Source organism: Alishewanella longhuensis, assembly GCF_014653435.1.
GTDB lineage: Bacteria > Pseudomonadota > Gammaproteobacteria > Enterobacterales > Alteromonadaceae > Alishewanella > Alishewanella longhuensis.
Genome location: NZ_BNAO01000002.1, coordinates 218,343 through 315,632 on the forward strand (window position 1 = coordinate 218,343; position 97,290 = coordinate 315,632).

The window sequence follows — 97,290 nt, forward strand, 5'->3', positions numbered from 1 at the left end:
AAAAGAAAATATTATGGCAGCAAACCGCAGCCAGCCAAAACTGACCGAACTGGCGGCCGATTTTGGGATCCAAACCAGTTTAAGTAATGCTACCGCAGCTAACTGGGCAGATGTGATTGTGTTCGCGGTAAAACCGCAAATGATGCAAGACGTCTGTGCACAGTTATTGGCAGAAGCGCCTGAATGTGTGGAAAAGCTTTTAGTAACCTTGGCTGCAGGCTTACCGGTAAGCCGTTATGAAGAATGGCTCGGACAAATTCGCCTGGTGCGGGCTATGCCTAATACCCCCTCGTTAGTTGGCCTGGGAGTTACCGGACTCTACCCTAGCCGTTGCTCCAATTACGAGAAAGCTTTTGTTGATCATCTGTTCAGCGGTACAGGCATGAATGTCTGGTTAGAGGCAGAACAACAGATAAACCATGTTATTGCCGTTACCGGCAGCGCACCGGCGTACTTTTTCTATTTTATGCAGGCCATGCAACAAAAAGCCGAGCAACTGGGGTTCTCTGCTGCAGACGCTAAAGCTATGGTGGCCCAAACCGCTCTTGGCGCGGCAACAATGGCATTGCAAAGCCCGCAAAGCTTTGCAGAGCTACGTGCTCAGGTAACCTCAAAAGGCGGTACGACGCATGAAGCAGTTAGTAGCTTCCATGCTGCTGGCCTAGAAGAAATGGTAGCTACAGCAATGCAAGCAGCTATAGATCGTGCCGAAGAAATGGCAAAGCATATTTAATTGAAAACGGAGACCCGTTAATGGAAGCTATACATTTTTTAATTAATACCGCCTTTACTCTATATCTAATGGTGGTGCTATTACGCTTTTGGTTACAACTGGTAAGAGCGGATTTTTATAATCCGTTTAGTCAGTTTATCGTGAAAGTGACTAACCCTATCGTGTTGCCACTGCGCCGCATTATTCCCAGCTTGGGTAAACTTGACACCGCGACACTGGTGATCGCTTATCTGTTAGCCACGGCAAAATTTATCGTATTACAGCTGGTATTTGCCTCCTCAGTACAAATTGGTCCGAGCTTTATTCTCGGCGGGCTATTATTGATAAAAGAAGCGCTCAACCTGGTTTTTTGGGTATTACTGATCCGCGCTATTATGAGTTGGTTCAGTCAAGGCCGTAATCCAATGGAATATGTATTTCAGCAATTGACCGAGCCCTTCCTGGCACCAATTCGACGCGTACTCCCCCCGATGGGTGGTTTAGATTTATCTGTGTTGATTGCTCTTATTGCCCTGAAATTTTTAGAGATTTTATTAGGTGGCTGGTTTCGTGGTCTGTAAAGACTTACAACTTAACTAAGTGGAGTAATAATGTATGCAAAAACTTTTCGAGAAAACTGTTTTTCAACTGCCCTCTTGGGGACTGTTCATGCTATGCAGCCTGTTATTTTCTGCAGCCGCTAATGCCGAGCAAAAACAGCAGCTTGGTGACTGGGATGTCCACTATATCGCCTTTAATTCAACTTTTCTAACGCCACAGGTCGCACAAGCCGCTAACCTGAGCCGCAATAAAAACAATGCCATCATTAACATTTCGGTACTCGATAGCCAAACACAACAAGCGCAACAAGTACAAATTGGCGGCATCGCCCGCAATTTACTGGGACAACAGCGCGATTTGGTCTTTCGTGAAGTGAAAGATGGTGATGCCATTTATTATATTGCGGTAATGCCATTTCGTAATGAGGAACAGCTGAGATTTAGCCTGGATATTCGTCAGGGCACCAAGCGCCAACAACTCAACTTTGAACAGAAACTCTACACTGAATAAGGCTGTACCTATGCAAAAAGTTGTGCTTGCCACCGGTAATAAGGGCAAGGTTACTGAGCTGTCTGCCATGCTGACACCCTTTTCCCTTGAGGTTATTCCACAAACTGCACTTTGCGTAACGGACGCAGCAGAAACTGGTTTAACCTTTGTCGAGAATGCCATTTTAAAAGCACGCCATGCGGCTAAAAGCACTGGCCTACCCGCTATCGCTGACGACTCGGGCTTAGCCGTAGCAGCCTTGGCGGGCGCACCTGGCATTTATTCTGCCCGCTATGCCGGGGCTAATAGCACAGATGCAGCCAATATCGCGAAATTACTAAAAGCCCTGGCCACAGTGCCACTCAGTGCGCGTCAGGCAGCTTTTCATTGTGTTCTGGTGTATATGCGCCATGCCGAAGATCCCACGCCACTCATTTGCCATGGCAGCTGGGAAGGCGAAATTGCATTGGCAGCAAGTGGCCAAGGCGGTTTTGGCTATGATCCGGTATTTTATCTACCAGCACTGGGTAAAACAGCAGCCGAAATATCCGCGACAGAAAAACAGCAGCTCAGCCATCGTGGTCAAGCATTACGGCAATTACTGGTGCAGCTGCGCCTGCAACAAAATGGGGATCCCCTGATTTGAGCCTGCAATTACCACCGCTATCACTTTATATTCATATTCCCTGGTGCATTCAAAAATGTCCCTACTGCGACTTTAACTCTCACGCAGTTAAGCAAGGCATTCCTGAGCAGGAGTATATTGCGCATTTGCTGGCGGATTTACGGCAGGATCTACCGCTGGTCATCGGTCGACCTCTGCATAGCATTTTTATTGGCGGTGGCACGCCCAGTGTCTTTAGTGCCTCAGGTATTAAACAAATACTTGATGGAGTGAAAAATGAACTGGCTGTTAGCCCTGGCTTAGAAGTGACCATGGAAGCCAATCCTGGTACTTTTGAGGCCGAGCGCTTTGCCGGCTATGTTGCCGCTGGGGTTACCCGCTTTTCAATTGGTGTGCAAACCTTTCAGGCAGCGCAACTCTCCGCACTAGGTCGTATTCACAATGCAGCCGAAGCCATCAGCGCCGCTCAGTTAGCCGCGACCTTACCGCTTAATAGCTTTAATTTGGATCTAATGCATGGTTTACCGGGGCAAAGTGTCGCCAATGCGCTTGAAGATTTAACCAGTGCTATTGCGCTTAATCCGCCGCATTTATCCTGGTATCAACTCACTATTGAACCTAATACCGCTTTTGCATCCCGGCCGCCGGTTTTACCTGATGACGATATTCTGTGGGAAATACAGCAACAAGGGATAGCGGTGCTTAGTGCCGCGGGTTACCAGCAGTATGAAACCTCCGCCTATAGCAAGGCTGGGCACCAATGCCAACATAACCTAAACTATTGGCGCTACGGCGATTATTTAGGTATTGGCTGTGGTGCACATGGCAAAATCACCCTGCCGTCACGCAATGCCATTTTGCGCACGGTAAAAATAAAGCATCCAAAAGGCTATATGGATCTTAGCCGTGGCTATCTGGACGAAAAACAACAGGTTGAACCAGAAGATCGCCCCTTTGAATTTTTCATGAACCGGTTTCGCTTATTGGAGCCCTGCCCTGTTAGCGATTTTACTGCTTTTACCGGCTTACCGCTAAGCACTATAACTGAACCTATTACCCAAGCATTAGACAAAGAGCTACTGGTTCAACAGCCTGATAGCTGGCAAATCACGCCCAATGGCGCTCGTTATTTAAATGATTTGCTAACTCTTTTTATCTAACTGCTCGCCTGACTCTTAGAGGACATCTATATGAACAAAAAAATTCCCTCTCTGGCCTTGTTGCCACTCGCGCTCAGCGCCGCATTGATTTTAGGTTGCGGCCCGAAAACGGCGCAACCTTCGCTGATTGATCAACCACAACAGCAACAACTGGTTGATTTAAATGAACGTGCTAACCAGTTATTTGAACAGATTTTTAATGAGCGAGTGCAACGCAGTCCAATACTGCAGACGAGTCTTGGCATTAAAGACGATTATGACAAATGGCAAGATCTGAGTGATCAGGCCTTTAAGGCAGAGTTAGCCATGACACACCAGCATCTGGCGTTACTGGAAGCCATTGATAGCAAAGCGTTAGATGCCCAAACGCAATTAAGTTATCAGCTAATGCATAAGCAGCTAAGCGAAACGTTGGAAGATGCTCGCTGGCGGCTTTATAGCTACCCGGTCAATCAAATGTTTGGGGTGCATTCGCAAGTAGCCTCGGTGCTAATCAATCAGCATCGGATTAGCGATGTAAACGATGCAAAAGCCTATATTGCCCGTTTAAATGCGGTACCACTGTTATTTCGGCAACTGCAACAGCAATTAACTGCCAGGGCTGAAATTGGCGTAATAGTGCCGCAATTTGTTTTCCCGCATCTGCGTTCAGCTAGCGAGAATATTATTCAAGGCGCGCCTTTTGACGAGCAAGCAGACAGTACTTTGCTGGCCGACTTTAAAGGTAAAGTTGCCCAACTTGGATTAAGCGATGTTGAACAAAAATTACTGATTGATGAAGCGACAGTAGCGTTGCTTACCAGTGTGGGCCCAGCGTACCGGCAGTTCTTAGGTTACTTAGAACAACTGGAGCAACAAGCAGATACCGTTGATGGCGTTTGGCGTTTTCAGGATGGCGATGCGTTTTATCAACACCGTTTAACCCGGATGACCACAACCGACATGACGGCCAGCCAGATCCATCAGTTGGGACTGGATGAAGTAGCGCGTATTCACACTGAGATGCAAGCCATCATGCAGCAAGTCAGTTTTGAGGGCACGCTACAAGAATTCTTTGTATTTATGCGCGAAACACCACAATTCTACTATCCCGACACTGCTGAGGGACGAGCTGAGTATTTAACAGCAGCCACTGCTATTATTGATCATATGCGTACCCGGTTGGATGAGCTATTTTTAGTGAAACCTAAAGCCGACATGATAGTGCAGGCCGTCGAACCATTTCGCGAGCAAAGTGCCGGTAAAGCTTTTTACCAGCGGCCCTCCATGGACGGCAGTCGTCCAGGCGTGTATTACGCTAATCTATACCGAATGAGTGATATGCCAAAGTATCAGATGGAAGCTCTGGCTTACCATGAAGGGATCCCAGGCCATCATATGCAATTGGCTATTGCACAGGAGTTAGAAGGTATTCCTAAGTTTCGCCGTTTTGGCGGTGCAACAGCCTATATTGAAGGTTGGGGTTTATACTCAGAACTATTGCCCAAAGAAATTGGCTTATATGAGGATCCCTACTCCAATTTTGGCCGGCTGGCTATGGAACTATGGCGTGCCGCCCGCTTAGTCGTTGATAGTGGTTTACATGCCAAAAAATGGTCTCGTGAACAAGCCATCCAGTATTTGCTCGACAACACCCCTAATCCGGCTGGAGATGCGAGCAAAGCGATAGAGCGCTATATTGTGATGCCTGGTCAGGCAACCGCTTACACTGTGGGTATGATTAAAATATTGGAGTTACGCCAGCGAGCAAAGACAGCTTTAGGTGATAACTTTGATATTCGCGAGTTTCATCAGGTGGTATTGCAAAATGGCGCTGTACCGCTGGATATATTAGAGCAACTGGTCACCGCCTATATCAACGAGCGACAGCCGCAAGACGCGTCCTAACCGCTGACACGGCCAATCAATCACAATAACGCGATTGGCCTTTTTTAGCAGATCCCAAAAGTTGCAATTCGCATCACTGTAACTTCTTGGCACGCTGGAAAAGGCCAGGGTAATCTTTACCAATAGGTGCCGCATGATTTACATCCATTACTTTGATCCTGAGTTAACCACATGGCAACAACGTCAAGTCACGCAGTTAACTAACGAGTTACGTCTTAGTGCCCCTCTCTGGTTGGATCTATCAGAAGCGAGCAGTGACGAAGAACAGCAGGTAATGCAAATGTTAGCCATAGCGCCGACTATCGCAGAAGACTTCACCCGGCAACGTCATCCGCCAAAATTTGAAGCTCAGGCAGATTTCTCATTACTTATTTTACGAGGCTATGCTGATGCCGATTTTACTGAATTTACCCGCAGCGCTCAGGTAAACCTGTTATTTTCACGCGATATTCTTATCAGCAAAGTACTATGTCATGAGCCACAGCTTGCTGTGTTATTAAAGCCTCAACTCAGTACTGGTATCAATAACACAGTGTTAGAATGGGTAAAGCAGCTTACCTTAACGGTTTCAGGCAGTTACCTTGGGAAATTACTCAGTTTTGAAGACGAACTCAGTGAGCTGGAGGACCATATGCTGCGCAATGGCGATGACGAGTTAATGGCTTCGATGATGCGTTATCGCTCGGTATTACGAAAGGTAAATAGAAACCTGGCTTACCAAAAAGATATTTTTGCTGATGCGATGTATGAAGTACAGCACCCTCTATCGGGTCATTTCACTAACACTGACTTACGTGACTTTTATGAAAAATTTGAGCGCCTGCACTCAATGACTGATATGTACTATGATCAACTTAGTGATCTGGTGCATGGTTATATGTCTACCACGTCACATCAAATTAATGAGCGGATGAAAGTACTGACCATGGTCAGTACTATTTTTATTCCACTCACCTTCTTAGCTGGTGTTTATGGTATGAATTTTCATAATATGCCAGAGCTGAGTTTTGCTAATGGGTATTTTATTACCTTGGTGATTATGCTGTTTATCGGTTTAGGCAGTTTGGCTTGGTTTAAATTTAAGAATTGGTGGTAACAAGGACGCATTATGGTTGAAAACCAACATCTTGATCTGGAAGAAATTGTTCGTGATAGCTTTGATGAAGACGAACTTAACCAGCTATTAACCCGTTTAACGGAGCTGGAGCCTGCCGAATTAGCACTGGCTTTAGAGTCTATGCCGCTGGAACAGCGTCTAAATTGCTGGTTGGGGTTAGCACCTGAGGATCAGATTGAGGCGCTCACCCATATGCGGGTGGATGCACGAGAAAATATTTTTAAACAGCTCGACGATATCCAGTTAAAAACATTGGTTGAAGAAATGGAGGTCGACGCTTTACTGGAGCTGTTAGATGAACTGCCGCAGCGTTTATATGATTATGCCTGCTCGCGACTGGACGCCAGCCAGCGCCGCTGGCTGGAAACCGCATTAACCTATGATGAAGATCAATGTGGGCGCTATGCTGATCATGATCTCCTTATTCTAAACAAGAATGCCAGAGTAAGGGATGCGATTCGCCTGTTTCAAACGATCCCTGATGACGCCGAATATCAGGATACCTTATTTGTTATTGATCGTACCGGCCGCTATGCCGGCCAAATTCAGGCCAGTAGTTTACTCGGACGAGCCAGTCATTTACCCATTGAGGGATTTATCGACGAAGACTCTCCAGTTGTTGATGGTCAGCTCGATCTAGACCAGGGGTCAGAAATCGTTGCTCGTTCTGGCTACACCGCGCTGGCGGTAGTGGATGCGGACGGTAAACTACTGGGCCGGCTTTCTATTGGTGAAGCGCTGGAAAATGTGCGCCGGAGCCTGGAAAGCCAGTTTATGCATACCGCAGGTTTAGATGAAGAAGAAGATTTGTTCGCACCTGTGCTAATTAGTGCCAAGCGACGTGCAGTCTGGCTGGGTATTAACTTATTAACAGCTTTTCTAGCCGCCTGGACAATTGGTTTATTTGAAGCCACCTTACAGCAAGTTGTCGCTTTAGCGGTGCTGATGCCGATTGTCGCGAGTATGGGTGGGATTGCTGGGAGCCAAACACTTACGCTAATGATCAGGGGCTTAGCGTTAGAACAGATCACCGAGCAAACCTATATGACGCTGTTACGCAAAGAAATGGGGGTTGCAGCTATTAATGGTGTGCTTTGGTCAGTCGTTATTGCCGTCATCACTTACCTCTGGTTCGGAGACTGGTTGATTGGTGGCATTATTGGTTTAGCGATTGTTATTAATATTATTATTGCCGCAGTCTCTGGTGTTTATATTCCACGTTGGTTGGATAAGTTAAATATAGACCCAGCCTTGTCTGGCTCGGTGATCTTAACTACAGTAACTGATGTTGTTGGTTTTTTTGCATTCCTGGGGCTCGGTTCACTCTTTTTACTGGCATAATAGAATAATATCAGGTGGCTATTAATCCTTAGCTACCCACCTCTCAATCTGTTTTGTCTGACGTTTAATTTTACAGCAGACCGGAGCCCTTATGAAAGTAGCGATACTGTCGCGTAACGCCGAGCTTTATTCCACAAAACGTCTGGTTGATGCAGCAACCACTGCAGGTCATGAAGTCAGAGTCATCGATCCTTTGATGTGTTATATGAATATCAACCGCATTAGCTCCTCGATTCATTACAAAGGCGAAGTGCTAGAAGGTTTTGATGCAGTTATTCCCCGTATCGGCGCTTCTATCACCTTTTATGGCACAGCCGTATTACGGCAATTTGAAATGATGGGGGTATATTCTTTAAATGAATCCGTTGCCATCGGCCGTGCCCGTGACAAATTACGCTCGCTGCAGTTGTTGGCCCGTCAGGGCATTGGTTTGCCAGTTACCGGTTTTGCTGATAAACCCGGTGATATCCCAGATTTAATAGAAATGGTTGGCGGCGCCCCGCTAGTGATTAAGTTACTGGAAGGCACTCAGGGTATCGGAGTAGTGTTAGCGGAAACCCGCACCGCTGCTGAGAGCGTGATAGACGCCTTTATGGGCTTAAATGCACATATTCTGGTGCAAGAGTATATCCGTGAAGCCAATGGTGCGGATATTCGTTGCTTTGTAGTGGGTGACAAAGTCATTGCCGCCATGAAACGCCAGGCCAAGGCCGGAGAATTTCGCTCTAATTTACATCGCGGCGGTACCGCCAGCAAGGTTACCTTAACACCAGAAGAAAGGCGCACCGCTATCGCTGCTGCCAAAACCATGGGGTTAGATGTTGCAGGTGTAGACTTACTGCGCTCTAACCATGGCCCTGTTGTTATGGAAGTAAACAGCTCTCCCGGTCTGGAAGGAATTGAAAACGCTACCGGTAAAGACGTAGCTGGCCAGATTATCGCTCATCTGGAAAAACAAGTGACCAGCTATAAAAATAAACGCCAGATTAAAACTAAGGGGACAGGCTAATGATTCGCCTAAACAGCCAACAGCGGTTACCCTTCCGGCTGGGTGACAGTGAGATCCCGGCAGGCAGTCGTACCGTAGTGGATATTCCCTTCGGTAAGCTCTATACACACACCGAGCTGAATATCGGTGCTCACGTGGTACATGGCCGTCAGGACGGGCCAGTATTATTGATCACAGCCGCTTTGCACGGTGATGAAATAAATGGCGTAGAAATTTGTCGACGCTTGCTAAAAGTGCCGCGTCTAAACCGCTTACGCGGCACCCTAATAGTAGTGCCGATAGTTAATACTTATGGTTTTGTACAACAATCACGCTATTTACCTGATCGCCGTGACTTAAACCGCAGTTTCCCTGGCAGCGAGAAAGGCTCGCTAGGCAGCCGCATGGCATATCAGTTTACTAATAGCATTTTAACTAAATGCACTCATGCCATTGATTTACACACTGGTGCTATCCACCGCGCTAATCTGCCGCAAGTTCGGGCCAGCGCCAAAGATAAAGTCGCACTGCGTATGGCAGAGATCTTTAATGCCCCTATTATTATTAAAGCTGCCAGTCGTGACGGTACCATGCGAGGTACTGCCAATAATTTGGGGATCCCTATTTTGCTTTACGAAGCAGGCGAAGCACTGCGCTTTGATGAGCAATCGATTAAAATCGGTGTACGGGGTATCGTCAATGTTATGCAGGATTTAGGTATGCTAAGCCATACCAAACGTGGTGTGAAAACCCGCTCGTTATTTTCGAAGAAAAGCAGCTGGGTGCGGGCTGAGCACGATGGTATAGCACGATATTATGTCAGTTTAGGGCAGACTGTGCAGCAGGGCGATTTGTTAGCCCATATTTATTCACCTTACTCCGATTTTGAAGTAGCGATTACTGCAACTCTGGCTGGGGTAGTAATTGGTCGTAACAATCTGCCCTTAGTGAACGAAGGCGAGGCACTATTTCATATTGCCGAAGTCAGTTCACTTGAAGAGGCAGAAAAAACCTTAGATGCCATCAGCGATGAGGTAGACAATGCGATGCCAACATCGCTAACCGACGAGTATGGCGTAGTCTAAGGTGTATTTGGCGTGGTGCTACCTGCTACCGCTTAATTGCTTGCAGGTTTATCGACTACCACATCAAACTCAGCTAACAAAGGGATCCGCTGTTGTAACTTGCTCTCAATGTGATCAAGTTCACGCATACGTTGGCAAAATAACGCCGATTTAGCCTCCAACTCGACAATTTTTTCGTCCATACCTAAGGTGATCTTTTCCATCAATTGATTGACCGATTGCCAATCCTGCGCTTCGGCCCGCTCAAAATTGCTGTCTGACTGACGTAAGGCATCGCGCAAGGCGCCCCATACAGCACCGACGGTATGACGCGCTAAGGTATTTAATTGCGGTTTTAATTCACGATTTAAAAAATTATCTAATTCGTTCAGGCTTTGTGGTGCCAGATAAAAATGATCGCCAGTACGGACAAAACGCGATAGAAACTGAAAAGTGGTTTCGCGGATCAAGGCACGCCATTCGGCTTGCTGTGATTTATTACCAACACCGGCTAACATAGCTTCAATACTAGAAAGCCCCACTTCCACGCCATCTACAGCCAAACTAACAATTTCCGGTACAAACTTACGTAGTCCTTCTGAGTATAGCTGCAACAAACGCTGTTCTTCCTCGTCCAGCTCCAGCCATTCTCCTTTTACAAAAAGCTGCTGATTATGATTAATCTGCACGTAGGTACGATTATTTTGCATCACTCGAATATGCTCAGGCGAAATCAACACGCCATACCGAAATGCCATATTGCAATCAGCCTTCGCGGCTAGACTAAAAAGCAAAAAAATAATAACAAAAAGTACCGGCACTGCAGAAATCCGCTCAATAATTCTGGTTAATAGCATAGGAAAAAAAACAGAAAAACACACTGCCCGTTACCGCAAGTCCGCTTCTGCTGGTCGCATCAATCATGGTATCTGCCTAAAGCGGCAAAATAACCGGACGACCATCGGCAATTTTTACTACTGATGGTCCATACTCCCGTCGGCTACGCACAGATTCCTGAGCAAATTGTATTTCTACTGCCGAGAACAACTGCTGTGTCACTTTAACATCCAAAGTTTGCAATATCTGTTGGCGCTGAGATTCCAGCTCACGTAGCTCTGCTAAAAGCGCCATGCCAAGCTGACGCTGCTGTAAAAACTCCTGTTCGAACATCTGTAATTGGGGATCGGCAGGCTGTCCGGCAAGTAATTTTTTCTGACTGTCAATTTGCTCTTTCAGCTCGTCCATTAAGGCTTTCGCTTCAGCAACCTGAGTACGCAACAACGTTTGTTGCTCTAAAATAGGTAAAAGTAGTCGATTCAATTTGACAATGACGACACCACTAGAAGGCGATCCTAATTGCCCACAACTTAAGTTTTGTGCCAGCAGATAATGGCCACCTACCACTTTGCCATTTATTTTATCCGGTGTTCCTACCAATACCGAATGGGCATCTACGGCACAATGCATCAAGTACTTAGTTGCATGAACATGACCTTTACACTCAATAGCAGAATATTGGGCCATGTTACAGTAAACATCGCCTTGCGCTTTGATTCTTGTGCTGTACTCCTGCTCATTTCCTGCGACGATTTGATGTCCAATAATAGCGCCGCCGATATTGATGTCCCCCCCCGCTTCAATTAATAGTCCTTCTACGACGCCTTTGATAAATACATTACCGCCAGCAATAACTTTCATTCCGGCAGTCACATTCCCGGTTACCACTACCGAACCTTTAAAGATAATATGTCCAGACGTAAGATCGACCTGAGCAACGGTAAATACCTCATCAACAGTAGCGCCATTTTCAATAGCACGTGGTAAACCGTCTTGACTAGCAAGTAACAAATCATCATCGTCTACAGCAAGACCCACTCCAGTGCCCAGTTGCCATTCAATCCGAACGCCGGGTAGTGGCTCGGTTTTAACACCTGTTACGGTAAAACCAGGCTCCCCCGAAGTGGGAGGCAGACGGCGCATCAGCTTATCACCTTCAGATACCGCCGGAATAGCGCCAAAATCTCGTAGATCAGCTTTTGCATCAGAATCAACTAATGGCTGCTTGCGTCTGGAAACCATCTCAGGCAACAAGGGTTCAAAGCGGGAAGGTAAGCCATGCTTGACCTCCCGGCCAAAAGCAATATCAGCTTTTAATCGGGTTCCTGGCTCGACACGACTTGCTTCTTGCACCAAGCGAATAATATTGTCTTTATTAAAACCAAATATAATGCCAATATCTTGTGCCGCTTTGACAAGAGCATTAGCGGAGATGGGGGTTCCCCCCCAGGCGGCAGTAATAAATGCCACCGCTTTCATTTTATCTTCAGATATTTCAAAGGTAAGTTGAGCGGCACGTTTTTCAGCGATAGGATAGCGCAGTTCTTTGCTATTAGCGGCTAAAATTGCTCCTTTAACCTTTAGCTGCAGTTGCTGATACTCAGCCAAAAGATTATCAAGTTGCGCCTGAAAGAAAAAACAACGGCTGTAGCCTGCATCTTGTAAGCCTTGCTGCACCTGTTCTGCGGTCATTGCTTCAGCCGACACCGACACTGTTATAATTATAGTTTGGTCGTGTTCAGTAAATTGCATATAAAATCTCACCCACTACATCAAGTAAAAAAGGGTATATAGACCGATACTGAACCAAAAAAATAGCAGAAAGGCAAGCCCTGAATCACTTCAGGGCAAAAAAAGTAACGCTTTAGTAAGTAAATCGCAGATTAGATGTAATTATCTTGATGGACGCGAATAAACATATCTGAGTCTTGTTTGGTGTAATCGACTTTATATTCTTTATTATTCAACGCTTGAATAAACAGCAATGTCTTCGTTTCACCAAATACGTCGATGCTAGATACATCAACCAGCTCCATATAACGCTCTTTTGCTTCAGACCGACTAGCTGGTATTGCTTCATCAAACTTTTTAACGCCATGTCGCGTCACGATCAAAGGCGGATCATCATCATCGTTAATAACGATCAGATCCAGTTTTTTGTTTTTATGAATTAATGTATTCCGGCCACTTACCAGAAAGGCTTTTTCATAATTATTCATTACTGCCCTGCCACATGGTTAATTTGAGCACATTATGATACACAGCATTAAAACTGTCTAGGTATCTAAGTGCAGTTGTGTTAAGCGCAACCTATTGATCTGTTGGCACCAGTCGTGTGCATCTGCAGTTTTAGTATTGATTGGCACTAATAACTCAAAACCGCATAGTTCTCCCAACCTTTGCATACGCTGCGCAAAAATAGCTTTTACGCCATCATACTGAAACTGCGCCGTTGCAAAACGGTCTTTCTCTTTCAGTAGCTCCGTTGCGCACTGACCTCCAGCACAACCTTGCTTAATTGCTTCAAAATAAAGTGGTCGCTGCTCCGTCATAATCCGAACAGCTAATCGCAGCGGTATATTTTGCAAGATAACGTCGAACTGAGTGATTTTAAAGCCAATAAAGGCCAGGTCTTGTCCTGCGAAATTTGGCACAGCGCTATAAGTAAAAGCATGCCATGGCAAAAGCCAACTGCCGGTTCGATGATGATAATGCACGCCATCATCATCGCAAACCAAGCTAAAGCGCGGTTCAGCTAACTTGGCCCAACCAATAAAAGCAGCCATAAAACAGCTTATATAGGCAATAGCCAGCAACCAGCCGAAAGTTTCTGCGAAAATAATGGTATAAAGAAGTAATATAACCAACACCGCCAAGCTTGTTAGCAACAGACGCGCGCCACCACTACTGGCTGAGCCGGAGAAAGTTAATTTATTCATGCTACACTCTAACTATTTGATTATCAGCCTGGCTTTTGCCAAAGACTATACACCCAAGCACTGATATAGTTAAGGTTAGCATAGTTGTATTTGCTTACCTTTTTGTTTTTTGCTTCTTATACGACCAATCACCCGCTGATTGCGACAACAGGAAATCCGATCGCAGCATAATTCCATACAATACCTCAATTGCTTTTTTCTCTACCATTTGGAGTTCCCTTGGCTCAATTACATTCTCGATTAATCTGGTTTATTTTAATAGCGCTGCTTTGTTTTGTTGGTTTTTTATACTGGCAATCCCAACAAACTAATGGCACTACGCGTGGACCTGGCGGCACCGTGGCGGTAAAAACAGCCGTAGTAGAAAGCCAGGCAATGAGCCGCGAAGTTAGCGCTATTGGTACAGGCATTGCCAATAATTCTATCCAGTTAATTGCACCAAATAGCGAGTTCTTAATTGAGCTTAACGTCAGCGAAGGTAAAAAAGTTGAGCAAGGTGAAATTATTGCCCGTTTAAACAACGTGCAGCAGAAAGCCAGGGTAGCCGAATTGGAAGCGGTGCAGGTAGAGCAAAGTCGGCAGCTAGAACGTTTAAAAAACCTCGCTACCACGCAAGCAACTGCGCAATCCTTGCTTGATGAACAACAAAGCAAGGTCAACAGCAGTAAAGCGCAACTGGATATCGCCCGGCAACAGCTCAATGATATGACCATCAGAGCACCTTTTGCTGGCTACTTAGGATTACGCCGGGTAAGCCAGGGGGCTTACGTTAGTAGCGGTACGGTACTAACAACCTTAGATGATATGCAACAGCTAAGGGTAGAGTTTAGCATCGCGGAGCGCTACTTAGCTGAAGTTGCCGTGGGCATGCCGATCACGGTAACTAACGTAGCATATGGCAATATCCCCTTTCATGGTCAGGTATCGGCTATCGACACCCGTCTGGACCCGATAACCCGGTCAGTTACCATACATGGTTTAATCCCGAACGAAAACTTGCAATTGCGTCCGGGCATGCTGCTAAATGTTAGGTTGCAATTAGAGAATCGTAACGTGCTGCGCATCTCAGAAAAAGCCCTATTACCGCAGCAAAATCGCCAGTACGTTTTTCTGGTCGATGCAGAAAACCGGGTGCAGCAAAAAGAAGTGGAAATAGGTCAGCGCATCCCAGGCTGGGTGGAAGTGCTCTCAGGTATTCGTGAAGGCGATGAGGTTATCGTTGAAGGCGTACAAAAAGTGCGCACGGGTATGACTGTTAACAAAGTCGGGAGCTAAGTATGTGGTTATCAGATACCTCCGTTAAACGCCCGGTCTTTGCTACCGTTGTTAACCTGCTATTGGTGATCTTCGGTATTGTCTGCTTTAGCATGCTGCCGCTACGCGAGTATCCGGATATCGATTCGCCTATTGTTAGTATCAACACCAACTACCCTGGCGCCTCGGCGGAGATTGTAGAGAGTAAAATTACTCAGCTACTGGAAGATCGAATCAGCGGCGTGGAAGGGATAAAAAGCATCAACTCCAGCAGTCGTAATGGCCGCTCCAGTATCACTATCGAGTTTAACGTAGAGCGTGATATTGACGCTGCAGCGAATGATGTACGCGAACGTGTTTCCAGAGCATTAAACAACTTACCTGATCAGGCCGATCCCCCAGAAGTATTTAAAGCCAACGCTGACGAAGATACCATTGCCTGGTTTTTGCTAAACAGCGACAACATGAGCACCCTGGAGCTTACTGATTACGCCAATCGCTATATCGCAGAGCGCTTCTCTGTAGTAGACGGTGTAGCTCGTTTACAATTTGGTGGTGCCCGCGATTACGCAATGCGAATTTGGTTAGACCGTGATGCCATGGCGGCTCGGGGTGTAACAGTACAAGATGTCGAAGCAGTGTTACGCGCCGAAAACGTTGAGCTGCCAGCCGGTAATATTAAATCTTTCGACCGCGATTTTACGGTGCGAGTAGTCCGCTCTTTCCGTACTCAGCAAGATTTTGAACGGTTGGTAATTAAACGCGGTGATAATAATTACCTGGTGCGCTTATCTGAAATTGCGGATGTTATGCTCACTGCCGAAGACGAGGAAGGTGAGTTTCGTAGCGACGGTAAAAATATCCTTGGTATCGGCATTATTAAGCAATCAAAAGCTAACACACTCGATGTGGTGCGTAATGCCAGAGCCGAAATGGAGCGCATTAAAGCCAATTTACCTCCAGGCATGACCATTGAACCGGGTTACGACTCATCGGTTTTTATCTCTGAATCGATTAAAGAAGTCTATAACACCCTTGGCATTGCCATGTGTATGGTAATCTTGGTGATCTTCCTGTTTTTGGGCAATATCCGCGCTACCTTTATCCCGGCAATTACCGTTCCGGTAGCACTGGTTGCTGCGGTAACGGTGTTGTTCGCACTGGATTTCTCCATAAACTTACTCACTCTGCTAGCCATGGTACTGGCGATAGGTTTAGTGGTAGATGACTCCATTGTTGTATTAGAGAATATTTATCGGCGCATTGAGCAGGGCGAAGCGCCTTTATTGGCCGCTTATCGTGGTGCCAGAGAAGTAGGTTTCGCCGTTGTTGCAACCACCATGGTATTGATCTCGGTGTTTGTACCGTTGGTCTTTATGCAAGGGCAACTTGGTAAACTCTTCACTGAATTTGCTCTGGCCGTTGCCGCCGCCGTCGCTTTTTCTAGTGTGGTGGCACTGACCTTGTCTCCGATGCTTTGCAGCAAATTACTGACCCACCGTAAACGCGAAAGTAAGTTAGGCACTTGGTTGCATGCAGCCTTTCACAAACTGGAAAACGCTTATAAGAATCAACTTAATGTGGTCTGTACGAAGAGATGGCCCGTGTTATTGGTGGTTATTTTATGCTTTTTAGCAAGCTTCCAGTTGGTCAGAATGTTGCCTGGTGAATTAGCACCACAAGAAGATCGTGGTACCTTTTTCATCATGATGAGCCCGGCTGAAGGTGCCAGCTATCAGAGCAATAGCCGTAATATGCGTTTAATTGAAGATATTTTGACGCCTTATTATCAGGATGGCCAACTCACTCGCATGCTGATCAGGGTGCCGGGCTGGGGTAACAATGGCGGCGTCGCTATAGTAGGTACTGAAAACTGGTATAACGGTAAACGCCGCACCCAGGATTTAGTTACCGAGATTGGTAGAAAAGTTAACGAGTTGCCTGACGTACGTGCCTTTACTTTTATGCGCGGCGGCCTCGGTGGCGGCGGTGGTGGTAACAGACCTATCCAGTTTGTTATTCAAGGCAATACCTATGAAGAACTGGCGCTGTGGCGTGACATCATCTTAAACCGTGCGGCAGAAAACCCTAATTTGCTAATGCTTGATCACGATTATAAAGAAACGGTGCCTCAGGTACTGGTAGAGATTAATACTGATCGCGCAGGTGATCTCGGTGTCTCTGTCGGTGCAGTGGGTCGTGCTTTAGAAGCCATGTTAGGCGGACGCAGAGTAACGACCTTCCTGGACCGTGGCCGCGAATACGATGTTATTATCGAAGGCCTAGACGACGATTTCCGGGCGCCCGGTACTATTAGTAACGTCTATATTCGTTCGGACAGCAGCAGAGAGCTTATCCCTCTTGATAACCTGGTCACTTTACGGGAAGAGGCAACGGCATCAAGCCTAAACCGTTACAACCGGATGCGTGCTATTACCATTACTGGCAGCATGACACCCGGCTATAGTCTGGGTGAAGCGCTGGAATATTTACAAAATATTGTCCGTACCGAAATAGAAGCGCCAGTAGGTATAGATTACAAAGGCGAGTCACTGCTGTTCCAGGAAAGCGGAAAATCTACTGCCCTAGTGTTCGTGCTGGCACTTCTAATTACTTACCTGGTGCTAGCGGCTCAGTTTGAGAGCTTTATCCATCCGCTGGTCATTATGATAACCGTGCCGTTAGGCTTGGTCGGTGCGCTCTCTGGCCTCTATTTCTCCGGAATGACCCTGAATATTTATAGTCAGATTGGTCTGGTGATGTTAATAGGCCTGGTAGCCAAAAATGGTATCTTGATTGTCGAGTTTGCTAATCAACTCAGAGATGCGGGGGTGGCTTTTGAGGAAGCCGTTAAACGCGCTGCTGCGCAGCGTTTGCGGCCTATTGTTATGACGGCTTTTACTACTGTCATGAGTAGTTTGCCGCTGGTGTTAGCAACCGGGCCTGGCTCAGAAAGCCGTATGGTCATCGGTATGGTGATTTTGTCGGGGGTAGCCTTAGCCACCTTGCTAACTATCTACGTGGTTCCGGTAGTGTATATTGCTATAGCCCGCAATACTGGCTCACCGTTAGCGCTCAGCCGTGAACTGGCTAGCTTAGAGGCAGCCGCACCGGATGAGCATGCTGCTGACGAGGTCGTGCCAACGGCAACTGCTGGCACAACGCCAAAAGACTAGCTCTTAACCCAAAAAACCGAACCCGCTTACAATGCGGGTTCGGTTTTTTTTATTGCTTAAGAACCTGCTCAATAGGGTAAAACAGAACCATCCCAGTTTACTAAAGCACCTGTCCGCTCTGGCGTTAACGCCATAATCACCTCAATCAAACGCGAAGCAGTTTCTTCTGCTGTACGTAGTTGGCCCATCGGCAAGTTTTTTTGAAAAGGAGCCGACAATTCAGAGTCTGTGGTACCTGGATGCAAGCTAATGAGTGTGGCTTCTTTGTTATAACGAGCCAGCTCAATGCTACTGCATTTTACCAGCATATTCAGCGCTGCTTTTGCCATACGGTAACTATACCAACCACCTAACTGATTATCGGTAATACTCCCCACTTTCGCACTTAATACGGCAACTTTGACATTTTGCTGCTTCTGCAGTAACGGTAATAACTGCTGTAAATAGCAGGCGGGCTGCATCAGATTAACCTCTAAGCTTTGCTGCATAGCCGCGCGGCTGAGCTGTCGTATAGATTTTTCCGGCTGCATACCATCACCGTGTAGCCAGCCCTGGCAAAGTACCACTGCATCGATTTTACTACTAAAAATAGTGGTCAAAATCTCAAGGGCTTCTGGCTGTTCAGCTGACGCTAGCTGATACCAGCTTAGCGCCTGATGGCGTTGGCTTAAAAACGACGATGGCTGTCGGCTAATTGCTGATACTTTATCGCCCTGTGCCATTAGACAATTCACCAAAGCCTTACCTATGCCGCCACTGGCACCGACGATTAACCAATGCTTACTCATGTTGAACCGACCTGTCTTCTCGTATTTTTATTGCAATGTCATAACCACTTAGCCAGGCATTCTCTACCCTGCCACCGCGAGTCCAATCGCCAGCCAACCAAAGGCCTTGACCGATAGCCCCCTCAATGCCACCCGATGCGGCCTTATCATTAATCTGTGCATACAGCCAGCGATGTGCTAAGGCGTCGACAACCTGGATTGGTTGTGTCAAAAGCTCCGCTAAAGCTTGCTCTGCTGTTTCACGCCAAAACGCAGTATCTTGCTCTAGATGTAAAGCGCTAAAAGCTGGGCTAAAGTGTAACAACCAGCTCTCTGCTTGTGCTCGACCCGGCTTACTGTTATGCCGGCTCACCCAACTTAAGTTGCTATCTGTATCTTTAATAAAAATCCCCCCTGCCGGGTGACCGCTAGCTCGCGCTAACACCAGTGTTACCGCCCAGCAGGGTTGCAACAATGTTTCTGGTAAGGGTACTTTATTAGCTGGCGACAAGAGACTTGCCGCCTGTGCAGGTGGAATGGCGATGACAACATGCGCAAAGGGCCCATAGGATTCTCCTTGCTCAGAAACAAGGTGCCATAAATTAGCAGCAGGCTGCAATGCAACAATACGACAGCTAACATAGCTTTGTAAGCGCTTCGCTTGCCACTTAAGGGGGCTATGCATCGCAGGGACGCCAATAAAGCGCTGCTGTTCATCAGGAGAGGCACTTAGATTATGCTGCTGATACTGATAGATGGGTGCTAACCAGCGGCTGACCACACCTTGCTGCTGCCACCTGTTAACCTGCTGCTGGAACAGGGGATTGCGGGCAGTAAAATACTGCGCACCAAAGTCCATATAACCATGCACAGTGCGTTTACTGGTCATGCGCCCACCAACACTGCGGGCTTTATCAAATAAAACCACCTCATAACCCACCTGCTGTAACTCGCTCGCACAGCTAATACCGGCAATACCAGCGCCTATTACTGCTATCCTCATGCTTGATTCACCTTATTAGTTACCTCTAGTGTGCTGCTGTCAGCCCAGATCATCACTGCATCTATGGGGGATTTAAGTTTATAATCCACCAACGGTATATTTACGTATGTTATTTCATGCACGATCAATCTACTTTGCCAGTCAAACCGGCAAAAAAAGTGCTTATAATAGTAAAAACAGACATTAAGCTATTAACCAGGATTAAGCGATGACAACAAGCATGCAGCAAACTGAGATGGCGACCTTTGGCGCGGGCTGCTTTTGGTGTTTAGAAGCGGCACTTAATGAACTAACCGGCGTTAAGCAGGCCATTAGCGGTTATATGGGTGGGCAAACTGCCAACCCCGACTATCGCAGTGTTTGTAGTGGTAATACCGGGCATGCCGAGGTAGTACAGGTAAATTTTTATCCTGAGCTCATCAGCTTTGTCGATCTGTGCCAGATATTTTTTAGCTTACATGACCCAACACAGCTCAATCGCCAGGGCAATGATATTGGTACTCAGTATCGCTCAGTTATTTTTACGCATTCCGAGCAACAACAACAACAAGCCAACGTCATCATGACTGAACTTGAGCAACAAAACCTGTTTGACGCGCCTATTGTCACTGAACTAAGCCCTGCAAGTCAGTTTTACCCGGCAGAAGCGTATCATCAAGGCTATTATAAGCAAAACCCTAATCAGGGGTATTGTCAGATGCTCATCACGCCGAAAATGGCAAAATTCCGTAGCAAGCATCAACAAATGCTTAAAAACAAAACAGAGCGCTAGCGCTCTGTTTTGTTAACCTTGCCATTATTGCGGGCGATAACTCAGGCTTAAACCAAAATTCACACCGGCGGTGGTATAGCTGGCGTTGCTTTGGTATTTTTTGTCAAATAAGTTGTCGAGCTTGGCTCTGATGGTTAGTGCAGAAGAGAACTGATAACTGGTTCCAACACCCCATAACGTAAAACCACCCAGATATTCGCTGCTGGCAAATTCGCCTTGATAGGTATTGCTTTGATAATCAGCCGTGATATAAGCCGATAACTTATCCCAGCTATGCGCGGCGCGCCAGTTCAGGGTATTTTCGGGTCTTCTGACAAGACGTTGCCCAGTGAGCGTATTTTCGGTATCAATCCAGCTATACGCAAAGCTTTGTTGAATACCTGCAACGTCCACCTCAATAACCAACTCAACACCGGAAATCTTTGCTTGTTCGATATTCAATGTCTGATTAGAAACACTGTCATATTGAATTAAGTTATCCACATCATTTTCAAACCAGGCGAGCTGAATACTGCCGTTGGCAACCCGATAATGAATAGCAATTTCATCCGACAATGTCGTCTCAGGCGCTAATTCCGGGTTGCTAAAACCTGGATAATAAAGATCGTTAAAAGTAGGTGCTTTAAAAGCGGCACCGCGGCTAGCTCTTAATTGCCAGGCGTCGGTAAACCAGTAGCCTGCAGCCAGTTGCCAGGTATTATTGCCACCGTACTCATCAGTAAGATCGCGGCGTACCGAGCCATCTAGTTGTACACTGCCCTGTTTAAAATTAACACCAGAAAAGAGCGCGCGGTTAATCCGGCCATCGGTAACATAGTTAACACCTGAACGCGCAACATTCTCAGAATACCAGTTTACCCCCGCCAACCAGTTTAGATTTTCAGTAATCGCTGAGCTGGTTTGATAGCTAAATTCATCACGCTCAGTTACGAAGGGGCTGCGAGAGACAGGGCCGTAAGGCGTATCATCATCCAGTACCCGACTTAATTGTGCCTGATGCTGCCATTGACCTAACTGATGTTGCCAGCCAACTAAGTAGCTGCGATTAAGGGTATCGGCCTGATCTTCAGTGCCCCAAGCAGTATCAAACTGATAAAAGCCCGAATTAATATCAAATTGGGCCTGCCATAACCCCAGACTAGTTTGATAATCGGCGGCCAGTTTGGCGAAGCGTTGATTATAACCATCGCGATCCGGATCTAGATCTTTACGGACATTAAAACCATCTGCCCGACTATACCCTGCAGTGGCACTGAGGTTTAACTCACCCACTTGCTGGCTAAGGCTAACATCAGCACCGGCCTGACCGAAACTGCCGACATTAGCGTTGAGTTCAGCCCCGTCTACTTTTCGGGTAGTGATCGCAATCACGCCAGATAAGGCATCCGCACCATACCAAGCTGCACGCGGCCCGCGAATAACTTCGATGCGCTCAATGAATTCCAGCGGCAGCATCGCCAGCGCCTTGTAACCAAGGGTAGCTGAACCACTGCGAACCCCGTCAATCAGCACCAGGGTATGACCGCTATTTCCGCCTCGCACATACAAGCCGCTATTCTGACCACGGCCACCATCACGTGATAAATTCACACCAGGTAATTGTGCCAGTAACGCCGGTAAGTCTTGTGCTTGTCGCTCGACAATATCGGCGCGATCCAGCACGGTAACGCTGGCGAGTACTTCTGATGTGGTAGTTGGGGTACGGTTAGCATAAACACTGATGTGTTCTATCGATTCTTCTGCTTGCACAGTAAAACAACAAGAGGCTACCAGCACGGCAGCCCAGGAAGGTTTAAACATAAAAACTCCAACAATGTGCCCACCGCACATTTATAAGGTTATAGGGCTTTCAGGCCGGTCTCCGGGCTAACAACTTGCTTACGCTGGTATTTCGCCTTCCCATCTGCGACAGTGGCTAATGAAATACCCTAAATTGTTTACCGTTGCGGGGGCAGCTCTGGCATCGCACCAGATTCCCGTTTAACTTGTTATCGCGTTACGCTTAACAAAGCACCTAAAAAGACATTGCTTTTAGCAAGTTCGCTTGTCACAGCACGCCAAAATCGCGGCAAGTTTACGCAGATCCAGCCAAAAGTCAATAGACATCCGGACGTCTAAATTTAATAACTTAGGTTATTCGTATAATCAGGGTGTGTTGACGTTTGCTGCTTGTTTTTTTGCTGGCTTGCTGATTTTGATACGAAACCTACCACAAATTTCCCCTGAGCAAGCTAGGGCCAATTACCAAGATAAATGAGGTTCGCTCAAAGCCTTGTTTAGCTTATAATAACCAAATAACCTGTAACAAAAAGAAGAGAAAAGCTATGCCTTCATTTGATATTGTCTCAGAAATTGATATGAACCAAGTCAATAACGCTGTTGAAAACGCAAAACGCGAACTGGAAACCCGTTTTGATTTTCGGGGCGTTGATGCCAAAATCGAGTTTAAAAAAGAGCATATTGAACTTACTGCAGAAGCGGATCAGCAAGTGATGCAGCTATTCGATATTTTTGCGACTAAAGCCAGCAAATTGCAGCTAGATGTCAGCAGTTTCAAAATTGAAAAAGAAGATCGTCACGGTAAATACATCACGCGTCATGTCAGCACCAAGCAAGGAATTGACAAAGAAGTCGCCAAAAAAGTCATTAAACTGATTAAAGAAAGCAGCATCAAAGTGCAAGTAGCTATTCAGGGAGAGGAGCTGCGGGTAACAGGAAAGAAACGCGATGATCTACAAGCCGTAATGCAGTTAATCAGAGGAAGTGACTTAGGGCAGCCATTTCAATTTAAAAACTTTCGCGACTAATCATCTGCTGCATAAGCCTTGCATCCCATATCTATTCCCCATAGCCTGCTGATGCACTTCTGGTGAAGTGCATTCTCTGAAAGGTGTTTGAAAAAATAGTCAAACAACTTCAAGATGCTGGAGCCTACACACTAGTGATTGCAAGCAGAAAACTGCTACAATCCGAGCCTCATCTGCCGGAGGTTGTAACGTGCCACAATCCTTTTATCGTTTTTTATGTTTAGTGTTTTTAATTGTCTCTACTGTGGGCTTTTTGGCAGAGCTCAGTGGTCATCGTATTGGCGCCGGTATTGCTAATTTTGATAAAGTGGCGCATTTTGGTATCTTCTTTCTATTAAGCGGTTTGTTTTGGAAAGCCTTCAGGGTAGACTTTTGGAAAATTGCCCTGTTTTTAGCTATCTATGGCGCTCTGGTTGAAATAGTACAAGAATATTTCACTAGGCGTACCGGCGACATCTGGGATTGGGTTGCGGATATGGCGGGCGTTTTCGCGTTTTTCTTGTTGCGCAAACTGTGGCACCTATGCCGTCCACGCAGCAAAAGTTAAGCTGGGTTATTGTCGGGCAAGGCGCTATCGGTTTACTGACCGCCTGTCGTTTACAGCATGCCAGTTACCCCGTTGCGCTTTGGTTACGTCAGCCAGCGCCTTTAAGCGTAACGCTGCAAGCGTCCGAAATAAGTACCCCCTGCTATTTCCTTCCTGCTGCAAGACCTCTGCATCAGGTTTTTATTGCAGTCAAAGCGTATGCCGTTGCAGATTGCCTGGCGCAGTTAAGTCCTGAACTTAGTGCCAATGCGCAATTAGTTATTAGCCACAATGGCATGCCTGATTTGGCGTATTTACAATCTGTCGCGGCTTTTGAGCAAGGTATTTGGTTTCTTAGTACCAGCCACGCCGCACTGCGCACCGCAGAGTCAGTGGTACATACTGGTCAGGGCCAAAGTATCTTGAGCCCGTTAAATAACGCTGCCAGGCAGGCAGAGCCAGCCATAGTTGCAGCCATGACAGAGGCCTTGGGCCCGATACAATTAACAACAGATATCAGGCCAGCCTTGTGGCGAAAACTGGCCGTTAATGCCGTAATCAATCCGTTAACAGCGTTGCATAATTGCCGAAATGGCGAGTTGGCGACAATCGCGTTCAACCAACAAATTGATAGGCTAATAGCCGAAGTGTGCCAGTTAGCCGCACTGGAACATATTGAACTTGAACGGCAACAAACCAAAGCACATGTTTATCAGGTTATGCATGCCACGGCAAAAAATTACTCGTCGATGCAGCAAGACCGCTATTACCAAAGACCACTAGAGCTTGATGCTATCACGGGCTTTATTATTAACACTGCCGCCAAACACCAATTACCAGTACCGGAGAATCAAGCGCTATTAGATGCACTACGGCAAACAACAACGCTATAACGGGTGCTTTATTAGCCGTTTCAATCTCACGTAACAGCCCGACGTTAAGGCCGATAAACCGCAACATTGCTAAAACCCATTTCCTGCAATAGTAATGCCTGCAGCCTGCTCATCACCCCTCGTTCACAATAACAGTAATATTGCTTGCTTTGGTCAAGCTCAGGAAACTTAGTGGCGAGCCGGAAAAAAGGGATCTCAAGTACCTGGTGACTAAGCAATTGCAATGGCTTAGCTTCAGCTTCATCAGGCGCTCTGATATCCAGTACTATGGCATCAGTGGGTAAAACCTCTTCGGTGGCAACAGTACGAGCTTGCTGCTCAGCTTGGTACTCAATAGTTCGGATATCCAGCACCTTAGTACTAGCAATAACCTCTGCCAGCACTGCAGGATCACAGTTTGCTTCTGTCGCTTCGACTTCTGCCAAGACCGCATTGACCGTGGGGCTTTTTGAAATCACACCACAGTATTCAGGCATAGTGCGAGCCAGTTCTTCTACGCCAATTTTTCGGGCAATATCGATAATTTCTTGCTTATCCTGGTAAATCAGCGGCCTTAAGATAAGCGTTTCGGTTACCCTATCAATGGCCGCCAAATTAGTGATAGTTTGGCTGGCAACCTGACCAATACTTTCACCTGTAACAATAGCTTTTATATCCAAGCTTGCTGCGACCTGGCTGGCAGCGCGCATCATCATGCGTTTCAGGACGACACCCATTAAGCCCGAATCGACCTTTTCCAAAATTTCCGCCACCATCGGCGCAAAGTCAACACTGACAAACTTAACTCGATGCGACAAACTGTACTTTTGCCATAAATAAAATGCAATTTCCCGCACCCCAGCTTCGTGCGCCGCACCGCCTAAGTTAAAAAACAGATAGTGCGTGCGTAAACCTTTGCGGATCATAAAATAGCTGGCAACTGCAGAATCATAGCCACCTGAGATAAGAGACAAGACATCCGATTGTGAAGGCAGCGGGAATCCGCCCATACCGGCAAAAGTTTCGGTCACCAGTAAGAATTTATCCTGCTTTATTTCCAGTTTGATGGTGATATCAGGCTTCTTTAACTGCACTTTGGCACTGCTAACCAGTTGATTTAAACCGCCACCAATATAACGCTCAGCCTCAAGCGAGCTAAAGGAATGAGTACCTTGACGCCGGACTCGAACACAGAAAGTTTTACCTGAAAGTTGCGCTTGATACACTGTCGCAACCTGCAAAAATATATCGTGCAAATCGCTAAAACCAAGACTTTGCATTTGGGAAAACGCGACGATACCAGGGATGCACGCCAAGAGTTCTATCATCTGACTGCGCAAGCTGTCACAGCTACTCTCAATACTCACCGTAAGATGATCAAAATTATTCGTTACCAGCACCTGCTCGTCTAGCTGCTTTAGAATAGTTCTAATATTGCGCTCCAATAATAAAGTTTGCCGCTTACGCACCGATTTACTTTTTATGGAGATCTCAGGATGAAGCTTGATAATAAATTCTAACATGGCAGTCGCAGTTGGCTAAAAACGGGCGCGTATTATAGCCAATCTGCAGGAAAACGCCTAATCGATTGACCAGGCGTTTTCCTAATAACTGGTTAGGGGCTGCTTGCTGGCTCAAAACTGATCGGTTCCGACACTTTGGGCTTGCCCTGCATAATGGCAATTTCTACCCGGCGATTGCGACGGCGGTTAAGTTCGCTGCTGTTAGGAACCAGCGGGCGGGTTTCCGCATGCCCCATCACCACTATACGATTACGATCAAAGCCAGGAGCCCTGATAAGCTCTGTTGCTACAGATACAGCACGCTTTGCAGATAAGTCCCAATTATTAGCATGTAATTCATCCGCAACCTGAAAGTCGTCAGTATGACCGCTTACCGTGATTTCACCAGGTACGTCGTTAAGTAAACGGCCAATCTGCTGCACTATTGGTTTAAAACGCGGTTGTAAAAAAGAAGAGCCCGAAGGAAAAGAACCATTTTCCCGGATCCGAATAATAATCTGTTGCCCCAGCGATTCCAGTTCAATAGCACCGTCAACGATTTGCTGTTCTAACTCCTCAGCTAACTTTTTAACTGTTTCATTTACTTTTTCTTGTGCGGCGTCTGCAGTTGCTTCTGCGGTTTCTTGCTCCTCAGCATTTAGCGCCGTTTGTCCACCAGTTTGATCATCACGCTGCTCTTGCCTACCACCGGCAGAATCCTCCTCACCCGCTTGAAACTCTATTACTTGCTGTGTCATCTCTATTGTCTGTTGCTGCAAGGTTTCAATAGGCGTCGGATCGGGTCGACCAGGCCTAAACTCCATGGCAATCACACTCGTTCCTTTCGGAATATCATCAACTTCAATTTTATTTTGAACACCAAAGGCAAACTTCATTGAGCCAGCAATTTGTTTAAACTTAAGCACATCCATTTCTGAAAATGCTAGTAACAATACGAAGAAACACATTAACAGTGCCATTAAGTCCGCAAAGGTCCCCATGTAAGCAGGTAATCCCGGAGGTGGGCATTTGCATTCTTCTTCGTTATCACTCATGCAGCTTCTCCTGCAACTTCACGTTTACCTTGTGCTAAGTAATTACGTAAAATACCTTCGATGACTTTAGGATTCTGACCATCCTGAATACCCAATACTGCATCCAGGATCAGCATATTATTCAGTTTTTCCTGCTGATTACGAATTGCTAATTTATCCGCCAAAGGAATAGCAATAACGTTAGCAATAAAGGCACCATAGAGTGTGGTTAATAAGGCTACCGCCATGGCAGGTCCTATAGCTTTGGGATCGTCCATATTTGATAACATGGCGACTAAGCCTATTAAAGTACCAATCATCCCCATCGCAGGGGCAACGTCACCCAGACTTTTGAAAATGGCAATAGCCGATTCATGTCGTTTTTCAGTCAGTACGATGTCTTTTTGTAAGGTTGCCCGCACCACATCGGCATCATGACCATCTACCAACATATTAATGCCTTTTTGCATAAAAGCATTGGGTATTTCAGCTTCTTCTAGAGCTAAAAAACCGCCTTTACGGGCCGAGTCGCCTAGTTGTACTGCTTTCTCAATCAGTTCTTCCGGTGATTCGATTTTAAACATAAACGCTTTCATCAACGCTTTGCCAGCTCCCAGAAATTGCGGTAACGTAAACTTAGATAAGACGACAAAGATTGAACCACCAAATACAATTAGTACTGAGACGAGATCCCCAAACATCCCGGGATCACCGCTACTACCGATAAACATCGCCATCACGATAAAACCGATTGCGCCTATCATTCCGATTAGCGTTGCTAAATCCACATTCTGCTCCTTTACTGACAGCCTGTTGGCCGGGCGTTTAAACCTGTATCTTTATTATTTTAACTTAGCCACAGCTTAGTTATCGACCTTTGCTGACAATCATTAAGCAATAATTCAGCAAAGAATACCAATTTAGTCGTTCCAAAGCGCTTTAGCATTGACCATAATAGCCTGCTACGATAAGGTTGCGCACAGTTTTTTTGGGGAATAACATGAGTAAAAAAAGCACTGAGCCTGGCCAGTTTGAGCAATCGATGCAAGAGCTAGAACAAATAGTGCAACAGCTAGAGCAAGGCGAGCTAACCTTAGAGCAAGCTCTTACCCAGTTTGAACGAGGTATCGTTTTAGTCAAGCATAGTCAGCAGCAATTACAAGCAGCAGAACAAAAAGTACAAATCTTGTTACAACAACAAGGTTCAGAGCAGTTACAACCTTTTTCGCCTCAGGCAGGAGACTAGCTTGACCCAAATGAATTTATCTTTCTACCAGCAACGGGTTGAGCAACAACTACAACAGCTGTTACTCATAAAGGTTACCGAACCGAACCCACTTTACCAGGCAATGTCATACAGTCTGTTACTTGGTGGTAAAAGGATTAGACCCTATTTGGTCTATGCTGTAGGTAAGCTGCTGGGCGCACAGCTCAACGATCTGGACGCACCGGCAATCGCAATCGAAGTGGTCCATAGCTATTCGTTAATCCATGATGATCTACCTGCTATGGACAATGACGAATTACGCCGTGGCAAAGCGACCTGTCATATTGCCTTTGACGAGGCGACTGCCATTTTAGCCGGCGATGCTTTACAAGCTTTAGCTTTTGAAACGCTTTGCAGCCACAGTTATCAACAGGTCAGTTTGGCACGTCAAATGGCTATGGTACACATGCTAGCGCAAGCCGCAGGTGCCAGTGGGATGTGTGCTGGTCAAGCGATAGATCTGGCACAAACTAATCAACAGGTTAGCCTTGATAAACTAGAACAAATGCACCGATTAAAAACTGGCGCCTTAATTGAATGCAGCGTAAAACTCGCGTATTACGCCAGCCCTATTGAGAATGAAACGGTACTACAAGATTTACTTTGCTTTGCTAGCGCGCTGGGTCTGGCATTTCAGGTGCAGGATGATATTCTTGACATTGAAAGCGATACGCAAACACTGGGGAAACCTCAAGGTTCTGATCTCAAGGCAAATAAATCAACGTATCCAGCGTTACTAGGCTTAGCAGGGGCGAAAGAGAAAGCCAGACAACTTTATGAAAATGCACTTTCGGCACTAAAACGCTTACCCTACGATACGACAGAGCTACAAAGCTTTGCTCATTACATTATTGCCAGAAAGTTTTAACATAGGCATTTGTTATGCAAATTGATATGACGGATTACCCGCTACTGACTAAGGCGAACTTGCCTGAACAGCTGCGTCAGCTACCACAAGAACTCTTGCCACAGTTGAGCCAGGAACTACGCAATTTTTTACTGAAAACTGTAAGTCAAAGCAGTGGTCATTTTGCCTCTGGCTTAGGTGCTGTTGAGCTCACAGTCGCCTTACACTATGTTTACAACACCCCGATAGATCGCTTGATCTGGGATGTTGGCCATCAAGCTTATCCGCATAAAATTTTGACGGGGCGCCGTGATCGGATGCACACCATTCGTCAAAAGGACGGTTTACATCCTTTTCCCTATCGTGAAGAAAGCGAGTATGATGTTTTAACGGTAGGTCACTCTAGCACCTCAATCAGTGCGGCTCTTGGCATGGCCATTGCTGCGCAGCAGGCGAAGAACCAACGCAAAGTGGTTGCGGTTATTGGCGATGGCGCCATTACTGCGGGTATGGCGTTTGAAGCCCTGAATCATGCTGGTGAAGTGAAACCCGACATGCTGGTGATTTTAAATGACAATGAAATGTCTATTTCGGAAAATGTCGGTGCGCTAAACCAGTATTTCGCCCGTATACTGTCAGGCAGCTTTTACACCAGCTTACGTGAAGGTGGTAAAAAAATTCTCAGCGGCGTCCCGCCTTTACATGAGCTGGCCAGTCGTGCTGAAGAGCACTTTAAAGGCATGGTCACACCGGGTACCTTTTTTGAAGAACTTGGTTTTAATTACATAGGCCCCATTGATGGCCATGATGTATTAGCTTTAGTTGATACCATTCGCAATATGCGCCAGTTAAAAGGCCCGCAGCTGCTGCACATTGTCACCAAAAAAGGTAAGGGCTATGCCCCTGCCGAGGCAGATCCTATCGGTTATCACGCAGTAGCTAAATTTGATCCTACCGCAAACAGCCAACCAGTTAAAAAGCCAGGATTGCCCAGTTTTTCTAATATTTTTGGACAGTGGATTTGTGATATGGCCCTGCAGGACGAACGTTTGCAAGCCATCACGCCAGCTATGCGTGAAGGGTCTGATCTGGTTGCCTTTTCTAAACGTTTCCCCAAGCGCTATTTTGATGTAGCTATTGCTGAGCAACATGCGGTTACTTTAGCTGCTGGCATGGCAATCGAAGGGTTAAAGCCCGTTGTCGCCATCTACTCCAGCTTTTTGCAACGGGGTTATGATCAACTAATTCACGATGTTGCCTTGCAACAATTGGATATCCTCTTTGCGATTGACCGCGCAGGAATAGTGGGTGCTGACGGCCCTACTCACCAAGGTGCCTTTGATATTAGCTTCATGCGTTGCATTCCTAATATTACTATTATGGTACCGTCTGACGAAAACGAGTGCCGGCAAATGCTCTATACCGGTTATCAGCATTCAGGCGTGGCAGCAGTGCGCTATCCGCGGGGCGCAGGTACAGGCATAACAGTAGTTGAACAGATGGAACTGCTGCCGGTGGGTAAAGCTAAGGTTATCCGTAATGGTAAAGGCTTTGCTATTTTAGCCTTTGGCCCGTTGCTTGCCGCTTGCCAACAACTAGCGATAGAACTCGACGCCACTTTGATCGATATGCGTTTCGTCAAACCTTTAGATGAATCATTATTAATAAGCCTGACTGCAAGTCATAGCCATATTATGACGGTAGAGGATAACGCTGTTATGGGCGGTGCTGGTTCCGCCGTAAACGAATTTTTAGCCACTCAGCAGTATAGCGGTAAGCTGTTAAACCTGGGATTGCCTGATGAGTTTATTAAGCACGGTACCCAACAGGAAATTTATCAGGAGCTCGGTCTAGATCAGGTCGGGATCACTCTTAAAGCCAAGCAGTTCTTGAACAAATAGTGATGAGTGGACACAAAATAACAAAACCTGCTGCGGCAGGTTTTGTTATTTTTCACCGTTAATCATACTGCAACGCTAACAAGCCTTCGTTTAGTAATCGACTAATCTGCAACTCCAGGTCCTGGCTCTCCTCAAACTCAAAAGCATCCAACTGACTATCAAAGGTTAAGGTTGCAACCTTATTGCTCAGCTGCTTTGCTCTAAGTTGTGCCAGAGCTTGCTCTGCTAATTGCATTGAGACTTCCCAATTTAGCAGTTGACCGCCCAGCAAGGGCAATGGGTAAAGCGCGTACGCAGCTGATGAAACAAGTCTGATTAACTGCCCATCCGCTACTATCAATTCACTAGCCGCTAGCTGACTCAACAAGCGGGTGCTGTATTGAGTCACTTGCGCGACTGAAATATCACGGAACACCACCACAAAGCGATCATCAGCATACCGAACCACATAATCTGAACCACCTGTCTCACGAATTAACAGCGCGCTGGCTTGTTGCAACATGGTATCAGCGCTGTTGCTGCCATAATTGGCCAAAATCTGCTGATAATGTTCCAGTTCTAAAAGCAGTAACGCAATGGTTTTGCCTTGTTGGGTTAAGGATTGCCGATTGCGCTGAAAATGCTCGATGTCTTTGGGTAACTGCTCTTGCATAAAGCGCAAGTTACGTAAACCTGTAGTGGCATCTCTATGGGTTAACTGACTCAGTTGTTCATTAAGTTCGTTAAGCTTTTGGTTAGTATTTTCAAGCTCTTGTGTACGTTGCCGTACCAAATTAGCCAACTGCTCTTGTTTAACTAAGTTATTTTGACGGTACAACCAAAACAAGCCGTATAAAGAACACAACAATAATAATAACCACAATAATCTATATAGTACGGTCTCATCAAAGCGCCTGGGGATTTGTAAGAACAGTTGTGTTTCTGTCGCGTCTTGCCAGCTCTGATGAGAATATTTTGCTTGTACTTTAAATTCGAAGCTGCCAGGTGGTAAGTTGGTATAGACCGCTTCGCGCCGGTCTGCTACGTCATGCCACTGCTGATCAAAACCCGCTAATTTGTAGCGAAATACCACACTATCGGGTCGACTAAACTCTAGCGCAGAATAGCTAATACTTAAGTTTCTCTCATACTGTTCCAATGTCTGCCTTTGTTGTAAGCCAGAGACAGGATAGGTATTGTGTGCTGTGACTCTTTTGATTAATGGCTGCAGACCACTGGGCGCTGAACCAATAAACCCCTCAGGCACAGCAACCAACCCCCGCAAAGTCGGGTACCAGAGCTGTTGTTGCCAATAAACAACTTTTGCTTGCCCGGTACCATTACAACAACGACTGGTCACGGAGCCCATCTGTCTATCATAAGGTGAGAGAATTTCTTCTAAACGGAAGCCATCCGTTGCCGCTTGTGCCAAGCTATCGCGCCAGAGCCTGAAAATACCTTTATGCGTACTAATCCATAACCAGCCACTTTGTTGATGAAAGTAAAAACTCAGTGCCGGGCCATGTAACAAGCCATTAGCACCATGCAGTTGTAACCAGGGTTGACCTGGTGGCTGAATAAAAATGCCATCATCTAAAGTACTGACCAAGACCGTATTATCAGGCAGTATTAGTGTTGCCATAATATAGGCATTGTATAACGCACTGCCGATACCAAGGCGAGTTAAACGTTGTTCATGCCACCGATAACTTCCTCGACTGGTGCCAAATACCAACAGATCTTTATTTTGACTTAAAGCGGTAATCTGCCGCGACTCAAGTTCAGGGTTAAATGGCAAAGCCTGTAGCTCAGTGCTATTTGCTAGAAATAACCCTTGTTGCGTGCCAAGCAACACGCCCCCCTCATTCGCAGCCTGAACAACTCTGACAGCTTGTCCTTGTAATAGCGGAAACAAAGGTGTCAGGCTCGCATCTTTTAAAGAATAACGAAATAAACCGCGCTCTAACCCAAGCCACAAATGATCGTCATCCGGCCAAAAAAGATCATGTACTGTCTGACCTTGAAGGTGTGTATCTGTAATTAATTGTTGATATTCGCCCGCCGCTGACAGTATCCCAACATCACTTTGACTGGCAAATAGCAACTGTCCTTGCGGAGTCAGTGATACGCTACGAATGATCGGCTCTGTGCCGGGTAAAAAGCGACGGATTTGACTACGGCTTGCTAAAAATACACCGTCACTAAAACTGCTTAACCAGATATTATGATCTTTATCCTGATAAATATTGCTAAACCAGGGCGAGCTGCCTAATTCAGAAGTGGTAATAGTTTGCCAGGGTTGTTGTTGATATTGATAAAATAATTTGCGATAAACCGACATCCAATTAGCACCGGATATGTCTTGTAATAATCGATAGACTGGCGCTGTAGTTTGATCTGGTAGTAATTGTAGGAGAATACGACCATCCGCTTGCAGGCGGTACAAGCCCGTTTCGCTGGCAATTTGCAAGCCTTCCTCAGTCCAGGCTAAATCATATACTGGGTTTTGTGCCAACTCAGGAGGTAACTCAAACTGCTGCCAGTTACCCTCAACATCACGCTGATATATGGCATCGCTGCTTGACACCCAAATCTGGTTATTGGCTTGCGCAAGCTGGCTTACTACCGCCTTTATGTGCTCAACCCGCTTAACCTTACCTGAGCTAATACTAAACAGCTGATCAGCCGCCACCCAGATCTCGCCTGGTGCAACTTCAAGGAGGGAGGTTACTTCACTAAAAACCGGCAGGCGCTCTAATGTTAAGGTATTGGCATCCAGAACCGATAAACCCGATTTAGTCCCGACCCAAATATTCCCCTCACTGTCAGTTAATAACTGAGTGATCGCATTACTGGCAAGCTTAGGATAGAGCTCGGTATTAAATACCTCGAATTGCCTGCCATCAAAACGATTAAGGCCAAACAAAGTGCCAAACCACATGTAACCTAGTTTGTCTTGGGTAATAGCCCGTACCGAATTACTGGACAAACCATCAGCACTAGTCCAATGCTTAATATCATAATCGTAAACCGAAGGATTGCTGGCATAGATAGCGGGTGCAAAAATAGCCAACACGTGGCACAAAGCGACAAGCGGTAGCCAAAATTTTTGCATAGTCCCTCCTTGGGTTTTTAAATTTTCGATTTAGACCAGCCATCCCAGAGCGAGTAAGGCATGTAATATAACCAAAGCAGGCAATGCCGCAAGTAAATCATCCAGCATAATGCCGAAGCCACCATGTACCCGCTGATCGAACCAGCGAATTGGCCAAGGTTTTACGATATCGAAAAAACGGAATAAGGCAAAGCCAACTAACAAACTCATAATGCTAACCGGTACCAACAACATTGTCAGGGTAAAACCGATAATCTCATCCCAAACAATGGCGCCATGATCATGCTCGCCCACATCAGCCGCAGCCTTGCCACAGACGTAGATCCCCAATAAGGTACCTACCACCAAGAAAGCCACAAACCAACTAGTACCCGCTAAGCTAAGTAGCCAGACCAAGGGCAACGCAACTAAAGTACCAAAGGTACCAGGGGCTTTTGGTGCCAGGCCACTACCAAAGCCTAGCGCCAAAAAGTGTTGCCACTTTGTCAGTTGAAAATTTGCCTTCATCAGAAATGTTGAAACCCTTGATGTTGATAGAAAAAAGGTTGTTCACCGGCTTTGAGCTCTAACTTACCAGCTAACCCGGTAATACGGCCAATACAAGTTACCGGCACGCCATAAGGTGATAGCAGCACATCTAAAGAGCCACGGCGATTTTCTGGTACAGTAAACAATAATTCATAGTCTTCGCCACCAGAGAGCGCCAGCTGAATGGCCAGGGCAGGCTCGCAGCTGTCTCTTAAGGCTTGTGACATGGGCAGCTTATTCACATCAATATAGGCACCAACGCCAGAACGTCTTAAAATATGCGGTAGATCCCCTGCTAAACCATCAGAGATATCCATAGCACTACTGGCGGTATTTCGTAATGCTTGCCCCAGCGCCACACGGGCAGCAGGATAGTGAAAACGCTGCAGCACATGCCCCTGATGCTTTTTACTAATCTCATGTTGCCCTTGCACCAACTTTAGACCTAAAGCAGCATCACCCAGGGTGCCGGTAACATAAATATAGTCACCTACTTTAGCGCCCGAGCGGGTAATCGCTTTGCCACGCGGAACCTGACCTTTGGCAATCATGGTTAAACTTAGTGGGCCACGGGTAGTATCGCCGCCAACTAACTGGCAATTATAGTAGTCGGCCGTTTCATGTAAACCGGCGGCAAACTCCGCTAACCAGGCTTCTTCTATGGCTGGCAGGGTTAAGGCAAGGGACAACCAGGTAGGCTCTGCGCCCATAGCAGCTAAGTCACTGACATTTACCGCTACCAGCTTGTGCCCAAGCGAGCGTGGATCAACATCGGGAAAGAAATGTGTATTGGCAACCATGGTATCAGTCGTCACGACTAAATCGTAACCATCGCGCACTTGCAGTACGGCGCCATCATCACCAACACTGACACAGGTATCAGTGCGCTTAACACCCGCATTCGAAAAATACTTGGCGATTAAATCAAATTCACCCATAAAGATTAAAAAGCCGACTTACGTCGGCTTCTCCATTAATTTGGACGCAGTACCCTAACCGCTTTATCCAGGATGCCGTTTACAAATTTATGGCTATCATCTGCAGCAAAAGATTTGGCCAGTTCAATGGCTTCATTGATGACGACTTTGTAAGGCACATCTAACCGGTACTTTAATTCGTAAGCAGAAACGCGTAACACCGCTTTTTCTACCAGATCGATTTCATCGAACGGTCTCTCGAGATAAGGTTTAATGGCCTCGTCCAGCTTGCTGTGATGCAGTACAACACCACGTAAAATATCCTGAAAATAGGCAACATCAATATGTTTGACGTTATTTTCCAGCAATAATTGCTGTTCAATATCGGCAATAGGATTGTGGCTAACTTGCCAGCTGTAAATACCTTGCACGGCTAAAGAACGTGACTGACGGCGAACATTGGGTTTCATTTAAGCTTCCTGTTACAGCTGTTCTAGCACGTTAATCATTTCCAGTGCTGACATTGCTGCCTCGCCACCTTTGTTACCCGCTTTAGTCCCGGCGCGCTCAATGGCTTGCTCGATACTATCTACCGTTAATACACCAAAGGCGACAGGTAAGTCATATTGCATAGATACCTGTGCGATACCTTTCACGCACTCGCCTGACACATATTCAAAATGCGGGGTACCACCGCGGATCACCGCACCCAAGGCAACGATAGCATCGTATTTTTTACTGGCAGCAACGCGCTGCACTGCCAACGGCAGTTCAAAAGCACCAGGAATACGCACGACAGTGATATCTTGCTCAGCGATATTACCCACGCGCTGTAAGGTATCAATAGCGCCGCTGAGTAAACTCTCAACGATAAAACTGTTAAAGCGCGCGACCACGATCGCAATTTTTTTGCCACGAGCTGAGTAGCCTGCTTCAATTACCTGCATTGCCAGTCCTTACTAGTTAACTGCCATCAAAAATTAGCCGCGTATTCTAACATAATTTCTGTCTATACCCAATGCATTTCAAGATGCTCGGACTATACGCGGTTAAGCTTATTCCGAAACGTAATCCACCACTTCTAAGCCAAAGCCCGATAAAGCATGGTACTTTTTCGGCTGACTTAATAAGCGCATTTTCTTTACGCCCAAGCTGGCTAAAATTTGCGAGCCTAAACCAACATTACGTGAAGTGCCTTTCCACGGCGCTGAACGTGGCTTTTCACCCTTGTCTTCCGCTTCAAAATTCTGCACCATATGCACCAGCTCGTCGGTAGACTCGTGCTTACCTAACAATACCAGCACGCCCCCCTCGGCGGCGATACGTTGCATTGCGGTATGCAGCGGAAAGCTAAGATTATTACTGCGCGTGCTAAGTAATAGATCATTAAAGGTATTATGTAAATGCACCCGCACCAGCGTTGGCTCATCGGCCACTATCTGCCCTTTAACCAAAGCAAAATGCAGCTGATTATCAATGGTGTCTTTAAAGGTCACTAACTCAAACTCGCCCATCTCGGTCGGTAGCTGACAGGTGGCTACTTTTTCAATTGTGGTTTCGTTTAGATTACGGTATTCAATTAAATCCGCAATGGTGCCAATCTTTACCTGATGCTCTTTGGCAAACACTTCTAAATCTGGCCGCCGTGCCATAGTACCGTCGTCATTTAAGATCTCGACAATCACTGCTGCTGGCTCTAGCCCGGCTAAGCGCGCTAAATCACAACCCGCTTCGGTATGACCAGCACGTACTAACACACCACCGTCCTGCGCCATTAACGGGAAAATATGCCCCGGCTGCACGATATCGGTTGGGCTGGCATCACGCGCTACCGCTGCTTTCACGGTACGTGCCCGATCTGCAGCCGAAATACCAGTAGTGACCCCTTCTGCCGCTTCAATTGACACGGTAAAGTTGGTAGAAAAAGGCGATTTATTGGCATCCACCATCAAAGGTAAGGCCAATTGCTTGCAGCGTTTTTTGGTTAAGGTCAGGCAAATTAGACCTCGGCCATATTTCGCCATAAAGTTAATCGCTTCTGGCGTAACATACTCCGCCGCCATCACCAGATCGCCTTCATTTTCGCGATCTTCATCATCCATCAGAATAACCATTTTGCCCTGACGGATATCTTCTATTATTTCAGCAGGTGTATTCAGTTGCATAGCTAACCTTCTTTATAAAAACCCGCGCTGCTGCAGCAGCACCAGATCAACACCACCTGCTGCTGCAGGGGCCTTAGTCGTTAATAACCGTTCTAAATAACGGGCAATCAGATCCACCTCTATATGGACTAGTGCACCTTTTTGCAACTGCACCAAGGTAGTTTCTGCGGCGGTATGCGGCACTATGGTTAAACGAAACCTATCTTTCGCCAGTTCATTGACCGTTAGACTAACCCCATCTATAGTCACTGAACCTTTATGGGCCAAATAAGGGGCGAGTGCCGCCGGCAAACTAAACCACAATTGCCAGGCACGGGCAGACTTCTCGATATGCAGTAACTCACTGACGCCATCGACATGGCCGCTGACCAGATGGCCACCAAGGCGCCCGGTTGCCAATAACGCTTTTTCTAAATTTACCCGCTGCCCTACCTGATACTGTCCAAAACGGGTCAGTGCCAGCGTTTCAGCCGAGACATCTGCGGTAAAGCTTTGGCCGCTAAGAGCGGTAACCGTTAAGCAAACGCCATTGGTGGCAATACTATCACCCAGTTTAACGTCGCTAAAATCGAGCGTCGAACTTTGCACCGTCACCATCAAATCGCCGCCCTTACGACTTAGCTGACTGATAGACCCTGTTGCTTCAATAATTCCAGTGAACATATTAGTGCTCTTCTTGTAAGGCTGTCGCGGTTAAGGTGCTGGCCGCAAAGGTGGCACGGATCCGTAAATCTGGCCCTATGGTTACCACCTCTTGTAGGTGCAGCTTTGGTACCTGAGCCAAGGTTTGATACTCGCCAAGCCTGACGAGCGGCTGCGCTTGTTCGCCCAGTAACAAAGGTGCCTGGTAGATCAGCAATTCATCTGCTAAGCCTTGTTGCATCAGCTCACCGGCTAAGGTGCTGCCAGCTTCAGTCCAAATGCTGTTAATTTGCCGACGGTGCAGTTCAGCGAACAGCTCGGTGAGAGCGAGCCTACCGTTATGAGCAATCGCTAAGGCATATTGCTCTACGGCGACATCGGTCTCAGCCAGCACCTTGGCAGCTTGCCCTTTGGCGTAACAGAGCAGCACCGGGCCCCCCTGCTTAAATAACGGCTCTTCACCTGTTAAACGTTGTTTACTGTCTAAAATGATGCGCAGCGGCTGGCGTAAACTACCGCTTGCTAAAGGCGTGATACTTTGCTGCTGAATTTGTCGCACTGTCAGGCTAGCCGCATCGGCCAGTACCGTATTGGCAGTCGATAGAATAGCGCTACTTTGTGCCCGAAACAATTGCACATCAGCGCGTGCTTCTGGGCTGGTCAACCATTTACTGACACCATTGGCCAGCGCGGTACGGCCATCTAAACTGGCGGCCATTTTTAGCCACACATAGGGCCGCTGACGCTCCATTCGGCTTAAAAAGCCGGGGTTAAGCGCCCGCGCATCACTTTCTAGCAAACCACTTTGCACCTCGATCCCAGCCGCTGTTAAAATTGCTACCCCTTTGCCAGCCACTAACGGATTAGGATCCAGCATGGCAATCACAACCCGTGCCACGCCTGCTTTAACTAAGGCCTCAGCGCAAGGCGGTGTGCGACCATAATGCGCACAGGGCTCTAAGGTAACATAGCAGGTTGCGCCCGCTGCGTTATCGCCGGCCTCTGCTAGGGCATAAACCTCAGCATGGCCTTGCCCAGCCTGCTGATGATAACCGCGACCAATAATTTTTTGATCTTTAACAATTAAGGCGCCCACATTGGGATTGGGATCCGTGGTAAAACGGCCTTTGACAGCCAGTGCAATTGCCTCAGCCATGTGCTGCTGATCAGCCACTGAAAACAACACGACTATTGCTCCCCTAAACGGGCAATTTCTTCACCAAATTCCCGGATATCTTTAAAAGAACGATACACCGAAGCAAAGCGTACGTAAGCCACTTTATCCACTTTAACCAGTTCATCCATAATTAAATTCCCCAGTAGCTGGCTAGCGACTTCGCGCTCACCGGTTGCCCGCAACTGCGATTTGATTTTATGGATCAATTGTTCAATTTCTTCGGTAGACACCGGGCGCTTTTCCAACGAGCGTAGTAAGCCATTTCGCAATTTATCTTCGTTAAAAGGCTCGCGCGAACCATCACGTTTAATAATGCGTGGCATCACTAATTCGGCGGCTTCGAAGGTGGTAAAACGTTCATGACAAGCCAGACATTCGCGGCGGCGACGCACCTGATGTCCGTCAGCCACTAAGCGGGAATCGATAACCTTGGTATCATCGGCATTACAAAAAGGACAAAACATGCGTTGCTCTCTACTTTGACCCATGAAAAAAATGGCCGCAATAGCGGCCATCATAGCATGTTATTATTCGTTACGCATAAACCGGGAAACGACCACAAACGTCAGCTACCTGAGCCTTCACCTGTTCAATCACCGCGGCATCGCCACGGCTGTCCAGCACATCACAAATCAGCTTAGCGACCAGACGCGCCTCGGTTTCTTTAAAACCACGACGGGTAATTGCTGGTGTACCGATACGTAAGCCACTGGTTACGAAAGGTGAACGTGGATCGTTTGGTACTGAGTTTTTGTTAACAGTAATATGCGCACAACCTAACCAAGCGTCTGCTTCTTTACCGGTGATCTCTTTATCAATCAGATCCATTAAGAATAAATGGTTTTCAGTACCACCAGACACCACTTTATAACCGCGGCTCATCATCTCAGCACACATCGCTTTGGCATTCAGTAACACTTGTTGTTGGTATACCTTAAATTCAGGTTGTAAGGCTTCTTTAAAAGCCACCGCTTTTGCAGCAATAACATGCATTAACGGGCCGCCCTGACCACCTGGGAAAACCGCTGAATTCAGCTTTTTCTCAATGGCTTCGTTGCTACGTGCTAAAATCAAACCACCGCGCGGACCAGCCAGTGTTTTATGGGTGGTAGTGGTAACAACGTCAGCAATTGGCACTGGGTTTGGGTATAAACCCGCGGCCACTAAACCAGCAACGTGTGCCATATCAACCAGTAAGTAAGCACCAACTTTATCAGCAATATCACGGAAACGTTGCCAATCAACAATGCCTGAATAAGCAGAAAAACCAGCGATAATTAGCTTAGGCTTATGTTCCAGCGCTAGGGCTTCGGCTTGCTCATAATCAATAACACCCGTTTCTGGGTGCAGACCGTATTGCACGGCATGATATAACTTGCCTGAGGCACTAACTGTAGCACCATGGGTTAAATGGCCACCATGCGCCAGGCTCATGCCTAAAATGGTGTCACCGGCGTTGAGTAATGCAAGGAAAACGGCAGAGTTAGCCTGTGAACCTGAGTGCGGCTGTACGTTAGCGTAATCGGCACCAAATAATTCTTTAGCGCGGGCAATGGCTAAGTCTTCAGCGATATCAACGTATTCACAACCACCGTAGTAACGCTTATGTGGATAGCCTTCGGCATACTTGTTGGTTAATTGTGAACCTTGTGCCTGCAACACCCGTGGGCTGGCATAGTTTTCTGATGCAATTAGCTCAATATGCGCTTCCTGCCGCTCAGTTTCTTGTACCATCGATTGCCATAATTCCGGATCAAAATCGGCAATATTCATATCACGCTTTAACATGCTTTCTCCTGGGCGCGGCTATCACGCTTAAAGGTTAACTACAGTCTAAAAAACTGGCCGGTATTCTACCCTGAAAATTGAATCCTTGCACTGAAAAAGAAGACGTCTAAACGTCTGAAACAAAAAATAGTCTGTACCATCAAACCCTTTGTAGTAAAAAATGGCATCTTAGCTTTACAACGCTACGGGACAAAGTTAAATTACTGGATATTAATACAGTTGTCTAATTGGGGTTAGCTGCTCATGACAAGATGCCGCAAAATCATTCATCTGGATATGGACTGCTTTTTTGCAGCTGTTGAAATGCGTGATAATCCCAGTCTCAAACATATTCCGATTGCGATTGGCGGCAATCGCCACGAGCGCGGTGTGATTGCTACTTGTAACTACCCTGCCCGCGCTTTTGGGGTACGCTCCGCCATGTCTACCCATGAAGCCTTAAAGCGCTGCCCACAGCTCACCTTGTTACGCGGAAATATGGAAAAATATAAAAGCGTTAGCCGGCAAATTCAGGCGATTTTTTTGCGCTACACCGAGCTGGTTGAACCGCTATCACTAGACGAAGCTTACCTAGATGTGAGTGATTGCTCACTGTTTCATGGCAGCGCTACATTTATTGCGGAAGATATTCGCCGCACGGTATTGCAGGAAACCGGTTTAACCGTATCTGCCGGTGTCGCGCCGAATAAATTTTTGGCGAAAATCGCCAGCGATGAGAATAAACCAGATGGGCTCTTTGTATTATCTCCAGATAAAATCAAAGATTTCATCCATACGCTGCCACTGCGCCGCATTCCGGGGGTTGGGCAAAAAACAGCGGAAAAACTGACTCAGCTTAGCCTGACACATTGCCGCGACATTGTGACTTTAGGAGAAGAACCCAGTACACAGATGCTAGCTTTGCTGTTAAAGCATTTTGGCAGCCTGGCCAGCACTTTAATAAAACGCAGCCAGGGTATTGACGAGCGGCCAGTGCAGCAGAGCCGTGAGCGTAAATCTATTGGCGTAGAACAAACCTTAGCAAAAGACCTGGAACAACTAGAACAAGCCCAAGCCGAATTGCTCAAACTACTCCCCACTTTAGAACAGCGTTTATCACAAAGCGGTAAAGCGAGCTTATTACAGAAAATTGGCGTGAAACTTAAATTCAGTGATTTTCGGCAAACTACGGTAGAAACGCAAAGCAACCAACTTAATATGCTCCTGTTTAAACAGCTCCTGGAACAAGCCTGGCAACGGCGGCAAGACAAAGCCGTGCGCTTAATTGGTATCCAACTAGGTTTTAAAACCTTTTGTGAAGAACAACTTAGTTTACCTTTTTAAGCTATATCATCGATTTTGTCGCTAGTTTAGCGTTTAGTCCTTGCTAGCGTAGATTGTGATAGGAGGGTGTTCAATATTCTGTGTGAAAAACAGAGCGCTTTTAAGCACACAATCTTATTAATAAAAAAGCCGGCACTATGGCCGGCTCTTAATAAACTTTTATCAATTAACCGATAACAGTTACGTTTTCAGCCTGTGGGCCTTTTTGACCTTCAGTAACGATAAAAGTTACTTTTTGGCCTTCAACTAGGGTTTTGCGGCCTGTGCCATTGATAGCGCGGAAATGTACGAATACATCTTTGCCGCCTTCACGCTCGATAAAACCAAAACCTTTATCTTCGTTGAACCACTTAACTGTACCAGAAATTAACTGTGACATAACACTCTCTTACTTTAACAAATTTTGCCGGACTTCCGGCGACTTAAATATTACCGGCCACGTCATCGAGCTGATACATATTCAACCGCATTATCAGGGATGCTGATTAAGTGGTCAACATAAATACCCGGGCGAACAGAAAATAGTTTCTCTACAGGCCGTTCCAACGCAGGTTTTAATCCCTGTGCAATTTCAGTGTAGCAGCAAATGTTGAAAAAATAATCAAACTGGATCAATTTTTTTGCGTCTCACCGGCGCGGTGCCATCATCCCCGCCTTCAAAGAAGGTTTTTGTGGCCACTTTTGCCGTTTTAGCTGCAGTATTCGCGCGCTTTTTGGCCGCTGTGCCCGTTGTTGCTGTGGCTTTAGTGGTTTTCGCTGCCGTTTTAGCAGGGGCTGGCACTATACCGCTAAAACGCGCTTCCAAACCGGGGATAACACTAAACTCTACAGGACGGCGTAAAAAAGCCTCAATTTTTTGCAGTGCCAGCCAATCTTTTGGTCCCACCAAAGACATTGCGACGCCTTTGGCGCCCGCACGCCCGGTGCGACCTATACGGTGCACATATTCTTCAGCATGCTTAGGTAAGTCAAAATTTAAAACATGAGACACTTGCAGTAAATCTAAGCCGCGCGACGCTAAATCGGTCGTCACTAACACCTGATACTTGCCAGCAGCAAATTGCTGCATCACCGCATTACGCTGCCCTTGTGTTAAACGGGCACTTAAGCCCATAGCACTGAACCCTTGTTCATTACAAAACACGGCTAAACGCTCGGCATCATCACGGGTCGCCGTAAAAATAATCAGCTGTTTTACCGGCTCATGTTGCAACATATGCTGCAACAGCGCCTCCTTATGTGTTAAGTGATCCGCAAAAACAAACTGTTGCTGAATATCGCTATGTTGTTCATGACCGCTACCTAAGGCCACTCGAAACGGATTCTTTAACAATGATAGCGTCAGCTCATCAACTTCAGCATGATCCAGTGTTGCCGAGAACATCAAGGTTTGCCGCAAACGATGATCAGCCGCTTTATTAATGGCATTCAGTTGCGGCATAAAACCCAGATCCAGCATGCGATCGGCTTCATCCAGAATCAACAATTCTAAGCCCTGTATAAAGACTGATTTGTGCTCAAGGTGGTCGAGGAAACGGCCAGGTGTTGCGACTATCACGTTAGGTTGGCGCTTTAACAGCCTTTCTTGATCATTAAAGTTTTCGCCACCAACAATTAAAGCCGCGGTAACAGGCGTATTGGCGATAAATAAGCGTAACTGAGCATAAACCTGCTTGGCCAGTTCACGGGTTGGCGCCAAAATCAATGCCCGGGCATCCTGCTTTGATAAAGGCCGGCTTTTTAACAGCCGCTGCATCATCGGTAATAAATAGGCTAAGGTTTTGCCGGACCCGGTTTTAGAAGAAACAATTAAATCGCGTCCCACTAACACCGCCGGGATCGCTTCTTGTTGAATATCGGTAGGTTTAGCAAAACCTAAATGTTGGACCGAGCGCAATAAACGCGGGTCTAGCCGCAAATCCTGAAATACCAAAATAAACCCCACTTTGAAAATAGCGCGCTATGATAACCGAACTAACAAATTTGAGTTAGCATCATTTCTCGGGCTAGTATAGTCACTATTTCGCTAATTCGTATTTATCATCATAAATAGAGTGCCCCTATGAGTAACGCCTTTAAAGAACAATTGTTAAAAGCCGGCCTGGCCGATCCGAAAAAATTAAAAGCGGCAAAAAAGCAGCAGCATCAGCAGCGGGTGCAAGCGGGTAAAAGTCAAAAGCCGGTTAGTGAAACGACATTACTCGCGGAACAACGCCGACAAGAACAAGTGGCCCGTGATCAAGAATTAAACCGGAAAAAACAGGAACAACTGCAGAAAAAAGCTATCTTAGCGCAAGTAAAACAGTTGATTGCGCATAACACTATTAAACCTAGTGGTGAGCTGTCATTTAACTTTACTGATGGCACTTTAGTAAAACGCATTTACGTTAACAACAAGTTGCATGGCGAATTAACTCGTGGTTTACTCGCTGTTGTCAGAGATGGTGAACAATATGTATTAGTACCAGCGGCTATTGCCGCCAAGATTGCACAGCGCGAGCCGGATTGTATAGTGGTACTGCATGATCGCCAGCAACAAACTGTAGACGAGGATGATCCTTATGCTGCCTATCAAATCCCTGACGATTTGATGTGGTAAAGTCAAAAATCCTTGTCTGGCTAGTCTAATCAGACTCAAATTACGTTACCGCTAACAAAGGAGCTTACTATGCGGCTATTACTATCATCCTGCTTTATTATTTTACTCACAACCAGCCAGGCATTATTTGCCGCCTCGGTATGGCAAGTTAGTAAAGACGATCAGAGTTTTTATCTGGTCGGTACTGTGCATTTATTAAGCGAATCAGATTTCCCACTACCCGCGGCATTTGATACCGCTTTTAATGCCAGCAACCACCTGATCTTTGAAACAAATTTAGCAGACCTGACCAGCCCCAAGGGCATGAATTTGTTAATGTCGCAAAACACTTACAAACCAGGGCAAAATTTACAGCAAGTCTTATCAAAAGAGGTATATCAACAACTGCAAAGCAAAGCTGCTGAGCGACAGTGGCCACTTACTTCTATCGAGCAATTTAAGCCTGCTTTTGCCGCCATCATGTTGGCCACGCTGGAGCTACAACGTTTAGGCGCAGCTTCGACCGGTGTCGACATGCACTACTTGCAGCTTGCCCAGCAGCAGCAAAAGACCTATGGCGGCTTAGAAACCCTGGACGAACATTTAGGCGTGATGACAGCATTAAATAAACTGGATGCAGATAGCATTATCAGTGCGACATTGAAAGACTTAGCACAAACGGAAACTATGCTAGCACAGATGAAAGCAGCCTGGCGCAGTGGCGATACTGACGCACTGGAAACCTTATTTCTTGCTGATATGAAAGCCTTCCCAGACATGTACAACATTATGCTGGTCGATAGAAATCATGCCTGGATGAAAACGCTAGAGCAGCTAACTGAACCAGGTACGATGGTACTGGTCGGTGCCTTGCATATGGTGGGTGACGATGGCTTACTAAAATTACTGACAAGCCGCGGCTATACCATCAAGCAATTAGTTGACTAACTGATCTTCGCTGTCTCATCTCACTGGCAACTTGCGCCAGCATTTGAGACAGCACCCTGTTATTTTACGTAGAACCAGGATCGATAGGTTTACGCTGCACCCCTTCCCTGGCACTAATCCCCTGAGTTGCACTAAAGCGGCTTTGTACCTGCCATTTCGGCCTGATCGGTGTTAATGGCAGCTCACGCTTTCTGGCAACGAGTAAGTAACTGGAAGCAAAATACCTTAAATAGCGTTCACTAAAACGCTGCCAGCGTCCTTGCTTATGCTCTGCTGCTAATAGGGCGCTACAAAAAAATCGCTCTTCACTAAGAACTTCAAAACCAATCAGATGTAACCAGTCTTTGATGCGGGAAGCACTAAAAAAATGTCCCTGCCAGGGAAAGTCTTGTTTTAACCAGGGGATATGCCGACAAAGGCCTGACACACTGTATGGGTTAAAACCTGTTAGTAACAAATAACCATCACCAATAAGTACTCGATGCGCTTCACGAATAACATGGTGAGGGTCAACCTGAAATTCCAGACAATGACTTAGTAACACGGCATCAACGCTGGCTGCCGCAATGGGCAGAGCATCTGCGTCGGCAACGATCTGTGCTAAAGAAGCTACGTCGCCTAGAGTGACTTGATGGCGCAAACGGGCCGCCTGGGTATCAAGCTGGCTACTTAAATTGCCTACTTTTAATAAGTAGTAGCCGAAAATCTGCTGCCACCAAGGATCCAACTGCTGGCTAATTGCCACCGCCAGTGCCTCCCCCTGACGAAATGCCTGCCAGCCTGCGGGAGCAGCGGGATGATTTTCACGTAGTGCTGGTTTCATGTTAAGGTTCTGCCTCGACTTTTTTTCAGGATAACAAAATGACAACGATTATCCCACTCCCCGCTTTTCAGGATAACTATATCTGGGTGCTAAGTCAGTCAGATACCCCCTGGTGTGTGGTCGTTGATCCTGGCGATGCCAGCGTGGTTAACGACTATTTAATTCAAAATGAAAAAAAACTATTGGCAGTTTTGATCACTCATCACCATGCCGATCACACAGGGGGGCTGATGCAGTTAAAACAGCAGTGGCCCGAGCTACGAATCATTGGTCCGACAGCTGAACACGCTAGAATTCCAGCCTTAACCGAAACGGTAGGTGACGGTGCAATAGTCGTTTTGCCGCAACTCAAGCAGCAATTTCAGGTAATAGCGATACCGGGACATACCGCCGGACATATTGCTTTTTATTCAGCGCCCGTTTTGTTTTGTGGTGATACGCTATTTAGCGCAGGCTGTGGTAGGTTGCTGGAAGGCGAATTTAGCGAAAGCGCCATAAAAATGTATCAATCTTTACAAAGACTTATTAGCTTACCTGAGACTACAGAGGTTTACTGTACTCACGAATACACCTTAGCTAATTTACGCTTTGCCCTTAGTATTGAACCTGATAATCTGGACTTGCAGTATTATCAACAGCAGTGCCAGGTAAAACGCCAGAACTTTAAGCCAACCCTGCCCTCAAATATTGGACTTGAGAAAAAAGTTAACCCTTTTTTACGATGCAATAACAAAGACTTACAGCTGAAACATAATCAAAACTCGGCACAGTCGCTATTTGCTTACCTAAGGATGGCCAAAGATCAATTTAAATCCTGACTTGCATTGAGCTGTCAGACAGGTAATATATTTTTTTTAAATCTGGAAACCCGTTATGACTGTAAGAATCTCTGCCGTAGTATTGCTGGCACTGTTAACCGGCTGTGTCAGCACGACAGGGTCTGACTCTGATAACACCAACACTGTAACAGCGAACTCGGCTCCGCAAAATAGCGGTTATAAAAACAAAAAAGCCTCTGAAGATTTCCATCGTAATACAGCGTCAGCTGAATCTATAGCCGATAGATTATGGTCATCGGGCTTAAGTGAAGAGCAATTATTAGATGCCACTGAACTCGAAGATCTCTGGCAACGCATCCAAACACAGCTGAGTTTTAATGTGCCACAAACCCGCGCTATCGTAGAGCAGCGCAACTTCTACGCTGATAATCAAAACTACCTGGATCGAATTTCAGGCAGAGCCCAGCCGTTCCTTTACTACATTGTACAAGAGCTGGAAAAGCGAGCAATGCCATTAGAGTTGGCTTTACTCCCTATTATTGAAAGTGCTTTTGATCCCTCCGCCTATTCTCCGGCAAGAGCAGCAGGGATGTGGCAGTTTATGCCCACAACGGGTAAGCGGTTTGGTTTAAAACAAAACAGTTGGTACGACGGACGTAAGGATGTAATTCAATCTACACAAGCGGCATTAGACTATTTACAATACCTTTATAATACGCTGGAACACGACTGGCTAAATGCTATCGCTGCCTATAACGCCGGTGAAGGACGCATTATGCGGGCCATTCAGGCCAACAAAAAGCGCCGTTTACCCACAGATTTTTGGTCTTTAGATTTACCTGCTGAAACCACTGCCTATGTACCAAAACTGTTGGCATTGGTCGATATCCTGGCTCGACCTGAAGAGTTTCAAATTGTTTGGAAATTTATCGCTAACGAACCCAAAATAGCTGTTGTTGAAGTAGGTAAACAGCTGGATTTAAGTATCGCCGCTGATCTGGCAGAAATAAGTTTGGCTGATTTACAGGCCTTAAATCCTGGCTTTAACCAATGGGCAACCGCTCCAGATGGCCCACATCATTTGGTCTTACCCATAGAGCAGGTTGATACCTTTAATAGTAAGCTTGCGCAGACACCGCTAGAACAGCTTATGCAATGGCAACCCTATCAGGTTAAGAGTGGTGATACCTTAGGCGCCATTGCCAAACGTTATCAAACCACAGTTAGCGCCTTGACTAACCTGAATAAACTGAGCGGCAATACTATTCGTATTGGCCAAACCCTGCTTATTCCGCGAGCCAGCGGCAGTGACGAACAGTCAGCTGGGCCAGATTTACAAAATATAGGTCCAGCAGAAAGTTCAACTCAAACAGAGTACATAGTACAGCGCGGTGACACGCTATGGGATCTAAGTCGCAAATATGATGTCACCGTAGCACAGTTACGCAACTGGAATAAGCTTGCCAGTAACGCTATATTAAATGAAGGCCAAGTGTTACAAATTATACAGAGTAACCAAGCTCAATATGCTCAGTTGAAAACCCGTACCGTAAATTACCGTGTCAGGTCTGGGGACTCGCTGGCTAAAATCGCTCAGCGTTTTAGCGTAAGCGTTGACGATATCATCAAGTGGAATAATATTAGCCCTGAGCGTTATCTGCAGCCGGGCCAGCAGCTAACATTATTGGTTGCTGCAACCGCAGTTTGATCATTTAGAGGTTCGCCATGAGATTTCTGGTGTTGGCCCTATTATTAGTTAGCTTTTGCAGCCAGGCAACTTTTAATTATGAAGGGGAAGTTGCACTGCACTATGTTAATGGGGAGCAGCGCACTCAAAAGTTTTCGCTGGCATTAACCCGGGAAGCAGGTAACTATCTGTTTCAAGTTGGCTCTCAGAGCGCTCGTGTCGCAGCGCCACCACAAAAATATGCGTTATCGCTAATACTGCAACATGATCGTGAAGTTTGGGTGACCGACTTCACTGACCAACCTTTACAGGCGTTTGTATTAACCATTGCAGACTATAAAATAATCCTTAAACAGGATCAGCAAGCAACCGCTGCTCGAGGTAAGTTTATACTGCAATTTGGTGATGAAACCTATTTCTTTGGTCGAGGACCGGCGCAAATTAATTTTAAATTAGAGCCAAGCGGTATTGTTGATATAGAAATACGCGGCATGTTTAAACCACGCCGCTAGCACCACATAAACTGCGGTGAAGCCATCTTCATCCTGAATAATTGATCTATTCTTTTTGGGGTTGTAACGCCGGAATAAGGCCAGACGCCAAACAGAGCAGCGGAGCTAACAGTAAAAACCAAAAGTTAGTCAACGGGATATCATGCCAATAGGCATGTATGGCTGCGGTAAACTGAAAAACCAAACCAAAGATACCACAATAACATAACAAGCGGTTAAGCCAGCGTTTGGGGAATCGCACTTTCAAACCTATATTGTTGCTTTATCTTGACCAACATGCGCGAAAATACCCCTAATAACAGTCTCTGATGTTCACTATAGTAATGATGTTGCTTTACAGAATCAAAACCTACGAATCCAAATAACTCTGTATCCGCTAAAATCGGCAAAGCCAACAAGCTCTTAATACCCTGCGGTTGTAACAGTTGTTTTAACGCGTCGCCGTGAGGCAACGACGGCACATCAGGGATATACATCTCGCCACCTCGTTGATGCGCATTCACCCATTGCGGTATTGCGGTTAACGGCACCTGCTGCAAATTATTAATCTCCGGGACAATGCCATTAGCGCACCATTCAAAGGTATTAGAACACGTTTGTTTGTTAAAATCATAATCAAAGATATATACCCTATCAGCCGCTACAGCTGAACCCAACTGGGCCAAAGTCTGATTAAGTAACACAGGTAACTCATCATTTTCTATGCCGATAAAACGCTGAGCAATATCTAGCATCAATGCGGTAAGTGATTGGGTGTCCATCGCGGAATCGGCTCTAAATACCGACATGTTCACATTAGGTATTTGATGTAAGGTAATCAACAGCAGACCAATATCAGGCGCATAACTTTGCACCTGATAACTAAGGGAAGTATTGACCGAATAATATACCGCACGCCGATTAAAATCCTCTGCTTGGCATAATTGCAATTGCTCAGAGCTTAAACCAGTGACTACTTTAAAAACCGCGTTAGCCGCGACAAATTCCGCTTGCTCAGGCTGCTCCTGAGGACTACGAAATAAAGCACAAGCAAAAGGAGCTTGGCGCCACCATTGAAAATAGTCGATTTTAGACATCCTGTTACATCCGACAATATAGGGCGATAGAAAGCAAAAAGCATTCTGCTAAATCATGGCGTCTGGCTGCTGCTCAGGTGCAGCCAAGGCAAAGGCAGCTAACTGCTGACAATGTTGATAAATGCGATGAATGTGCGGATAGCTTTGCATATCTAAGTTAAAACGCAAAGCATTATAAACCTGTGGTACCAAACAGACATCCGCTAGCGAAATTTGGTTACCATAGCAATATTCGCCGCACGTAAGAGAAAGGCGCTGCTCTAAAGCAGTAAAACCTATTGTTAACCAATGCTGGATCCAGGCTAATTTCTGCTGCTCATTAAGCGCTAATGGTCCAGTAAGATATTGCAGTACCCGTAAATTGTTTAAAGGATGAATATCACACGCAATATCTAAGGCCAAAGCTCTAACCTCTGCCCGGCCCTTAGCATCTGTCGGTAACAGCGCAGGCTCAGGGTATACTTCTTCCAAATATTCAATAATCGCTAATGACTGGTTTAAGCTCAGGTTATCATCCTGCAATACTGGCAACAACTGCGCCGGGTTGAGTAATTGATAATCTGCATGATGTTGCTGTCCGCCATCCTGCAACAGATGCACGGGTATGGTTTCAAAGCCAAGCTGCTTCAAATGCAGCGCTATTCGCACCCGATAAGCGGCAGATGAACGCCAGTAACTATAGAGTTTCATAAGCTAGCTCCAAAAAACAGCCCGCAGCTAAGCCGCTGCGGGCAAGTGTTAACATTGAGTCACAATGGTAACGCTATTTTTTTCTGTACTCTACTACCTGCTGCTCGATAGCACCAAAAATGCTCTGGCCTTGCTCGTCCAACATCTCTAAACGAATGCGGTCACCAAACTGCATAAACCGAGTTGATGGTTTTCCATCACGAATGGTTTCAATCATCCGGATCTCGGCAATACAGCTATAACCCACACCACCCTCTGCAATAGCAGTACCGTAAGCCGTACCCTGCTTGTTAGACACAGTACCTGAGCCGATAATAGCGCCAGCGCCCAGGTTACGGGTTTTCGCCGCATGCGCCACTAACTCACCAAAGTGGAAGGTCATATCAACACCGGCATTGGGCTTACCAAACAGCTCGCCATTGTAGGTTGATAATAACGGCAAATGTAACTTACCTTCACGCCAATATTGACCTAACTCTTCTGGGGTTACGGCTACCGGACTAAAACTTGAGGCAGGTTTAGACTGGAAAAAGCCAAAGCCTTTAGCCAGCTCGTTAGGAATTAAACCGCGCAAGGACACATCATTTACCAGCATCAGCAAACGGATTTTCCCTAACGCCTCTTTTGCAGTGCAGCCCATCGCCACATCATCAGTGATGACTGCGACTTCACCCTCAAAATCAATACCATGCTCGGTACTAATCGCCTCTATTGGATCGCGTGGGCCAATAAAATCGTCTGAGCCGCCCTGATACATCAGCGGATCAGTCCAGAAAGTCTCTGGCATCTCGGCATTACGGGCTTTACGCACCAACTCGACATGATTGACATAGGCACTGCCATCCGCCCATTGATAAGCGCGTGGCAAAGGCGACTCACACTCGGCCTGGTTAAAGGCTTGCTCACCGTTAACGGAGCCAGCATTTAATGCCTGGTAGATCTCCGCGGCTTTCGGTGCTAACACAGCCCAGTGATCTAACAACTGCTGCAGGGTGCTTGCGATATGCGGGATAGCGATACAACGCGTTAGATCGCGACTTACGACAACCAGCTGACCATCACGGGTCTGATTTTTTAAACTTGCTAACTTCATTGCTATTCCTTAATCGGCCACTTAGCCTTTAACTTGCCAGCTATTAACATATTCCGGATTTTCGGTCGTCAGTGCCGCTTCTCCCACTTCCAACGCATCGCGGGTATCGAGCATTACAGCCACCTCATCAGTAAATTTTTTCCGGTACTCTTGTCCGGCCAGAAAAGCTTTCGGGTGAGGTCCGTGCGTAAAACCTGCAGGATGAAAAGTCACCATGCCTTTTTCAATATTATCACGGCTAAAAAAGTCACCGGCGTGATAGAACAGCACTTCGTCATAATCATCATTATTGTGATAAAACGGCACTTTTAACGCGCCAGGATCGCTCTCAATTGGCCTTGGCACAAAGGTACACACCACAAAACGCTGTGCCACAAAAGTAGTATGTGCCGAAGGAGGTAAATGATAGCGGTGACTCATTAGCGGTCGGATATCACGCCAGTTAATTCGCATTACCGCTAAGTCGCCATGCCAGCCGATCGCATCCAGTGGATTATAAGGATACGTAATCACCGATACCTGATTATGCCGTTTAACTTCTACCTGCCATGTCTGTTCACTGTATTGCGCCTGAAAAGCCGCATCAATTTTTGGCGTGTCCAGCATCGCTGGATCAAAGATAGCATGATTACCTACCAAACCTTTTTCAGGTAGCTGATAGCTATCATTAGTGGCTTCAATTAGCACCACAAACAAGGGCTCTAAAGGTTCTAAACGCCACATGGTAGAGCGTGGGATCACTACATAATCGCCATCACGCAGCGTTAAGTGTCCATAATCACAGTATAGCTCAGCACTGCCTTCATGGATAAACAACAGTTCATCACCATCGGCATTTCGCGCCAGCCGCGTCATCTTTTCCGCTAAACGCCAGGTGCGGAATTTACAATGGGCATTGTGCAATAACAACGGCACCGCCCATGGCGACTGGGTGCTGACATCGGCTAAGGCGTTAAAATCAAATAAACGTGGTCTTAACGGGCCTTGCCAATCACTCCACCCTGTAGGGGCATGCCGGTGATGGAAATGGGTTGCTGGCCCAAAAAAACCGCTACGGCCGGCTTCCCGCTCGTAAATACCCTGCTCGGGAAAATCGGCATGAGCCTGCCGTGATACATCACCTTCCTTCAGTGGAAACGATGCCCATTTACGCATTGCTTAATACTCCGCGCTGAATTTGATCTTCTTCAATAGATTCAAACAAGGCTTTAAAGTTACCTTCACCAAAACCCTCGTTACCCTTACGCTGGATAATTTCAAAGAACACCGGGCCAATCACCGTTTTGGTAAAGATTTGCAGTAAAATGCCATCTTTCATCGGTGCACCGTCAATTAGAATACGCAGTTCACGCAGCTGCTCTAAATCTTCGGTGTGGCCTTCTACCCGGGCATTCACCTTATTGTAATAAGTTTCTGGCGTTGGCATAAACTCCATGCCACGCTCGCGTAAGGTCCGTACCGTTTGATAAATATCATCGGTAGTAAGCGCAATATGCTGAATACCTTCGCCATTATATTCACGGATAAATTCTTCAATCTGTGATTTATCGTCTGAAGATTCATTGATAGGGATGCGAATTTTACCACATGGCGCTGTCATGGCGCGTGATACCAGACCCGTTAACTTACCTTCAATGTCAAAATAACGGATTTCACGGAAATTGCCGATTTTTTCATAAAAACCAGACCATAAATTCATATTACCGCGCATGACGTTATGTGTAAGATGATCTAACACATCCAAGCCAACACCGTGCTTAGCCATCTCAACCTGCCAGTTATCATAGTACTTAAAGTCGATATCATAGACAGAGCTGGCACCATAGCGGTCAACAAAATACAGTAAACTACTACCAATGCCATAAACGGCTGGAATATTAAGCTCCATCGGACCAATTTGGTTCTTGTACTCTTTGGCGCCATTAGCCAAAGCATGCGATAACGCGGCAGCGGCATCTTTTACCCGAAAGGCCATAGCACAAACTGATGGGCCATGCTTGCGGGCAAATTCTTCTGCCTGGGAATTTGGCTCTGCATTAATAATAAAATTAATATCGCCCTGCTTATACAGCCAGGCTTGTTTAGAGCGGTGTTTTGCCACTTCGGTAAAACCCAGTGACGAAAATAAGTCTTTTAATTTCTGAATACCCACGGCGTCGGCAGCGGTATATTCTACAAACTCAAAACCATCGGTACCCAATGGATTAATGTGATCAGTCATTGCTCTACTCCTGTCTTTTATCAAAGCAATTTGCTTTTTGTGGGCATTATCATGCGCTAGCGCCATAAAAAAGGAAGAGGCGTCACAGTAACAACCTAAAGCAAGCCGATTGACGAAAATGTACAAGAAGCCATACAAAAACCGCGTTTTTAGCAAAGCATAAACAGAAAGGCCGTCAGCTCTGGCTGACGGCCTTACAAAAGTACAGCTTTTAGCACAAAAGCGTATTTAAATTTTTACGCTCTTGCGATTAATGCCATAATCGCGCAGCTTATTAGCAACAGCGGTATGGCTTAAACCAAGCTTTTTCGCTAACTGGCGCGAACTTGGGTAGGCCGGAAACAACTTACGTAACAAGTTGGCTTCAAAATGTTTTACAGCTTCATCCAAAGTGCCATCAAAATCTTGTTCTAAATAGCCAAAGTCACTGGTGTAACTGGGTAACTGCAAATGGTGTTTATCCAGCTCGTTACCATCCAGTAAGGTAACTGCCCGATACAAGGCGTTTTCTAATTGCCGCACATTACCGGGCCACGGATACTGCTGCAAAAATTGGCTGCAGTTTTCGGTCAGTTTGGGCGCTTTGCGTCCTAACCTTGCCGCGTAACGGGCGATAAAAAATTCTGCGAGCGGCACCACATCTTGTTTACGTTCACGTAATGGCGGCAAATTAAGCGTCAGCACATTTAAACGGTAAAATAGATCTTCCCGAAATTTGTGTTCTTGTACCATCGTAGGCAAATCTTTTTGTGTGGTGCAGAGCACCCGCACATCAACTCGAACCTCTTGCTCTTCACCTACGCGGCGAAAACTGCCATCTTGTAAAAAGCGTAACAGCTTAGTTTGCAGCTGATGCGACATCTCCCCCACTTCATCTAAAAAGACGGTGCCACCATTCGCTTGCTCAAAAATGCCTTTTTTTCCTTCTGCCGTACCGGGGAAAGCATTGGGCCCGTAGCCAAATAACTCAGATTCAGCGACATTATCTGGCATAGAGGCGCAAGGTACCGTTAAAAAAGGTTTAGTATGCCGACTGCCGGCAGCATGGCAGGCTCTGGCGAGCAACTCTTTGCCAGTACCCGTTTCGCCCATGATCAGAATAGGAGCATCTAACTGCGCCATACGTTTTGCCTCACGCACCACTTTGCGCATGGTATTACTGCTGGCCTGAATATTGTTGAAGCTTTCTTGATCGCCTTTTTTAAAGGCAATCATATGCTGACCTAACCGGCTTTCCGATTTAAGATTAATTACCGCGCCAGCCAGGATCTCGTTACCGCTTTCATCCGGCACCAGCACAGGTAGGATATCGGCGATAAAACGCTTGTTATGAATTTCAAAACGACGGGTTTGCGCCAGCACATCCTCGCCTTCCAGCCAGCGTAAAAAATTAAAGCCCTTCACCATACCTTGTAAAGATTGGCCAGCAATATCTTCTCTGGCGACAGAGAGCGCTTCTAACGCAGCATCATTAATTACCGTTACATTAGCTTTAATATCAATGGCAATAAGACCATCTGGCAAAGTTCTAAGCAAGGTCAGCAATTCATTATGCTCGCGCTCAGATGGCATAAAGGCAGTAGTTTTTACATCTTCCACGCCATTGATGCGGCGCATCTTCGCCATCAACTCCTGAAATTGTTCAAAGTTAACCGTAGGAAAAGAAACATAGATTTTATTTAACGAGGGATCGACCTCGATACCACGCAGATCCAACTGGTAACCTACCAGGATATTTAATACTTCCTGAGCAAGACCCAGTCGATTTTGACAAAGAATTTCTAAACGCATAACTGCTATACACCTTTGACTGAACCGATGTAGCATAATACGTTATAGATCGGCTAACAGACCAGAGTTATTGTAAACAAATATGAACAAAACACAGCAGAGGCAAATAGCCAACGGTGAAACGCGCGGTGTCTAGCTGCTCCCCAGAAAATTGCAGCACGTTAAGCTGTAACTTTCTGGGAAGGGCGCATCTTAAACCAGGAGGGTGTCAGTTTTAGCGGCACAAATAAAGTCGTTCTTGTGTAACCCTTTAATTGAGTGTGACCACCAGGTTACGGTTAACTTACCCCACTCTAACAATAGGGCTGGGTGATGCCCTTCCGCTTCGGCCATTTCTGCGACTTTATTGTGAAAGGCCCAGGCTTGTTTAAAGTTCTTAAATTTATATAAACGTTCTAACTGTAAAATACCATCACGGACTACCGGCGTCCAATCAGGTATTTGCCGCATCAGCTCTGGCAACTCAGCATCAGACACCTTAGGTGCATCAGCACGACAAGCCTCACATTGCATTTTAGTTAACTCTGTCATAACTCTATCCTAACTCGCTTGTTGTTCTTTTGGGGGAAACTTAGGGGCATGTAAGCCTAACGCTTTCGCTTGCTCAACTAGAGCCATCATATCCAACTTAGCCACGTCAAATAGTTCATCAATGTGGTTTAGCGTAAAATACACCGGCTGCATAATATCGATACGATACGGTGTTCTTAGTACTTCAAGCGCATTAAAAGGCTGCCGCTCTGGCACCTCAGACTGCAACGCATAAAGAGTTTCACCCGGTGAGGATAAAATTCCACCACCGTAAATACGTAAGCCCTCAGCCGTCTTGAGCAAACCGAACTCTATGGTAAACCAATATAAACGTGCCAAATACACCCGATCTTGTTTACTGGCCGCTAATCCCAGCTTACCATAAGCATGAGTAAACTCAGCAAAGGCGGGATGAGTTAACATGGCGCAATGGCCAAAGATTTCGTGAAAAATGTCTGGCTCTTGCAAATAGTCAAATTCTTCGCGACTGCGAATAAAAGTCGCCACCGGAAAACGTTTATTAGCAAGTAACTCGAAAAATTTATCAAAACTAATCAGAGCGGGCACTTCTGCGCATTCCCAACCGGTGCATGCTTTTAGCACTTTGCTTACTTCAGCCAGCTGAGGAATGCGATCTTCTGGTAATTGCAGTTTTTGTAAGCCCACCATAAATTCTGAACAAGCTTTGCCGTCAATCACTCCGAGCTGGCGGGTGATAAGTTCATGCCATATTTGATTTTCTTCATCACTCCAGTGGATAACACCATTGGCATCCGACTGACGCGACACATATTTATTGGTCTTAGTCATACACTACCTGTTGTTTTGAGCAAGGCGGCAACATACCGCAAGGCTGCCGACATTATTCTAGTAAAGGAGTCGGCTTTAGTGGTTCGGATACTAGTTGATAGTGCGCCAGGAGTTAATCCCAGCGCAGCGAAAACTCTACGTAGAAGGCGTAAAGTATAAGTTACAGTTAGCGTTAAACCAGCATATAGCCAGCAGAGGCCTCTGGTTTAGTTACAGGCAGAATACTCAAGGCGTACTGTAAATCTGCCAGTATATCGTCAATATGCTCCAGGCCCACCGACAGGCGAATTAGCCCATCACTAATACCTGCTGCGGCCCGCTCTGCTGCTGTGTAAGGACTATGGGTCATCGAGGCGGGGTGCTGCACCAGCGACTCGGCATCCCCTAGGCTAACCGCTAAACTAAACAGTTTAAAGCGGTTGATCACCTGCCGGCTCTGCTCTAAATCAGCCTTTAATTCAAACGCCAGTACGCCACCGGCAGCTTTCATCTGTTTACCGATAAAGCGATAACCTGGATGGCTGGGTAAACCAGGATAATGCACTACTGCTACCGCTGGATGCGTTGCTAAAAACTCTGCGACCTGCTGAGCACTGTCACAATGGCGTTGCAAACGCACCGCCAAAGTTTTTAAACCGCGAATGATTAACCAAGCATCATGTGGACTTATGGTCGCGCCCATATCTTTTAACGTTGTTAGCTTAATGAGATTAATTTTCTCCGCATCCGATACGATGATCCCGGCTACCACATCTCCATGGCCATTGAGATATTTGGTAGCACTATGAATCACGATATCAGCACCAAAGAGGGCGGGTTGCTGCAGTAAGGGAGTCATAAAAGTATTATCTATTACTGACAAGATACCATGCTGCCGGCAAAGTCCGCATAAGAATGCTAAATCCAACACCACCAGACTAGGATTAATAGGCGTTTCAGCAAACAACATTTTGGTATTGGGCTTAATAGCTGCGCATACTGCGGCATGATCAGTCATATCCACAAAGCTGACTTCAATGCCATATCGGCTAAATTGGTGGCTAAACAAAGCAAAGCTACAGCCATAAAGGGTATTAGAAGCGATCAGATGATCGCCGTGCTGCAAGAAAGCCATAGTTGACGCCGCTACGGCGCCCATACCGGTGGCAGTGGCCGCCGCATCGGCCATCCCCTCTAAAGCGGCAACTTTTAATTCTAACTCTCGCGTGGTTGGATTCCCCAAACGGGTATAAATATACCCAGCCTCATCGCCAGCAAAACGCGCAGCGCCCTGTTCGGCGCTATCAAACACGAAGGTAGAAGTTTGGTACAAAGGTGTACTAAGCGCACCATAAGGTTGTTTGGTTTTACCTGCATGAATACAGAGTGTTTCAGGATGTTTATTATTGTTATTTGTCATAATGTCTACCATAGAAGGTTACTCGATAACTCCCCTACAGCATTAACAGAAAGGCACAAAATTGGAAGCAAGCCAGACGGCTTGCTATCCACAATATTGAAAAATTTCAGTCGTAAAAACTGTCAGTTTTTATTGTCAGTCGCTGGCGCTGCAGTAAAACGGCTAACAAGGGCTTTACTCAGATCGCTAAAATTAAGCTTTTGCGCGGCATTTAGCGGTAACGGTCGTAGTTGCTGCTGCGCCAAATAGCCTAACCTTGCCACCAACAACCCAGCTATAATCCCCTGACCTGCGCGAGCTGAAAGCCTAGCCGTTAACTCGCTACTGAGTAAATCGCCGGCCATATCCAGCGCTAATTCTGAACCACCAGCCCACAACAAGGCTGCTAATGCCCGTTTTAGCATCGCTAAGCTGCGTAGCTGCCCCACGGGTGCACCATATAGTTCAGCAAGCTCCCTCAACATTCTGCTGCTCCGCCAAATAACCAACACCATATCGGCTAGCGCAAAGGGACTAATCGCCACGGCAAGACTGCTATCGGTACTCGCTCGCCAAATCAATTGTTGGGCTTTTTTATCCACGGTACTCAGGACCAAGCGGTCGAATAACTGCAGTTGTTCTTGATCACTATGCTCTGGGGTAACAGCCTGACGCCATTGTGCAGCGACATCTACGACGTTATTTTCAGGCATTACCTGCAAAATGCCCTCACATAATCCCCGAGCCTCTCCAAACTGCACGCTCTGTGCAATACGGGCTGCTTGTTGTTGCCATTGTTGATTTAATTTAAGACGGCGCCATAAACGCCACTCGCGCCAACTCACAATCACCAGTAAGCTCAGCAGCACAACACTTAGTAAACTCGGTAAGAGCGCAGAAAGAATACTCTGTTGCCAACTTTGCTGCAGCCATTGGCCCCATTGCCACACGCCCATTAATACAAGCAGCAACAGTGCCAGTGTCATTAAAAACCCGATCCAACTTCGCTTTGCTGTTGTTGCTGTCGCACTAACGGCCACATCAACAGCAAAAGCGTTGTCGGCAAACTGTTGGCGTTGTTGCAATTTTGGATTGACAGTCGAGGTTTTTGGCTGAACCGAAGCCGCAAAACGCTGTGCCGGTTTAAGTTCACTCATTGCAGTTTGTCTCCGAGTAGAAACTCCAGTGCATGATCCATTCGCACATGAGGTAGTGGTTGCTGCATGCTAAGAGCAAGCGGCGCCAGCGCAGGGAACTGAAAAGGATGACATTGAAACAAGGCCGCATCTGGCAAGCTGGCGGGTACATCACCAGGAAACAGCGTCACTGGCGCGATAGCGCCTAACTCTCGTCCACTAATGCAGGGATATTTCTGTCCTTGCTGCTCGACAAAACCGGTAGTACTTGCCCGAATAGCTGCTAATGCCATAGCTTCGCTGTGAGCTGCTGCATAATGACTGTGCTTAATCGGTTGCTGTAGTAATTGCTGCAGCAATAAGGTCAGCGCTTTATGTTGTTCCGGCGTTACATGATCTGCTTTACTCGCGGCGAAAAGGACTTTAGTAATTTGAGGTTTAAACAGCCTGCCCAGCAAGCTGGTTGGACCATAGCGAAAACTCTGCATAATCAGCCCCAAGGCTTGCTGCAGCTCTTGCATCGCAGCGTGTCCGGCATTCAGGGCCGATAAGCAATCTACCAACACGACTTGACGATCTAAACGTGAAAAATGCTGTTTGTAAAAAGGTTTAATGACGTAATTACAATAACTTTGATAGTGTGCAGTTACACGCTGCAACAAAGGACTCGCAGTAACAATTTGCTCGGGTAATAAAGGAAACAGTTGCAACATAGGTGCACCAGCTAACTCTCCCGGCACTAACAATCTACCTGGCTGATGTAAATAAGTGCCGGCATGTTCGCAAAATTGTTGCAGCAAAGCACTGTAGGCCTCTGTCAGGTGCTGCAACTGCAATTCGCTGATATCGTTTAAATCAGTTTGCTGCAATAACTCGGCAAAAGGCTTACTGAGTGCCTGACGATGAGGTTGACGAAACAGTTGCCAGCAAAACTCAGACCACTGCTGATAATCTTGTTGGAGCATTGGCAAATCCAGGAGCCACTCACCCGGGTAGTCCACTAGCTCTAATTGCAACTCGCTGTGGTTTTGCAAACGTGCCCGCATACCACTGCCTGGCTTATACCTTAAGGTTAAATTAAGCTGACTCCATCCGGTAGTCGATGGCGGCCATTGGGGCGGCTGTTGCAACAGGTATTGTAAATTGTGCTCATATGGAAAACGGGGTAACGCTAAAGGTTGCATCGTGGCCAAACGCCCCCCCAGATAACGTCCTTGTTGCACTACCGAAAAAAAAGGTAGGTGTGTGGGTTGATCACCTAAAGTTAACTGGTGTATCAACGAGGTAATGAAAGCGGTTTTACCGGCACCGCTTAAACCGGTCACGCCCAGCCGTATATGCCGGTCCAAAGCGCGATTTCCCAGTTGCCGGCCCTGATACTGTATATCGTCTAACCAGCTCATACTTTATGTAGTTCCTTAACAAGGTTGCCAATTTTACAGGTTGTTAAATTCGCGATTTAGCTGAAAACGATTTGAGGTAACATGCCGTTCCATATCACGTAGCTTTAATTCCATACTGTTAAACTGGTGATTTAAATGCTGCAATGCCTGTTTCGGTGATTCACCGCGTTGCCAAACCCGGGTTTTTAGCTCTACCGGCCTATCGGCATAGGCGGTAGCACTGCTTCCGGCGGCGAGATGTTTCGCCGCTTTAGACTTTTTTTCCAGTACCACCCAGGCAGCAATATAAAGCACAAAGATGATACCACTACCGCCGAGAAAAAAAGCTGATACAGTGATAATCCGCACTAACCATAGCTCCCAACCAAAGTAATCGGCGATACCGGCACAGACCCCGGCAATTTTGCCATTTTCATCGTCTCTGAGTAGCTCGCGTTTTTTACTTATCATGCTGAGTTCTCCATCTTGGACTATCGGCATCTAAAATAGCTTCAAGCGTTTTAATTCTTTCCGCCATTTTTTCAGCTTTGAGCGTTAGCTCGTTTAACTGGTTCAGCTCACTGTCGCTTAAACCTTGTTTGATCTTATTTTTACTACGGTAATGCATAATCACCCATAGCGGTGCTACAAAGATCATAAACAAAATCAATGGCACAAAAATAATCTCATGAATATCCATCGGTTAGTCCTTGCTTAGTAAAGACGCCCTACTCAGGCGTCTTTTTTCTGATTATTCTGGTTGCTCATTTTGGCTTTTAACGCCGCCAGTTCGTTATCAATCTTATCTTGTGCTGCTAATTCAGCAAACTCATCTTTTAGGCTTTTCTTACCTAAATCATAAGCTTCTACCTGCGCTTCTAAAGAATCAATCTTTTGCTCGTAGCGCTCAAACTTGTACATAGCATCATTAATGCGATTGCTATCCAATGTTTTCTTTACCTCTAAGCGGCTAGCAACAGTTTGCTGACGCATCAACATACTCTTTTGCCGAGCTTTGGCATCCGCCAGTTTTTCCTGCAACTGCCCCACTTCATCCTGTAATTTACTGATATGCTCATCTAAATTGGCAATATCACGATTTACAGCGGCAGCCTGATCGGCGGCTTTTTGCCGTTCAATTAAGGCGGCACGTGCCAGATCGTCGCGCTCTTTAGATAATGCCAGCTCAGCCTTGGCCTGCCAATCGGCGGTTTCCTCTTCCAGACGGCTAACCAGCCGTTGTAATTCTTTTTTCTCCGCAATCGTCTTAGCCGAAGAAGAACGCACCTCAACTAATGTATCCTCCATTTCCTGAATAATCAGGCGGACCATTTTTTCCGGATCTTCGGCCTTATCCAGCAAAGCATTCAGATTGGAGTTCACGATGTCGGAAAAGCGTGAAAAAATACCCATAATAGTTACCTCTTTGTTGGTATGAATGTCATAGACACTTAATGTTATTCAGGTTTCTTGCCAACTTGTTTTTATATTTTAAGGCTATGATTTTAATTGCTTTTATTTATTTTAAAATTTCACTGTTGCCCAACGCGATTATGAAATACACTATTAATTAGCTAATTTCACTAACTTGTAGCCGCTATGAATCGAAAGTATCAGCAAGATAACCTTATTGGCCAAGCCAACAGCTTTTTGAATGTACTGGACCAGGTGTCACAACTGGCACCACTGGACAAGCCGGTGCTGATAATTGGTGAACGGGGCACTGGTAAAGAGTTGATTGCTGCTCGACTGCATTTTTTATCAAAACGTTGGGATCAGCAATACCAAACGCTAAATTGCGCCGCTTTAAACGAGAACCTTTTGGAGAGTGAGCTGTTTGGGCATGAAGCTGGGGCTTTCACCGGCGCCAGCAAGCGACATGAAGGCCGCTTTGAACGCGCTAGTGGCGGCACGCTTTTTCTGGATGAGTTAGCAAATACCCCGGCCATGGTGCAAGAAAAGTTATTACGCGTTATCGAGTATGGTGAGTTTGAGCGAGTTGGTGGTAGCAGACCCATCCGGGTCGATGTGCGGTTAATTTGTGCAACCAATGAAGATTTGCCATCGATGGCAGAGCAAGGCGAGTTTCGTGCCGATCTTTTAGACCGCTTGGCGTTTGATGTGATTACGCTGCCTCCCATGCGCGAGCGTAGGGAAGACATCTTACAGCTGGCAGATCACTTTGCGGTTAATATGGCGCGGGAGTTAGGGCTAGAATTATTTAGTGGCTTTACCGAGCGAGCTAAGCGCACTCTACTCGATCACGACTGGCCTGGTAACGTCCGCGAACTAAAAAACGTGGTAGAGCGTGCCGTTTATCGAAATAACAACGCCTATGTACCTGTCCACCATATCCAGCTAGATCCTTTTGAATCGGCATTTCGTCCGCAGAAACGGATACGAACTCAGGCAAAACCGCTGCCAGCAACGAGTATTCCCGAAGTGATGGCTGCGGCCCCCGTTAGCATTACTGCCAGTAGTACAACACAAAATACGCTCGATTTTAGCCAACCATTAGACTTTAAAATTTTATCACAAGACTTTGAAATTAATTTAATCAAGCAAGCACTAGCCGCTAGCCAGTATAATCAGAAAAAAACCGCTGATATGTTAGGATTAACCTACCATCAGTTGCGGGGCTATATGAAAAAATATCAATTACTGGACAGTCAACAGTGAAAAAAAAGTGCTTTATCGCGGCCGCCACGCTGTTGCTGCTCTGTGCCTGCCAGCAAGAATTACCGGAAAACATTCGTTCAGGCCTGGTCTACTGTGCAGAGGGGGCTCCGGAAAGTTTTAACCCACAACGGGTAACCTCCGGCACCACTATCGATATTGTCAGTCAGCAACTTTATGATCGGTTGCTCGATATCGATGCGCGAAATGGCGACTTACTGCCGGGCCTGGCGATTTCCTGGCAACGTTCTACTGATGGCTTAACGTATGACTTTAATTTGCGGCAGGATGTCGCTTTTCATCATACCAGCTACTTTACTCCAAGCCGGCCCTTTAATGCTGAAGATGTGGTTTTTACCTTTAACCGCATTATGGATCCAACCCATCCGTATCACTTTTTGGGTGGCGGTATTTACCCCTACTTTCAGAGTGTGGATTGGGCGAGTCTGGTAGAAAGTGTCAGTGCCAGTTCTCCTTACCAGGTACGTTTTCAATTAAGCCGGCCTGACAGCTCTTTTTTAGCTAACCTGGCTACTGACTTTGCCGCCATCTTATCGGCAGAATACGGCGCGGCTATGCTCACTGAGGGCCAACCACAATGGTTAGATAGCCGCCCTATTGGCACGGGGCCATTTCGTTTTAAAGAATATCAAAAAGATGTGTTGGTGCGTTTATATCGCCACAATCACTATTGGCAGGGCCAGGCAGCTATGGAGCAATTAGTGTTTGATATAGTGCCAAATAATGCCAGACGAATGGCAAAGTTGCTCACGCACGAATGTGATATTGTAGCTTTTCCCCGTTTGGCAGAGTTATCACTGATCACTGAACGCCCCGATGTTAAGGTACAAGAAAGTACCAGTATGAACGTAGGCTTCTGGGCCTTTAATACCCAAAAACCACCTTTTGATCAGATAAAAGTGCGGCAGGCATTAGCGCTGGCCATTAATCAAAATGCAATCCTACAAGCCGTGTATTTTAATCAGGCCACTGCAGCGAAAGGGGTATTACCCCCTACGTCTTGGGCCTTTGATGCCGAGCTGCCTAACGCCGAATATAACCCACAGCAAGCAAGAGCCTTACTGGCCGAAGCGGGCTTAAGCCAGGGCTTTATTATGGATATCTGGGCGATGCCGGTGCAGCGTTTGTATAACCCGAATGCACTCAAAATGGCTGAATTGATACAAGCCGATCTGGCACAAATCGGCGTCACGGCAAATATCATCAGTTATGAATGGAACACCTTTCGCCGCAAATTATCCGAAGGCGAGCATGACTCGGTACTCATTGGCTGGGCAGCTGATAATGCCGATCCGGATAACTTTTTTCGACCTTTACTCAGCTGTGCTGCCGCTGACAGCGGCAGCAACAGGGCCCATTGGTGCGATCCGGTGTTCGATCAATTGTTACACCAAGCGCTTAGCACCGACGACCAACAGCAACGTCGGGCGTACTATCTCGCTGCACAGCGATATTTGCACGCAGCGAAACCCTTAGTTGCCCTAGCACATTCACAACGTTTTCAGGCTATTAATGCGAATGTGGAAGGCGTTAGCATCAACCCTTACGGTGGTATAGCCCTGTTTGGTGCCAGGCGGGTGACACCATGATAGTATTTTTGCTACGTCGCCTATTTTTGCTCGGAACCGTATTATTTGGTCTTAGCGTTTTTGCATTTAGCTTAGGCTATTTATTTCCTGGTGACCCACTGCAAAATTTTAGCGGCATGCGCTACATCGACAGTACGCTGCGCGAACAGTTAATTCTGCAGTATCGATTAGATCAACCCTACAGTGCCCAGTATCTGGCATTTTTAGGCCGTATTTTACAAGGCGATTGGGGCTTATCTTTTGCCAGTCAGCAACCTTTATTAAAAGAGATCTGGCAAGTATTGCCTGCCACACTGGAACTCACCGCATACGCGCTACTGTTGTCTTTTATGCTGGGTGTACCTTTGGGCATTTTGGCTGCGATAAAGCCAGAAGGTACTATCGGTAAAAGTATTTCGGGTATCGCTCTGGTGGGTTATTCGTTACCCATTTTCTGGTGGGCTTTACTGCTGATTATGTTTTTCTCGGTTACCCTAGGTTGGCTACCATCCGGCGGCCGTCTCGGTGTGCTCTACGAAGTTCCGACCATTACCGGTTTTATGTTATTGGACATTTTATTATCCGATGTCAGTTACCAGCACGCTGCGTTATGGGACGCTCTCCGACATCTGACACTGCCTACCTTAGTACTGGCAACCTACCCGACTACCGTGATGATCCGCTTCGTGCGTGACGCCATGCTGGATGTGTGGGAGCAAAATTACATTAAAACCGCTAAAGCCAAAGGGTTAAATCGGGTACAGGTGCTGTACCGGCATGGTCTGCGTAATGCCCTGCTACCGGTGATCCGACAAATCGGTCTACAATTTAGTGCCTTGATTACCCTGGCTATGCTGACTGAGGTTATTTTTTCCTGGCCAGGTATTGGTCGCTGGCTGATTGACAGTATTTATCAGCGAAACTTCCCGGCAATACAGGCTGGGCTGATGATTATCTCTACCTTGGTGATTACCATTAATATGCTCACCGAAATCTTACACACGCTGTTTAATCCGCTGGCCAGGAAGTATTAACATGGCAAAGTTCCGGCTTTACCTTGAAGAGAATAATCGCTCACCACTGGCGCAATTGTGGCGTGAATTTGCCCGGCAGCACAGTGCCCTATTTGGTTTGGTGCTGTTTAGCAGTTTCTTGCTGTTAAGTTTATTGGCACCACTGATTACCCCTCATGATCCTTATTTGCAGAATGACAGTTTGCTGCTACTGCCTCCGTCCTGGTCAGAACAAGGCCTGGTACAGTATCCTTTTGGTACAGACGATCTTGGTCGCGATCTATTGTCGCGTATGTTAAAGGGCAGCACCTATACTTTCGGTCTGGCGTTATTAACGGTTTTAGCCAGCTTGCTAGCTGGCCTGGCACTGGGTGCTCTTGCAGGGATGAGCAGAGGGGTAAAATCAAGCTTTTTTAATCATTTACTTGATCTCATCTTAACTATTCCCTCATTGCTGCTGGCTATTATTATCGTTGCTATCTTAGGACCAGGACTGGAAAATACCGCCTGGGCGGTGATTCTGGCGTTATTGCCGCAGTTTGTGCATGGTATTCGTAATGCCATCGCCGAGCAGCTAAAACAAGATTATGTTACCGCTTATCGCCTAGATGGTGCGAATAACTGGCAGGTACTAACCCGGCTGATCATCCCCAATATCTGGGAAAAAATTACCGTAATGAGCAGCATGGCGTTATCCACCGCCATTTTGGATATCGCCGCCTTAGGTTTTTTAGGCTTAGGTGCGCAAGCTCCAACCGCAGAATGGGGAGCGATGATTAGCGATTCACTGGATATCATTTATGTCGCGCCCGTTAGCGTCGCCGTGCCCGGCTTACTTATTTTTGCTGCGGTGTTGTCAGTTAATTTACTCGGTGATGGCCTGAAAGTCGCCATTCAAAAACGGCGGGAAAGCTAATGTTACTGCTGGATATTAAAAATCTGACTATTGAGCTGGAAACGCCTGAAGGCTTAATTAGGGCCGTCGATCGGGTCAGTTTAAGCTTACGCGAAGGGGAAACCCGCGGTTTAGTGGGTGAATCCGGCTCAGGGAAAAGCTTAATTGCTAAAGCTATTGTTGGCGTATTAAACCGGCGCTGGCGCATTACTGCCGATCGCTTTAGCTGGATGGGCCAGGATATGCTGCAAGTCAGTACAGAGCAGCGCCGCAAAATTATTGGCCGCGACATCGCCATGATTTATCAGGAGCCAAGTCGAAGCTTAGATCCCACTGCAGAAGTTGGTGAGCAATTAGAAGAAGCTATCCCCAATCATCTGCTGGAAGGGCACTGGTGGCAAAAGCCTTTTTTAAGAAAGAAAAAAGCCATCGCCTTGCTGCATAAAGTCGGTATTCGTGATCATCAAAATATTATGCAAAGTTATCCGTATCAGTTATCTGAGGGCATTTGTCAGAAAGTGATGATTGCCATGGCCATTGCCAAAAATCCCAAGCTACTGATTGCTGATGAACCCACTACCGCCTTAGAAAGCACCACGCAAGCTCAGCTGTTTCGCCTGTTAGCCAGCTTTAATCAGTTAAAAGGCATGGCCGTGCTACTAATCAGCCATGAGTTAGAAAGTGTAGCGCGCTATACCCAAAATTTAAGCGTATTGTACTGTGGTCAACTGGTTGAAAGTGGTGACACAACGGCGATGCTAAAGCACCCTTTCCATCCTTATACCCATGCACTGATTAAAAGTGTGCCAGAATTTCAGCCCGAATTGCCACCAAAAACGCCACTCTATGCCCTTCCCGGCAGTATCCCTACTTTACAACATTTGCCAATAGGCTGTAGATTGGGTCCCCGCTGCCCCAACGCCCGCAAAGAGTGTGTTAAAACCCCAATCTTAGATCGGTTGCAAAACCATTATTATAGTTGCCATTTTCCTTTACTATCCCGAGATGATACATGAGCGCGCTACTGGAAGTGACAGAGCTGAGTAAGAGCTATTTTAAACAACGTGGTTTAACACGGAAAAAGATCATCGCTTTACAAAACATCAGTTTTACCTTACATACCGCTAAAACGCTGGCTATTGTCGGCGAAACGGGTTCAGGGAAAAGTACGCTGGCTAAACTGCTGGTTGGTATCGAAAAACCGGATAGTGGAGAGATCCGTTTATCAGGCCAACCGGTGGAGATCAGTAACTATAAAAAATATAACCATGTCATCCGTTTTATCTTTCAAGATGCCGGTCGCTCGCTTAATCCGCTACAAAAAGTCGGGCAAATGTTAGAAGATGTACTTCGGTTTAGTACCATTCTGGACATTGAGCAACGCCGGATAAAAATTCGGAAAACCTTAAAACAGCTGGGGTTACTGGATGAGCATGCCGAGTACTATCCACATATGTTTTCTGGTGGCCAGCTACAACGGGTCGCGTTAGCCAGAGCCTTAATACTGGACCCGAAATTGCTGATTCTGGATGAAGCCTTAACGGCGCTAGACCCTTCGCTAAGAGCGCAAATTGTTAACCTTTTACTGGAGTTACAGCATAAAGAAGGCTTAGCCTACCTGTTAATTACCAATAACTTACAACTAGTTCGCCATATCAGTGACGAAATGCTGGTACTGTATCAAGGCGGCATGGCAGATAGTGGCCTTACCACAGACGTTTTCGCTAACCCGACACATGACTATACCAAAAAACTGATCAACAGTGCTTTTTAACATGGATGGATAACGCCTGCTATACTGAGTATAGTGTCTGACTAGATAAGAACGCTGATGCTAATACCCACCCTTTTAATTGCCCTGAGTACACCAATGCAATTAGGTACCAATGTACCAAAAGAGTTAAATAACTCTGCTAATCAGCAAGTGAAGTGTATTTTACAAAAATTAAAACATCCCTATGAGCTTATCTCTTTACCTTGGCTACGCGCCAGACAAGAGCTGCGTCTGCGTCGGATAGATGGCTATTATACAGCGATATTACTCAGTGAAATGGCGCCCTTTGGCCAATTATCAGCGCCACTTTATCTGGAAAACTGGTATTGGTTCGAGCCACAGGCTGCCACAGCTTTAGATAGAGCTGAGCGACAACATGGCGTGATCCGCGGCAGTCATCAAGCAAAATGGTTTGAAAGCATCGGCATCACGCCAACGGTTGAAGTTAATAGCGCAGAAGAGCTGGTGCTATTACTCAAGCGCAAAAGAGTCGACAGTATTCTGATGGATTTAGAGGCCTTTGAAGAAACAGCGAAACGGGTAGAGTTAGACCCTAGCGAAATCGCAAGTGAGTTCTTTCGGTATGTACCTTTAGGGGTATATTTTTCGACCGCTTATCTTCAACAATATCCAGACTTTTTAGCGCAGTTTAATCAGGCTATTCCCCTCTGTTCGCAAACACCTTTTACCTTGTCGGCGAGTGAGCAAACCACCATTGTGCATCACGTTTTACATCAGGCTTTGGCATTAGCAAAACAAAGTAAGATACAGAGTGCACTAGCGCAAGCCAATCAGCAACAATGGCCAGAAAAACAAATAGTGCAGTATGATCAGCAATGGATACAAGAGCTCAATTTACAGATCTCAGGATTAGCTGAAGCCATGCTACAAACCGAGCTATCTCAATACCTGCAACACTGGCAACAGCAGTTTAATGGCCAGATAGCTGAGATTATGCTAACAGATCAACAAGGTCGTAATGTGGCGATAAGTGAACTCACCTCAGATTTTTGGCAAGGGGATGAAGCGAAATTCCAAGATCTTTATCAAAGCAAACTTGATTATGTGTTTGACGAAGTAAGTTTTGATGCCTCAACTCAGCGCTTTTTGGTTCATTTAAGTATCCCAATTAAAGACGTCAGCGAGCAACATATCGGTGTATTAATCTTAGGTATCGATGTGGAGCTAACCTTACAACAATGTCAGCTTAGTGACGGTAATGGTCGCTGCCTTTAATGACAATGCCGCTAAAGCTAAGGGAGCCTATTGGCTCCCTTAGCATTTAATATAGCAATTAGTTACGTCAATCAGTAACAGTATTAAAAGTCGTCAGCGGCCACCGTGCTTCGTAATTTACGGCTTATTTTAGCCTGAGACTTTAAGTTGGCTAGTAGCGCCTGATAATGCTGCTCTGCTTGCTGACGGGAGATAGCCTCAAGTTGCCCAGCATCAGGTACGCTTGTGATCTCTGCTGCGGTAACCGCATCCAGAGCTACAATCACCACATCACCGTTGCTCAATTGCACTGAGTCCAAGCTACTCTGCCCTTCAGCAGGTTTTGGCATAGCGAAGGCTTTAGCTCGAACCTCAGCGGCTAAACTGCCACCGAAACGCGGCGTTGCCGTGCTAACTACGACTTCAGCTTCGGCTTTCTCTGCCATTAGAGCCAGATCGGTACCTTGCGCTAATAACTCTGTAGCAAAGGCTTTTGCTTGCTGAGCCAAGGCTTCCTGACGCACAGCGGCGGTGACTTGCTCAATCACTTCAGTTAACTGTTGCGTCCGCGCCGGTACATGCTCCTTCACCCGAACCACTACTACGTGCTCACGTGCTAATTCCAATACATCACTGTTTAGGCGCTCGGCGATAAAACGGGGCTCGAACAAGCGATTTAAAATTGCAGGTTGTGCCAGGGTACCAATAGCTTCTATGCGACTGAATAACTCAGTACTCTGAATTTTAGCACCAATAACATCAGCAGCCTCATCCAGATTATCTGGTTGCTCAAAAGCAACTTGTGCTAAACGCTGCTGCAAATCATAAAACAATGCCGTAGCCTGTTCGGCACGTAGTATGCTCGCAATCTCAGCGGAAACCTCGTTTAAGGCGCGCGTGACAGCAGGCTCAAAGGCAGTAAGTTTGATAATGTGATAACCAAACTCACTTCTTACTACTGCCGATAATTGTCCCTGCTCAGTCAATGCAAAGGCTGCAGCTTCAAATGTTGGATCAATTTGACCAGCAACCAGTTGCCCTAAAGCACCACCGTTTTCAGCAGAGAAGGTGTCTGCCGAATGCGTTTTGGCTAATTCAGCAAAATCGGCGCCATTTTGCAGCTCAGTTAATAACGCGCCAGCTTTAGCCGCTACCTCAGCATCATCCTGTTCGCTCTCTAACATAATGTGCGCAACTTCACGACGCTCAGTACTGCCAAAGCGTGCCTTGTTAGCTTCGTAATAATCCGCAATTTGCTGCTCTGTTACTTCGATATCTTCGGCTAAAGCAGCAGCAGACAGCTCTACATATTCAGCCGCAACTCGCTCTGGTGTCATAAAGCGTTCGATATTTTGCTGATAGTAGGCTTGTAGCTTATCTTCAGTAATTTCAATTGCATCAGCAAAACGTGCTGCTGGTATGGTGAAATACTGTAAATCACGGATTTGTTGTTGTAGCGCAAGCAAGGAATTGATCTCTGATGCTAAACCAAATTCACTACCAATTAAACCTTGCATCAATTGTGAGGTTGCCAGATCTTCACGTACCATTTCCCGAAATGCTGCGGGTTGATAGCCTGCTTGTCGTAATAAAGCATTAAAACGTTCGGTATTAAAAACACCGTCAATCTGGAAATCAGGTAAACTGGTTACCGCGATGCGTACTTGCTCATCGCCTACCCGTAACCCTAATTGTTTGGCAAACTGCTTTTGCAGCGTATCATCAATCAAACGCTCCAGCACATCGCTACGAAAGCCCGCCATATAGGCAGGATCAGCGGCTAGTGTGTCGTACATCTCGCCAAACTGCTCTTGCATACGCGCACGTTCACGTTGTAATGCCTGATCATAACTAGCCTGGCTAATCTCTTCTCCATTTACTACTGCCACTACGGCTTCTGTTGGCGTGCTAAGATAGCTACCAACACCAGCCAGGGCGAATGTCAGGATCACTAAGCCAAGAATAATTTTGGCGGTAAGTCCCTGCGAGCCTTCTCTGATTCGTTCTAACATCTTTGCTCTTTCTCTGTTATCAGTGACACAAAAGTTGTGTTAAAAAAAAAGCGCATCTTAACAGATGCGCCCTTTTTATAGAAGCCTTGGCATTGTCTGCTGGCTTAAGGATCCTGCCCGGCGCGCCGGTAAGGATTCTGTTAGTTTACAGCGTCTTTTAACGCCTTACCTGGCTTGAAAGAAGGAATTTTCGCAGAAGCGATTTGAATAGTAGCGCCAGTTTGTGGGTTACGGCCAGTACGAGCAGCACGCTCACGTACTGCGTAAGTGCCAAAACCAACTAAAGCTACTGAGTCGCCTTCCTTTAGAGCTTCGGTAACAGCGTCGATGAACGCGTCTAAAGCACGACCTGCTGCGGCCTTAGAAATATCTGCATTCGCAGCAATTTTGTCGATTAGTTGAGACTTGTTCACAATATCATCCCCTTCAATTGTTATTATTTTCTACAACGGCAAGCTATTAGTTTTAGTAGTTGCCCGCTTGTTATAACAAGCAACGAACTCACTTGCAAGCAGCAGAAACGCGAAAACTAATAATTTTGGCTTTGACCGCAGCCCTTGCTACACAAGGGCTTGGCCGAAACTGTCCATAACTTAGCACAGCTACCGCGAATGAAAAGCCCCTAAGCCGGATTTTTTTCGGTTTTTTTGCTTTTTGCTGCATTTTTTACCGTATTTAAGGGGGTTACCCGCGCTATTGGCTCTTGCAACGCCAATTCAAGCACCTCATCAATCCATTTTACGGCTTTTATTTCCAGCGCATCTTTCACGTTATCTGGGATCTCTTTTAAATCCCGAATGTTATCGTGCGGTATTAAAACACGTTTTATACCACCTCGATGCGCAGCCAGTAGCTTCTCTTTTAAACCGCCAATCGGCAGCACTTCACCGCGTAAGGTAATTTCCCCGGTCATTGCCACGTCAGCCCGCACAGGATTACCTGTTAAGCTAGAAACAAGGGCGGTAACCATGCCAATACCGGCACTGGGGCCATCTTTTGGCGTAGCACCTTCCGGCACATGCACGTGGATATCACGCTTCTCGTAAAAGTCTTCGTTAATCCGTAAGGCTTCGGCACGGCTCCGTACCACTGTCATGGCCGCCTGAATCGATTCTTTCATGACATCGCCCAGTGAACCGGTGTAAGTCAGTTTACCTTTCCCCACTACCGCTGCGGCTTCAATGGTCAGTAAGTCACCGCCCACTTCGGTCCAGGCAAGGCCAGTAACCTGACCAATACGGTTGCTGTCTTCTGCCTTACCGTAATCGTAACGATGTACACCTAAAAATTCTTCCAGATTCTGCTCATTAATCACAACCTGCTTCAGATCTTTAGTCAGCAGTATTTGTTTTACCGCTTTACGACACAACTTCGAGATCTCTCGCTCTAAACTGCGCACCCCCGCTTCCCGGGTGTAGTAGCGGATGATACCCACTACGGCACTGTCTTCGATAACCACTTCCGATGGTTTTAAACCATTACGGCTTACTTGCTTTTGAATCAGATGTTGTTTAGCGATATTAAGTTTTTCATCTTCGGTATAGCCCGATAAGCGAATAACTTCCATCCGATCTAACAAAGCAGCTGGAATATTTAAACTATTCGAGGTGGCGAAAAACATCACATCAGACAGATCGTAATCCACTTCCAGATAGTGATCACTAAAGGCGGCATTTTGCTCTGGATCTAATACTTCCAGTAAGGCTGCGGCAGGATCACCACGGAAATCCGACGCCATCTTATCAATTTCATCCAGCAAGAAAAGCGGGTTACGCACCCCTACTTTAGCCATCTTCTGGATAATTTTACCCGGCATAGAACCGATATAAGTGCGACGATGACCACGGATCTCGGCTTCATCACGCACGCCACCCAATGCCATGCGCACATATTTGCGGCCTGTTGCTTTAGCAACAGACTGCCCTAGCGAAGTTTTACCCACGCCCGGTGGCCCTACCAAACACAGGATAGGCCCTTTTAATTTATTTACCCGCTGCTGTACTGCCAAATACTCAATGATACGCTCTTTAACTTTATCAAGACCGTAATGATCCGCATTAAGGATCTGCTCAGCTGCCGCCAGATTTCTCTTTATTTTGGAACGTGTTTGCCATGGCACCTGCGTTAACCAATCGATGTAGCTACGCACTACGGTCGCTTCTGCTGACATTGGCGACATCATCTTCAATTTTTGTAACTCTGCCCTGGCTTTTTTCTCCGCATCAGCTGGCATTTTGGCATCGGCAATTTTTTTAGACAGCGTTTCAAATTCATCCGGTGCGTCTTCCAGTTCGCCAAGTTCACGCTGAATGGCTTTCATTTGCTCATTCAGATAATACTCACGCTGGCTTTTTTCCATCTGCTTTTTTACCCGGCTACGGATGCGACGTTCAACCTGAAGAATATCGATTTCGCTTTCCATCATAGCCATCAGATATTCAAGCCGTTCCGTCACATTGGTGAGCTCTAATACCTTTTGTTTATCATCAACCTTTAAGGGCATATGCGCTGCCATGGTATCTGCCAAGCGGGCACCATCATCGATACCACTTAACGCCGTTAGCACCTCTGGCGGAATTTTTTTATTCAGTTTGATATAGCCTTCAAACTGGTTAATTGCCGAGCGTAAAAACACCTCTTGCTCACGACTATCAATATCCTGAGTCGCCACCGGATCGATATAAGCCGCGAAGCTGTCTTCTGTTTCAGTAAATTCAGCTAATTGCGCTCTTCTGCCGCCCTCTACCAGTACTTTCACGGTGCCATCAGGCAATTTGAGTAACTGTAAAATGGTCGCGACAGTACCAATCCGATACAGATCATGCTCTGTTGGATCGTCTAGGGTAGCGTCTTTTTGGGCTACCAGAAATATTTGTTTGTCATTATCCATAGCCGCATCTAGGCATTTGATGGACTTTGCCCGGCCAACAAAAAGTGGGATCACCATGTGCGGATAAACAACAACGTCTCGCAATGCCAGCACGGGCATATGCAAACGTTCAGAGTGTTCTGTGGTCATTAATTTGCTCTCGAATTTAGTTACTGCAGGCGACAATAATTAGTATATGGGGGCTGTTCTGAAAACTTCAATTCATCTGGTAAAAAAGGAGCTTTACAGCTCCTTCTGGTCTTGCAACTTAATGTGATTCAGCAACAGCCGGTTCACTGTTCTCATAGATTAATATGGGCTGGCTCTCGCCCCGGATCACCGTCTCATCAATAACAACTTTACTGACGTCTTGCATTGAGGGTAATTCGTACATTGTATCCAATAATACGCCTTCAACTATAGAGCGTAAACCACGAGCCCCGGTTTTACGCTCCATGGCTTTTTGCGCAATGGCTTTAAGCGCATCTTCGCGGAACTCCAGCTCTACGTTCTCCATCTCAAACAAGGCCGCAAATTGCTTGCTTAGCGCATTTTTCGGCTGACTAAGAATTTGCACTAAGGCATCCAAATCCAGCTCGGTTAAGGTCGCCACCACGGGCAAACGGCCAATAAACTCCGGGATAAGACCGTACTTAACTAAATCTTCCGGTTCTACATCACGGAAAGACTCGCTTAAACTGCGGCTGCTCTCTTTGCTTTTAACCTCGGCACCAAAACCGATACCTGAGCCTTTGGCGCTACGCTGCTCAATCACTTTGTCTAAACCGGCAAAAGCGCCACCACAAATAAACAGAATCTTCGAGGTATCAACCTGTAAGAACTCTTGCTGCGGATGCTTGCGCCCGCCCTGAGGTGGTACCGAAGCGACGGTGCCTTCAATCAGCTTCAATAGCGCTTGTTGCACACCTTCACCTGAAACATCGCGGGTTATCGACGGATTGTCAGACTTACGGGAAATCTTATCTATCTCATCAATATAAACGATACCGCGCTGTGCTTTCTCAACATCGTAATCACATTTTTGCAGTAGCTTCTGAATGATATTTTCGACATCCTCACCCACATAACCCGCTTCGGTTAGGGTAGTGGCATCCGCCATGGTAAAAGGCACATCAAGCAAGCGGGCTAAGGTTTCCGCCAGTAAGGTTTTACCGCTACCGGTTGGGCCTATTAGCAAAATATTACTTTTACCCAATTCAACCTCTTGCTTTAACTGGGCGCTGCGCAAGCGTTTATAGTGATTATATACCGCTACTGCTAATACTTTTTTGGCATGCTCCTGACCGATAACATAATCGTCCAGATGTTTGCGGATATCGCGTGGCGTAGGCAGTTTTTCTGCGTCACGCTTAGGTGAAATATCTTTAATTTCTTCGCGAATGATATCGTTGCATAGGTCAACGCATTCATCACAAATATAGACTTGTGGCCCTGCGATCAACTTACGCACTTCATGCTGTGATTTGCCACAAAAAGAGCAATACAGTAATTTGCCGCTCTTATCGCCGTCAGTGCGGTGATCAGACATGTAACTACCTCTTTTCTAGCTTGGCAGGCATTCAGTGCCCGCCTGATTCAATTATTTTGTGTCTCTATTTGTTAATATGGCATCTACCAGGCCATATTCCAAGGCTTGTTGTGCACTTAAGAAATTATCACGCTCAGTATCTTTACAGACTTGCTCGTAACTTTTGCCGCTGTGCTCTGCCATTAAACGGTTAAGCTTTTCTTTAATATATAATATTTCACGGGCATGGATTTCAAAATCTGTGGCCTGCCCCTGAAAGCCACCTAACGGCTGGTGAATCATCACACGGGCATTAGGTAAACAATACCGTTTACCTTTGGTGCCGCCTGATAATAAAAAAGCGCCCATACTCGCCGCCTGCCCCACACATACCGTAGCGATATCAGGCTTGATATAACGCATCGTATCGTATATCGATAAGCCAGCAGTAACAGAACCGCCAGGTGAGTTAATATAAATATAGATGTCTTTTTCTGGATTTTCCGATTCGAGGAATAATAATTGTGCCACGATCAAATTAGCCATATGGTCTTCAACCTGGCCCGTCAAGAAAATCACCCGTTCTTTTAATAAGCGGGAATAGATATCATAAGAACGTTCGCCTTTAGCGGTTTGTTCAATAACCATGGGTACTAAGGCACTAACGATGTCATTCATGTCGCGAGACATTGGCATAATCTGGGATCCCTCTGCGGTAGCGGTTTAAATACTGGTGAAAAGACGGTACCTGAAAATAAAATGGCCCGAACAGATGTCCGAGCCATTAAAACCGTCACGCGCTAAGAAGTCAATCTTAGTTAGCGGCCTTTGGGTTCATAATTTCATCAAAAGCTGCGGTTTGCTCAGTTACCTTAGCCGAGGCTAACACAACTTCAATGGCTTGCTCTTCTAAAGCCACATTACGCATGCTTTGCAACAGCTCTTTATTTGACTTGTAGTACTGGACTACTTCAGCTGGATCTTCGTATGCTGAAGCTACGTTATCAATCAGCTCTTGTACTTTAGCTTCGTCAACTTTCAGCTCACTCGTCTTGATGATTTCACCTAATAATAAACCGACTTTCACGCGGTCTTTGGCTTGTTCTTCAAATAAGGCTGCTGGCAATTCAGGTAATTGCTTAGGATCTACATTTTGACCAAAACGCTGTAAAGCCTGCTGACGCAGTACATCTACTTCACTGGCGATTAATGATTTAGGTACTTCAACGTCATTGGTTGCTAATAAGCCTTTAATGACTTGCTCTTTCACTTTACCTTTGATGGTTTGCTTCAGCTCGCGCTCCATATTCTTGCGCACTTCCGCCTTCAAAGCATCAACAGAGGCTTCTGCTAAACCAAACAGGGCAGCAAACTCATCATTTAACTCTGGCAACACCTGAGCTTCAACTTTAGTTACGGTTACCGCGAAGCTAGCCGCTTTGCCTTTTAAATTTTCTGCATGGTAATCTTCTGGGAAAGTTACTTCTACTGTGGCGGCTTCACCGGCAGCTTTGCCAATAACGCCCTCTTCAAAACCAGGGATCATCCGACCCTGGCCTAATTCCAGTACAAAGTTAGAGGCTTTACCGCCTTCGAACTCTTCGCCGTCGATTGAACCAACAAAATCCATGGTTACACGATCGCCAGTAGCGGCAGCAGCAGTTTTGTCTTCCCATTTCGCATGTTGCTTGCGCAGTGTATCTAACATTTTGTTCAGATCGTCTTCTGAAATCTCAACAACTGGCTTAGTCACTTCAACTTTGTCAAGAGCGGCTACGGTCACTTCTGGGTATACTTCGAAAGTTGCAGTAAAGGCTAGATCTTTACCGGCTTCTAACGCGCCTGGTGCAAAAGTAGGAGCGCCAGCTGGGGTAATTTTGTTAGCAATAATCGCTTCGTAAAAAGAACGTTGCATTTGCTCAGAGGCAACTTCTTGCAGTACCGCTAAGCCAAAACGTTTTTGGATAATTGAAATAGGCGCCTTGCCTGGACGGAAACCATCGATACGCTGACGCTTAGCCAGTTCACGTAGACGGTTTTTTACTTCTGAATCAATATTCGCAGCTGGCACAGTAATATTTACACGGCGCTCTAAACCCTGGGTGGTTTCAACAGAAACTTGCATCGCTTTACCTCAAATTCAATGTCAGGCGCCTCTAAATACGCCGTAGTGTGATGGCCGGGTGTCGACAAACTTAAGATGAACCTGACCTGTTATAAATTGGACGCGGCATTATAGCGGGCTATAACCCGCTAGTCGAGCCCCAGATTTAATGCCCAGTTTGATACTTTTAACTTGTTGTCAACAAACAAAAAAACAGGCTTCCACTCGCGGTAAAAGCCTGTTCAGATCTAAAAAAGTTGCGATTTATTGTCGAACTTGCCCCACTCCGGTTACCACATACTTTTCCGTAGTCAAGGCTTCTAATCCCATAGGGCCATAGGCATGTAACTTACTGGTGGAAATACCAATTTCTGCACCTAAACCAAGCTCCCCCCCGTCTGAAAAACGCGACGAGGCATTATGCATGACCACTGCAGTGTCTACTGTGGCAATAAAACGATCGGCATTTGCCTGATCTGCAGTGCAAATGACTTCAGTATGCTGACTACCAAAACGGTCAATATGAGCTATGGCACCGTCTAGATCAGCTACGACCCTAACGGCAATTTCCGGCGCCAAATATTCTTGACCAAATTCATCTGTGGTAATAGGAGAAGCACCGGCAAAGTAGTTGATACTGTCAGCACAAGCATGCACTTTAACCTGATGCTCCGCCAACGCCTTGGCAGCCATTGGCAGAAAGTCGGCCGCAATAGCCTGATGCACCAATAAAGCTTCCAATGCATTACAAACACCAGGGCGCTGCACTTTACCATTGAGTAATAAGTTTAAAGCCATCGCTAAATCAGCACTTTGATCAACAAATAAATGGCAGACACCTTTAAAATGTTGAATAACCGGGATCCGGCTATGCTCAGTAACAAAGCGAATCAGCCCTTCGCCACCACGTGGGATCACTAAATCAATAAACTGATCTTGCTTTAACAGCGATAACAACAAGTTACGATCCGGATCAGGCACTATACTAATCACTGCTGCGGGTAATTTATGCTCAGCCAAGGCTTGGCGCATAGCAGCAGCAATAGCTAAACTGGTCTTTATCGCTTCACGGCCACACCGCAAAATGACCGCATTACCTGATTTAAAGCACAAAGCACCGGCATCGGCAGTAACATTTGGCCGCGCCTCATAAATCATACAAATCACCCCAAGCGGAATTCGCCGCTTAGCGATATTGATAGCATTCGGACGCTGCTCTATCTGGCGGGTTTGGCCAACAGGATCTTTTAGACGAATAATTTGTTCTATGGCGCTAGCCATGGCTTCAATACGCTCAGGGGTGAGTGTTAACCTATCTAACATAGCCGCGCTGGTACCATTAGCTTCAGCTTCTGCTACCTCAGCCCGGTTTTCTGTCAATATAGCCGCAGTAGCATGCCGAATTTTATCAGCAAAGGCTTGTAACACGGTATTTTTTTGTTCTGTACTTAATACTGCAACCGCTTTGGCAGCTGCGGCAGCTTCTGCGGCTAAAGTGGCCGCGACATCGGTAGTCATATTCTCTCCAGTAACATCATTTCACTGCGATGGATCACCGCATTACTGCCGTTTGGGCAATATCCGAGGCAACGCTCAATATGCTGGCTTTGTTGCCCTTTTATTGAAAACAACTCGCTCGCGCTAAAGCGGCTAACACCTTTGGCAATAGAACGCTTGCCAACCGAGCAGCGCACTATTACTGCATCACCCGACTCAAACTCGCCTCTGATCTCTACTATACCACTGCTTAATAAAGAGGCGCCATGCTGGCATAAGGCATTAACGCAGCCGTCATCGACCCAAATTTCACCTTTGGCACGCAAGGTATGCCTAACCCAATGTTTTTTAGCCGGTAACGGATTTTTTTGGGCATAAAAAATAGTACCCGGATTCTTGCCCGCTAAAAGACACTGAAAAGTTTCAGGCTGATGCCCATCGGCGATTAAGGTGTCTACACCTTGTGTGGTCGCTTTTTCTGCTGCTTCTATTTTGGTACGCATACCGCCAGTACCCACGGCAGAAGCCGAGCCCCCCGCTAAGGCAAAAATTTCCTGACTAATTTTTTTCACTTCAGGAATCAACTTTGCGCTCGGATCTTTATTGGGATCTGCGGTGTAAAGACCATTTACATCTGAACAAATTATCAAAGCGTCGGCATGACATACTGTCGCGACCATAGCGGCCAAGTTGTCATTATCCCCAACTTTCAATTCTTCAGTTGCGATGGTGTCGTTTTCATTAACAATAGGTAAGACGCCATGATCAAGTAATCGGCGCAAGGTATTTTGTACATTGACATGTCTGACCCGATCACTCAGATCGCCGTGCGTCAGTAACACTTGGGCACAGGGAAAATCGAAACAGCGGCTCCAGAAATTCATCATTTCATTTTGACCAACCGCAGCCATAGCCCGTTTTAATGCCAATGGCACCCGATGATGTTGAAAATTAAAATGATGACGGCCAGCAGCAACACTGCCTGAGGAAACCAGGATCACTTCCCGGCCAAGAAGACGACATTCGCGGATAAATTCGGCAATGGGACGCAAATATCTTTCACTGCATCCTTCATTGTCTGGCGCTATTAGGGCACTGCCGACTTTCAGTACGACCCTACGCCAGGATGGGTTTAGCATAACTCCTCCAATGTGTGGACTTGGGACTATACTAACAAAATATGTAACCCGGCACCACCCGACTTACCATTTCCGAGCTGACCCAATGTCGAGCCACTAAAGAAAATAAGCATTATTATTCATGATATTAAACATTTCACCCATGTTATTAGTGTGTTTTGCAGGCAAGCCAACCTGCGATAAACTGTAATAAAATTACAGTTTTAGACGAGATTTCGTTATGATTTTCAGGCGTGAATGGAATTGGGTCAATAATCAGGTATCATTTTGATGAATAGTCGTTATAACAGAGCTTCCTGCTGCTATTATGGAAATGCTTGCTTAACTAGTTTAGCGTGATAGGTCCGCTAGGCTGCTTGCAGCCGATAATGCACACCAGGCCGCCGTGCCCCCCCAAGGAGGTATTCACAACGTGCCCCGACAAAGTTGTACGGCGCGCTAAGCCGCCGGATGCACTAATCCAGAATCTGAAAATTTTTCAAAATACAGCAGAATAAGGTTTAAATAAGGTTTAAAACATCTGAATTGAAACGTTTAGGAGATAAATCAATAATGCAGGATTTGAACCTGCGACGCGTTAGAGTAAAAGTACCCAAACGAAGTGTGCTAAATGTGTATGTCTACGTGAAGTCTAACTTTGGGAGAATGGTCGGTGATGCAGGATTTGAACCTGCGACCCCTTGGACCCAAACCAAGTGCGCTACCAAGCTGCGCCAATCACCGAACAAAGGGGGATGGGGTGGATGATGGGGTTCGAACCCACGACAACCGGAATCACAATCCGGGGCTCTACCAACTGAGCTACAACCACCACAATTTAAAACTTTTACGCCTAAATGGCGCGCCCGATAGGATTCGAACCTATGACCCACGGCTTAGAAGGCCGTTGCTCTATCCAACTGAGCTACGGGCGCACACGTCAAACGCCTAACAGGGTTGGAAATATGTTGCTTTTAAAACTGTTCGATGATGCAGGATTTGAACCTGTGACCCGTTAGATCAAAAGCACCCAAACCAAGTGCGCTACCAAACTGTTTTTAAATTGGTCGGTGATGCAGGATTTGAACCTGCGACCCCTTGGACCCAAACCAAGTGCGCTACCAAGCTGCGCCAATCACCGACTTCGTTGCACTGCTGCAACGGGGCGGAATATTAACGCTCGCCATGCATACCGTCAAACCTTTTTTTTGTAATTCGCACTGATTGGCTATTATTTGAACCTAAAGTAACTAATCCAGCAGTTCTGCCACTGAAGATGGCGTTATTTCGACAGCTGTGCGAAAATATTGGCCTTTTTACTTCGCGGGAAATCAGCAGGCATGACAGCACAAATAATTGATGGCAAAGCCGTTGCTCAGGCAACGAAAGACAAAGTTGCAGCACAGGTTCGGGCAAGAATTGCCGCCGGAAAACGCGCCCCCGGGTTAGCTGTTGTGTTAGTTGGTTTAGATGCCGCCTCACAAGTTTATGTGGGCAGTAAACGCAAAGCCTGTGAAGAAGTGGGTTTTCATTCGGTGTCTTATGATTTACCTGCCGATACCCGCCAGGAACAATTACTGGATCTGATCGATAAGCTCAATGCTGATAACACCGTAGACGGCATTCTGATCCAACTGCCCTTACCTGCCGGCTTAGATGCCTCGGCTATTTTAGAACGCATTCACCCGCATAAAGATGTCGACGGCTTCCACCCTTACAATATAGGCCGTTTGGCACAGCGCATGCCTGCACTGCGTCCTTGCACACCTAAGGGCATTATGACCTTATTGCAAAGCACTGGCGTCAGCGTAAAAGGGATGGATGCTGTCGTCGTCGGTGCCTCTAATATCGTTGGCCGCCCCATGGCGCTTGAATTATTACTCGCCGGTTGCACGACTACTGTGTGCCATAAGTTTACCAAAAACTTAGAACAGCAAGTGCGCCGTGCCGATTTATTAGTGGTGGCCGTAGGTCGACCTGAGTTTATTCCGGGTGATTGGGTAAAGCCGGGAGCCTTAGTGGTTGATGTGGGTATAAATCGTTTAGATAGCGGCAAATTGGTCGGCGATGTCGACTATGCCAACGCCGTAAAACATGCCCGCTATATTACACCGGTACCTGGTGGTGTCGGCCCGATGACTGTTGCCAGCTTAATTGAAAACACCTTGGAAGCCTGCGAGCTGTATCACGACAGTAAGTAAATTAAGGGCTACTGTAAATCAGCCCTGCTCAGGTCTGCGCAACGCTAACATTAGCCTCTCTTAAATAAAACCGCCTGGCGGCGGTTTTATTTTTTGCTTACACCCTTATGCTTTACGCCAGCTGGTAACGCCATTTTTATCTTCGACAATAATGCCTTTAGCGGTAAGTTCTGCTCTGGCAGCATCCGCGGCCGGCCAATCTTTGGCAGCACGGGCGGCGTTACGCTTAGCAATCAAGGCTTCAATTTCTGCTACATCATCAACCGATGCGCCACTTTGTAAAAAGCTTTCTGCATCGCCTTGTAGCAAGCCCAACACACCCGCTAGCAAACTCAATAACCCTGCCAGCTCTGCTGCTTTTGCCGGTTCGGTTTCTTTAAAGCGATTCACTTCCCGTGCTAACTCAAATAACACCGGTAGTGCTTCCGGGGTATTAAAGTCATCATCCATGGCTGCTTTAAAACGAACAATATAAGGGCTATTTAAATCGATACTGTGGCTTGGCGTCACATTACGCAGTGCTGTGTATAAGCGCCCTAAGGCAGCATGCGCTTGCTCTAAGTTTTCTTTAGAGTAATTGAGCTGGCTGCGATAGTGGCTGGATAACAAGAAATAGCGCACGGCTTCAGCATTGTACTCAGCCAGTACATCTTTCACCGTAAAGAAGTTGCCTAACGACTTAGACATTTTCTCTTTATCCACCTGCACCATACCGGTATGGATCCAGGTGTTTACGTATTTATGACCATGCGCACAGGTAGACTGAGCAATTTCATTTTCATGGTGTGGGAACTGTAAATCAGAACCGCCACCGTGAATATCAAAATGCTCACCTAAGTGTTTGGCACTCATGGCAGAACATTCAATATGCCAACCCGGACGGCCGTTGCCCCAAGGCGATGCCCAGAACGGTTCACCGGGTTTAGCCGTTTTCCAAAGCACAAAATCCAGTGGGTCATCTTTGTTATCGGCCACTTCAACCCGCGCGCCCGATTGCAACATCTCTAAATTCTGCTGGCTTAGCGCGCCATAAGCTTCATATTTGCTTACATCAAACAACACATCACCATCTGCCGCTTGATAGGCATAACCTTTCTCAAGTAAGGTTTGGATCAGCGTTATGATTTCGGCCATGTGAGTGGTTACCCGCGGCTCAATATCAGCCGGTAACAAGCCTAAGGCATTAAAATCAGCATGCATCGCTTCGGTAAAACGCGCCGTTAACGCATCACAACTTTCATTATTCTCAGCTGCACGTTTGATGATTTTGTCATCAACATCGGTAATGTTACGCACATAGGTCACATCGAAACCGCTAAAGCGTAAATAACGATTAATGATATCAAAAGCCACATAAGTACGGGCGTGCCCCACATGACAATGGTCATAAATGGTGATACCACAGACATACAAGCCGACTTTACCCGGAACGATAGGCGTAAACACTTCTTTTTGGCGGTTTAAGGTATTGTATATCTGTAACATTATGTCCTCTGACAAACTTTAAGTTGCTAACACAGCATTTAGCCAACTAGTTTATCACCGGCAGCGCACTGCCGCTATCCTTGCTTTATGATTTGCCAACAGTGCGCTAGAATAGCTGCCTTGCAATTACAAGGATACAAACCATGGTCACGTTACACACCAACTACGGCGTTATTAAATTAAATCTGTTTGCCGACAAGGCACCTGTTACTGTGGCTAATTTTATTAGCTATGTAAAAGACGGCTTTTATGACAACACCATTTTTCATCGGGTGATTGATGGCTTTATGATCCAGGGCGGTGGTTTTACCCCTGATATGGATCAGAAAGAAACCAAAGCTACCATCAAAAACGAAGCTAACAATAAGGTTGCTAACCGCAAAGGCACTATCGCCATGGCGCGTACCAGCGATCCACATTCGGCAACTTGCCAGTTTTTTATTAATGTGGCCGACAATAGCTTCCTGAATTTTACTGCCGAGAATTCACAAGGTTGGGGTTATTGTGTATTTGGTGAAGTAGCTGAAGGCATGGATGTGATTGATAAAATCAAGGCCGTACGTACTGGCCGTTTCGCTGGACATAGTGACGTTCCAGTAGATCCGGTAGTGATCGAGCGTGCTGAGTTAAACGACTAAGTAATGCCTTATACGCTATTTATTGCTGACTTACATTTGTCGGCGCAAAGGCCTGATATTACGCAGGCCTTTTTAGCCTTTTTGCAGCAGCAAGCGCCTGCTGCAGATGCCCTATATATTCTGGGCGATTTATTTGAAGTCTGGATTGGCGACGACAATCCAGAACCCTTGTTGGCTACCCTTGCTCAAGCCATAAAACAGCTGAGCGAACATATACCTGTCTACTTTATCCACGGCAATCGCGATTTTTTATTAAAGCAAGCCTATGCCAAGCGCGCTGGTATGACGTTGTTGCCACCGCATCAGGTTATTGACCTATACGGCACGCCTACCCTGATTATGCATGGTGATAGCCTGTGTACTCTTGATATTAAGTATCAAAAATTCCGGCGCTGGTGGGATCAACCCTGGTGGCAATCTTTGATGCTCTCTTTACCGCTGTGGTATCGACAGCATCTGGCAGCTAAGGCGCGGCGTAAAAGCGCGCAAGCGAAAGCCAGTTATCAGGCTAGCGGCAGTGCCAGCATTATGGATGTCACGCCTGAGGAAGTACCTCGAGTCATGGCACAATACGGCGTGCAGCATTTAATCCATGGTCATACCCACAGACCGGCTGTGCATGAACTAACAGTAAATGGCCTGGCAGCTAAGCGCTATGTTTTAGGCGATTGGTATACCCAAAGCAGTTATTTAAAAGTCTCTGCAGCAGCATGGCAGCTGTTTTTTCAGCCTTTGCCCACCGAGCCTGCATCACAATAAGACACAACCTGGTTGCTTAGCGCTATCTGGAAAGTTGGCAACATTTCTCAATTTTAAACGCAACAGTGTGCGAAACTATACTAGACTTACCATGCTGAAGATTGAGCATAGGTCTTATGATAAATTCATTTCACCATTACGCTAAGTTACTCGCCGACTTTGCCAACCAAAGTAAAGATGGCTATGCCATTTTTTCTGCCGATGACATTTTGATTTGTGCTAACAATGCCTTTCTGGGCACTTTTAATCAGACCGTCAATAATATGATTGGCTTAAACTTCACCGAAATTATCCGACTGGCATTTACTGAAAAAACCGGACCAAAAATTGATACCGATGATATCGAACAATGGCTGGTACTTGCAGCAAAAGAGCGGCGTAGCAGAGATTTTCGCCTATTTGAAGTCGATCTGGTGGATGGCCGCTGGTTTTTATTCTCTGAGCAGTTGCTGCCAACTGGTGAGCTGCTGCTACAAACTAAAGATATCACCAAACAGAAAATACTCGAGCAACATTTAAGTGAGCGCACTCGCAGCCTAACCAACCTGGCACTCACCGATGAACTCACCCGTATCGCGAACCGTAGAAGCTTTGTAGCGTCAGTACAATCAGAACTGAGTCGCTGTGAACGCTCAAACTTTAAAGTCGCACTATTGTTATTAGATATAGACTACTTTAAAAGCGTCAATGACAACCATGGCCATCAGGCCGGCGACGCGGTGTTACAACAAGTAGCAAGGCGCATCAGCAGCACACTGCGTGAGTATGATATTTTTGGCCGAATTGGCGGCGAGGAGTTTGGTGTTTTCTTAGCGGAAACAGATCGAACAACCGCAGCAGAGGTCGCTGAAAGGCTCCGGCAGCTAATAGCCGCAGAACCTTTTGTGTTGAGCGGATTAGCATTGCCCGTCACTATCTCTATTGGTGTTGCAACCGGGACATGTATGAGTTTCGAGCAACTTTACGCAGAGGCTGACAGCGCGTTATATAAAGCGAAGCATGCTGGTCGTAATCAAGTTGTCATGGCGGTACCATGCTTTGCGTTTTAAGTTCGGTAAGCCGTATTTGCGGATGCAATTAGCTGGCCGCAACATAAGCACCACTATGAAATTTAAAATCTGTATCATCGGAGCTAATCAGCTCTGCTTCTACTTTGCCAAAAAATGCCACACGCTCACTAATCGTATTGCCGGCAATTTGCTCAGCTAATTGCAGGTAATCTTGATAATGCCGGGCTTCTGAGCGCAACAACGACACGTAAAAAGCACCAATATCTGCAGGCAACAGTGGTGCCAACCTGGCAAAGCGCTCACAAGAGCGAGCCTCAATATAGGCACCGCAAATCAACTTATCAGTCAATGCATTGGGTTCAAAAGTACTTACATGGCGTAACAAGCCTTTGGCATAACGGCTGGACGTAATCTTTTCATAAGCCACACCATACTGTTGCATCACCTCCAGCACCTGATAAAAATGATGCAACTCTTCTTTGATTAACAGCACCATTTTATCAATCAACTCCTGCCCAAAACCGGAGTCTGCCTTCGGGATCATCGACTTCTTCAACTTAATCTCGGCCAGTGCCCGCCAATCACCTTGCTGACGATAAGTAAAGTCTTCGTATGGCTTAAGCCATTGCAGCAGGGCTTCACCGCTTTGTTCATCCACAGCATACCGTCTAATCAAATACATCGCCGATTGCGCCGCTTTTAACTCACAGATCAGATGATCGGTAAGCAATATCGCTAAATTTTGTGGTTGCTGCGCTGCCGCCAACCAGCTGTCTGGCGTTTCGCAATGCAAAAATTGCTTAATGGGTGCTAAAAGTAGCTGATATTCGTTGGATAACATAAGCTCATTTACTCGTTGAATGCGGCCTGTATTGTACCCCAGATGCCTTTTTAGCTCTAGTCTGCTGCCGCTACCGCAAGCTAAGCAAGTGTCCGAGGCTATTTATCTAACCGGCTGTTTTATCGCACATTAGTTTAAATTTTACACAATATGCTTGACGAATAGCCTGACATCAACCATAACTGTAGTACGGGCAAAAAGTATAATGACCCGGACAAGGGCGCAGTAGTGCAGTAATAAGGATAATAATTATGATACTAAACCATTTATGGGGCTTATATGCCCACCCGAAAGAAGAGTGGCATAGCATAGATGCCAGGCACGAAAGTTTTCGATACAGCATGATCCACATTTTATTAGTGGCGTTAATACCTTCCATTTGCGCTTATTACTCTGCCGTTTATTTAGGCTGGAGTATTGGTGTAGGCGAAAAAATTTATTTAACCGCCAATAGCGCGATGATGCTGTCTGTTGCTATGTATATTGCATTAATTGCCGGCGTTTTTGCGTTAGGCTTGTTAGCTCACTGGATGGCACATACCTTTGGCGCTGAACCAACCTATACCCAAACATTAGAGCTGGCTTCCTATACCTCTACCCCACTCTTTATGGTCGGCTTCGCGGCGCTGTATCCTGAGTTATGGTTTGTGATGATGGTTGGTTTGGCTGGCTTAGCATACTCGGTCTACTTATTGTATGTTGGCGTGCCTATTCTGATGCATATTCCAGAAGAGCGCGGTTTTATTTACGCCAGCTCAGTAGTCACATGTGGTTTGATTTTGTTGGTGACAGTATTGGCTGCAACCGCCATTTTTTGGAGTTCCGGTTACGGCCCGGCATTTACCCATTAAGTATTGCCAGCAACGCCTTTAGTAACAAACGTATTAATATAAAAAAGTAAGACAAGGTAGCAAAACGGCTGCAGTAGCAGCCGTTTTTTATTGGTCTTCGTAATGATGTTAGAAACTTAGCCTTCGTTGTACGTTTCTAAATTTGCAGCCATCGCCATCACAGAGGCAACTTTAGCATCATCACTACGCATTTGATCTAACCGGTTTAAATAGTCCTGATCAATGTCGTTAGTCACATAATAGCCATCAAACACCGAGGTTTCGAAGCGGCTTATTTCCTGATTTTCAGTGCGGACAGCCGCAATCAAATCGGGTAACGATTGGAAAATTAGACCATCAGCACCAATAATTTGACAGATACTGTCAACATCGTGACCATGCGCAATGAGTTCAGTTGCTGACGGCATATCAATACCGTAAACATTAGGGAAACGGATCTCCGGCGCTGCCGAGGCAAAGTATACTTTCTTAGCGCCAGCTTCTCGTGCCATCTCAATAATTTGCCCTGAAGTGGTACCACGTACTATCGAATCATCAACCAACAGCACGTTTTTACCTTTAAACTCTTGCCAAATCGCATTGAGCTTGCGCTTTACCGATTTTTTGCGCTGGGTTTGTCCCGGCATAATAAAGGTGCGACCGATATAACGATTTTTTACAAAACCCTGCCGGTAAGGTAAACCCAGCACATTAGCAATTTCCAGCGCCGCGTCATTACTGGTTTCAGGAATAGGAATAACGACATCAATATCCAGATGTGACCACTCACGTTTGATTTTCTCACCCAAATAGGTGCCCATCGCTACTCGTGATGCATAAACCGAAATATTATCAATGGTGGAGTCTGGTCTTGCGAAGTAGACATATTCGAAAATACAGGGTGTGTAACTTGGGTTTTCTGCGCACTGGTGGCTGTGTAACTCGCCTTGCTCGGTAATATAAACGACCTCACCCGGAGAAACATCCCGTAGTACGGTAAAGCCATCTGCATCTAAAGCCACACTCTCAGAAGCTACCATATACTCAGTACCTGCAGCAGTTTCCCGTTTGCCCATCACTAAAGGGCGAATACCATTAGGATCACGAAAGGCAATTAAGCCATGACCAATAATCAAAGCAACTGCAGCGTAACCGCCGCGCACTTTGCGGTGTACACTAGCAATCGCCTTAAAAATTTGCTCAGGCTGTAAATGCATATTTGGCTGCAATGCCAGCTCATGCGCCAACACATTTAATAACACTTCCGAATCAGAAGTGGTATTAACATGACGACGGGCAAGGCGGAAGATTTCGTCTTTCAGTTCATGGGCATTGGTCAGGTTACCATTATGCGCCAACGCGATCCCGAAAGGGCTATTAACATAAAAAGGCTGTGCCTCAGCCGTACTGGAAGAGCCTGCCGTAGGGTAACGCACATGGCCGATACCGATATTACCTGCCAGGCGTTGCATATGTCGGGTTTCAAACACATCTTTAACCAGACCATTGGCCTTGCGCAAGCGCAAGGTATTATTATCAACCGTAACGATACCGGCAGCATCCTGCCCGCGGTGCTGTAACACAGTCAGACCGTCATACAGTGCCTGATTTACGGGAGACTTACCTACGATACCAACAATACCACACATTGATTAATCCTCGCCGGCTATGGCTTTTGCATAAAACTGGAATGGCTCTGTAAATACTCAAAGAACCATTCGATGATAAAACCGAATTCCGGGATCAAACGCGACTGGCTCCACCAGTCGGCCGACGCAGCCGGAGTAAAAGCATCAATAAAAAATAGGACAGCGCTAACAACCAACACACCACGTAAGGCGCCGAATACTAAACCCAGAACTCTGTCTGTACCTGATAATCCGGTAGATTGCACAAGTTTTCCAACCACATAGTTGATCAATGCGCCGACAATAAGCGCACAGATAAATAGAATAGCGATAGCGGAGGCATTACGAAGCGTTGGCTCAGAAATTTGCGTGAAAAAACTAGCGAGATGAGGATAGTAAGAGCTGGCGATGAAAAACGCCGCGATCCAGACGGTCAACGATATGGCCTCTTTAACGAAGCCCCGGACCAAGCTAATCACAGCGGATAGCGCTATGATGGCCAAAATGACGATATCAACCCAACTCATTTGCTACCAAAGGATGCTTAATGACGGGGCGCATTCTATCAAATTGCCAAGGTAAATAGCTAATTATTTTCGGTTGGTTGATAATTACTAATCATTAACCGCTCTACACCGGTCAATTGCTGTAACTTCGGCAAACCTTGCTCCAAACGCTCACGCCTTAGCTCTGGCCCAACAAAAACACTGGTTAAAGATTGGCCCGCACTATTAGTAATATTCCGGGTAAAGGTAGTGAAACCGGCCTGTCGCAACTTCGCCACCAGCGCATTGGCATTTTGCTGATTACTGAAACTGCCAACACGCACTACCCACGCTGCCTGACTAAGGCCCGTAGCATTGTTGCTAACCGCTGCTGCCGCAGAACTAGTTTGGGTTGTAGCTACCTCAGTGCGTGCTTGGGTTGGACTTTCGACAGTAACCTGCGCATATTGCTGCGAGGGTAACGTCTCAGTTTGTGCTACGGCGGATTGCTCATCTAATGTTTTTTCATCATTGACCAGCTGCTCAGCCACTTGCTGCGCCCGAGCAGCAAATTCGGCATCGTCAAAAGGGACAAGCTCTTGCACACCTTGAAATTCTGGCCTATCGGGAATGACTTTAAAATCATCTTTAACAATCTGCTTCTCACCATCTAACAAGTCAGGTAAAAAAATAATCCCCGCCAGTACTAAAATACTGGTTCCTAAAAGCCGATGTTTAAACTTAGCCGTCATTGCCCCTCCTGCTGCAGCGTCAATACCGCTGACACGGTGACGAAAGATCCAAAGATTACCAAAAGTTCATCTGCTTTAAGTGCCTTTACAATAGCCGGATAGGCTTCCTGTATAGTCGCATACTGCAGCGCTGCCTCTGCCAATTTCACATCAGTATTTTGCAAGGCCTGAACTAACAGACCACTGTCAGCGCCGCGGGTTCCCGGTAAACTGACAAGATGCCATTCATCAACGTAATTCGTCAAGGGTGATAAAGAGTGCGTAATATCCTTATCTTTTAACATCCCAACTAAAGCCAGAACCTTGCTGTAACCTGGTTTTATTCGCTGTAACTGGCTAGCCAAATAAGCTGCTGACTGGGGGTTATGGGCGACATCCACCATAATATCCGGTGTTTGCTGCAATAACTGCATCCGGCCAGGTAACTTTAACTGTTGCAGACTTTCTTGTAACTGAGCGAAAGCTGGCAACTTATGCAACTGTTCAAGTACTGCTAAACTAGTGGCGACGTTTTGTACCGGCACCCAAGGTAACATAAGATGGCGATACTGCTGACTTATACCTTGCCAGTGCCATTCCTGCTCGGTTGCCTGATAATTAAAATGCTGGCCCAGTTGTAATAATTCAGCCCCTTTGTGCAAAGCCACCGCTGCAATACTGGCTGGCGGTGCTAATTCACCAGAAATCGCCACCTTGGCAGCACGAAATACTCCAGCTTTTTCTCTACCGATACTTTCCCTATCATTACCAAGCCAATCTTGATGATCTAAACCAATGGTGGTGATAACACTAATATCTGGTTCAATAATGTTGGTAGCGTCTAAACGCCCACCTAAACCAACTTCAATCAGACAATACTCTGGTTGCATTTGCCGCAAAATAGCAAAGGCGACTAAGGTAGTAAATTCAAAATAGGTAAGCGGGGTGGTCTGCCGTAACGACTCTACCAACGCAAAAGCCGCCAGCCAGTCATCATCAGCAACATCCTGATTATTAATACGCAGTCGCTCATTGAAATGTAATAAATGCGGTGAACTATAAACCCCAACGCTATGACCTTGCGCCAGCAATAGTTGTTCCAGCGTACGTGCTGTCGTGCCTTTACCATTGGTTCCTGCAATAAGCACTACCTTGCCAGGTAAACTGGCTAAGGCTCCGCGTGCCGCGACCTGCTGCACCCGCTCTAGTCCCAACTCGATTTTGTCAATCGGATGGCTTTGCTCTATATAACAAAGCCAATCGGCCAGCGTCTGGCACGATTGGCTATTCAAATGTTGAACAGACATAAATCCTTAGGATGCGCTACTCTCCGCCACCGGCGTTGGCAATCGCATAAATTTAGCAACGAGTCGCGCAATTGTATCGCGCATTTCGCGCCGGTCAACTATCATATCGATAGCGCCGTGTTCCAATAAAAATTCACTACGCTGAAAACCCTCTGGCAGTTTTTCCCGCACGGTTTGCTCAATAACACGTGGTCCGGCGAAGCCAATTAATGCTTTGGGCTCACCAATATTAACATCACCAAGCATTGCCAAACTCGCCGAAACCCCACCCATGGTAGGATCCGTTAGAACTGAGATATAGGGTAATCCCTGCTCGCTCATTTTAGCTAGCGCCGCACTGGTTTTTGCCATTTGCATTAACGAAAACAGCGCCTCTTGCATCCGCGCACCACCACTGGCAGAAAAGCAAACGAACGGTATTTTGTTGGCAAGCGCATATTCTACACCAGCCACAAATTTCGCACCGACTACCGATGCCATAGACCCACCCATAAACTCAAACTCAAAAGAAGCTGCTACCACAGGCATACCATGCAAGGTACCGTGCATAACGACCATGGCATCTTTTTCATTGGTGTCTTTTTGCGCTGCAACCAGGCGATCTTTATAGCGCTTGCTATCTTTAAACTTTAATAAGTCCTGTGGTTCTAACTCTGCAGCCAATTCTTTTGTTGAACCAGTATCAAAGAAATTTTGTAAACGACTGCGTGCAGAAACCCGCATATGATGATCACACTTGGGACAAACCCCCAGATTGCGATCTAAATCTGCCTTGTATAATACAGCGTCACAAGAGGTACATTTAGTCCACACCCCTTCCGGGATATTACGACGACCAGACGATGAGGTTCTGGGCAGGATCTTTTCTAACCAACTCATAAAGGCTTCCTAATTCTGTCATTGCCCGTAGATTAACACTACTTGAGCATAAAATACGCTAAAAACACCGAAATGGCGAAAATGCGGCTATTAAAACACAAATGCAGGCTGCTCGAATACAGAAAACTGGTCTTAGTAGTGCATAGACTCGCGAGTAGTCAGCATGTCAGGTAGCAGGTAAAAATAACGGACCCAATGCCACTTTAGGAATTTGATAGTGTTCTGGGTAATCTACTTCAACTAAATATAACCCCCCCGCTTTAGCAGTTGCCGCGGCTAGATTGCGGTTTTTACTCGCCAGTATCTCTGCCAGCCATTCGGGCGGGCGACGACCCATACCTATCTCTAACAAACTACCCGTGATATTGCGTACCATATGGTGCAAAAAGGCATTGGCTTTAATATCCAGCACCAGATAATCAGCAAAACGCTCTAACCGCAGATGATGTACATTTCGAAAAGGAGTTTTCGATTGGCACTGAATCGCCCGAAAAGCACTAAAGTCTTGCTCACCCAACAAGGCTGGTGCTGCTTGTTGCATCAGAGCCAAATTAAGAGGTTGATGGTAATGACTTAATCCCGAGCGTAAAATAGCCGGGCGATACTTATGATTATAAATAACATAGCGGTAACGGCGGGCTGTAGCACTAAATCGAGCGTGAAAATCATCTGGCACCACCTTTGCCCAGCGCACCGCTATTTGATCAGGTAGCTGAGCATTAGTACCCATAACCCAGGCTTTAGTATCACGCTCAGCCGTTGTGTCGAAATGCACGACCTGGCCAGTAGCATGCACACCGGCATCGGTACGCCCAGCGCAGAACAACTCTATTGGTTGATTGGCAACCTTGGCCAACGCCGTTTCCAATTCTTGCTGAACACTGTTTACTTCGCGCTGCCGCTGCCAGCCGAAAAAAACCGTACCATCATACTCAATACCTAAAGCTATCCGCATCTTTGCCCCTCTATTAACTGCGACAATTATACCGCAGCTAACCCGAGATCCCCAAACAACCTGAAAATACAGACTACAAATGGTTAGGACTATCCTAAATTATTGTGGTCTTAATACTCTAGCTTCTTCTTTTACATGCTCTGGCGCTGCAGAGGTCAATATTTCGTCAATAAGTAAAGTGGCACTTTCTGGCTCGTCCATTTCAATATAAGCCCGAATCAAGTCCAATTTACCGGCGAAACCAGCATCTTCTTGATCCACATCCATTTTGTTGTGTTCACCGATAATATCTGCAAACTCATCCAGGCCGACATCTACGTTAAGATGATTATAACGTTCCGGGTCAGCCTCTGATTGCTCCATCGCTTGCAGCAAATTATCAATTTCCACAAAATCGGCATCAGACATTGCCGGCTTATCCGCAAGCTCAAGCTCGACGCTCTCTTCAGCGTCCAAGTCAGCTGAAAAATCGTGCGAATCATCAACGGCAATAGCCTCCAGTTCGTTCAACAAATCGTCAAACTGACTTTCATCCAAATCATCTAACTCATCTAACTCATCCGAATTGTCCGAATTGTCCGAATTGTCCGAATTGTCCGAATTGTCCGACATCTCAGCAGTAGGCATTAATTCATCTAAATCAACCTCTGTCTGCAATATTGCTTCTGCTTCTGCTTCTGCTTCTGCTTCTGCTTCTGCTTCTGCTTCTGCTTCTGCTTCTGCTTCTGCTTCTG

The 97,290-nt window shown here is 46.3% G+C and carries 91 protein-coding genes, 4 tRNA genes and 1 riboswitch (1 of these 96 cut by a window edge); of the genes, 37 read left to right on the forward strand and 58 right to left on the reverse strand.

Going from position 1 to position 97,290, the window contains the following annotated elements; translation table 11 throughout:
- The 10 genes from proC to IE163_RS05050 all read left to right on the forward strand — a co-directional run.
- On the forward strand, nucleotides 1-733 hold the 3' portion of the coding sequence (gene proC, locus IE163_RS05005; RefSeq protein WP_229833439.1) for a pyrroline-5-carboxylate reductase. It extends 83 nt beyond the left edge of the window; 733 of the gene's 816 nt are visible here — the last part of the coding sequence; the start codon falls outside the window, past its left edge; its stop codon occupies nucleotides 731-733.
- Nucleotides 734-753: 20 nt separating this feature from the next.
- Nucleotides 754-1,293: a YggT family protein gene (locus IE163_RS05010; RefSeq protein WP_189430858.1), complete on the forward strand. Its 540-nt coding sequence runs from the start codon at nucleotides 754-756 to the stop codon at nucleotides 1,291-1,293.
- A gap of 88 nt (nucleotides 1,294-1,381) precedes the next feature.
- A complete protein-coding gene (locus IE163_RS05015; RefSeq protein ID WP_189431649.1) occupies nucleotides 1,382-1,783 on the forward strand; it encodes a DUF4426 domain-containing protein in 402 nt (133 codons plus the stop codon).
- Nucleotides 1,784-1,793: 10 nt separating this feature from the next.
- Complete coding sequence (gene rdgB, locus IE163_RS05020; RefSeq protein WP_189430860.1) at nucleotides 1,794-2,408, forward strand: RdgB/HAM1 family non-canonical purine NTP pyrophosphatase; 615 nt, start codon at nucleotides 1,794-1,796, stop codon at nucleotides 2,406-2,408.
- Complete coding sequence (gene hemW, locus IE163_RS05025) at nucleotides 2,405-3,547, forward strand: radical SAM family heme chaperone HemW (protein ID WP_189430863.1); 1,143 nt, start codon at nucleotides 2,405-2,407, stop codon at nucleotides 3,545-3,547. Before rdgB ends, hemW begins: the two co-directional genes overlap by 4 nt.
- A gap of 30 nt (nucleotides 3,548-3,577) precedes the next feature.
- A complete protein-coding gene (locus IE163_RS05030) occupies nucleotides 3,578-5,434 on the forward strand; it encodes a DUF885 domain-containing protein (RefSeq protein WP_189430867.1) in 1,857 nt (618 codons plus the stop codon).
- A 133-nt stretch (nucleotides 5,435-5,567) separates the two neighbouring features.
- Nucleotides 5,568-6,530 (forward strand): magnesium transporter CorA family protein, encoded by a 963-nt coding sequence (locus IE163_RS05035; RefSeq protein ID WP_189430868.1) that lies wholly within the window; start codon nucleotides 5,568-5,570, stop codon nucleotides 6,528-6,530.
- 12 nt (nucleotides 6,531-6,542) lie between these two features.
- A complete protein-coding gene (locus IE163_RS05040) occupies nucleotides 6,543-7,892 on the forward strand; it encodes a magnesium transporter (protein WP_189430871.1) in 1,350 nt (449 codons plus the stop codon).
- Nucleotides 7,893-7,983: 91 nt separating this feature from the next.
- Nucleotides 7,984-8,901: a 30S ribosomal protein S6--L-glutamate ligase gene (rimK, locus tag IE163_RS05045; RefSeq protein ID WP_189430873.1), complete on the forward strand. Its 918-nt coding sequence runs from the start codon at nucleotides 7,984-7,986 to the stop codon at nucleotides 8,899-8,901.
- Nucleotides 8,901-9,965, forward strand: a complete 1,065-nt coding sequence (locus tag IE163_RS05050; protein ID WP_189430875.1) for a succinylglutamate desuccinylase/aspartoacylase family protein — start codon at nucleotides 8,901-8,903, stop codon at nucleotides 9,963-9,965. Before rimK ends, IE163_RS05050 begins: the two co-directional genes overlap by 1 nt.
- A gap of 32 nt (nucleotides 9,966-9,997) precedes the next feature.
- Here IE163_RS05050 and IE163_RS05055 read toward each other — a convergent pair whose 3' ends face one another.
- The 4 genes from IE163_RS05055 to IE163_RS05070 all read right to left on the reverse strand — a co-directional run bounded on the left by IE163_RS05055 (nucleotide 9,998) and on the right by IE163_RS05070 (nucleotide 13,720).
- Nucleotides 9,998-10,702, reverse strand: a complete 705-nt coding sequence (locus IE163_RS05055; protein ID WP_189430876.1) for a DUF2884 family protein — start codon at nucleotides 10,700-10,702, stop codon at nucleotides 9,998-10,000.
- Nucleotides 10,703-10,877: 175 nt separating this feature from the next.
- The gene (locus IE163_RS05060) at nucleotides 10,878-12,473 is read right to left on the reverse strand and encodes a flagellar assembly protein A (protein WP_229833440.1); all 1,596 of its coding nucleotides are present in this window, start codon (nucleotides 12,471-12,473) and stop codon (nucleotides 10,878-10,880) included.
- A gap of 191 nt (nucleotides 12,474-12,664) precedes the next feature.
- Nucleotides 12,665-13,000, reverse strand: a complete 336-nt coding sequence (locus IE163_RS05065) for a hypothetical protein (protein WP_189430883.1) — start codon at nucleotides 12,998-13,000, stop codon at nucleotides 12,665-12,667.
- Nucleotides 13,001-13,057: 57 nt separating this feature from the next.
- Entirely contained in the window at nucleotides 13,058-13,720 is a 663-nt protein-coding gene (locus IE163_RS05070) for a DUF2982 domain-containing protein (protein WP_189430886.1), read from the reverse strand.
- A gap of 219 nt (nucleotides 13,721-13,939) precedes the next feature.
- On the opposite strand from IE163_RS05070, the gene IE163_RS05075 reads away from it, so the two are divergent.
- Nucleotides 13,940-14,995 (forward strand): efflux RND transporter periplasmic adaptor subunit, encoded by a 1,056-nt coding sequence (locus tag IE163_RS05075; protein WP_189430889.1) that lies wholly within the window; start codon nucleotides 13,940-13,942, stop codon nucleotides 14,993-14,995.
- Between the two features lie 2 nt (nucleotides 14,996-14,997).
- Nucleotides 14,998-18,150 carry an efflux RND transporter permease subunit gene (locus IE163_RS05080; protein WP_189430891.1) on the forward strand — a complete coding sequence of 1,051 codons (3,153 nt, stop codon included), beginning with the start codon at nucleotides 14,998-15,000 and terminating at the stop codon, nucleotides 18,148-18,150.
- A gap of 68 nt (nucleotides 18,151-18,218) precedes the next feature.
- On the opposite strand, the gene IE163_RS05085 is transcribed toward IE163_RS05080, so the two are convergent.
- Together IE163_RS05085 and IE163_RS05090 are read right to left on the reverse strand one after the other, a co-directional pair.
- Entirely contained in the window at nucleotides 18,219-18,938 is a 720-nt protein-coding gene (locus IE163_RS05085; protein WP_189430894.1) for an SDR family NAD(P)-dependent oxidoreductase, read from the reverse strand.
- A complete protein-coding gene (locus IE163_RS05090; protein ID WP_189430897.1) occupies nucleotides 18,931-19,920 on the reverse strand; it encodes an NAD(P)/FAD-dependent oxidoreductase in 990 nt (329 codons plus the stop codon). The genes IE163_RS05085 and IE163_RS05090 overlap by 8 nt, the downstream gene beginning before the upstream one ends.
- Before the next feature lie 208 nt (nucleotides 19,921-20,128).
- On the opposite strand from IE163_RS05090, the gene msrA reads away from it, so the two are divergent.
- On the forward strand, nucleotides 20,129-20,692 hold the full coding sequence (gene msrA / locus IE163_RS05095; protein ID WP_229833441.1) for a peptide-methionine (S)-S-oxide reductase MsrA: 564 nt from the start codon (nucleotides 20,129-20,131) through the stop codon (nucleotides 20,690-20,692).
- A 24-nt stretch (nucleotides 20,693-20,716) separates the two neighbouring features.
- On the opposite strand, the gene IE163_RS05100 is transcribed toward msrA, so the two are convergent.
- Nucleotides 20,717-22,492, reverse strand: coding sequence for a TonB-dependent receptor domain-containing protein (locus tag IE163_RS05100; protein ID WP_189430900.1), 1,776 nt, complete (start codon nucleotides 22,490-22,492; stop codon nucleotides 20,717-20,719).
- Nucleotides 22,493-22,527: 35 nt separating this feature from the next.
- Nucleotides 22,528-22,725, reverse strand: a riboswitch (cobalamin riboswitch).
- 291 nt (nucleotides 22,726-23,016) lie between these two features.
- Here IE163_RS05100 and IE163_RS05105 point away from each other — a divergent pair.
- From IE163_RS05105 to IE163_RS05115, 3 genes are all read left to right on the forward strand, one after another.
- Complete coding sequence (locus IE163_RS05105; protein ID WP_189430902.1) at nucleotides 23,017-23,499, forward strand: YajQ family cyclic di-GMP-binding protein; 483 nt, start codon at nucleotides 23,017-23,019, stop codon at nucleotides 23,497-23,499.
- A gap of 190 nt (nucleotides 23,500-23,689) precedes the next feature.
- Nucleotides 23,690-24,046, forward strand: coding sequence for a VanZ family protein (locus IE163_RS05110; RefSeq protein ID WP_189430905.1), 357 nt, complete (start codon nucleotides 23,690-23,692; stop codon nucleotides 24,044-24,046).
- Entirely contained in the window at nucleotides 24,022-24,918 is an 897-nt protein-coding gene (locus IE163_RS05115; protein ID WP_189430907.1) for a ketopantoate reductase family protein, read from the forward strand. The genes IE163_RS05110 and IE163_RS05115 overlap by 25 nt, the downstream gene beginning before the upstream one ends.
- A gap of 44 nt (nucleotides 24,919-24,962) precedes the next feature.
- Here IE163_RS05115 and thiI read toward each other — a convergent pair whose 3' ends face one another.
- The 3 genes from thiI to pomA form a co-directional block, all read right to left on the reverse strand.
- Nucleotides 24,963-26,420: a tRNA uracil 4-sulfurtransferase ThiI gene (gene thiI, locus IE163_RS05120; RefSeq protein WP_189430909.1), complete on the reverse strand. Its 1,458-nt coding sequence runs from the start codon at nucleotides 26,418-26,420 to the stop codon at nucleotides 24,963-24,965.
- A 92-nt stretch (nucleotides 26,421-26,512) separates the two neighbouring features.
- Nucleotides 26,513-27,454 (reverse strand): flagellar motor protein MotB, encoded by a 942-nt coding sequence (locus IE163_RS05125; RefSeq protein WP_189430911.1) that lies wholly within the window; start codon nucleotides 27,452-27,454, stop codon nucleotides 26,513-26,515.
- Nucleotides 27,451-28,221, reverse strand: a complete 771-nt coding sequence (gene pomA / locus IE163_RS05130) for a flagellar motor protein PomA (RefSeq protein ID WP_189430913.1) — start codon at nucleotides 28,219-28,221, stop codon at nucleotides 27,451-27,453. The genes IE163_RS05125 and pomA overlap by 4 nt, the downstream gene beginning before the upstream one ends.
- Nucleotides 28,222-28,433: 212 nt before the next feature.
- Here pomA and xseB point away from each other — a divergent pair, with 212 nt between their 5' ends.
- From xseB to dxs, 3 genes are read left to right on the forward strand one after another with little or no spacing between them, the layout of a single operon-like run.
- Nucleotides 28,434-28,679 carry an exodeoxyribonuclease VII small subunit gene (gene xseB / locus IE163_RS05135; protein WP_189430915.1) on the forward strand — a complete coding sequence of 82 codons (246 nt, stop codon included), beginning with the start codon at nucleotides 28,434-28,436 and terminating at the stop codon, nucleotides 28,677-28,679.
- Nucleotides 28,680-28,689: 10 nt separating this feature from the next.
- Nucleotides 28,690-29,568 carry a (2E,6E)-farnesyl diphosphate synthase gene (gene ispA / locus IE163_RS05140; protein WP_189431655.1) on the forward strand — a complete coding sequence of 293 codons (879 nt, stop codon included), beginning with the start codon at nucleotides 28,690-28,692 and terminating at the stop codon, nucleotides 29,566-29,568.
- Between the two features lie 14 nt (nucleotides 29,569-29,582).
- The gene (gene dxs, locus IE163_RS05145; protein ID WP_189430917.1) at nucleotides 29,583-31,448 is read left to right on the forward strand and encodes a 1-deoxy-D-xylulose-5-phosphate synthase; all 1,866 of its coding nucleotides are present in this window, start codon (nucleotides 29,583-29,585) and stop codon (nucleotides 31,446-31,448) included.
- Nucleotides 31,449-31,506: 58 nt separating this feature from the next.
- On the opposite strand, the gene IE163_RS05150 is transcribed toward dxs, so the two are convergent.
- The 10 genes from IE163_RS05150 to glyA all read right to left on the reverse strand — a co-directional run bounded on the left by IE163_RS05150 (nucleotide 31,507) and on the right by glyA (nucleotide 41,759).
- Entirely contained in the window at nucleotides 31,507-34,542 is a 3,036-nt protein-coding gene (locus IE163_RS05150) for a two-component regulator propeller domain-containing protein (RefSeq protein ID WP_189430924.1), read from the reverse strand.
- Between the two features lie 30 nt (nucleotides 34,543-34,572).
- Entirely contained in the window at nucleotides 34,573-35,049 is a 477-nt protein-coding gene (locus tag IE163_RS05155) for a phosphatidylglycerophosphatase A family protein (protein ID WP_189430927.1), read from the reverse strand.
- Complete coding sequence (gene thiL, locus IE163_RS05160) at nucleotides 35,049-36,008, reverse strand: thiamine-phosphate kinase (protein ID WP_189430929.1); 960 nt, start codon at nucleotides 36,006-36,008, stop codon at nucleotides 35,049-35,051. The genes IE163_RS05155 and thiL overlap by 1 nt, the downstream gene beginning before the upstream one ends.
- 35 nt (nucleotides 36,009-36,043) lie before the next feature.
- Nucleotides 36,044-36,457 (reverse strand): transcription antitermination factor NusB, encoded by a 414-nt coding sequence (gene nusB / locus IE163_RS05165; RefSeq protein ID WP_189430931.1) that lies wholly within the window; start codon nucleotides 36,455-36,457, stop codon nucleotides 36,044-36,046.
- Nucleotides 36,458-36,469: 12 nt separating this feature from the next.
- A complete protein-coding gene (gene ribH / locus IE163_RS05170; RefSeq protein ID WP_189430933.1) occupies nucleotides 36,470-36,934 on the reverse strand; it encodes a 6,7-dimethyl-8-ribityllumazine synthase in 465 nt (154 codons plus the stop codon).
- Nucleotides 36,935-37,042: 108 nt separating this feature from the next.
- The gene (gene ribBA / locus IE163_RS05175; RefSeq protein ID WP_189430935.1) at nucleotides 37,043-38,152 is read right to left on the reverse strand and encodes a bifunctional 3,4-dihydroxy-2-butanone-4-phosphate synthase/GTP cyclohydrolase II; all 1,110 of its coding nucleotides are present in this window, start codon (nucleotides 38,150-38,152) and stop codon (nucleotides 37,043-37,045) included.
- Nucleotides 38,153-38,164: 12 nt separating this feature from the next.
- Nucleotides 38,165-38,815 carry a riboflavin synthase gene (locus tag IE163_RS05180; RefSeq protein WP_189430937.1) on the reverse strand — a complete coding sequence of 217 codons (651 nt, stop codon included), beginning with the start codon at nucleotides 38,813-38,815 and terminating at the stop codon, nucleotides 38,165-38,167.
- A gap of 1 nt (nucleotide 38,816) precedes the next feature.
- Nucleotides 38,817-39,950 (reverse strand): bifunctional diaminohydroxyphosphoribosylaminopyrimidine deaminase/5-amino-6-(5-phosphoribosylamino)uracil reductase RibD, encoded by a 1,134-nt coding sequence (gene ribD, locus IE163_RS05185; protein WP_189430939.1) that lies wholly within the window; start codon nucleotides 39,948-39,950, stop codon nucleotides 38,817-38,819.
- Between the two features lie 32 nt (nucleotides 39,951-39,982).
- Nucleotides 39,983-40,435, reverse strand: coding sequence for a transcriptional regulator NrdR (nrdR, locus tag IE163_RS05190; protein WP_189430941.1), 453 nt, complete (start codon nucleotides 40,433-40,435; stop codon nucleotides 39,983-39,985).
- Between the two features lie 70 nt (nucleotides 40,436-40,505).
- A complete protein-coding gene (gene glyA / locus IE163_RS05195; protein WP_189430942.1) occupies nucleotides 40,506-41,759 on the reverse strand; it encodes a serine hydroxymethyltransferase in 1,254 nt (417 codons plus the stop codon).
- Between the two features lie 243 nt (nucleotides 41,760-42,002).
- On the opposite strand from glyA, the gene dinB reads away from it, so the two are divergent.
- Nucleotides 42,003-43,082, forward strand: coding sequence for a DNA polymerase IV (gene dinB, locus IE163_RS05200; RefSeq protein ID WP_189430944.1), 1,080 nt, complete (start codon nucleotides 42,003-42,005; stop codon nucleotides 43,080-43,082).
- A 166-nt stretch (nucleotides 43,083-43,248) separates the two neighbouring features.
- Here dinB and IE163_RS05205 read toward each other — a convergent pair whose 3' ends face one another.
- Both IE163_RS05205 and IE163_RS05210 read right to left on the reverse strand, forming a co-directional pair.
- On the reverse strand, nucleotides 43,249-43,461 hold the full coding sequence (locus tag IE163_RS05205; RefSeq protein WP_189430946.1) for a cold-shock protein: 213 nt from the start codon (nucleotides 43,459-43,461) through the stop codon (nucleotides 43,249-43,251).
- A gap of 222 nt (nucleotides 43,462-43,683) precedes the next feature.
- On the reverse strand, nucleotides 43,684-45,015 hold the full coding sequence (locus IE163_RS05210) for a DEAD/DEAH box helicase (RefSeq protein WP_189430948.1): 1,332 nt from the start codon (nucleotides 45,013-45,015) through the stop codon (nucleotides 43,684-43,686).
- A gap of 129 nt (nucleotides 45,016-45,144) precedes the next feature.
- On the opposite strand from IE163_RS05210, the gene IE163_RS05215 reads away from it, so the two are divergent.
- Both IE163_RS05215 and IE163_RS05220 read left to right on the forward strand, forming a co-directional pair.
- A complete protein-coding gene (locus IE163_RS05215; RefSeq protein ID WP_189430950.1) occupies nucleotides 45,145-45,681 on the forward strand; it encodes a DUF2058 domain-containing protein in 537 nt (178 codons plus the stop codon).
- Between the two features lie 69 nt (nucleotides 45,682-45,750).
- A complete protein-coding gene (locus tag IE163_RS05220) occupies nucleotides 45,751-46,608 on the forward strand; it encodes a TraB/GumN family protein (protein ID WP_189430952.1) in 858 nt (285 codons plus the stop codon).
- Between the two features lie 64 nt (nucleotides 46,609-46,672).
- Here IE163_RS05220 and IE163_RS05225 read toward each other — a convergent pair whose 3' ends face one another.
- Nucleotides 46,673-47,431, reverse strand: coding sequence for a class I SAM-dependent methyltransferase (locus IE163_RS05225; protein WP_189430955.1), 759 nt, complete (start codon nucleotides 47,429-47,431; stop codon nucleotides 46,673-46,675).
- Nucleotides 47,432-47,469: 38 nt separating this feature from the next.
- Here IE163_RS05225 and gloB point away from each other — a divergent pair, with 38 nt between their 5' ends.
- The 3 genes from gloB to IE163_RS05240 are packed head-to-tail and all read left to right on the forward strand — an operon-like array spanning nucleotide 47,470 to nucleotide 50,409.
- Complete coding sequence (gene gloB / locus IE163_RS05230) at nucleotides 47,470-48,249, forward strand: hydroxyacylglutathione hydrolase (RefSeq protein WP_189430956.1); 780 nt, start codon at nucleotides 47,470-47,472, stop codon at nucleotides 48,247-48,249.
- 55 nt (nucleotides 48,250-48,304) lie between these two features.
- The gene (locus tag IE163_RS05235; protein ID WP_189430958.1) at nucleotides 48,305-49,918 is read left to right on the forward strand and encodes a LysM peptidoglycan-binding domain-containing protein; all 1,614 of its coding nucleotides are present in this window, start codon (nucleotides 48,305-48,307) and stop codon (nucleotides 49,916-49,918) included.
- 17 nt (nucleotides 49,919-49,935) lie between these two features.
- Nucleotides 49,936-50,409 (forward strand): hypothetical protein, encoded by a 474-nt coding sequence (locus IE163_RS05240; RefSeq protein WP_189430960.1) that lies wholly within the window; start codon nucleotides 49,936-49,938, stop codon nucleotides 50,407-50,409.
- 215 nt (nucleotides 50,410-50,624) lie between these two features.
- On the opposite strand, the gene IE163_RS05245 is transcribed toward IE163_RS05240, so the two are convergent.
- From IE163_RS05245 to pspA, 14 genes are all read right to left on the reverse strand, one after another.
- Nucleotides 50,625-51,485 (reverse strand): GAF domain-containing protein, encoded by an 861-nt coding sequence (locus IE163_RS05245; protein ID WP_189430962.1) that lies wholly within the window; start codon nucleotides 51,483-51,485, stop codon nucleotides 50,625-50,627.
- Nucleotides 51,486-51,533: 48 nt separating this feature from the next.
- Nucleotides 51,534-52,175, reverse strand: coding sequence for a maleylacetoacetate isomerase (gene maiA, locus IE163_RS05250; protein ID WP_189430963.1), 642 nt, complete (start codon nucleotides 52,173-52,175; stop codon nucleotides 51,534-51,536).
- A 73-nt stretch (nucleotides 52,176-52,248) separates the two neighbouring features.
- Nucleotides 52,249-53,268 carry a fumarylacetoacetate hydrolase family protein gene (locus IE163_RS05255; protein ID WP_189430965.1) on the reverse strand — a complete coding sequence of 340 codons (1,020 nt, stop codon included), beginning with the start codon at nucleotides 53,266-53,268 and terminating at the stop codon, nucleotides 52,249-52,251.
- Nucleotides 53,269-53,289: 21 nt separating this feature from the next.
- Complete coding sequence (locus IE163_RS05260) at nucleotides 53,290-54,423, reverse strand: homogentisate 1,2-dioxygenase (protein WP_189430967.1); 1,134 nt, start codon at nucleotides 54,421-54,423, stop codon at nucleotides 53,290-53,292.
- Nucleotides 54,416-55,489, reverse strand: a complete 1,074-nt coding sequence (hppD, locus tag IE163_RS05265) for a 4-hydroxyphenylpyruvate dioxygenase (protein WP_189430969.1) — start codon at nucleotides 55,487-55,489, stop codon at nucleotides 54,416-54,418. The genes IE163_RS05260 and hppD overlap by 8 nt, the downstream gene beginning before the upstream one ends.
- 228 nt (nucleotides 55,490-55,717) lie before the next feature.
- Nucleotides 55,718-57,280: a transcriptional regulator TyrR gene (tyrR, locus tag IE163_RS05270; protein WP_189430971.1), complete on the reverse strand. Its 1,563-nt coding sequence runs from the start codon at nucleotides 57,278-57,280 to the stop codon at nucleotides 55,718-55,720.
- Between the two features lie 192 nt (nucleotides 57,281-57,472).
- Entirely contained in the window at nucleotides 57,473-57,811 is a 339-nt protein-coding gene (locus tag IE163_RS05275; RefSeq protein ID WP_189430973.1) for a 4a-hydroxytetrahydrobiopterin dehydratase, read from the reverse strand.
- A 9-nt stretch (nucleotides 57,812-57,820) separates the two neighbouring features.
- Nucleotides 57,821-58,621, reverse strand: coding sequence for a phenylalanine 4-monooxygenase (gene phhA / locus IE163_RS05280; RefSeq protein WP_189430976.1), 801 nt, complete (start codon nucleotides 58,619-58,621; stop codon nucleotides 57,821-57,823).
- A gap of 172 nt (nucleotides 58,622-58,793) precedes the next feature.
- Nucleotides 58,794-60,020, reverse strand: a complete 1,227-nt coding sequence (locus IE163_RS05285; RefSeq protein WP_229833443.1) for a trans-sulfuration enzyme family protein — start codon at nucleotides 60,018-60,020, stop codon at nucleotides 58,794-58,796.
- 122 nt (nucleotides 60,021-60,142) lie between these two features.
- A complete protein-coding gene (locus tag IE163_RS05290) occupies nucleotides 60,143-61,156 on the reverse strand; it encodes a TIGR01620 family protein (protein WP_189430979.1) in 1,014 nt (337 codons plus the stop codon).
- Nucleotides 61,153-62,538, reverse strand: coding sequence for a YcjX family GTP-binding protein (locus IE163_RS05295; RefSeq protein WP_189430982.1), 1,386 nt, complete (start codon nucleotides 62,536-62,538; stop codon nucleotides 61,153-61,155). Before IE163_RS05295 ends, IE163_RS05290 begins: the two co-directional genes overlap by 4 nt.
- 33 nt (nucleotides 62,539-62,571) lie before the next feature.
- The gene (gene pspC, locus IE163_RS05300) at nucleotides 62,572-62,988 is read right to left on the reverse strand and encodes an envelope stress response membrane protein PspC (protein ID WP_189430984.1); all 417 of its coding nucleotides are present in this window, start codon (nucleotides 62,986-62,988) and stop codon (nucleotides 62,572-62,574) included.
- Nucleotides 62,978-63,217, reverse strand: coding sequence for an envelope stress response membrane protein PspB (gene pspB, locus IE163_RS05305; RefSeq protein ID WP_189430986.1), 240 nt, complete (start codon nucleotides 63,215-63,217; stop codon nucleotides 62,978-62,980). The genes pspC and pspB overlap by 11 nt, the downstream gene beginning before the upstream one ends.
- A gap of 32 nt (nucleotides 63,218-63,249) precedes the next feature.
- Nucleotides 63,250-63,930 carry a phage shock protein PspA gene (gene pspA / locus IE163_RS05310; protein WP_189430988.1) on the reverse strand — a complete coding sequence of 227 codons (681 nt, stop codon included), beginning with the start codon at nucleotides 63,928-63,930 and terminating at the stop codon, nucleotides 63,250-63,252.
- A 186-nt stretch (nucleotides 63,931-64,116) separates the two neighbouring features.
- Between pspA and pspF the strand changes: the two genes are divergently transcribed.
- Genes pspF through IE163_RS05345 form a run of 7 tightly spaced genes read left to right on the forward strand, consistent with a single transcriptional unit; the run spans nucleotide 64,117 to nucleotide 71,700 of the window.
- Nucleotides 64,117-65,196, forward strand: a complete 1,080-nt coding sequence (gene pspF / locus IE163_RS05315) for a phage shock protein operon transcriptional activator (protein WP_189430990.1) — start codon at nucleotides 64,117-64,119, stop codon at nucleotides 65,194-65,196.
- Nucleotides 65,193-66,803: an ABC transporter substrate-binding protein gene (locus tag IE163_RS05320; RefSeq protein ID WP_189430991.1), complete on the forward strand. Its 1,611-nt coding sequence runs from the start codon at nucleotides 65,193-65,195 to the stop codon at nucleotides 66,801-66,803. The genes pspF and IE163_RS05320 overlap by 4 nt, the downstream gene beginning before the upstream one ends.
- Nucleotides 66,800-67,816: an ABC transporter permease gene (locus tag IE163_RS05325; protein WP_189430993.1), complete on the forward strand. Its 1,017-nt coding sequence runs from the start codon at nucleotides 66,800-66,802 to the stop codon at nucleotides 67,814-67,816. Before IE163_RS05320 ends, IE163_RS05325 begins: the two co-directional genes overlap by 4 nt.
- A 1-nt stretch (nucleotide 67,817) precedes the next feature.
- Nucleotides 67,818-68,711: an ABC transporter permease subunit gene (locus IE163_RS05330; protein WP_189430994.1), complete on the forward strand. Its 894-nt coding sequence runs from the start codon at nucleotides 67,818-67,820 to the stop codon at nucleotides 68,709-68,711.
- Entirely contained in the window at nucleotides 68,711-69,706 is a 996-nt protein-coding gene (locus tag IE163_RS05335) for a peptide ABC transporter ATP-binding protein (RefSeq protein WP_189430996.1), read from the forward strand. The genes IE163_RS05330 and IE163_RS05335 overlap by 1 nt, the downstream gene beginning before the upstream one ends.
- Entirely contained in the window at nucleotides 69,703-70,464 is a 762-nt protein-coding gene (locus tag IE163_RS05340; protein WP_189430999.1) for an ATP-binding cassette domain-containing protein, read from the forward strand. The genes IE163_RS05335 and IE163_RS05340 overlap by 4 nt, the downstream gene beginning before the upstream one ends.
- 57 nt (nucleotides 70,465-70,521) lie before the next feature.
- Entirely contained in the window at nucleotides 70,522-71,700 is a 1,179-nt protein-coding gene (locus IE163_RS05345; RefSeq protein WP_189431002.1) for a cellulose-binding protein, read from the forward strand.
- A gap of 83 nt (nucleotides 71,701-71,783) precedes the next feature.
- Here IE163_RS05345 and IE163_RS05350 read toward each other — a convergent pair whose 3' ends face one another.
- The 12 genes from IE163_RS05350 to IE163_RS05405 form a co-directional block, all read right to left on the reverse strand.
- Complete coding sequence (locus tag IE163_RS05350) at nucleotides 71,784-73,691, reverse strand: SurA N-terminal domain-containing protein (protein WP_189431005.1); 1,908 nt, start codon at nucleotides 73,689-73,691, stop codon at nucleotides 71,784-71,786.
- A 140-nt stretch (nucleotides 73,692-73,831) separates the two neighbouring features.
- Nucleotides 73,832-74,104: a nucleoid-associated protein HU-beta gene (gene hupB / locus IE163_RS05355; protein ID WP_189431008.1), complete on the reverse strand. Its 273-nt coding sequence runs from the start codon at nucleotides 74,102-74,104 to the stop codon at nucleotides 73,832-73,834.
- A 209-nt stretch (nucleotides 74,105-74,313) separates the two neighbouring features.
- Entirely contained in the window at nucleotides 74,314-76,710 is a 2,397-nt protein-coding gene (gene lon / locus IE163_RS05360; RefSeq protein ID WP_189431010.1) for an endopeptidase La, read from the reverse strand.
- A gap of 118 nt (nucleotides 76,711-76,828) precedes the next feature.
- Complete coding sequence (gene clpX, locus IE163_RS05365) at nucleotides 76,829-78,109, reverse strand: ATP-dependent protease ATP-binding subunit ClpX (protein ID WP_189431013.1); 1,281 nt, start codon at nucleotides 78,107-78,109, stop codon at nucleotides 76,829-76,831.
- A gap of 51 nt (nucleotides 78,110-78,160) precedes the next feature.
- Entirely contained in the window at nucleotides 78,161-78,766 is a 606-nt protein-coding gene (clpP, locus tag IE163_RS05370; protein ID WP_373297872.1) for an ATP-dependent Clp endopeptidase proteolytic subunit ClpP, read from the reverse strand.
- Nucleotides 78,767-78,902: 136 nt separating this feature from the next.
- A complete protein-coding gene (gene tig, locus IE163_RS05375; protein WP_189431016.1) occupies nucleotides 78,903-80,213 on the reverse strand; it encodes a trigger factor in 1,311 nt (436 codons plus the stop codon).
- Nucleotides 80,214-80,456: 243 nt separating this feature from the next.
- Nucleotides 80,457-81,710, reverse strand: a complete 1,254-nt coding sequence (locus IE163_RS05380; protein WP_189431019.1) for a glutamate-5-semialdehyde dehydrogenase — start codon at nucleotides 81,708-81,710, stop codon at nucleotides 80,457-80,459.
- Nucleotides 81,707-82,828, reverse strand: a complete 1,122-nt coding sequence (proB, locus tag IE163_RS05385; protein WP_189431022.1) for a glutamate 5-kinase — start codon at nucleotides 82,826-82,828, stop codon at nucleotides 81,707-81,709. Before proB ends, IE163_RS05380 begins: the two co-directional genes overlap by 4 nt.
- Before the next feature lie 646 nt (nucleotides 82,829-83,474).
- Nucleotides 83,475-83,551 (reverse strand) — tRNA-Pro (locus IE163_RS05390).
- 12 nt (nucleotides 83,552-83,563) lie between these two features.
- Nucleotides 83,564-83,639, reverse strand: a tRNA-His gene (locus tag IE163_RS05395).
- 26 nt (nucleotides 83,640-83,665) lie between these two features.
- Nucleotides 83,666-83,742 (reverse strand) — tRNA-Arg (locus IE163_RS05400).
- Between the two features lie 129 nt (nucleotides 83,743-83,871).
- Nucleotides 83,872-83,948: transfer RNA gene (locus IE163_RS05405), tRNA-Pro, on the reverse strand.
- Between the two features lie 199 nt (nucleotides 83,949-84,147).
- On the opposite strand from IE163_RS05405, the gene folD reads away from it, so the two are divergent.
- Nucleotides 84,148-85,008 carry a bifunctional methylenetetrahydrofolate dehydrogenase/methenyltetrahydrofolate cyclohydrolase FolD gene (folD, locus tag IE163_RS05410; protein ID WP_189431024.1) on the forward strand — a complete coding sequence of 287 codons (861 nt, stop codon included), beginning with the start codon at nucleotides 84,148-84,150 and terminating at the stop codon, nucleotides 85,006-85,008.
- 105 nt (nucleotides 85,009-85,113) lie between these two features.
- On the opposite strand, the gene cysS is transcribed toward folD, so the two are convergent.
- The gene (cysS, locus tag IE163_RS05415) at nucleotides 85,114-86,493 is read right to left on the reverse strand and encodes a cysteine--tRNA ligase (RefSeq protein ID WP_189431027.1); all 1,380 of its coding nucleotides are present in this window, start codon (nucleotides 86,491-86,493) and stop codon (nucleotides 85,114-85,116) included.
- Between the two features lie 143 nt (nucleotides 86,494-86,636).
- Here cysS and IE163_RS05420 point away from each other — a divergent pair, with 143 nt between their 5' ends.
- From IE163_RS05420 to IE163_RS05430, 3 genes are all read left to right on the forward strand, one after another.
- Entirely contained in the window at nucleotides 86,637-87,131 is a 495-nt protein-coding gene (locus IE163_RS05420) for a peptidylprolyl isomerase (RefSeq protein WP_189431030.1), read from the forward strand.
- A gap of 3 nt (nucleotides 87,132-87,134) precedes the next feature.
- Complete coding sequence (locus IE163_RS05425; protein WP_189431033.1) at nucleotides 87,135-87,890, forward strand: UDP-2,3-diacylglucosamine diphosphatase; 756 nt, start codon at nucleotides 87,135-87,137, stop codon at nucleotides 87,888-87,890.
- Between the two features lie 116 nt (nucleotides 87,891-88,006).
- The gene (locus tag IE163_RS05430) at nucleotides 88,007-88,939 is read left to right on the forward strand and encodes a GGDEF domain-containing protein (protein WP_189431036.1); all 933 of its coding nucleotides are present in this window, start codon (nucleotides 88,007-88,009) and stop codon (nucleotides 88,937-88,939) included.
- Nucleotides 88,940-88,967: 28 nt separating this feature from the next.
- On the opposite strand, the gene miaE is transcribed toward IE163_RS05430, so the two are convergent.
- The gene (miaE, locus tag IE163_RS05435) at nucleotides 88,968-89,741 is read right to left on the reverse strand and encodes a tRNA isopentenyl-2-thiomethyl-A-37 hydroxylase MiaE (RefSeq protein ID WP_189431039.1); all 774 of its coding nucleotides are present in this window, start codon (nucleotides 89,739-89,741) and stop codon (nucleotides 88,968-88,970) included.
- A 251-nt stretch (nucleotides 89,742-89,992) separates the two neighbouring features.
- Here miaE and IE163_RS05440 point away from each other — a divergent pair, with 251 nt between their 5' ends.
- Entirely contained in the window at nucleotides 89,993-90,592 is a 600-nt protein-coding gene (locus tag IE163_RS05440) for a Yip1 family protein (RefSeq protein ID WP_189431042.1), read from the forward strand.
- A 116-nt stretch (nucleotides 90,593-90,708) separates the two neighbouring features.
- Here IE163_RS05440 and purF read toward each other — a convergent pair whose 3' ends face one another.
- The 7 genes from purF to IE163_RS05475 all read right to left on the reverse strand — a co-directional run.
- Nucleotides 90,709-92,220, reverse strand: coding sequence for an amidophosphoribosyltransferase (gene purF / locus IE163_RS05445; protein ID WP_189431044.1), 1,512 nt, complete (start codon nucleotides 92,218-92,220; stop codon nucleotides 90,709-90,711).
- A 17-nt stretch (nucleotides 92,221-92,237) separates the two neighbouring features.
- Nucleotides 92,238-92,726: a CvpA family protein gene (locus tag IE163_RS05450; RefSeq protein WP_189431047.1), complete on the reverse strand. Its 489-nt coding sequence runs from the start codon at nucleotides 92,724-92,726 to the stop codon at nucleotides 92,238-92,240.
- Between the two features lie 59 nt (nucleotides 92,727-92,785).
- Entirely contained in the window at nucleotides 92,786-93,436 is a 651-nt protein-coding gene (locus IE163_RS05455; protein ID WP_189431049.1) for an SPOR domain-containing protein, read from the reverse strand.
- The gene (gene folC / locus IE163_RS05460) at nucleotides 93,433-94,722 is read right to left on the reverse strand and encodes a bifunctional tetrahydrofolate synthase/dihydrofolate synthase (RefSeq protein ID WP_189431051.1); all 1,290 of its coding nucleotides are present in this window, start codon (nucleotides 94,720-94,722) and stop codon (nucleotides 93,433-93,435) included. Before folC ends, IE163_RS05455 begins: the two co-directional genes overlap by 4 nt.
- A 6-nt stretch (nucleotides 94,723-94,728) precedes the next feature.
- On the reverse strand, nucleotides 94,729-95,601 hold the full coding sequence (gene accD / locus IE163_RS05465; RefSeq protein ID WP_189431053.1) for an acetyl-CoA carboxylase, carboxyltransferase subunit beta: 873 nt from the start codon (nucleotides 95,599-95,601) through the stop codon (nucleotides 94,729-94,731).
- A 166-nt stretch (nucleotides 95,602-95,767) separates the two neighbouring features.
- The gene (gene truA, locus IE163_RS05470; RefSeq protein WP_189431055.1) at nucleotides 95,768-96,556 is read right to left on the reverse strand and encodes a tRNA pseudouridine(38-40) synthase TruA; all 789 of its coding nucleotides are present in this window, start codon (nucleotides 96,554-96,556) and stop codon (nucleotides 95,768-95,770) included.
- A gap of 99 nt (nucleotides 96,557-96,655) precedes the next feature.
- A partial coding sequence (locus IE163_RS05475; RefSeq protein ID WP_308430895.1) for a FimV/HubP family polar landmark protein occupies nucleotides 96,656-97,290 on the reverse strand: 635 nt, incomplete at its 5' end.

Coding starts and splice junctions, on each gene's coding strand:
- IE163_RS05010 (WP_189430858.1), top strand. CDS start 754: ATGGAAGCTATACATTTTTTAATTAATACCGCCTTTACTCTATATCTA.
- IE163_RS05015 (WP_189431649.1), top strand. CDS start 1,382: ATGCTATGCAGCCTGTTATTTTCTGCAGCCGCTAATGCCGAGCAAAAA.
- rdgB (WP_189430860.1), top strand. CDS start 1,794: ATGCAAAAAGTTGTGCTTGCCACCGGTAATAAGGGCAAGGTTACTGAG.
- IE163_RS05030 (WP_189430867.1), top strand. CDS start 3,578: ATGAACAAAAAAATTCCCTCTCTGGCCTTGTTGCCACTCGCGCTCAGC.
- IE163_RS05035 (WP_189430868.1), top strand. CDS start 5,568: ATGATTTACATCCATTACTTTGATCCTGAGTTAACCACATGGCAACAA.
- IE163_RS05040 (WP_189430871.1), top strand. CDS start 6,543: ATGGTTGAAAACCAACATCTTGATCTGGAAGAAATTGTTCGTGATAGC.
- rimK (WP_189430873.1), top strand. CDS start 7,984: ATGAAAGTAGCGATACTGTCGCGTAACGCCGAGCTTTATTCCACAAAA.
- IE163_RS05050 (WP_189430875.1), top strand. CDS start 8,901: ATGATTCGCCTAAACAGCCAACAGCGGTTACCCTTCCGGCTGGGTGAC.
- IE163_RS05055 (WP_189430876.1), bottom strand. CDS start 10,702: ATGGCATTTCGGTATGGCGTGTTGATTTCGCCTGAGCATATTCGAGTG.
- IE163_RS05060 (WP_229833440.1), bottom strand. CDS start 12,473: ATGACCGCAGAACAGGTGCAGCAAGGCTTACAAGATGCAGGCTACAGC.
- IE163_RS05065 (WP_189430883.1), bottom strand. CDS start 13,000: ATGAATAATTATGAAAAAGCCTTTCTGGTAAGTGGCCGGAATACATTA.
- IE163_RS05070 (WP_189430886.1), bottom strand. CDS start 13,720: ATGAATAAATTAACTTTCTCCGGCTCAGCCAGTAGTGGTGGCGCGCGT.
- IE163_RS05080 (WP_189430891.1), top strand. CDS start 14,998: ATGTGGTTATCAGATACCTCCGTTAAACGCCCGGTCTTTGCTACCGTT.
- IE163_RS05085 (WP_189430894.1), bottom strand. CDS start 18,938: ATGAGTAAGCATTGGTTAATCGTCGGTGCCAGTGGCGGCATAGGTAAG.
- IE163_RS05090 (WP_189430897.1), bottom strand. CDS start 19,920: ATGAGGATAGCAGTAATAGGCGCTGGTATTGCCGGTATTAGCTGTGCG.
- msrA (WP_229833441.1), top strand. CDS start 20,129: ATGACAACAAGCATGCAGCAAACTGAGATGGCGACCTTTGGCGCGGGC.
- IE163_RS05100 (WP_189430900.1), bottom strand. CDS start 22,492: ATGTTTAAACCTTCCTGGGCTGCCGTGCTGGTAGCCTCTTGTTGTTTT.
- IE163_RS05105 (WP_189430902.1), top strand. CDS start 23,017: ATGCCTTCATTTGATATTGTCTCAGAAATTGATATGAACCAAGTCAAT.
- IE163_RS05115 (WP_189430907.1), top strand. CDS start 24,022: ATGCCGTCCACGCAGCAAAAGTTAAGCTGGGTTATTGTCGGGCAAGGC.
- thiI (WP_189430909.1), bottom strand. CDS start 26,420: ATGTTAGAATTTATTATCAAGCTTCATCCTGAGATCTCCATAAAAAGT.
- IE163_RS05125 (WP_189430911.1), bottom strand. CDS start 27,454: ATGAGTGATAACGAAGAAGAATGCAAATGCCCACCTCCGGGATTACCT.
- xseB (WP_189430915.1), top strand. CDS start 28,434: ATGAGTAAAAAAAGCACTGAGCCTGGCCAGTTTGAGCAATCGATGCAA.
- ispA (WP_189431655.1), top strand. CDS start 28,690: ATGAATTTATCTTTCTACCAGCAACGGGTTGAGCAACAACTACAACAG.
- dxs (WP_189430917.1), top strand. CDS start 29,583: ATGCAAATTGATATGACGGATTACCCGCTACTGACTAAGGCGAACTTG.
- IE163_RS05150 (WP_189430924.1), bottom strand. CDS start 34,542: ATGCAAAAATTTTGGCTACCGCTTGTCGCTTTGTGCCACGTGTTGGCT.
- IE163_RS05155 (WP_189430927.1), bottom strand. CDS start 35,049: ATGAAGGCAAATTTTCAACTGACAAAGTGGCAACACTTTTTGGCGCTA.
- thiL (WP_189430929.1), bottom strand. CDS start 36,008: ATGGGTGAATTTGATTTAATCGCCAAGTATTTTTCGAATGCGGGTGTT.
- nusB (WP_189430931.1), bottom strand. CDS start 36,457: ATGAAACCCAATGTTCGCCGTCAGTCACGTTCTTTAGCCGTGCAAGGT.
- ribH (WP_189430933.1), bottom strand. CDS start 36,934: ATGCAGGTAATTGAAGCAGGCTACTCAGCTCGTGGCAAAAAAATTGCG.
- ribBA (WP_189430935.1), bottom strand. CDS start 38,152: ATGCAACTGAATACACCTGCTGAAATAATAGAAGATATCCGTCAGGGC.
- IE163_RS05180 (WP_189430937.1), bottom strand. CDS start 38,815: ATGTTCACTGGAATTATTGAAGCAACAGGGTCTATCAGTCAGCTAAGT.
- ribD (WP_189430939.1), bottom strand. CDS start 39,950: ATGGCTGAGGCAATTGCACTGGCTGTCAAAGGCCGTTTTACCACGGAT.
- nrdR (WP_189430941.1), bottom strand. CDS start 40,435: ATGTTTTGTCCTTTTTGTAATGCCGATGATACCAAGGTTATCGATTCC.
- glyA (WP_189430942.1), bottom strand. CDS start 41,759: ATGTTAAAGCGTGATATGAATATTGCCGATTTTGATCCGGAATTATGG.
- dinB (WP_189430944.1), top strand. CDS start 42,003: ATGACAAGATGCCGCAAAATCATTCATCTGGATATGGACTGCTTTTTT.
- IE163_RS05205 (WP_189430946.1), bottom strand. CDS start 43,461: ATGTCACAGTTAATTTCTGGTACAGTTAAGTGGTTCAACGAAGATAAA.
- IE163_RS05215 (WP_189430950.1), top strand. CDS start 45,145: ATGAGTAACGCCTTTAAAGAACAATTGTTAAAAGCCGGCCTGGCCGAT.
- IE163_RS05220 (WP_189430952.1), top strand. CDS start 45,751: ATGCGGCTATTACTATCATCCTGCTTTATTATTTTACTCACAACCAGC.
- IE163_RS05225 (WP_189430955.1), bottom strand. CDS start 47,431: ATGAAACCAGCACTACGTGAAAATCATCCCGCTGCTCCCGCAGGCTGG.
- gloB (WP_189430956.1), top strand. CDS start 47,470: ATGACAACGATTATCCCACTCCCCGCTTTTCAGGATAACTATATCTGG.
- IE163_RS05235 (WP_189430958.1), top strand. CDS start 48,305: ATGACTGTAAGAATCTCTGCCGTAGTATTGCTGGCACTGTTAACCGGC.
- IE163_RS05240 (WP_189430960.1), top strand. CDS start 49,936: ATGAGATTTCTGGTGTTGGCCCTATTATTAGTTAGCTTTTGCAGCCAG.
- IE163_RS05245 (WP_189430962.1), bottom strand. CDS start 51,485: ATGTCTAAAATCGACTATTTTCAATGGTGGCGCCAAGCTCCTTTTGCT.
- maiA (WP_189430963.1), bottom strand. CDS start 52,175: ATGAAACTCTATAGTTACTGGCGTTCATCTGCCGCTTATCGGGTGCGA.
- IE163_RS05255 (WP_189430965.1), bottom strand. CDS start 53,268: ATGAAGTTAGCAAGTTTAAAAAATCAGACCCGTGATGGTCAGCTGGTT.
- IE163_RS05260 (WP_189430967.1), bottom strand. CDS start 54,423: ATGCGTAAATGGGCATCGTTTCCACTGAAGGAAGGTGATGTATCACGG.
- hppD (WP_189430969.1), bottom strand. CDS start 55,489: ATGACTGATCACATTAATCCATTGGGTACCGATGGTTTTGAGTTTGTA.
- tyrR (WP_189430971.1), bottom strand. CDS start 57,280: ATGCGTTTAGAAATTCTTTGTCAAAATCGACTGGGTCTTGCTCAGGAA.
- IE163_RS05275 (WP_189430973.1), bottom strand. CDS start 57,811: ATGACAGAGTTAACTAAAATGCAATGTGAGGCTTGTCGTGCTGATGCA.
- phhA (WP_189430976.1), bottom strand. CDS start 58,621: ATGACTAAGACCAATAAATATGTGTCGCGTCAGTCGGATGCCAATGGT.
- IE163_RS05285 (WP_229833443.1), bottom strand. CDS start 60,020: ATGACAAATAACAATAATAAACATCCTGAAACACTCTGTATTCATGCA.
- IE163_RS05290 (WP_189430979.1), bottom strand. CDS start 61,156: ATGAGTGAACTTAAACCGGCACAGCGTTTTGCGGCTTCGGTTCAGCCA.
- IE163_RS05295 (WP_189430982.1), bottom strand. CDS start 62,538: ATGAGCTGGTTAGACGATATACAGTATCAGGGCCGGCAACTGGGAAAT.
- pspC (WP_189430984.1), bottom strand. CDS start 62,988: ATGATAAGTAAAAAACGCGAGCTACTCAGAGACGATGAAAATGGCAAA.
- pspB (WP_189430986.1), bottom strand. CDS start 63,217: ATGGATATTCATGAGATTATTTTTGTGCCATTGATTTTGTTTATGATC.
- pspA (WP_189430988.1), bottom strand. CDS start 63,930: ATGGGTATTTTTTCACGCTTTTCCGACATCGTGAACTCCAATCTGAAT.
- pspF (WP_189430990.1), top strand. CDS start 64,117: ATGAATCGAAAGTATCAGCAAGATAACCTTATTGGCCAAGCCAACAGC.
- IE163_RS05325 (WP_189430993.1), top strand. CDS start 66,800: ATGATAGTATTTTTGCTACGTCGCCTATTTTTGCTCGGAACCGTATTA.
- IE163_RS05330 (WP_189430994.1), top strand. CDS start 67,818: ATGGCAAAGTTCCGGCTTTACCTTGAAGAGAATAATCGCTCACCACTG.
- IE163_RS05335 (WP_189430996.1), top strand. CDS start 68,711: ATGTTACTGCTGGATATTAAAAATCTGACTATTGAGCTGGAAACGCCT.
- IE163_RS05340 (WP_189430999.1), top strand. CDS start 69,703: ATGAGCGCGCTACTGGAAGTGACAGAGCTGAGTAAGAGCTATTTTAAA.
- IE163_RS05345 (WP_189431002.1), top strand. CDS start 70,522: ATGCTAATACCCACCCTTTTAATTGCCCTGAGTACACCAATGCAATTA.
- IE163_RS05350 (WP_189431005.1), bottom strand. CDS start 73,691: ATGTTAGAACGAATCAGAGAAGGCTCGCAGGGACTTACCGCCAAAATT.
- lon (WP_189431010.1), bottom strand. CDS start 76,710: ATGACCACAGAACACTCTGAACGTTTGCATATGCCCGTGCTGGCATTG.
- clpX (WP_189431013.1), bottom strand. CDS start 78,109: ATGTCTGATCACCGCACTGACGGCGATAAGAGCGGCAAATTACTGTAT.
- clpP (WP_373297872.1), bottom strand. CDS start 78,766: ATGAATGACATCGTTAGTGCCTTAGTACCCATGGTTATTGAACAAACC.
- tig (WP_189431016.1), bottom strand. CDS start 80,213: ATGCAAGTTTCTGTTGAAACCACCCAGGGTTTAGAGCGCCGTGTAAAT.
- IE163_RS05380 (WP_189431019.1), bottom strand. CDS start 81,710: ATGACTACCGATGTCGCGGCCACTTTAGCCGCAGAAGCTGCCGCAGCT.
- proB (WP_189431022.1), bottom strand. CDS start 82,828: ATGCTAAACCCATCCTGGCGTAGGGTCGTACTGAAAGTCGGCAGTGCC.
- folD (WP_189431024.1), top strand. CDS start 84,148: ATGACAGCACAAATAATTGATGGCAAAGCCGTTGCTCAGGCAACGAAA.
- cysS (WP_189431027.1), bottom strand. CDS start 86,493: ATGTTACAGATATACAATACCTTAAACCGCCAAAAAGAAGTGTTTACG.
- IE163_RS05420 (WP_189431030.1), top strand. CDS start 86,637: ATGGTCACGTTACACACCAACTACGGCGTTATTAAATTAAATCTGTTT.
- IE163_RS05425 (WP_189431033.1), top strand. CDS start 87,135: ATGCCTTATACGCTATTTATTGCTGACTTACATTTGTCGGCGCAAAGG.
- IE163_RS05430 (WP_189431036.1), top strand. CDS start 88,007: ATGATAAATTCATTTCACCATTACGCTAAGTTACTCGCCGACTTTGCC.
- miaE (WP_189431039.1), bottom strand. CDS start 89,741: ATGTTATCCAACGAATATCAGCTACTTTTAGCACCCATTAAGCAATTT.
- IE163_RS05440 (WP_189431042.1), top strand. CDS start 89,993: ATGATACTAAACCATTTATGGGGCTTATATGCCCACCCGAAAGAAGAG.
- purF (WP_189431044.1), bottom strand. CDS start 92,220: ATGTGTGGTATTGTTGGTATCGTAGGTAAGTCTCCCGTAAATCAGGCA.
- IE163_RS05450 (WP_189431047.1), bottom strand. CDS start 92,726: ATGAGTTGGGTTGATATCGTCATTTTGGCCATCATAGCGCTATCCGCT.
- IE163_RS05455 (WP_189431049.1), bottom strand. CDS start 93,436: ATGACGGCTAAGTTTAAACATCGGCTTTTAGGAACCAGTATTTTAGTA.
- folC (WP_189431051.1), bottom strand. CDS start 94,722: ATGTCTGTTCAACATTTGAATAGCCAATCGTGCCAGACGCTGGCCGAT.
- accD (WP_189431053.1), bottom strand. CDS start 95,601: ATGAGTTGGTTAGAAAAGATCCTGCCCAGAACCTCATCGTCTGGTCGT.
- truA (WP_189431055.1), bottom strand. CDS start 96,556: ATGCGGATAGCTTTAGGTATTGAGTATGATGGTACGGTTTTTTTCGGC.